The sequence below is a fragment of the Pseudomonas sp. 22490 genome, assembly GCF_052044465.1.
GTDB classification, from domain to species: domain Bacteria; phylum Pseudomonadota; class Gammaproteobacteria; order Pseudomonadales; family Pseudomonadaceae; genus Pseudomonas; species Pseudomonas aeruginosa.
Genome location: NZ_JBQENS010000011.1, coordinates 74,917 through 163,003 on the forward strand (window position 1 = coordinate 74,917; position 88,087 = coordinate 163,003).

Below are 88,087 nucleotides of genomic sequence, written 5' to 3' on the forward strand. Positions count from 1 at the left end.
AAGGCAGATGCTCTCCCAGCTGAGCTAATCACCCTTCACTCTCGAAGTGGGGCGCATTCTACGGAGCGATTCGGCCCCTGGCAAGCCCCTCGATGAAAAAAATTTTCTGCCGTTCCAAGGAGTTAGCGACGGACCGGGGTTGGCCTGAGCCGCCAGCGGCGGAATAATGGGTCCTTTGTGCCCGGAGAGAACGACCCCATGTGGTTCCGCAATCTGCTCGTCTACCGCCTCACCCAGGATCTGCAACTGGATGCCGATTCCCTCGAGAAAGCCCTCGGCGAAAAACCCGCCCGCCCCTGCGCCAGCCAGGAGCTGACCACCTACGGCTTCACCGCGCCGTTCGGCAAAGGCCCGGACGCACCGCTGGTACACGTCAGCCAGGACTTCTTCCTGATCTCGGCACGCAAGGAAGAGCGCATCCTGCCGGGCAGCGTCGTGCGTGACGCACTGAAGGAAAAGGTCGACGAGATCGAAGCCCAGCAGATGCGCAAGGTCTACAAGAAGGAACGCGACCAGTTGAAGGACGAGATCGTCCAGACCCTGCTGCCGCGCGCCTTCATCCGCCGCTCCAGCACCTTCGCCGCGATCGCGCCAAGCCTCGGCCTGATCCTGGTCGACTCGGCCAGCGCGAAGAAGGCCGAAGACCTGCTCTCGACGCTGCGCGAAGCGCTCGGCTCCCTGCCGGTACGCCCGCTGAGCGTGAAGGTCGCGCCGACCGCGACCCTCACCGACTGGGTCAAGACCCAGGAAGCCGCCGGCGACTTCCACGTGCTCGACGAATGCGAGCTGCGCGACACCCACGAGGATGGCGGCGTGGTCCGCTGCAAGCGCCAGGACCTGACCAGCGAGGAAATCCAGCTGCATCTCACCGCCGGCAAGCTGGTCACCCAGTTGTCCCTGGCCTGGTCGGACAAGCTGTCCTTCGTCCTCGACGACAAGCTGGCGGTCAAGCGCCTGCGCTTCGAAGACCTGCTGCAGGAGCAGGCGGAAAAGGACGGCGGCGAAGACGCCCTCGGCCAGCTCGATGCCAGCTTCACCCTGATGATGCTGACCTTCGCCGAATTCCTTCCGGCGCTCTTCGAGGCCCTCGGCGGCGAAGAAATCCCCCAGGGCGTCTGACGCCCCGCTCTCCCGGCGGCGCCCGCCGCTGGGAGAGTCGCGCCCGGCATGGCAGACTGGCGGCCGTCCAATAACAAGGAAAGCCCATGCGTGCCCTGACCGCCCTGAGCCGTTTCGTCAGCGCCAGCTTCCCGTTCTGGGTCCTGCTGTTCGCCATCCTCGCCTTCTTCCGGCCGGCCTGGTTCCTCCCGCTCACCGTCGCCATCGCGCCGCTGCTCGGCCTGGTGATGTTCGGCATGGGCCTGACGCTCAAGGGCGAAGACTTCCGCGAGGTCGCCCGGCACCCCATACGGGTGCTGATCGGCGTGCTGGCCCAGTTCGTCATCATGCCCGGCCTGGCCTGGCTGCTCTGCCGCCTGTTGCAGTTGCCGGCGGAGATCGCGGTGGGCGTGATCCTGGTCGGCTGCTGCCCCGGCGGCACCGCTTCCAACGTGATGACCTGGCTGTCCCGTGGCGATGTCGCCCTGTCGGTGGCGATCACCTCGGTGACCACCCTGCTCGCCCCGCTGGTCACGCCGGCGCTGGTCTGGCTGCTGGCTTCGGCTTGGCTGCCGGTGTCGTTCGCGGCGATGTTCCTGTCGATCCTCCAGGTGGTGCTGGTGCCCATCGCCCTCGGCCTGCTGGCACAGCGCCTGCTCGGCGAGCGCACCCGGCAGGTGGCGGAGGTGCTGCCGCTGGTCTCGGTATTCAGCATCGTGGTGATCATCGCCGCGGTGGTGGCCGCCAGCCAGGCGCGGATCGCCGAGTCCGGCCTGCTGATCATGGCCGTGGTGATGCTGCACAACGGCTTCGGCCTGTCGCTCGGCTATCTCACCGGCAAGCTGACCGGCATGCCGCTGGCACAGCGCAAGGCCCTGGCCATCGAAGTCGGCATGCAGAACTCGGGGCTCGGCGCGGCGCTGGCCAACGCCCATTTCTCGCCCCTGGCAGCGGTGCCCAGCGCGCTGTTCAGCGTCTGGCACAATCTCTCCGGTTCGCTGCTGGCCGCCCTGTTCCGGCGTACGCCGCGTTGAACTGGGTCCCGGTCGGGAAGCCTTGTCCCGACCGATGAACCATGCAAAATACCGCACGCAGTGAGGACGACCTCACCACCCGCCTCCGGCCGGTGATCGAATGGGGACGGCCCCGCCACCCGTTGCCCTGGAGATCGCCATGTCCTGGATCATCCTGTTTTTCGCCGGCCTGTTCGAAGTGGGCTGGGCCGTTGGTCTGAAATACACCGAGGGCTTCAGCAAGCCGCTTCCCACGGTCCTCACGGCGCTCGCCATGCTGGTCAGCCTGGGCCTGCTCGGCCTGGCCATGAAGCACCTGCCGCTGGGCACCGCCTATGCCGTCTGGACCGGGGTCGGCGCGGTCGGCACGGTAATCGCCGGGATCGTCCTGTTCGGCGAATCCATGGCATTGCTGCGCCTGGCCAGCGTCGCGCTGATCGTCTGCGGACTGGTCGGCCTCAAGCTGAGCCATTAGACATCCATCGAATATGCTCCGAGGGGTATCGCTTTCCGCAGTTTTATCGCGTACTCTGCGACCACTGTGCTTGCTTGGGTCACAGTGAATCGTGACCTGGTGTGGTAGATCTCGGTCCGCTCATCGCCTCGGCTCCTCGTACTCTTTGCAACTCAGTACCTACCGGCTCGGATATTTCCGTCGCCGCAATCAACTTTGTTTCAGGAGTTACACCATGTCGAATCGTCAGAACGGCACCGTAAAATGGTTCAACGACGCCAAAGGCTTCGGCTTCATCACCCCGGAAAGCGGTAACGACCTGTTCGTTCACTTCCGTTCCATCCAGGGCACCGGCTTCAAGAGCCTGCAGGAAGGCCAGAAGGTTTCCTTCGTGGTCGTCAACGGCCAGAAAGGCCTGCAAGCCGACGAAGTACAAGTTGTCTAACTTGTAGTTCGCCAAAAAAAGCCCCGGCATCGCCGGGGCTTTTTCGTTTCTGCGGATCGATCAGCGAGCTTCGCCGCGCAAGCTCGTCACCCGCGCCTGCAGGTCGAGGCGCTCCACCGCCTCCGGCGCCACCGATTCGCCGGCCACCAGGCTTACCCGCGACCACAGTCGGCGGAAGAAGCCCTTGTTCGGGTCGCGGCTGAAGAAGCTGCCCCACAGCCCCTGCAGCGCCATGGGGATCACCGGAACCGGGGTTTCCTCGATGATCCGCTCGATCCCGGCGCGGAACTCGTTCATCTCGCCGTCGGCGGTCAGCTTGCCTTCAGGGAAGATGCACACCAGCTCCCCGTCCCTCAGGTAGTCGGCGATGCGCTGGAAGGCGCGTTCGTAGATCCCTTCGTCCTCGTGGCGCGCCGCTATGGGCACCGCGCCGGCGGTGCGGAAGACGAAGTTGAGCACCGGCAGCGAGAAGATCCTGTAGTACATGACGAAGCGCACCGGCCGCCGGATCGAGCCGGCGATCAGCAGCGCGTCCACGTACGAGACGTGGTTGCACACCAGCACCGCCGCTCCCTCGTCCGGGATCGCCTCCAGGTTCACATGCCGGACCCGGTACATGGTGTGGCTGAGCAGCCAGACCAGGAAGCGCATGGTGAATTCCGGGACGATCTTGAAGATGTACACGTTCACCGCGACGTTCATCAGCGACAGGGCGAGGAACAGCTGCGGGATCGACAGCTTGGCGACGCTGAGGAAGAGGATCGAGACCAGCGCAGCGGCGACCATGAACAGGGCGTTGAGGATGTTGTTGGCGGCGATCACCCGGGCCCGCTTGTCCTCGTCGGTGCGCGCCTGGATCAGGGCGTACAGCGGTACGATATAGAAGCCGCCGAAAATGCCGATGAACAGGATGTCGGCCAGCACCGCCCAGGTCTCATGGTGGCGCAGCACCGCCAGCCAGTCGTAGGGCGCCTCGCCTGGGGGAATGCCGCCGGCGTGCCACCAGAGGAGGATGCCGAAGACGGTCAGGCCGATCGAGCCGAACGGCACCAGGCCGATCTCCACCTTGCGACCGGAAAGCTTCTCGCACAGCATCGAGCCCAGCGCGATGCCCACCGAGAACACAGTGAGGATCAGGGTCACCACGCTTTCGTCGCCGTGCAGCCATTCCTTGGCGAAGGTCGGGATCTGCGTCAGGTAGACCGCGCCGAGGAACCAGAACCAGGAGTTGCCCACCAGCGAGCGCGAGACCGCCGGGCGCTGGCCGAGCCCCAGGCGGAGGATGCTCCAGGACTGGGCGAAGATGTTCCAGTCGAGCTTCAACCCCGGCAGCGCCGCCGCCGCTCGCGGAATGCCGCGGCTGGCCAGGTAGCCGCAGGCGGCCACCAGCACCACCGCGGTGGCCACCGCCGCCGCGTAATGCGCATGGGACATCAGCACGCCGGCGCCGATGGTGCCGGCCAGGATCGCCAGGAAGGTGCCCATCTCCACCAGCGCGTTGCCGCCGACCAGTTCGTCCTCGTGCAGGTGCTGGGGCAGGATCGAATACTTCACCGGGCCAAATAGCGCCGAGTGGGTGCCCATGGCGAACAGCGCGACGAACATCAGCGGCAGGCTGCCGAAGACGAAGCCGGCAGCGCCGACCAGCATGATGCCTACCTCGGCCAGCTTCAGCGCGCGCATCAGCGCGTCCTTGTTGTACTTCTCGCCGAACTGTCCGCCCAGTGCCGAGAACAGGAAGAACGGCAGGATGAACAGCAGTGCGCAGAGGTTGACCAGCAGGCTGCGGTCGCCGCTGACGCTGAGGTGATAGAGGATGGCGAGGATCAGCGACTGCTTGAAGATGTTGTCGTTGAAGGCGCCGAGCAGCTGGGTGATGAAGAACGGCAGGAAACGCCGCTTGCCCAGCAGGGCGAATTGCGAATGTTGGGTCATCGTCCTTGTTACCTTGCGTGGCCGCCGAAAGGAAGCCCGTCATCGATTGGACTGCATGGACCGCGGATCAGGCCACAGCGTTCCGATGGAAATTCCGCGCCCATCATAGAACAGGCGTCCGCGTTACCGCAGGACGCCTGTCGTCGGACGATGCGCCAAGTCGCATCCGAATATTCAGAAACCGACGCTGGCCTGCATGAACAGCGTTCGCGGCTGACCCACGTAGATTCCCGAATTGTTGTCGCTGGAGCGGGTGAAATACTGCTTGTCGAACAGGTTCTTCACCCCGAGTCCGAGCTTCAGGTTCGACGCCTGCGGGCCGAAGTCGTAGCCGACGCGGGCATTCCAGGTCACGTAGCCGGGAATGTCGCCGTACTGGCCGTCGGCGCTGGGCTCGGTGATGTAGTTGTGGGTGAAGTTGCCCTGGCTGTCGGTGCTCAGCCCTGGCGCGCGCTGCATGGACTGGGCGAAGGCGTCGAGGTTGTAGGTCCAGCGGTCGACCTCGTAGCGCACCCCGGCGGTGGCCACCTGGCGCGAGTAGAGCGGCAGGTCGCGCCCCTTGAAGGAGGGAATGTCGCCTTCGTAGGTGGCGCGGGTATAGGTGAGGCTGCCGTAGACCGACAGGCCGACCAGGCGCGGATCGAGAGCGGCGAAGTCATAGTGGCCGGAAGTCTCGATGCCCTGGTGCTTGGTGGCGCCGAGGTTGGTCCAGCCGACGTCGTTGCTGACGTACTGCAGCTCGTCGTCGAAGTCGATGTAGAACAGCGTGATCTCGCCGCCCCAGCTGCCGTTGTCGTAGCGCGTGCCCAGTTCGTAGGTCTTGGCCTTCTCCGGCTCCAGGCCGGCGGCGGTATCGTTGCCGCTGCCGCCCTGGCCGAGCTGGAAGTACTGCAGGCTGCCGAACGATTCGGAGTAGTTGGCGAACAGCTTCCACTCGTCGCTCAAGTGATACATCAGGCTCAGCGCCGGCAGCGGTTCGTTGTAGTCCTTGCTGCGCTTCTTCTCCTGCACCGGCTTGCCGTTCAGGCCGAGCACCGGGCGGTCGCGCCAGTCGCTGTCGATCTTCTCGAAGCGGATGCCGGGAGTGATGGTCCAGTTGCCGACATCGATCTTGTCGTCGATGTAGAAGGCGCTGGCTTCGGTACCGCCGGTACGGTCCTGGTAGGTATGGCCGTCCGAGCCGGGACGCACGGTCGGCACATTGTCGACCAGGGCCAGCTGGCTGGCGCGCTCGTTCATCGCTTCCTTCAGGTAGCGGTAGCCGATGCCGACCTCCTGGGTGGTCGGGCCGGCGAAGAAGATCCGCGAGACCCGCGGCTCCACCGCGAACACATGGTAGTCGCGCGGGTACGAGGTGATGGTCCTGAGGTTGCGCGCGGCGATGCTGCTGCCGCGGAAACTGTCGCTGTAGTAGGTGAGCACCTCGAACTGGGTGAGGTCGTCGACCTGGCGGGTGTACTTCAGCGAGAAGTCCTTGCGCCGACCACGGAAATTGTCCCAGTCGCGTACCGACTGGAAGGGATCGTCGTCGTACTGCGCCTGGGTCAGGCCGCCCGGCATATCGGCGTAGGCGTCGTAGTAGTGGAAGTTGGCCGCCAACTGGTCGCTGTCGGTGAGCTGCCAATGGGTCTTGAGCAGCACGTCGTCGATATCGTTGTCGTTGTTGCCGTCGCGGTAGTCGGCGCCCTTCACCCCGGAATACAGCAGCGCCACGCCCAGGCCGTTGTCGGCGGTCCCGCCGAGGAACGCCTGGTTGAGCTTCTTCCAGCCGCCGTGGCCGGCATGCTCGATGGTGGTGCCGATTTCGCCGGAGAACTTCTCCGGAATCGCCCGGGTCACGAAGTTGATCACCCCGCCGACGTTCTGCGGGCCGTAGCGCACCGAGCCGGCGCCGCGCACGACGTCGATGCTCTCCAGGTTGCCGATGGACAGCGGCATCATCGACAGCTGCGGCTGGCCGTAGGGCGCCACCGCCGCCGGCACGCCGTCGATCATCACCGTCGAGCGCGGCGACAGGCGTGAAGTCAGGCCACGCACCCCGACGTTCAGGGAGATGTCGCTGCCGCCGGTACCGTTGTTGTCCTGCACTTGCACGCCGGGCACCTTGCGCAGCACGTCGCGGACGTTCTGCGCACCGCTCTCGAGCATTTCCCGACGACGCACCACGCTGCGCGCACCGGGATGGTTCTGCACCACCGCCTGGTCGGCTTCGCCCAGCCAGTCGCCGACCACGGTGACCGTGCCCAGCTCCTTGGCTTCCTCTTCGGCCTGCGCCGCCTGCATGGACACACCCAGCGCGATGGCGACGGCCAGGCGCGACAACGAACTCACGGACGACATCGAGGCTCCCCCAGGGACGCAGGAAAAAGTGGGGCGCAAAATTACGGCAAATCGTAAAGAACGTAAATACAAATGATTTGCAAATGTGAGCTTGACTTATTCGTAGATCGTCAAGGACGAGCGCGCGCAGGCCGAGCGGTATTCACCCGGTGCCACGCCGTAGGCCTGCTTGAACTGGCGACCGAGGTGGCTCTGGTCGGCGAAGCCCAGCTCCAGGGCCACCTCCAGCGGCGCCCGGCCGCTCTTGAGCAGTGCCCTGGCCTGCTCCAGGCGGCGCTGCCTGAGCCAGGCGTGGGGCGGCATGCCGGTGGCGCGACGGAAGACCCGGGCAAAATGGAACGGGGACAGATTGACCGCCGCCGCCAGTTCCTCCAGCGAAGGCGGATCGAGCAACCGCGCCGCCAGCAGTTCGCGGGCACGGGCCACCGCCAACGGCTCCTGCCCGGCCTTCGGCGCTTCTGGCAGGCGGGCGTGGCGACGGAACAGGGCGAGCACCGTCTCACGCCAGCGGGTCTGGGTTTCCAGGCTGCCGGCATGCTCGGCCAGCAGGCGGTGCAAGTGGACGAAGGCGCGTGCCAGGGGCTGGTCGTGGATCACGCTGTCGGCGAAGCGCGGCACACCGCCATGATGGATTTCCAGCTCGTCGAGAATCCCGTCGATCTGTTCCATTTCCGGGTAGTAGCCGCGATAGAGCCAACCGGCATCATGGGCCTTGGAGCCGGTGTGCACTTCGTCGGGGTTGATCAGCACCATGCTGCCCAGCGGGGCCAGGTGCTCGCCGCCACGATGGCGGAAGCGCTGCGCGCCCTGCTCGATGATGACCAGGGCGAAGCTGCTGTGCACGTGCGGCGCGAAGCGCTGCTCCACATAGCGCGCGTGCAGCAGTTCGACGCCGCCCAGTTCGGCGGCGCGCCAGAAATGCGTGTGTTCTCCGCTCGTCTCGTCCGGCACTGCCGTCTCCTCGTTCGCCCGTCCGGACGGGCCGCCCAGCATACCGCAGGAGCGACGGAACCGGCTTCAGCCGGTGAAGCTGGCTTCCAGCGCCGCCTTGACCTGCGGCCATTCGTGGTCGGTGATGCTGTAGACGAAGGTGTCGTCTAGCCGCCCGCCGGCCAGCCGCCGGTGGTTGCGCAGCACGCCCTCGCGCTGCGCGCCGAGCTTGTCGATGGCGCCCTGGGCGCGCAGGTTGCTCGCCGCCGTGCTGAGCTGCACGCGGACCATGCGCAGGTTGTCGAAGGCATGCTTGAGCATCAGGTACTTGATCATGCGGTTCAGGCCGCTGCCGTGCTGGGCCTGGTCGAGCCAGGTCCAGCCAATCTCGCAGGCCGGCAAGGCGGGAAGGAATTCGGCGAAGCGCGTGGTCCCGACCAGTTGCACGCCGAGGCGGACGGCGAGCGGCAACGCCCTGCCCTCGCGCTGCTCGGCGAGGCTCTGGCGGTACCAGTCCGGCCGCGTCGGTCCGTCCATGTACTGCAGCGCCTCGCGGTTGGCTTCGGCAAGGCTCACCAGCTCGGGAATGTCCGCTTCCACCAGCGGCTCGAGACGCAAGGCTCCGCGCTGCAGGGTGATCGGTAGCGGCTTGAACATGGGCGCCCTCCTCGACATCGACGCAAAACTCCGCTCCCATCAGAGCGTAGCGGCCGCGTTTAGTGCCGCAGCCGAAACCGGCTACGATGAACGGACAGCCGGCCGCCGGGGCCGTCCGCGCTCACGCAGCCCGGCACGCTACCAACTCCGCGCGTCCGGCTCAAGCATGCGTGCGACCTTGGTCGCAGGCGGCCTGACGCGCGGGCCGACAAGTGCGAAACTGGCGCGAAAGCAAGACCCCCGCCTCACGCCAGCTTCACGCGGGGACATCATCGGAGTTCGCATGTCGCTGTCCATCGGGCTGATCGCCGTGGTCGCCCTGGTCTACATGGCCATCCTGTTCGCCATCGCCTTCTATGGCGACCGTCGCCGCACCCCGCTCTCACCCCGCCTGCGTGCCTGGGTCTACAGCCTCTCCCTGGCAGTGTACTGCACCAGCTGGACCTTCTTCGGCGCGGTCGGCCAGGCCACCGACCAGCTCTGGTCGTTCCTGCCGATCTACCTCGGACCGGTGCTGCTGATGCTGTTCGCGCCCTGGGTGCTGCAGAAGATGATCATGATCAGCAAGCAGGAGAACATCACCTCCATCGCCGACTTCATCGCCGCCCGCTACGGCAAGTCGCAGGCGCTGGCGGTGGTGGTGGCGCTGATCTGCATGGTCGGCGTGCTGCCCTATATCGCCCTGCAACTGAAAGGCATCGTCCTCGGGGTGAACCTGCTGATCGGCTCCGGCGCCGACTCCACCGGTACCCGCGCCCAGGACACGGCGCTGATCGTGTCGCTGGTGCTGGCGCTGTTCACCATCGTCTTCGGTACCCGCAGCCTGGATGTCACCGAACACCACCGCGGCATGGTCCTGGCCATCGCCTTCGAGTCGCTGGTCAAGCTCACCGCCTTCCTCGCCGTGGGCATCTTCGTCACCTTCGGCCTCTACGACGGCTTCGCCGATCTCTTCTCCCAGGCCCGCGCCGCGCCGCAGTTGGCCGACTACTGGGAAGAGACCGTGCACTGGCCGGCGATGCTGCTGCAGACCGGCGTGGCGATGACCGCGATCATGTGCCTGCCGCGGCAATTCCACGTCACCGTGGTGGAGAACATCGAGCCGCGCGACCTCAACCTGGCGCGCTGGGTGTTCCCCATCTACCTGGTGCTGGCCGCGTTGTTCGTGGTGCCGATCGCCCTCGCCGGCCAGTTGCACCTGCCCGCCGGGGTAATGCCGGACTCCTTCGTCATCAGCCTGCCGCTGGCCGAGGCGCACCCGGCGCTGGCCCTGCTGGCATTCATTGGCGGCGCCTCGGCCGCCACCGGAATGGTCATCGTCGCCAGCGTCGCGCTGTCGACCATGGTCTCCAACGACATGCTCCTGCCGTGGCTGCTGCGACGCCGGGAAAAGGACACCGAACGGCCCTTCGAGGCCTTCCGTCACTGGCTGCTGACCGTACGCCGGGTGAGCATCGCGGTGATCCTGCTGCTCGCCTACGTGGCCTACCGCCTGCTCGGCTCCAGCGCCAGCCTGGCGACCATCGGCCAGATCGCCTTCGCCGCCATCGCCCAGCTCGGCCCGGCGATGATCGGCGCGCTGTACTGGAAACAGGCCAACCGCCGCGGGGTCTTCGCCGGCCTCGCCGCCGGCTCGCTGCTGTGGGCCTATACGCTGGTCCTGCCGGTGGTGGCCAAGGGCCTCGGCTGGCCGCTGGAGCGCATCCCCGGCCTGACCTGGCTGGCAAGCAATCCCTTCGGCCTGCCGATCGAGCCGCTGACCCAGGGCGTGCTGATCTCGCTGGTCGGCAACTTCGCCCTGTTCGGCCTGGTCTCGGTGCTCTCGCGCACCCGCGTGTCCGAGCACTGGCAGGCCAGCCGCTTCATCGGCCAGGAGATCTCCCAGCGGCAGAACTCGCGCTTCATGCTCGCGGTGCAGGTGGAAGACCTGCTGATGCTCGCCGCGCGTTTCGTCGGCGAGGAACGCGCGCGGCAAAGCTTCATCCGCTTCGCCTACCGCCAGGGCAAGGGCTTCACCCCGAACCAGACCGCCAACAACGAGTGGATCGCGCACACCGAGCGCCTGCTCGCCGGGGTCCTCGGCGCGTCCTCGGCGCGGGCGGTGGTGAAGGCCGCCATCGAAGGGCGCGAGATGCAGGTGGAGGACGTGGTGCGGATCGCCGACGAAGCCTCCGAGGTGCTGCAATTCAACCGCGCCCTGCTGCAGGGCGCGATCGAGAACATCACCCAGGGCATCAGCGTGGTCGACCAGTCGCTGCGCCTGGTGGCCTGGAACCACCGCTACCTGGAGCTGTTCGAGTACCCGGACGGGCTGATCTACGTCGGCCGGCCGATCGCCGACATCATCCGCTACAACGCCGATCGCGGCCTGTGCGGGCCCGGCGATCCGGACATGCACGTGGCCAAGCGCCTGTACTGGATGCGCCAGGGCACTCCGCACACCTCCGAGCGGCTGTTCCCCAACGGCCGGGTCATCGAGCTGATCGGCAACCCGATGCCCGGCGGCGGCTTCGTCATGAGCTTCACCGATATCACCGCCTACCGCGAGGCCGAACAGGGCCTCAAGGGCGCCAACGAGTCGCTGGAACAGCGGGTCCAGGAGCGTACCCAGGAACTCTCGCAGTTGAACCAGGAACTCAGCGAGGCGAAGAGCAACGCCGAGGCCGCCAACCAGTCGAAGACCCGCTTCCTCGCCGCCGTCAGCCACGACCTGATGCAGCCGCTGAACGCCGCGCGGCTGTTCTCCGCCGCCCTCGCCCACCAGGACGCGCTGCCCGGCGAGGTCCGCGACCTGGTGCAGCACCTCGACTCGTCGCTGCGTTCCGCCGAGGACCTGATCACCGACCTGCTGGACATCTCGCGCCTGGAAAGCGGCCGGGTCAGCGCCGAACGCAACCCGTTCCCGCTGAACAACCTCTACGATGCCCTCGGCGTCGAGTTCAAGGCGCTGGCCCAGGAACAGGGCCTGCATTTCCGCCTGCGCGGCAGTCAGCTGCGGGTGGACAGCGACATCAAGCTGCTGCGGCGCATCCTGCAGAACTTCCTGACCAACGCTTTCCGCTACGCCAAGGGCCACGTGCTGCTCGGCGTGCGCCGCGAGGACGGCTACCTGCGCCTGGAGGTCTGGGACCAGGGGCCGGGCATCCCACCGGACAAGCAGAAAGTCATCTTCGAAGAGTTCAAGCGCCTGGACAGCCACCAGACCCGCGCGGAGAAAGGCCTCGGTCTCGGCCTGGCGATCGCCGACCGGCTCTGCAAGGTCCTCGGCCATCCGCTGGAAGTACGTTCCTGGCCGGGCAAGGGCAGCGTCTTCAGCGTCCGCGTACCGCTGGCGCGGCAGGCGCCGCCGGCCCTGGCCAACGGCCACAAGGCCGAACCGGCGCAGGCGTTGAACGGCGCCCAGGTGCTCTGCGTGGACAACGAGGACAGCATCCTCGCCGGCATGAACAGCCTGCTCAGCCGCTGGGGCTGCCAGGTCTGGACCGCGCGCAGCCGCGAGGAATGCGCCACGCTGCTGGACAGCGAGATGCGCCCGCAACTGGCGTTGATCGACTATCACCTGGACGACGGCGAGACCGGTACGCAATTGATGGCCTGGCTGCGCACGCGCCTGGGCGAGCCGGTGCCGGGCGTGGTGATCAGCGCCGACGCGCGGCCGGAACTGGTGGCGGAGATCCACGCCGCCGGCCTCGACTACCTGTCCAAGCCGGTCAAGCCGGCCGCGTTGCGGGCCCTGCTCAGCCGCCATCTGAGCCTGCGCTGAGCGGGCCTCAGTGACGGCGGATCAGCAGCGCACGGATCTGCTGCGCGGTCTCGCCGTCGACTTCCGCTAGCATCCGCACCTTGCCGGCTACCAGCGCCGCCAGCGGCGCTCCGTCTCGATAGAGCAGGCGGTTGCCGGTCACCGCCGGCACCCGTTCGCCGGGTAGCAGGCCGCCGACCAGGTTCAACGGATCGACCGCCGACACCACCAGCATCGCCCCGTCCGGCGGTCGCTTGCGCACCTCGCGCAACAGGCCGACCGCTTCCGCCAAGGCGAACTGCTCGCCGGCCAGGCCGGCGATGAAGCGCCCGCCGCGAATCTCGCCGCGCGCTTCCAGGCGATGGTAGACGCGCAGCAACTCGCGCCACGGCGGCAGCCAGTCGGCTTCGCGCTCCAGCAGGCGCCAGGCGACCACCCCATAGCGCCGCAGCAAGGTCCGGGCGACATGTTCGAGAACCTCCGCCGGCAAACGCTGCCCCGCCTCTTCCGCCTTCGCCCGGCGCAGCGGCGCCCAGCGCCCGGCGTCCTGCATGCCGCCCGGCAGGCCGCGCGAGCGGCGCTCCTGGCGGCTGCGCTTGTCCGCCGGCATCAGCAGGGTGCGCAGCCCGGCGAAGCTGTCGGCGTTGACCCGGCCGACCGAGACCAGCTCGCCGAGGGCGTTCTCCAGCTCGCTGCGCAGCAGGTGGGCATCCTGGCTCAGTTCGTCGAAGAACGATGCACCCTGCTCGCGCAGCACCTCCAGTACCCTGGCCGCGCGCGGCGACAGTTCCGGCTCCGGCGCGTCGCGCTGCAGGACGCTCCAGAGCCCCAGCTCGCGGCGCGGCAGGAGCACGATCGGCGCGCTGCGCAGCGGACCGCCGGCGGCCTTGCTGCGTCCGGCCAGGCGCGCCCAGACGATGCGTCCGGAACGGCACAGCTGGTCCAGCCAATGGCTGGCGTAGTCGGCCACCCGCGCTGCCAGCAGTTCGCTTTCCCAGGCGGCCGCCGCGGCCTGGAAACCTTCCAGTTGCTCGACCACCGTAGCCAGGGACTCCGCTCCCCGGCCACGGGTGCCCGGCGCCAGGCGCTGCCAGTCGAACAGGAAACGCATGAAATCGGCGCGCTCCACCGGCTCGATTTCCCGGCGCAGGCGCTTCACCGTATAGCGATGGATGCGCGCCAGCAGATGGCGTTCGCACCACTCCTCTTCCGTCGCGCCAGGACTGAAGCGGCCACGCAGCACATAGCCTTCGCGCTCCAGGGCGGCCAAGGCGTACTGCTGGTCGGCCAGGCCGATGCCCAGGTCGGCCGCCAACTGCCCGGCCGTGCGTGGCCCGAAGCCACCCAGGCGGGCGCGGGTCAGCTCCACGGTCGCCGCTTCCGCCGAGTCCGGCGGCGGATAGCCGCGAGGCGCCTGGAAAGCGTCGGGCACCTTCGCCGCGGGATGCACCAGGCGCATCGCCGGCAGGCGCTCCGCCGCCAGCCAGAGAGTGCTGCCTGCGCAGTCCAGGCGTCCGGCGCGGCGTTGCTCCGACAGTTGCGCAAGCCATTCCCCCCAGCCCGGATTGGCCTCGGCCTCGCCCGAGGTGAGGAAGCCCAGTCTGTTCAGCGCCTCATGCATCTCGTCGGCGTTGCGCGCTTCCGGCCAGGCCTCGCCACGCACCGCCTCGATCGCCTCAAGGTCCAGGGCGCCGAGGTCGTCGGCGGACTCGGGATCGCTCCAGCGGCGATTCTGTACCGCCTGGGTACGCCGCTCCTCCAGCGGCGCATCGTCGAGATAGGCGTAGGGACGCGCGGTGAGTATCTCCGCCGCCAACGCCGAAGGCGCCGGCAGGTCGCGCGCCAGCAAGTCCACCGCCCCGCTCTCCATGTCGCGCAGCAGGGCCAGCCAGCCCTCGCAATCCATCGCCTCGTGCAGGCAGTCGTCAAGGGTCTGCGCCACCAGCGGGTGATCGGGCACCTCGCGCTCGCCGACGATATTCTCCAGGCACGCCACCTGGTCGGGGAACACGCTGGCCAGCAGATCCTCGCTCTTCATCCGCAGCAGTTGCGGCGGCACCTTGCGACCGCCGGCATAGCGCGGCAAACCGAGCGAGGTGGTCAGGCTCCAGCGCCAGCGCACGCCGAACAGCGGCGCGTCGAGCACGGCCTGTACCAACAGGTGCTCGGCGCTCGCCGAATGCAGGTAGCGCCAGACCTCGTCGAGGGGAAAGCTGTGGCTGGTGGACAGCGAGAGGATGATCGCGTCCTCGGTGGCCGCCGCCTGCAGCTCGAAGTTGAAGCTGCGGCAGAAACGCTTGCGCAGCGCCAGGCCCCAGGCGCGGTTGAGGCGGCTGCCGTGGGGACTGTGGATGATCAGTTGCATGCCGCCGGATTCGTCGAAGAAGCGTTCCAGCACCAGCCGCCGGCTCCCGGGCAGGCCACCCAGGGCCTGGCGGGCGCGGGCCAGGTACTCGACGATCTGCCGCGCGGCGCCATCGTCCAGCCCGAGGGTGGCGCCGAGCCAGGCGATGGCTGGCTCCAGCCGCTGCCCTTCCGGCAATGCCTGGCCTTCGCCGAGCAGCTCGTCGAGGGTGTCGCGCAGGCGCGCCACGCTGGCCGACAGCTCGTCGCTGCGCCCCGGCGCCTCACCCAGCCAGAACGGAATGTTCGGCGGCTGGCCCTGGGCGTCCTCGACCCGTACCCGTCCCGGCTCGATGCGGATGATCCGGTACGAGGTGTTGCCCAGCTGGAACACGTCGCCGGCCAGGCTCTCCACCGCGAAGTCCTCGTTGACCGTCCCCACCAGCAGGCCCTGCGGCTCCAGCAGCACGCTGTAGTCGCCGGTATCGGGAATGGTCCCGCCCGAGGTCAGCGCGGTCAGCCGCGCACCACGGCGGCCACGGAGCAGGCCGTTGAGCGCATCGCGATGGAGATAGGCGCCGCGCACGCCGAGGCGTGAGTGGTAGCCCTCGGCAAGCATCCGCAGGACTTCGTCGAAGCGCTCGCGCTCCAGCCCGGCGTAGGGTTCGGCGCGGATCACCAGGCGATAGAGGTCGTCCTCGCGCCACTCCTGGCAGGCCACTTCGGCGACGATCTGCTGCGCCAGCACGTCCAGCGGCTGGCGTGGCAGCACCAGGCTGTCCAGCTCGCCACGGCGCACGCTGTCGAGCAGCGCCGCGCACTCCACCAGGTCGTCGCGGGAGGTCGGGAACAACCGGCCCTTGGGGGTGCCGCCGACGCTGTGCCCGGAACGCCCGACCCGTTGCAGGAAGGCGGCGATGGAGCGCGGCGACGACAACTGGCAGACCAACTCGACGTCGCCGATATCGATGCCCAGCTCCAGCGAGGCGGTCGCCACCAGTACCTTCAATTGCCCGGCCTTGAGGCGCTGCTCGGCATCCAGGCGCAGCTCCTTGGCCAGGCTGCCGTGGTGGGCCGCCACCTGGCGGCTGCCGAGGCGTTCGGCGAGGAAGCGGGTGACCCGCTCGGCCATGCGCCGGGTGTTGACGAACACCAGGGTGGTGCGGTGCTCGCCGGCCAGGTGCGCCAGGCGGTCGTAGACCAGCTCCCAGGTGTCGTTGGACATCACCGCTTCCAGCGCCACCGGCGGTACCTCGATGCCCAGGTCGCGGGGGCGCGTATAGCCGATGTCGACGATCCGGCAGGCCGGATCGCGCGGATTGCCGCTGGCACCGACGAGGAAGCGCGCGACCTTCTCGATCGGTTTCTGCGTGGCGGACAGCCCGATCCGCAGCAGCGGTCGCGGACACAGCGCCTGCAGGCGCTCCAGCGACAGCGCCAGGTGGCTGCCGCGCTTGCTGCCGGCCAGGGCATGGATCTCGTCGACGATCACGCTGCGCACCCCGGCAAGCATCTGCCGGCCCGACTCCGAGCCGAGCAGGATGTACAGCGATTCGGGCGTGGTGACCAGGATGTGCGGCGGGCGCTTGCGCATCGCTCCGCGTTCGACCTGCGGCGTATCGCCGGTGCGCACCGCGCTACGGATATCGACGTCGGGCAGGCCGAGACGCGCCAGTTCCTCGCGGATGCCAGCCAGCGGTTGCTCCAGGTTGATGCGGATGTCGTTGGACAGCGCTTTCAGCGGCGAGACATAGACCACCTGGGTGGCATCCGCCAACTCGCCGCCGGCGGCCAGCCCCTCCACCACCAAGGCATCGATGGCGGCGAGGAAGGCGGTCAGGGTCTTGCCCGAACCGGTGGGCGCGGCGACCAGGGTCGAAAGCCCCTCGCGGATCGCCGGCCAGGCCTCCACCTGCGCCGGCGTGGGCGCGGCGAAGTGGCGTTCGAACCACTGGCGGACGACGGGATGGAACTCCGCCAGGGGCCGCGGAGCCGGCTCGGCGCGGCGGGCGGAAGAGGATGAAATAGGCATCATGCTCCGCACTATGGTGGCGCCGCGGGCGACTCACAAGCCCCGCCGATCGCCCGTCGGGCGCAGTTTCAGAGCCCGGCGACGAAACGGTCGAAGCGCTCGGCGTGCAGCGCTTCGCTGCCGTTCTCCTCGAGCAGCCGGCGAGCCTCGGCGGCCTTCGGCGTCTCGCCGCCGATCAGGCCGAGCAGGCGCTCGCCGCGCGGCGTGAGGACGAAGTTCTCGCCATTGCCGCCCTGCTCTTCCGGATGCGGCTCGATGAAGCCGCCCTCCAGCAGGATCGCCTCGTAGTCGGCGGCCTTCTGCTTCAACGCATCCATGTCGCCGACCCGCTGCCCGGCCTGGGAGCGTTCCTCGGCCAGGCGTTCGGCATGGGCGCGCGGGGCGAAGTTCTCATGGGCGGACTGCCGGACCTCCAGCAGCAACCGTTCGACCAGATCCCAATCGTGAGTCATGGCATACCTCCTGCGGCATAAGCAACGAGGGTCCTTCGCACCCTCTCTATGCGTGCGACCCACAACCCGCCGCGAGGGTTCGAATCGGTCGCCGTCCGGCGTTGCGGCTGAACTTTGTCGGCTCGACCGGGCTCCACCGCTCAGGACCACCCCACAGGAGTACGCCATGAAACCGCTTTTCGCCCTCGCCAGCGCCTGCGCCTTGCTGGTCGCCACGCCGGTCTTCGCCTGTTCCGAAGCGGAGGCGGAAAAGATGGGCAAGGAAGTCGCCACCAAGGTCGCCTCGATCACCCAGAAGAACCCGCAACGGGCCAGGGAACTCAACGAGCAGTTGCGCCAGCGCCAGGAAGCCCGCTCGGAACAGAACCGGCCGAGCGATTGCGATGCCTACGCGCAGATGCTCAAGGAACTGGATCAGGAAAAAGGTGACGTACAGCGCAACACTTCGCAGTGATCCGCCGGTTCGGGGTGCGGCGGCCCGGGACGGCGGGGTCCGGCGCCCGTGACGGGCGCGCCACCCACCCCGCCTGAGTCACTGAGACAGGCGCGGGCCGAACAGCACGACGCTGGCACCGACCACGCACAAGGCCACGCCCAGCCAGTCGCTCCATAGCGGCCGCGAGCGCTCGACGAAAGCCAGCCAGAACAGCGACGCGGCGACGTAGATGCCGCCATAGGCGGCATAGGCGCGGCCGGCGTAGCTGGCCTCCACGCGGGTCAGCAGCAAGGCGAACAGGGTCAGGCTGAGCAGGCCGGGCAGCACCCACAGGGCGCTCTTGCCCAGCCGCAGCCAGAGATAGAAAGCGTAGCAGCCGGCGATCTCGCAGAACGCCGCGAGGACGAACCAGAGGTAGTTGATCACCGCCGCCCGCCCTCCCGCTCCCAGGCGCAGCGGACCTGCAGGTCGCTCTCCTGGGGGGTATGGAAGCCACGCTCGGACTCCCAGCGAAAGGTATGGCTGCCGTTCACTTCGGTCTCCAGGTGGACCACCGCGCTGGCCCAGTAGAGGCGCCTGAGCAACGCCTCGAACTGCTCGACCCACAGGCTCCACTCGTATTCGATGGCCTGGTAGCTGGCACCGAAGTGGATGATCTGGGTCTGGTAGAGCCCGGCCCCGGACTGCTCGCAGCGGCTGAACATCTCGCGTCCGAGGAACGGCCAGGCCTCGCCGCCCGGCAGGCTGTCCAGCACGCGGCGGTTGGCGGCACGACGCATGCGCCGCTCCATCGAATCGCCCGGCCAGTCGCGGATGCAGCCATAGACGATGGATTCAGACTCCACAGGGGTACTCCAGAACAGAACGGACTCGCAGAGGCAGCCTTCTAGCACAGGGCGCGAGGGCGGAAAAGCAAAAAGCCTCGCAAATGAGCGAGGCTTCTTGTGGGGTCCAACGTACTTCGGCAGGCAGGCCGGTGACTCAAGCTACTCGATCGCACCGCCTTGGGCAAGCACTATCTGCGCCGCACCGCAATGGTGCAAAGCCGCGCCCCTGCTGGCCTGCAGCCATTTCCACTCAGGCCTGGCGCTGACGCTTGGCCTGCATCTTGCCGGCCATCGCGGTCATCTCGTCATAGATCGCCTGGGGATTCTGCTGCTTGATCCTCCAGGCCATCCGCGCCTGCTCGTGGGGCAGGATCAGGAAACTGCCCTTGGCCACTTCGGCGTGGATGTAGTCGGCGATGTCGGCGGCGCTGATCGGCGAACTCTCCAGCAACTTGCCGACCTGGTGCTTCATCTCGGGGCTCGGGCCGCGGAAAGAGTCCAGCAGGTTGGTCTGGAAGAACGAAGGACAGACCACATGGACGCCGACCTCGACCAGCGCCAGCTCTACCAGCAGGCTTTCCGAAAGCGCCACCACCCCGGCCTTGGCCACGTTGTAGTTGCTCATCGCCGGGCCCTGCATCAACGCCGCCATCGAGGCGATGTTGACGATCTTGCCCTTGCTTCGCTCCAGCAACGGCAGGAAGGCCTTGCAGCCCTTGACCACGCCCATCAGGTTGATCGCGATCTGCCAGTCCCAGTCCTCCAGGGACAACTCGCCGAAGAAGCCGCCGGAGGCCACCCCGGCGTTGTTGACGATGACGTCGATGCCGCCGAACTTCTCCTCGCAGCTCTGCGCCAGCGCGGTCAGTTGACTGTAGTCGCGTACGTCGCAACGCTGGGTGAAGCCATCGCCACCCGCCTCGCGCACCAGTTTCAGGCTTTCCGCCAGGCCGGCCTCGTTGACGTCGGCCAGCGCCAGGCGCCAGCCGTCACGCGCCCAGCGCAGGGCGATTTCGCGCCCCAGCCCGGAGCCGGCACCGGTGATCATCATGCGGTTTTGCATAGGGGGTCCTGCCTTCCTGTTCGTGTGATGAAGGCCAGTGTAACCAAGGGTTTCAGCGCCCTCCGGCTAAATCAGGAAGCTGAATGCCTCGGGCAAACCCGGACATGCCGGGCCGCGCGAGGGGCTCAGGCGAGCAGCAGGACGCAGAGCTTGCCCAGGACCAGGGCGATGCCGCAGGAAACCAGCAGGTAGGAGGCGCCATCGAGACGCCGGCGGTACAACTGGGCGAAGGAACCCACGTGATGCTGCAGGACGAACATTCCCAGTGCCACCAGGATCGCCGGGATCAGGAAGACGAATTGCCAGAAGTGTTCGACCGCCAGCGTCGCTTCGCCGTCGTCCGCGAGCAGCAGGGCGCCCCCCAGCAACTGGCCCAGCAACAGCAGCCCCCCGACGCCAATACAGGCACGTCCCCAGCCGATCATCAGTCCCTCCCAGAGCGTTTCCGAGGGACCAGCATAGCCAGATGCCGCCATGCGATCTGTGCCCTGGGTCAAGCTGGGCGGCCCGCCCGGACATCCACCAGGCAATTTCATGACGCGGGTAACATCCTGCGGAAACGAGCCCCGCCCGCCGGACGGGGCCCGAGCGCCTCAGAACACGTACTGCAGGCGCATCACCAGGCCATCGCCGCTATCGTCGCCGTTGGCATTGCTGATCTTGTCGGTCTTCGCCTTGACGTAGTTGGCGGAAACCTTCACCACCTCGTTGGCGTACCAGTTGACGCCCAGGGTATGGGTCTTGCCCTTGGCGTCGCCGACCTCGCGGGTGGCGCTGTCGACGACGATGTTGTCATCCTCGACCTTGATCGAGTCGTAGCGGTAGAACAGCTCCCAGGCGCCGATTTCCTTGTTCTCCGGCTTGATGGTGTCGAACTTGGCGCCGTCCAGCTTGTAGAGGCGCGGCTCGCCGGTGAGGGTGTAGGCCAGTTGCGCGTAATAGCCGGAGGCCTTGAGATCCTCGCGGTCGCGCTCGGCCTTGACCGTGCGCCGCAGGTACTCGGCCTGGGCCGAGAAGGCACCCAGCGCCCAGGCGCCTTCCAGGCCCCAGACCGAGTCGTCCTTCCACAGCCCCTCGACTGCCGAACTGCCGCCGAACAGACCGCGGTTGCCATTGCTGCCGGCATCGTTGCCGCCATTGGTGGAGACGCCGCGCATGCCCATGCGCGGGCGGATCCGGGTATCCACCGCGCTGTCCTCCAGGTCGCGATAGGCGTATTGCAGGCCCAGGTGCACCACGTTGCCCGGCTCGTGCAGCGGCGCGAACACGCCGCGCAGGTTGTAGCGCTTGACGCTGTCGCCGTCGGTATCGTTGTTGTTCTCGCTGAACACGCTGCCCGAGAGGAAAGCCATGCCGCCCACCACCGAGCTGGCCTGGATACCGGTACCGACGTTGTCGTTGACCCAGTCGGCGATGTCGTAGGTGAGGTTGCGCTCCAGCGCGGTGACCCATTTGGAGCTGGTGGCCTTTTCCAGGCCGAAGTCGGTGTAGAAGCGGCCGAACTTCAGGTTGACCGGGTTGAAGCCGGTATAGGTGACCGAGGCTTCGTCGAAGTAGCCGGCGCTGTCGTTGCCGACGTTGCGCGACAGGTCGTAGTTGATCTGGTACTTCCAGTCCCGGTAGGCGGTGCCGCCGAACTCCAGGTAGGCGCGGCGGAAGTAGGCGGCATCGGCGGTATTGCCGTTGTTCGTGTAGTAGCCGTCGAAGCGGCCGTAGTCGGCCTGCAGGCGGCCGCCGAGCTTGAAGCTGAATTCCTTGTCGGTGGTGGCGACTTCGAGGCCGCCCTTGGTCTTGATCACGATGTCGGCACCGTCGGTGGTCACGGTCCCGGCCAGGCTCTGCGCGGAAATCGCCAGGCCCAGCAAACTCCAGGCAACACTGCTCCCCACCCCTTTGCACGAGTGTCTGCGAATCATCAGGTAAGTCCCCTGTTCGGATTTCGAATGGTCTTGAGCAGCGCGGAAACGGCCGGTTCTATCGCCGGCCGGCGCTGCTGGAGGGGGATCATCTGGATGGGTTGTGACAGCGAGACTGCAAAGCGCGAAAGCTTTTGTGACAGGCAGCCGGATAGCGCCTGGATGAGGCCGTCGGATAAGGGCGCAGGCCTAGAGGCATCAGGTCCGGGCGACAGATGTAACAGTTTGTTTCATATATTGCGGCAACCTTGCGAAGATTACATGACTGCAATGAAAACCAAGAGTTTCTGCCGATAACCGTCTGGCTTTCGGATATTCCTGCCAGTACCTGCGGGTAGACCTGTAGCGAAAGAAAGACCCGGTTGCAGGCTGCCAACATCGCCACAACCGGGTAAGGAAGCGATTAAAAAGACCTCGCCGGAGCGAGGCCGAAAACAGGAGCAGATCGTTGTCGCTTCTTAGAACACGTACTGCAAACGGGTCACGAAGCCGTCGCCGTCATCGTCGCCATTGTTGTTGGTGATCTTGTCGGTCTTCGCCTTGACGTAGGCCGCGCTGATCTTCACCGCATCGTTGACGTACCAGTTCACGCCCAGGTTGTGGGCCTTGGCCTTGGTGTCGCCGACTTCGCGAGTGGCGGTATCGGCGACCACGTTGTCGTCTTCCACCTTGATGTTGTCGTAGCGGTAGAACACTTCCCAGGCGCCGATTTCCTTGTTTTCCGGCTTGACGGAGTCGAACTTGGCACCTTCCAGCTTGTACTGGCGGGACTCGCCGGTCAGGGTGTAGGCCAGTTGCGCGTAGTAACCCTTGGCCTTGATGTCCTTGTAGGCGTTGTCATCGGCCTTCAGCTTGCGTGCCAGGTATTCGGCCTGGGCCGAGAACGGGCCCATTGCCCAGGCGCCTTCCAGGCCCCAGACGCTATCGTCCTTGTAGGAACCGGCCGGCGAGTTGGAGACACCGCCGAAGGTCGCGCGGTTGCCGTTGTCACCGGCGTCGTTGCCGCCGCTGGTGGCGATGCCGCGCATGCCCAGGCGCGGACGGATGCGCGAGTCGAAGGCGGTGTCGTCGAGGTCGCGGTAGGCATAGTTCACGCCGACATGCAGAACATTGCCGGCTTCGTGCATCGGCGCGAACACGCCGCGGAAGTTGAACTGCTTGACGCTGTCGCCGTCGCTGTCGTCGGCGTCCTTGGCGGATACGCCGGCGGACAGGTAGGCCATGTCGGCGAGGGTCGAGTTGACCTGGGCGCCCATGCCGTCCTGGTGGGTGTTGATCCAGTCGGCCAGTTCGTAGGCGGCGTTACGCTCGGGAGCGGTCACCCACTTGGAGCTGGTGGCCTTTTCCAGGCCGAAGTCGGGGTCGAAGCGACCGAACTTCAGGTTGACCGGGTTGAAGCCGGTGTAGGTGACCGAAGCTTCGTCGAAATAGCCGTTGTCGGAGCTGCCGGTGTTGTGCGACAGGTCGAAGTTGATCTGGTATTTCCAGTCCTTGTATGCGGTTCCGCCGAGTTCGATGAAGGCGCGGCGGAAGTAGGCGGCGTCGGCGGTGTTGCCATTCTTGGTATAGAAACCGTCGAAACGGCTGTAGTCGGCCTGCAGGCGACCGCCCAGCTTGAAGCTGAATTCCTTGTCGGTGGTGGCGACTTCGAGGCCGCCCTTGGTCTTGATCACGATATCGGCGCCGTCGGTGGTCACGGTGCCGGCGAACGCCTGGGCAGATACGGCCAGAGCCAGAGCGCTGGCAACGAAGCCGAGCGAGTGCTTACGGATCATCGAAGATTTCCCCTTAATGGTGTGTGCATTGGCAACACGCGAGTGCCTGGCTACAGCGCGCCCCTTGTTCCGCGCTGGCCGTAAGGCGGCCCCTTTGTGTTGGGGGGAATCTTGGCGATGGCAGATTGCAGCCAAATTGCATGGAGATAAATGTTTCATTACATAGGAACTTTTTATCTCCAATGCGAATAACGCGAAAAGCCCTCTACTACGGGCCTTTCTGGTTATTCGATATGGGTAGAAATCTCAGCGCAATTTTCGCGCAATCCAGAAGTCAGCAGAAAGCCACTTGCCGGCGCCGCCGAAGAACAGCGCGAGCAACATCACCAGGTAGGTCGCGGCGAACTCGATGCCGTTGTTGACGATGGCGAAGCTTCCGCTCGACGTCAGCCAGTCGTAGTTGCCGTATTCGCGCAGGATTTCCCGGGCCCGCGCCAGCTTCTCGCCAGCCTCCAGCACCTGGGCGTTGGCGAACGGCGCGGACGGATCGGCGATCGCCTGCCAGCCGTTCGGCCAGTGCACGGCGAAGATCGCTACCAGCATGGTCACCATCAGCGGCAGGCTGATCCAGCGCACGGCCAGGCCGCACAACAGCAACACGGCGCCACCGGCCTCGCTCAGCGCGGCGAGCCAGGCCAGCAGTTCGGGAAACGGCAGGCCGAGTCCCCAGTCGGGATTGCCGAACCACTCGATGGTGGCCGGCATGTCCGCCAGCTTCTGGCAGCCGGCCATCCAGAACACCGGCGCCAGGTACAGGCGTAGCGCCAGCGGGGCGAGGAAATCCGCTCGACGGGTGACGTCGAGGGCATGCTGTAAACGCAGGAAGACAGTCTTCATCATCACTCCAGAGCGCCCTCGCCCATGAGGATGCCCTGGGCGTGCCAGTCCTCCAGCAAGGCGAAGGCATTTTCGAAATACTCCACGTCGGCGCTCAGGCCGCAGCTTCCGGCCAACTCGCGCAACAACGGCAGCAGCGCCACCGGCGCCTCGCCCTCCTCGCTCAGGCGCTGCGCGAGGCGATAGGCGAATGGCGACAGGTGCAGGAAGCGCACCCGCTCCGCCGGATCGCGCCAGACCAGCAGGCAGGTCGGCTCGGCCGGCGGCTCCATCGGCCGATGGCTCGGCCCCAGGCGATGGACCGGCCAGCGATAGGCCAGCGGCCAGGCCAGTGGCGACCACGACCAGGCCTGCGGCAGCGTCTCGACAGGCGCCTCGGCCAGCGACAGGGCCAGCTCGACCCACTCGTAGTGAGCCAGCTCCAGCAGGAAGGGCGGATCGCCCTCCTCCGCGCGGTAGCCGTCCTGCAGCCAGCCGATGAACTCCTCGCCCAATTGGCTGAAGTACGGTGTGCGGCAGCGATGCTCGCGCATGAAGGCACGCACCAGGCGATGCCAGCGCGGCTCGTCGAACAACTGGCGCAGGACCGGGAAACCGCTGCTGATGAAACCGTCCAGGTTGTTGAAGAACAGTTCCTCGTAGATCGCCATGCGCTCCGTCGCGATGCCGGGCGGCAAGGCCTGCTGCGGATCGCGGATACGTGCGGCGAAACGCCGTTGCAAGGTCGTGTGGTTCATGTGCCGTACCCCAGGCTGCGCAGTTGCGCTTCACCGCTGCGCCGCTGCAGCTCGCGGATGCGATCGGTTTCGGCATACAGCTCGCTCAGTGGCGGGAGGTTGAAATCGCGCTCCAGCAGCGTCGGGCGTTCGCCATGGCAGGCATAGGCATGTGCCAGCAGTTCCCAGACCGGATCGCAGACCGGCGCGCCATGGGTGTCGATCTTCAGGCTGGCGCCCTGTTCGTCGTGCCCGGCCATGTGCAGGTAGGCGATCCTCCGGCTGGGCATCGCGGCGATGTAGGCGTGTGCGTCGAAACCGAAGTTGCAGGCGTTGACGTAGACGTTGTTGACGTCCAGCAGCAATTGGCAATCGGCTTCCTCCAGTACCGCGCGGACGAAATCGACCTCTTCCAGCTCGCCCGGCAAGCGCGCATACGCCGAGACGTTCTCGACGATCAACGGCCGCTCGAGGACGTCCTGTACCACCCGGACCCGTTCGGCGACCCGGCGCACCGATTCGTCGCTGAACGGTAGCGGCATCAGGTCGTAGAGCTGGCCGTCGTCGGCGCAGGCCGACAGGTGCTCGCTGTAGGCACGGATGTCATGCTGCTCGATGAAACCCTTGATCGCGCGCAGCAACGACATGTCCAGCGGGGCGTAGCCACCGAGGTTGAGAGACAGACCATGGCAGAGGAACGGCAGGCGCTCGGTCAGCTCGCGGAACTGGNGGCCGCCGATGCCGATCCAGTTCTCCGGGGCGACCTCGAGGAAGTCGACCCGGACCCCATCGCCGGCGCCGAGCGGCTCCAGCAGCGCGCGACGCAGGCCTAGCCCGGCGCCGCTGACGAATTCCCGTTGCATGGTCCGTCTCCTCAGGCCTTACGACTTCTTCTTGTCGGCGCCGCAGTTGCCTTCGCCGGCCTTCTTCTCGCCACCGCAGGAACCTTCCTTGGCCTTGCGATCCGCACCGCAGCTGCCTTCATGACCGGCCTTGGAGGCTTCGCGCTTGCCCTTGTCGGCACCGCACTTGGCCTCGCCGCAGGAACCTTCCTTGGCCTTCTCGGCGGCAGCCACGCTGTAGCCGCTGCTCAGCTCCTGCACGGCGAAGGGATTCTGCGCGGCATGCACGCCGACACTGGCTACGCCGAGCAGAGCAGCGCCGACGACGGAGGAAGCGAGGGAAATCTTTTTCATGGGTAACTCCTGAAGTTGGTAGCGGGCGCCGGTATGGCGTCCTCGCTCCAATGGACGGAGCACCCCCGGCGGCGTTACAGCGGAGTCGAAAAAAATTTCCCGTCCCTTTGCCTGAACTCAGGGATTGCCCCTGCTGGAGAAATATCGGTCGGCGATATTCGCCAGGTCCCAGGCGTTCTCCTCGACTTCGGATGCTCGCCCAGCGAAACGGATTGCCGCCCCTCCGTAGGGCGCATATCGCGCAGCGATATCCGCCAAGCCCAGCCACACTCCTCGACCTCGTCACGCGGAAGAGAGAGCCGCCCACGCCAGGCCGGGTCCGGTTCGCCCACGCCGGATAGCGGAAACGAAAAAGCCGCCGCCCACGAATCGCGGGCGGCGGCTTGGTGTCGAGGGTACCCCGGCTCAGCGCCGCGCGGCGTCCTTGCGCAATTCGGAGAGATGCGCGGCCAGACGGTCGAGTTCCGGCCCCGGCCCTTCCGGCAGATGGCGCACGGTCGCCTGGGTCAGGCGCATCTGGCGGATGAAGCGCCGGCAATGCCGGCACATGAGCAGGTGGCTGCGCACCGCCAGTTGTCCGCGGAAGTCCAGTTGCCCATCGAGAAAGTCGCTGGACCGGGCGACCAGTTCCTTGCAACTCAGCATTGGCCGGTCTCCTCGAAATGCTCCAGGGTGGCGAAGACCTTCAGGCGGGCGCGATGCAGCAGCACCCGGACATTGGAAAGCGTGATATCCAGGAGATCACGGATTTCCTCCAGCTCCAAGCCCTGGCGTTCGCGCAGGGTCAGCACGCTGCGCTGCAGCTCGGACAGACCGTTGAGGGTCTTGTCCAGGCAATCGCGCAGTTCGCCCTCGGCGAGCAGGGCTTCCGGCGAATCCTCGTGCCAGGCGTGCGGCGGCTGGCTCCAGTGACCGTCGGCGGCAAAGCGCTGGTCATCCACCGTACCATGGGGCCCCGGCAGGTCGTCGAGGAAAACTTCCCGGCGAACCTGGCGCAAGCGGCTCTTGGCGGTATTGGCGGTAATGGTCAGCAGCCAGGTCTTCAGGCTCGAACGCCCCTGGAACCCGTCCAGCCCGCGAACCGCCGCGAGCCAGGCGTCCTGCACCACTTCCTCGGTATGCGATCTGCCGATGATCGCCCAGGCCACGGCCCGCATGGCGCCCTGGTAGGCGCCAACCAGCTCGCGGAAGGCTCGCTGCTCGCCGGCCAGCAGGCGCGGCAGCAGCTCGGCGTCGGTAGGCGCCGCCACGATCAGTGTTTACGCAGGATCACGCTACCGATCGAGTAACCGGCGCCGAACGAGCTGAGCACCCCGATGGCGCCGCTGGGCAGGTCGTCCTGGTGCTTGTGCAGGGCGATCACCGAGCCGGCGGAACTGGTATTCGCGTAGCTGTCGAGGATCACCGGCGCCTCGTGCGCCTCGGCGTCGCGGCCGAGCAGCTTGCGGGTGATCAGCAGGTTCATGTTCAGGTTGGCCTGGTGCAGCCAGAAGCGCTTGACCTCGGCGACCTGGATTTCATTGGCCGCCAGGTGCTCGCCGATCAGCTCGGCGACCATCGGGCAGACATCCTTGAACACCTTGCGGCCTTCCTGGACGAACAGCTTGTCGCGCTTGCCGATACCGCTCTCGTCGGCGCGGTTGAGGAAGCCGAAGTTGTTGCGGATGTTGTTGGAGAACTGGGTCAGCAGCCTGGTGCTGACGATGTCGAACTGGTGCTTCGACACGGCCAGGTCGGCGCGCTCGACGATCACCGCGGTGCAGGCGTCGCCGAAGATGAAGTGGCTGTCGCGGTCGCGGAAGTTCAGGTGGCCGGTGCAGATCTCCGGGTTGACCATCAGGATCGCCCGCGCCTGGCCGGTCTGGATCGCGGTGGTGGCGGCCTGGATACCGAAGGTGGCCGAGGAGCAGGCCACGTTCATGTCGTAGCCGTAGCCCTGGATGCCCAGCGCGGCCTGCACCTCCACCGCGATCGCCGGGTAGGCGCGCTGCAGGTTGGAGCAGGCGACGATCACCCCGTCGATGTCGGCGGCGCTGCGGCCGGCACGCTGCAGCGCCTCCCTGGCGGCGGCCACGGCCATCTCGCAGAGGATCGACCACTCGTCGTTGCTGCGCTCGGGAAGGTACGGAACCATGCGCTGCGGGTCGAGGATGCCTTCCTTGTTCATCACGAAGCGGCTCTTGATGCCGGACGCCTTCTCGATGAACGCCGAGCTGGACTCGGCCAGCGCCTCCAGTTCGCCCTTGGCGATGGCCTCGGCGTGCTGGTCGTTGTACTGGCGCACGAAGGTATTGAAGCTCTCCACCAGCTCATCGTTGGAGATGCTGTAGGGCGGAGTATAAAGACCGGTTCCGCTGATGACGGCTTTATGCACAGTTGTTCCTCTTCTCTCGCTGGGCCGCCGTCGAACGGGGCCGATTAGGCATAGCGGTGCCCGCCTGGGGCCGGCACCGGAAACGGGTTCGCTCGCGGCGATGCCGGGCGCTCTACGAAAAGACGTTGGCGACGCGCTTTCGTACAGGGCCCGGGCAAGGTCGGCCATTGCGCAGTGTGCCACCGCCTCGCTTCGGCAAGCGCGCGCACCGCTCAGTGGTATCGAAGGCGCCAAGGATATTCCAGAGTGCGCGCCGGGCACAGCCGATAGGCGCACGATCGGTTTATTTTCCCCGTTTTCGCCACCGATATCCGTATCGAACTGTAAAGACGACGCAACCAGGCCGGCTTCCGGTCACAGCAGGCTGGCACCTTCCCACCCCAACCATCGATTGAATTTGCCAACCCGCCCCATAGGCAATGCTCAACAGCCCACCTCGGCAAGGCCGCCTATCATTCGGCAAACCCGGTATTCACAAGGAAGCAGCCCCATGACCGATAGCCCTCGTCCAGAACTGGATATGGAAACCCAGGAGTTCGTCCACCAGCTGTTCGACCTGGCCCGCCAGGGCAACAGCCAGCGCCTCGAGCAACTGCTGCAACAGGGCCTGCCGCCGAACCTGCGCAACCACAAGGGCGACAGCCTGCTGATGCTGGCCAGCTACCATGGCCACGCCGACACGGTACGCCTGCTGCTGGCCTACAAGGCCGACCCGGACCTGCGCAACCTGGCCGGGCAGACACCGCTGGCCGGCGCTGCGTTCAAGGGCGACCTGGCGATGGTCGAACTGCTCCTCGCCGGCGGCGCCGACGTCGAGGGCGCCTCGGCCGACGGCAAGACCGCACTGATGATGGCGGCCATGTTCAACCAGGCCGAGGTCGCCGCCAGCCTGCTGGCCCACGGCGCCCGTCGTGACGCCCAGGACGCCGCCGGGCTGACGCCGCTGGCGGCGGCGCGGATGATGAATGCCGAGGCCACGGTCGCGCTGCTCAGCCGGCCCCACTGAGCCTCAATCCGCCAGCACCTCGGCCAGGCTGACGACCTGGCCGAAATGATGCTTCCACAGGCGCACACCCAGCTCCCCCGAGCGATCCAGCGAGGAGCCGAGCACCAGGTCGCCGATCAGGGTCGGTTGCAGGCCGGCGTCGAACAGGGCGAAGCCGGCGGCGAGCACGCAGGTGTCGGCCTGGATGCCGCATACCAGCACCCGTTCCGCTCGCAGCGCACGCAGATGGTCGACGAGTTCCGCCGTCGGCAGGTAGCCATGCTTGACGAAGACCCGGTCGGCCGCCACCAGGCAGGCATCGTCGAGCGGCGGTCGCCAGCCGAGCTGGCGCTGGAACGGCGTACGGGATTCGTCATGGCGCTCGACGCTGGCCACCGAGGGCATCCGCCCGAGCAGTTGGCCGATGCCTTCCAGCAGCCAGTCCGGCGGGGCGAAACAGGGTTGCACGTCGACGATCAGCAGGGCCTGGCGCATCGGTAGTCGGCTCCGGAAGAACAGGCCAGGCATTCTAGCCCACTCCGCCCCGTCGCTCCGCGCTCCAGCGAAACTGGGCTAGCCTGAGGGAACCTTTCGACGGAGAGCCTTCATGCGCCCGATGTACGCCGTAGCGATCCTTTTCCTCCTGGCCGGCTGTTCCTCGGTTCCCGCCGAGAAGACCCGGGCGATCCCCGCCGAACGCCTGCTCGGCTACCAGCAACCGGTGAGCGGTGGCGGCCGGCTGGAAGTCCACCGCGACTATGGCTACCTGGGCGGCGGCTGCTACGTGGCGTTCCTTATCGACCGCCAGGTCGCCGCGCGCATCGGCGTCGGCGAGGAAGCCAGCTTCCAGGTGCCGGCGGGCGAGCATGTGGTCGGTATCGGCATCGATACCCAGGACGACACTCTCTGCGGCAAGGGCCTGCTGAACCGCGAGCTGAGAACCCGGATCGCCGCGGACGGCAACGCGCGCTTCCGTATCGTCAGCGAGGCCAGCAGCGGGTTCGACATCCGCACCGAATGATCCGGGGCGACAGGTCGGCCGCGTTCGCCGGTCGAGGTTCAAAGCGATTCCATCAGGTCCTTGCCGCGCTGCAGCCAGCCCGGCGCCGAGCCGGGGCCCGGCGGTTGCGCCCGCTCCGTACCCATGTCCTGCAAGGCCTGCTTCGCCTCGGCGAGCCAGGCCGGGGTCGCCGCCGCGGGCGCCTGGGTGAGTTCGGCCTTGGCCACCAGCCCGGCCAGGCTGCCCAGGTCGCGCGCCTTGAGCGCCTCCACGGTCTGCTGAGCCAGCAGCACCTGCTGCAATGCGGGCGATTGCACCGCCGCGACCGCCAGCGGCGGCGGTGGCGGCAACTGGCCGATCTGCTCGACCTTGTCGCCAGGCTCGCGGGTGAAGGCCCGCAGGTTGTCCAGCGCCGCCCCGCCGACCATCGGCAAGGCGATCCCGGTCAGCGGGTCGAAGGCGCTGATCTCCGGCAGGCCGACCTTGCCGCTCAGCAGCGGACGCGCCAGCGATGGCAGGAACAGCCCGAGCAGCATCCGCGGATCGCGGCGCTTGACGCTGAGGCCGACGCTGGCCAGCATCACCCCTACGCCTACCACCCGCCCGGCGGTGGCCAGTACCGAGAGCCGCTTGTTCGACTCGTTGTCGAAATGCACCAGGCGATAGCGGAAGTAGTCGGTGAAGGGTTCTCGCGGGCCTATCGCCGAAGTGTTCATGAACCAGGCGCGGGAGTCGTGCACCTGTTCGTCGAACAGCGCCACCAGCTTTTCCTGGCCCGGCGCCACCCGGTCGGGAGCGCTGAACAACTGGTGGTAGCGCGCGCTGCCGTCGCGGTGGATCTGGCTGTATTCCTCGGCTTCGTCTTCCTCGTTGATCAGGAATACGGTGCCGCCGAGCAGCAGGTCGATCACTCCGCCCACCGTCATGCCGTCGTCGAGCACGCCCCAGTCGCCCTTGTAGTCATGGGCGAACTCGGCGGCGGCGCCGAGTAGTTGGCGCTGGTCCAGCGGCGGATCGAACTGCTTCTCCACCCGCAGGTCGCGCAGTTTGTCCTCGCCGCCGATCAGCGCCACGTTGCGATCCCACTCCGCCTGTTCGGCGGCGCTCATCGGCGGGAGCGGCTCGCCCTGCTGGGCGGCCGCGTACTCCCGGCTACGCCGCTTGTGCAGGGCCTCCCAGGCCTTCTGCTGGGCTTCCGGCATGTCCGGCGGGACATTGGCGAAGAACGCCTTGTTGCGCAGCCCGCCGGCATAGCGGTCGATGCGCCAGGCGGTGATCAACGCGGTCTCGCGACGGATCACCTCTTCCAGGGGGCCGGCCTTGGCCTGGGCCTGCCAGGCGTTGAAACGGGTGGCGAGTTCTTCGGAGACGCTGAACTCCGCTTCAATCTTGGGCACCATTACCCGCCACTCTTCATGAAAGTCTGGATGGACGGCAGGTGCTGGAACTTGCAAAGGAGCACCTGCCTCGAAAGCCTCCGCATACATATGCTGCAACGCTATCTGGGATAGTAGAAATTCCGAACCTCCCACAGCTTTCCCCTGGTTGCCGACGCCATAACCGCCACCAACATCCGAGTGAACACCAGGATAAGCATATTCCACCGTCCACTTCCGGTAGCAGGAGGGCCCCGTCCGACGTCCGTTGGCATCCATGTCACGACGGCGGATCGAATCGAGTGGAAAACTGGCACGCTGCTCATGACAGGAAACCAGATGCACGCAACGTTTCAGAAAAGAACAGTCTTCCGGCAGGATGGTCGGCAGGCACTGGGAGAGGGCCTCATCGGGCAGGCGCATGGTGTCATCGGCCCAATCCATATGCCCGGCAGCGAACGGCGCACTATCCGCCAGCCCAACTGCCGCCACGGTATCGAAAAGGCCGAGGAACTCGATCGAGATCGGCAGACCGGCAAAGCGATATTCCACCCGACCATCGGCATCGCTGACCCGGGTTAGCTCCTGCAGCCAGTTGGCAAAGGCTCGTGCTTCTGCCGCCCCACGGGAGAATCCGTAGACATACAAGCGCATGGCCAGGATATGCGGTTTCTGTCCAGAGTTCTGACGCTGTCGAAGCTTTTCTTCCAGTTCCTTGAGTTTTGGCTCCAAGGCAGCTCGGCGTTTTTTCTCGCCGTTTTCCAATAAACCACCAGTGAGCGTACTGACGGTCCAGTTAATGGACATTTCTTCTACTAGGCCCTGAACCTCATTTAGTTTAAGCCTACTTTTTAATAAAGTATAGAAAAGAGCATCAACTAACTGAACCAGCCCCCAGTTTATTCGATTTTCGCCTCCCTCAGCACCAATTAATCCCATGTTTGAAGGCGTAAATTCTTTAATATCCGGAAACACCGTACCCACACCTGGGCAATAGTACTTAAAAATCCCCCTACTGTTTATATCATCGCCGCTCCCAATACTTGCATGAATTAGCCTAGCGACATTACTGCAAGATGGAGAAACCGATGAATCATCAGCCTTATCGTTATTATTAGTCCCATCAAAACCAAGTGTAATATGGATAGCTTTACAGCAAGGCGCACCACCGACTACGTCACCTTCAGAAAGCCTTTTTTGCTCTTGCACCCTTGAAAAAACCCGTTCATCGCTCTGCTGCTTTAATATATTTTCTGATAATTTTTTAGAATCATAAATCAGGCGCCCTGCCATAGGATGGGTGGGTGCTATATGAAATCCAAAATTAGGCATCTTCCCACCTGCCTTCAGTTAGCCGGACATATCGTTGACTTTCTCATCTCGAAATAGGCCTTATCAGGATATTTTGGATGATTTGGCCCATAACAAGTCGTAGAAACAGCCACCTCGTCACACGGCAAGAAGTGCACCTGCAGCAAGCACACCTTTTCATCATACCTAGGCACATTCACAGTCGCCTTGTGACGGGTGTAACTTGAGGCATGCCTCAAATAATCACTCTCATCCAACCGCCCATATTTATCTCGTTTTATAACGGCACGGGGATTGGGATCCTTCTCCCATTCCACAATAACTTTCAAATTTGGATTCCATCTCTTTGGAATTACCCCACAACAAACTTGACTACCATCTCCCTGATAAGGACCTAAGTTCGGTCCGCCAGCACCATTCACCGTAAATTCGTTAATCGCCGCCGGAGTATGGTTGTAACCCATGATAGGTGCAGACAGCACTTCAGGCCCAGCTTGGCATGCCACCAGCCCAAAGAAGGTGCTGAGAAAAACCACCAGCCCAATGGACTTTTTATTTCCCACACAGATCAAGTTCATCAACTTCCGCATGACATGCCCCTCATATCAAAGTAACCTTTATTCGGATATTCAGGATGAAACGGCGTATAACAGGAAGCTGAAGTAGCAACCTTATCACATGGAAGAAAGTGTATTTTTAGCGAACAAATCTCCTTACTATCACAAGAAGGTATATCGAAAGTTTCTTTATGACGAACATACAAGAGTCCATGCCCTCTCATACGTTTTCTCCAGCCATCTGAAAATATCTTTCCGGCCAGTCTTTATAAGCCCCTGGCTCAGGATCTACCTCCCACTCTACGGTTGCCTTCAAGCCCGGCTTCCAAACTCTAGGAACGACACCACAACATACCTGCCCTGCTCCCCCCTGAAATGGACCAAGGTTTAATCCGCCAGCACCATTTACACTGAATCTGTTAATAGCCGCCGAAGTATGGTTGTATCCTCCGATAGGAGTAGACACCATATCAGGGCCTGCCTGGCACGCTTGTAAAAACAAAAAACCTATCAGTAAAGCAATCAGCCAAACAGGTGTCCTTAACCCCTTTGCATTCAAGAGCTTTTGCATGAAGGCTCTCTCTTCTGAAAATACTTTCTATCTGGATACTCTGGATGCCCCTGGCTGTAATAGGTTGTTGAGACCGCGACCTGGTCGCACGGGAGGAAATGCACCTGCAACAGGCATATTTTTTCACTACATCTAGGTATATCCACGATCATCTTGTGTCGGGTGTAGCTTGAGGCATGTCTCAAGTAATCATCTTTATCCAGCCGTCCATATTTATCTCGCCTTATAGCGGCGTGCGGTTTGGGATCTTTCTCCCATTCCACGACAGCTTTCAAATTTGGATTCCACTTCTTTGGAATCACTCCGCAACAAACCTGGCTACCATCCCCCTGATAAGGGTCTAAACGCGGTCCACCCGCCCCATTCACCGAAAACCAATTGATCGCCGCGGACGTATGGTTGGAACCCATCACCGGCGCCGCCAGCATGTCTGGCCCGCTCTGGCAGCCTGCGGCCAGCAGGGGCCCCGGAAGCAGGGCGGGAAGGCCGATGCCGCGCCCGTTCATGCGCGACTCGTTCCCGCCGGGGAAAAGCCGGGGCCGGGGGTCTGTTCGCGTAGCCATTGGGCGACGAAGGCATCGCGCTGGTCGAAGTCCTGCAAGCCCTGGCGGTCGGCGGCCAGGTGCGCCTGGACCAGATGCTGGAGCAGGCTTTCCTGGCTGCCCAGGCCATGCTCGCGGGGCAGCACGAAGTATTCGCGGCGGTAGGCTTCGGCCTCGCTCCAGGCGCGCAAGGCAACGACCTGGTGCGCTTCCAGGCGGAGGGCCGCTTGCAGCGGCGGCGTCTCATGGGCCTGGTAATGACCGGCCAGCGCCCTCGGCCGGCCGTCGCGGTCCAGCCAGTGCCAGCTGGAAACCGGGGCATGCAGGTAACGGCTCTGCCGGGGATCGAGCATGTCGCTGACGGCCATGAACAGGCCCGGCTCGTAGAAACGCAGTACGCCGCTGGAACGGCCCTGGTTCCACTCGGCCTGGGTGCAGCTGCGCAGGTGCTCGCCCAGGCGCGGCAACGGCCAGGGGCTGAACAGGAGCATCAGGTGGCGGCGGCAGTCGATGCGTTCGAGCAGTTCGTCCAGCCAGGCCGCGTGGCCGTCTTCCAGGCGCAGCAGCAGCGGGCCCTCGTCGGCCAGGGCGGCCTCCGGGGTTTGCTCCAGCAATTTGAACAGCGCTGGAGGATCGCTTTGCCGCGCATGCTCGGCGAGCAAGGGATAGTCGTCCAGCCCGGTGGCATCGACCAATACATCGATGTGGGTCTGCAAGCCGCGATCGCGGGAGCGCTGCCACAGCTCGCGGGCCCAATGGCGGGGGTTCGGCGTCATCGCGGTTCCTCAGCGCTCGGCGAGCGCCTGGCCTCTTTTCTTCGCCTGTAGCAGGCACTCTTCGCAGACCGGTTGCCGCGGCGGCAGGTTGGCCGCGACCGCCTCGGGTGGCGCGCCGGGGCTGTCCTGGTCGGCCATGCCCGGCACCCGCGGCATCTTGATCGCGATCCCCGAGCCGCTTCCCGGCGCGCCGCCTGCATTGATCCGTGCCAACGGGCCGCTGATGGCGATGCCGCTTGCGTCGAGCCGGATGAAGCTGCCGCCAGCCTTCACCGTCAGTTCGCTGTCAGCCTCGATCACCATCTTCTGCCCGGCCTTCAGGTGGATCTCGCGCCCGGCCCTGGCCAGGTAGGCACGACCGAGCTTCACGTGCTGGCTGTCGCCGACCGTCAGGTGGTCATCGGCCTTCAGCTCGACCTTGCGCTCTCCGTGCACGGTGTGATGCTCCTCGGCCTTGAACTCGCTGTAGCTGTTCGCCTCCACGGTGTCGTGGCGTTCGTGGCCGACGCGGATCTTCTGGTCATGCTCGATGTTCTCGTCCCAGTCGCGCTGGGCATGGACGAAGATCTGTTCCTGGCCCTTGCGATCCTCGATGCGCAGCTCGTTGTAGCCACCGCCGCCAGGGCTGCTGAGGCTCTTGAAGACGCTGCGGGTCTGGTTCGCCGGCAACTCGTAGGGCACCGGGTGGGCGGCGTGGTAGACGCAGCCGCTGACCAGCGGCTGGTCGGGATCGCCTTCGAGGAAGTCCACCAGCACTTCCATGCCGACCCGCGGAATGACGATGCCGCCATAGCCGTTGCCGGCCCAACCGCTGGCTACGCGCAGCCAGCAACTGCTCTTGTCGTCGCCCTGGCCCTCGCGGTCCCAGTGGAACTGCACCCTGACCCGGCCGTAGCGGTCGCAGTGGATTTCCTCGCCTGGCGGGCCGGTCACCACCGCGGTCTGGCTGCCCAGCACGCGCGGCTTCGGGTGCTCCAGCGGCGGGCGGAAGAACACCTCCCAGGGCGTCGCGAGGAAGCGGTTGCGGTAGCCCTGCTGGAAGTCGTCCGTGCTGGCCGACGTGTCGGAGGTAACGTTCTCTTCCAGCACCTGCGGCTGCTTGCCTTCGTGGAAGACTTCGCTGAGCAGCCACAGGTCGTTCCACTCCGCGCGCGGGTGCTCGGCGATCTCCAGGAAGTGCCCGCTGACCAGCAGCGGCTGGTCGCTGACCCCTTCGCCCAGGCGCCGGTCGGCGCGGTGGCGCTCCAGGGCGCGCTGGCTGAGCAGCTTGCCGCGCTGGCGATCGACGAAGCGACCGGGGTAGTCGTAGTCCTCCAGGTCCGGCTCGGCCGGGGCGTCGGCAGCGGGGCGGTTGCCGGCCTCCAGCAGCAGCCGCGGCTTCTCGAAGTCGTAGTCGCGGCGGGTGGTGCGCGTGGTGCGGCTGGCCAGGCGCAGGCTGAAGCGCTTGATCACCGGTTCGTCGGCGACCAGCCCGCTGTCGTGCACGTAGGCGGTGGGACGGCCCAGGCGAGGGAACACCGTCTGGTCGTCGCCGAACACCAGCAGGTGCGCCTCGGCGCTGTGCCGGAAATGGAAATGGATGCCCTCTTCGGCACAGAGGCGCTGGACGAAATGCAGGTCGCTTTCGTCGTACTGCACGCAGTATTCGCGCTCGGGATATCGGGTGCCGAGCTGGAAGCGGTAGGCGTCGGCGAGGATGCCGTGCTCCTCGAGGATCAGGGCGACGATCTGCGGCACCGTGAGGTGCTGGAAGATCCGCTGGTTGTTGCGCTGGGCGAGGTAGGCCAGGTGCGGGACGAGGGTGAGGCGATAGCGGGTCAGGCGCTTGCCGGCATCGCCCTGGGCAGCGCCGTAGACCAGGCCGTGGACACCCTGGCCCTGCGGGGTGAAGGAGAGGAAGGCGGGCCGGTGGAGGAACGTTTCGAGGTCGAGGCCGGCGCGCTCTCCGACCAGTTCGAGTTCGAAACGGTAGGGGCGACTGATGCCTTCGTGGCCGTTGAAGGCGAGGACCTGCAGGTCGTGGCGGAGGCCGTCGAGGGTGAGGCTGAAGTGGGTCTGGTTGGCCGGGTTGAACATCCGCTGTCCCCTGTTGCTCGAAAAACCTGCACGGCTGGCGTCCCTGTTCGCCGTGGTCGCTCCGAAGAGCGGGATGTCGCGGATGCTACGTCAAAAAAACTGTGCAAATTGTTGCGCACATCGCCGGAAAACCGCGGCGCGCCTGACCCTCGACAGTATGTAACAAAATATTTCAAAAAAATCCGACGAGCGAAGGACCGCCCCCGAACCGGGCCGGCCCATGCGCAATCAGCCTTGCAGACGCTGCGCCAAACGCTCCTGAAGTTGTGCGAGCACTTCAGGGTCGCCCTGCTTCGCCGCATGGATGCCGAGATTCTCGCCGCTGAAGCGCGGGATGACGTGGAAATGGATGTGGAAGACCGTCTGCCCGGCGGGGGCGCCATTGAACTGGGCGATCTGCACGCCGTCCGGCTGCACCTCCTCGACCAGGGCGCGGGTCAGGCGCTGGACCACGGCCATGACCTTGGCCAGGTTCTGCGCATCGATCTCGAGCAGGTTGCGCGCCTCGGCGTGCTTGGGAATCACCAGGGTATGCCCGTAGGACTGCGGGAACAGATCGAGGAAGGCGAGCACGTCCTCGTCTTCGTAGACCTTGTAGCAGGGAGCTTCGCCGCGAATGATCTTGGCGAAGATGTTCTGGGAATCGTAAACGCCGTGCAGACTCATGGAGGCTTTCCTTGAACGAACCGGAATAGACCTGCGCACCATACCGGCTCGCTACCCGCTCGTCACGACGTGATGCGTCGCGCGCGCCACACACTTCGAAAGAAATTGTCACAAGCCCGTCATCACCCTTCCCTACTTTCGTAGCACTCGCCGGATGGCCCTGCCGTCTCGCACAGCCACCTCCTCAACATAGGGAAATGCGTCATGACCCCAGGTTATCCCCTCGCCCTCTCTCTTGCCGTCTCCATGGCCGTGCTCGGCAGCGCCTTGCCGGCCCAGGCGCGCCAGGACGATCCGTCGCTGTTCAACCGCCAGGCCCGTGGCGAACTCAGCGAGTACGGCGGCGCACGGCGCGTCGAGCAGGACCTGACCCAGGCCCTGAAGCAGTCGCTGTCGAAGAAGAAGGCGAAGAACGTGATCCTGCTGATCGGCGACGGCATGGGCGACTCCGAGATCACCGTGGCGCGCAACTACGCGCGCGGCGCGGGCGGCTACTTCAAGGGTATCGATGCGCTGCCGCTGACCGGCCAGTACACCCACTACTCCCTGCACAAGGACAGCGGCCTGCCGGACTACGTGACCGATTCCGCCGCCTCCGCCACCGCCTGGACCACCGGGGTCAAGTCGTACAACGGCGCGATCGGCGTGGATATCCACGAACAGCCGCACCGCAACCTGCTGGAGCTGGCCAAGCTCAACGGCAAGGCCACCGGCAACGTCTCCACCGCCGAGCTGCAGGACGCCACCCCCGCCGCCCTGCTCGCCCACGTCACCGCTCGCAAGTGCTACGGTCCCGAGGCCACCAGCAAGCAGTGCCCGAGCAATGCCCTGGAGAACGGCGGCGCCGGCTCGATCACCGAGCAGTGGCTGAAGACCCGCCCTGACGTGGTTCTCGGCGGCGGCGCCGCGACCTTCGCGGAAACCGCCAAGGCTGGCCGCTATGCCGGCAAGACCCTCCGCGCCCAGGCCGAAGCCCGCGGCTACCGGATCGTCGAGAACCTCGACGAGCTGAAAGCCGTGCGCCGCGCCAACCAGAAGCAGCCGCTGATCGGCCTGTTCGCGCCGGGCAACATGCCAGTGCGCTGGCTCGGTCCGACCGCCACCTACCACGGCAACCTGAACCAGCCGGCGGTGAGCTGCGAGGCGAACCCGAAGCGCACCGCCGACATCCCGACCCTGGCGCAAATGACCAGCAAGGCCATCGAGCTGCTGAAGGACAATCCGAACGGCTTCTTCCTGCAGGTCGAGGGCGCGTCCATCGACAAGCAGGACCATGCCGCGAATCCGTGCGGCCAGATCGGCGAGACCGTCGACCTCGACGAAGCCGTGCAGAAGGCCCTGGCCTTCGCCAAGGCCGATGGCGAGACCCTGGTGATCGTCACCGCCGACCACGCCCACTCCAGCCAGATCATCCCGCCGGAAACCGCCGCGCCGGGGCTGACCCAACTGCTCACGACCAAGGACGGCGCGCCGCTGGCGATCAGCTACGGCAACTCCGAGGAAGGCTCCCAGGAGCACACCGGCACCCAGCTGCGCATCGCCGCCTACGGCCCGCAGGCGGCCAATGTCACCGGCCTGACCGACCAGACCGACCTGTTCTTCACCATCCGTCGCGCACTGAACCTGCGCGACTGATCGGACCAGAACGAAAAAGGCGCGCCGGTTTCGACCGGCGCGCCTTTTTCATTTCGCGCGGTATCCCTGGAACTAGCCCTCGACCTGGCTCCACTGCTTGGCCAGGCGCTTGTCCGAGACCGGCAGCCGGGTTCCCAGTTGCTGGGCGAACAGCGAGACCCGGTACTCCTCCAGCATCCAGCGATACACCTGCAACTCGGCGTCGCGCTTGCCTTCCTGGGCGTGCTTGGCGAGGCGCGCCTGGTATTGCGCCCAGAGTTCGCCCAGCTCGCCGCTCCACACCCGGTCGCGCTGGACCTGGCCGGCGACCTTGTCCAGGCGCTGCTCGATGGCCTTGAGGTAACGCGGATACTCCTTCAACCACTCCAGCGGGGTGGCGCGGACGAACCCCGGATACACCAGATTGGCCAGTTGGCCCTTGACGTCGTTCAGCGGCACGGTCATGGCCAGCTCGACCTTGCCCTTGAAGCGCTTCTGCAGGCCGTGCCAGAGCTTGAGGATATCCAGCACCAGGCGTGCCAGGCGCTCGGCGTGCTCGTTCCAGGCAGCGCGCTTGCGCTCGGCCAGCGCGGCCAGGGCGGCGCCGTCGCGCGGCAGGCTTTCGCCCTGCAGCACGCAACTGTCGAGACTGGCCAGGAGGATGTCCTCGACCAGCGCCTCGACCCGTCCCAGCTCGCGGTACAGCAGGCCCATCTCGGTCTGCCCCGGCAGCTTGGCGCGCAGGTACTTGGCCGGCTCGGCCAGTTGCTGCAACAGCAGTCGTTGCAGGGCACGGCGGTGTTGGTAGTCGGCCTCGGCCTGGGTCGGGAAGCGCCCTTCCTTGACCTCGCCCTGCTCCTCCACCAGCGCCGGGTATACCGTCATCGACAATCCGGCGACCTTCTGCTGGGCCTTCTCGGCGACGCTGGCGAAGGCCTTGGCCTCCACCGGACGCTGCTGTTCCTTGTCGGCCTGGGGTATCGCCAGCGCCGCCTGGCTGGCTTCGGCGAAACGCGCGGTGAGTTCGGCCAGGTCGCGGCCCTCGCCGAGGAACTTGCCCTGGGCGTCGACCACCTCAATGTTCATCCGCAGGTGATCGTCCAACTGCGTCGCCGCCTCGGCCCAGGCCTCGTCGGCTACCCGCACGCCGGTCATGCGCTGAAGCTCGCGGCCCAGCACCTGCGGCAGCGAACCTTCGCCGAAGGTGATGCGCTCCAGGGCGGCGCGGACGAAGTCCGGTACCGGCACGAAGCTCTTGCGGATCGCCTTCGGCAGGTTGCGCACCAACGCCACCGCCTTGTCGTAGAGCAGGCCGGGCACCAGCCAGTCGATGCGTTCGGCCGGCAATTGCGGCAGCAGCGGCGCCGGTACCCGCACGGTGACGCCGTCGCGCGCGGTGCCGGGCTCGAACTGGTAGCTCAGCGACAGGTGCAGATCGCCCAGGCGCAGGCGATCCGGGTACTGCGCCGCAGTGACTTCGCTGGCTTCGCGGGCCAGCACGTCTTCCTCGCGCATCAGCAGCAGGTCCGGCTGGTTCTGCCGCTCGCGGGCGTACCATTTCTCGAAACTGGCGGTCTGGTAGATATCCGCCGGCAGGCGCGCGTCGTAATAGGCGAACAGGGTTTCCTCGTCGGCCAGGATGTCGCGCCGGCGTGCCTTGGCTTCCAGCTCGTCGAGCTTTTCCAGCAACTGCCGGTTGGCGCTCAGGCACTTGGCGCGGCTGTTGATCTCGCCGCGCACCAGGCCTTCGCGGATGAACAGCTCGCGCGCCACCGGCGGGTCGATCGGACCGTAGTGCACCGGACGTCGACCGATGACGATGAGGCCGTAGAGGGTGACCTGCTCGAACGCCACCACCTGGCCGCGACGCTTCTCCCAGTGCGGCTCGAAGTGGTTGGTCTTGATCAGGTGCCCAGCCAGCGGCTCCAGCCAGTCCGGCTCGATCTTCGCGACCATTCGGGCGAACAGCTTGGTGGTCTCCACCAGTTCCGCGGCCATGATCCATTGCGGGCGCTTGCGAGCGATGCCGCTGGACGGATGGATCCAGAAACGTCGCTGGCGAGCGCCGAGGTAGTCGCCTTCCTCGGCCTTCTGCCCGATCTGGCTGAGCAGGCCGGACAGGATCGCTTTGTGGACCGCCGCGTAATCGATCCCCGGTACCTCGCGTTCGTTGTCGGCCGACGCGCCTTTCTTCGCCTCCGGCTTGCGCGCCTCGGCCTTGGCCGGACGCCCGAACGGCAGCTTCAGTTCGCGGCAGATCAGGGTCAGTTGGCGGTGGGCGTCGCGCCACTCACGCAGGCGCAGGTAGTTGAGGAAGTTCTTCCGGCACCAGCTGCGCAGGGCATTGGAACCCAGCGCCTGGCGCTGCTCCTCGAAGCCACGCCAGAGATTGATCAGCGCGGCGAAGTCGGAATCCGGGTCCTTCCATTGCGCGTGCGCCTGGTCGGCGGCCTGCTGCCGCTCCACCGGACGCTCGCGCGGATCCTGCACGGACAGCGCGCTGGCCACCGTCAACACTTCCTCGAGGCTACCCTGCTGGGCCGCCTCCAGCAGCATGCGGCCCAGCCTCGGGTCGATCGGCAGGCGCGCCAGTTGGCGCCCCAGCGGGGTCAGCTGGCCTTCGCGGTTGACCGCCGACAGTTCCTGCAGAAGGGTGAAGCCGTCCTTGATCGCCTTGCCGTCCGGCGGCTCGATGAAGGGGAACGCCTCGATGTCGCCGAGGCGCAGGTGCAGCATCTGCAGGATCACCGCGGCCAGGTTGGTGCGGAGGATTTCCGGGTCGGTGAAGGCCGGACGCGCGTTGAAGTCCTCCTCGCTGTAGAGACGCACGCATATGCCCGGCTCGACCCGTCCGCAACGGCCCTTGCGCTGGTTGGCGCTGGCCTGCGACACCGCCTCGATGGGCAGCCGCTGGACCTTGGCGCGGTAGCTGTAGCGGCTGATCCGCGCGGTGCCGCTGTCGATCACGTAACGGATGCCCGGCACCGTCAGCGAGGTTTCCGCGACGTTGGTGGACAGCACGATCTTGCGTCCCGGGCGCGGCTGGAAGATCTTCTGCTGCTCGGCCGGGGTCAGTCGCGCGTACAGCGGCAGCACCTCGGTGTGGCGCAGGTTGGCCTTGCGCAGCATCTCCGCGGCGTCGCGGATCTCCCGCTCGCCGGGGAGGAACACCAGCACGTCGCCGGGCCGCTTGCCGACCTCGCGTTCGTGGGCGGCGATCTCGTCGAGGGCGGCGAGGATGCCCTGGTCCACCGACAGGTCGTCCTCGACCCGGTTGCCCTCCTCGTCGGTTTCCGCCGCCAGCGGCCGGTACCAGGTCTCCACCGGATAGGTGCGGCCGGAAACCTCGATCACCGGGGCGCCGTCGAAATGCCGGGAGAAACGCTCCAGGTCGATGGTCGCCGAGGTGATGATCAGCTTCAGGTCCGGACGCCGGTGCAACAGGGTCTTCAGGTAGCCGAGGAGGAAGTCGATGTTCAGGCTGCGCTCGTGGGCTTCGTCGACGATCAGCGTGTCGTAGCGCTCCAGGTAGCGGTCGTGCTGGGTCTCGGCCAGGAGGATGCCGTCGGTCATCAGCTTGACCAGGGTGCTGTCGTCGCTCTGGTCCTCGAAGCGCACCTGGTAGCCGACCAGCGCGCCCAGCGGCGTACCAATCTCTTCCGCGACCCGCGTCGCCACGCTGCGCGCCGCCAGCCGACGCGGCTGGGTATGGCCGATCAGGCCGTGGATGCCGCGACCCAGCTCCAGACAGATCTTCGGCAACTGGGTGGTCTTGCCCGAGCCGGTCTCGCCGGCGATCACCACCACCTGATGGGCGGCGATAGCGGCCTTGATCTCGTCGCGCTTGGCGGCGATCGGCAGGCTGTCGTCGTAGCGGATCGCCGGAACGCTGGCGCGCCGCGCCTCGACCTTGGCGCAGGAGGTCTGGAAGCGCTCGACCCACTGCGCCAGGCGCGCGTCGTCGGGCTGCTTGCGCAGTTCGTGGAGCTGCCGGCGCAAGCGGTGGCGGTCGCTGATCTGGGCCTGGTCGAGGCGCCGGACGAGTTGGTCAAGGGAAGGAGTCTGGTCGGTCATCTAGGCTTTTCGAATGCTGTGAGCGTGCCGCAGTCGCGGAGGACGGGAGAAGCTCCGGCCACTGCCGAGGCGAAAAATATTCGGAATTGTCGCAGATTTGAGCGGAAGAGGACGAATCCCGGTTAACGCTCGCTGCCGCGATACGGCCGACGCTGCTGGTGGGCGATGGCCCTCTCAGCGCCCCAGTCGCTTGAGCATCTCGGCCAGCGGCAGCGCATCGGCGGTGCCCGCCCGGCAGTCGGCGAGGCGATCCTCGGCCACTGGCGGCCATTGGCGCTCCACCTCGGGGCCGGCGCGATGCAGCAATGCCTGGGTCAGTTCCAGACGCCGACTGATCGGCAGACGGCGTATTTCTTCGGCCAGGGCAGGATCGAGGCGGGCCATGGGGGGTTCCTCCGGCAGGTGATGCGCTGCCGGCACGTCCGCACAGGCCCGCTCACCCCGCAACCGACTGCCTGCAACGAAGAAGCCCCGCATCGGCGGGGCTTCCTCAGGCAACGGCGGACTTACTTCTGGCCCGCTTTCTTCAGCTCTTCGTCGCGCAGTTCGCGGCGCAGGATCTTGCCGACGTTGGTGGTCGGCAGGCTGTCGCGGAACTCCACGGCCTTCGGCCGCTTGTAGCCGGTCAGGTTGTCATGCATGTGCTGCATGACCTGTTCCTTGGTCAGGGTCGCCCCCGGCTTGACCACCACGAAGACCTTGATCGACTCGCCGGACTTCTCGTCGGGGATGCCGATCGCGGCGCACTGCAGGACGCCCGGCAGGGTCGCCAGCACGTCTTCCAGTTCGTTCGGATACACATTGAAGCCGGAGACCAGGATCATGTCCTTCTTCCGGTCGACGATGCGCATGTAGCCGTCTTCCTGGATGATGGCGATATCGCCGGTCTTCAGCCAACCATCGGCGTCGAGGATCTCGTCGGTGGCCTCCTGGCGCTGCCAGTAGCCCTTCATCACCTGCGGACCCTTCACGCAGAGTTCGCCGCGCTCGCCCAGGGGCACTTCCTGGCCGTCGTCGCCAATCACCTTGCACAGGGTCGAGGGCACCGGGATACCGATGGTGCCGACCTGGATGTTCTGGAACGGGTTGACCGATACCACCGGCGCGGTCTCGGTCATGCCGTAGCCTTCGCAGATGGCGCAGCCGGTGACTTCCTTCCAGCGCTCCGCGGTGGCCAGTTGCAGCGCCATGCCGCCGGAGAGGGTCAGCTTCAGCGCGGAGAAGTCCAGCTTGCGGAAGGTTTCGTTGTTGCACAGGGCGACGAACAGGGTGTTCAGGCCGACGAAGCCGGTGAACTTCCACTGGCCGAGGTCCTTGAGCATCGACGGCAGGTCGCGCGGGTTGGTGATCAGGATGTTGTGGTTGCCGGTGAGCATCATCGCCATGCAATGGAAGGTGAAGGCATAGATGTGGTACAGCGGCAGCGGCGCGATGAGGATCTCGCAGCCCTCGTTGAGGTTGGCGCCCATCAGCGCCTTGCACTGCAACATGTTGGCCACCAGGTTGCGGTGGGTCAGCATGGCGCCCTTGGCGACCCCGGTGGTGCCGCCGGTGTATTGCAGCACGGCGACGTCGTCGGCCTGCGGCGCGGCTTCCTGGAACGACTTGCCGGCGCCCCTGGCCAGCGCGTCGGTCAGCTTGGTGGCTTGCGGCAGGCTGTAGGCCGGCACCATCTTCTTGATGTGCTTGACCACGAAGTTGACGATGAAGCGCTTCAGCGGCGGCAGGATGTCGCCGACTTCGGTGACGATCACCTGCTTGACGCCGGTCTTCGGCAGTACGCCCTCGACCAGGTGGGCCATGTTGGCCAGGCAGACCACCGCCTTGGCGCCGGAGTCGTTGAACTGGTGTTCCAGTTCGCGCGCGGTGTACAGCGGGTTGGTGTTGACCACGATGAGGCCGGCGCGCATGGCGCCGAAGACCACGATCGGGTATTGCAGGACGTTGGGCAACTGGACGGCGATGCGGTCGCCGGGCTTGAGATCGGTGTGCTGCTGCAGGTAGGCGGCGAAGTCGCCGGACAGCTTGTACAGCTCGCCGTAGGTCAGGGTCTTGCCCAGGTTGGTGAACGCGGGCTTGGTGGCAAAACGTTGGCAGGACTCCTTCAGTACCGACAGGATGTTCGGGTACTGGTCGGGATTGATCTCGGCAGCAATACCCGCTGGGTACTTGTCCTTCCAGAAGTTTTCGATCATGGAAGCCCACTCCTAAGCAACAGCTAATCTTCACCGCTCATGGCGGCATCTTGTTGTGATCTGCTCGCTAACCCTGGACCCAGGGCTATTAGGCGCGCCGAGATTATCAGCTTTGCCAGAGGCAGACCAGCACCAAACATGACCTATTCGGTCAAAAAAATGACCGAGACATTAGTCTCGGTCACGGTCTTTCCTGTCCCCGGCAAATGCCCGTTTCAGAGCCTTGTAAGGCTATCAGGCGATTTCGCGCAGCTCACGACGGAGGATTTTACCCACAGGCGTCATCGGTAATGCATCCTTGAGCACAATCTGTCGCGGAATTTTGTATCCGGTGAGGTTTTCCTTGCAGTAGGCCTTGAGTTCCTCGACCGACAGGCTGGGGTCGCGGGCCACCACGAACAGCTTCACCGCCTCGCCGGACTTCTCGTCGGGAATGCCCACCGCCGCGCAACTGGCCACCTTCGGATGGGCCATCACCACGTCTTCGATCTCGTTGGGGTAGACATTGAAGCCGGAGACCAGGATCAGGTCCTTCTTTCGATCGACGATGCGCACGAAGCCGTCCTCGTCGATCACCGCGATGTCGCCGGTCTTCAGCCAGCCTTCGGCATCGAGAATCTCCTCGGTGGCCTCGGGACGCTGCCAGTACCCCTTCATCACTTGCGGACCTTTCACGCAGAGTTCGCCACGTTCGCCGACAGGCAGCTCGTTGCCCTGCTCGTCGATCACCTTGAGCGCCGTGCCCACGACCGGTATCCCCACCGTACCCAGGCGTGCCTGCTCGCCGTAGGGGTTGGTGGTCACCACCGGCGAGCATTCGGTGAGGCCATAGCCTTCCACCACGGTGCAGCCGGTGACGCCCTTCCAGCGCTCGGCGGTGGCGCTGACCAGTGCGGTGCCGCCGGAGTTGGTGAGCTTCAGGTTGGAGAAATCGACGTCCTTGAACCCGGGGTGCTCCATCAGCGCGACGAACAGGGTGTTGAGGCCGAGCAGCGCGGAGAAACGCCACTTATTCAGTTCCTTGACGAAACCGGGGATGTCGCGCGGGTTGGTGATCAGCACGTTATGGTTGCCGCTGACCATCATGCACATGCAGTTCGCGGTGAAGGCATAGATGTGGTAGAGCGGCAGCGGCGCGATCATCACCTCCTGCGCCTCCTTCATCAGCGGCAGGCCATCCTTGCCGAGCTGGGAAAGCTGTGCGTGGACCTGCAGCATGTTCGCCACCAGGTTGCCGTGGGTGAGCATCGCCCCCTTCGAGACCCCGGTGGTGCCGCCGGTGTACTGCAACACGGCGACATCCTCCAGGCCGACCCTGACCGGCTGCAGGGCATGGCCCTGGCCTTGCTTCAAGGCCTGCCTGAACGGCAGCGCCTGGGGCAAGCGATAATCGGGGACCATCTTCTTCACCGACTTCACCACGCTGTTCACCAGCCAACCCTTCAGCGCCGGCAACAGGTCGCCCATGCGCGCCTCGATCAGGTACTCGATCCGCGTATCCGGGAGCACTTCCTCGACCAGCTTGCCGAACACGTTCAGGTAGACCAGCGCACGCACGCCGGCGTCCTTGAACTGGTGGCGCATTTCGCGGGCGGTGTACAGCGGATTGGTGTTGACCACCACCAGCCCCGCGCGCAAGGCGCCGAACACCGCGATGGGATATTGCAGGACATTGGGCATCTGCACCGCGATGCGGTCGCCGGGCTGGAGATCGGTCTGTTTCTGCAGGTAGGCGGCGAAGGCGGCGGACAGACGATCGAGTTCGGCGTAGCTGAGCGTCACGCCGAGATTGCTGAAGGCCGGGCGGTCGGCGAATTTCTTGCAGGAGCGCTCGAAGACCTCGACTACGGAACGGTAGGCGGCGAAGTCGAGACTGTCGGGTACGCCGGCCGGGCGTTTGTCGTTCCAGAATTCAGGTTGCATTTATTCTTGTCCTCTTACCTGAGCGGGTCTGGCCCGCATGTGCGGGGCATCGGGCAACTTAGCAGTTGCGTCGGACAGCGCAAATACTCCTCCTGCCCTTATTGATAGTGTGAATCTCCAGCCTGTCGCTCTTCGCCGCCCGCCATTCCAGAGCGGCCCGTGCCCAAGGGTGGCGCTTTTCCGGGACGAAGCCGCGTACGCTGCTAGAATGCGCCGGAACGCGTCCGCCCGGCACAAGGAACGAACATGCCCGCCGCTGCCTACTGGCTCCCCGCCAGCGACGAAACCCCGCTGTACACCCGCCACTGGCCGAGCGCAACGGCCGTCGGCGCGGTGATGCTGTCCCACGGCATGGCCGAGCACGCCGGTCGCTACGAGCGTCTCGCCGCCGCGCTGAACGCTGCCGGCTACCACTTCTATGCGATCGACCAGCGCGGCCACGGCCGGACCGCCGAAGCCGACGAGCTGGGCCACTTCGCCGACCAGGGCGGCTGGGGCAAGGTGGTCGGCGACCTGGCCAGCCTGAACCACCATATCCGCCAGCAGCACCCGGAACTGCCGATCTTCCTGCTGGGCCACAGCATGGGCAGCTACATCTCCATGGCCTACCTGCTGCACCACAGCTGCAGCCTGCAAGGGGCGATCCTTTCCGGTTCCAACTACCAGCCGCAAGCGCTCTACCGGATCGCCCGCCTGATCGCCCGCTTCGAGCGCTGGCGCCAGGGGCCGCTGGGCAAGAGCGCGCTGATCGACTTCCTCTCGTTCGGCTCGTTCAACAAGGCGTTCAAGCCCAATCGCACGGCCTTCGACTGGCTCAGTCGCGATCCGCAGGAAGTCGACAGGTACGTGGCCGACCCGCTGTGCGGCTTCCGCTGCAGCAACCAGTTGTGGGTGGACCTGCTCGGCGGCCTGGCCGATATCACCCCGCCCACCCACCTGCGGCAGATCGATGCCGACCTGCCGCTGCTGGTCATCGGCGGCGAACGCGACCCGGTCAGCCAGGGCAAGCGCCTGGGCGACCTGGCCGACGCCCTGCGCGGTGCCGGGCTGCGCCAGGTGACCCTGAAGACCTATCCCGAGGCCCGTCACGAGCTGTTCAACGAGAGCAACCGCGACGCGGTCACCCAAGACCTGATCGACTGGCTGGAACAGGCCCTGCGCCACCGCCGGGATCATTCGACAAAGGAGAGAACATGAGCCAGGTCCAGAACATTCCCTACGCCGAGCTAGAGGTCGGGCAAAAGGCCGAGTACACCAGCAGCATCGCCGAGCGCGACCTGCAGTTGTTCGCCGCAGTCTCCGGCGACCGCAACCCGGTGCATCTGGACGCCGCCTACGCGGCCACCACCCAGTTCAAGGAACGCATCGCCCACGGCATGCTCAGCGGCGCCCTGATCAGCGCGGCGATCGCCACCGTGCTGCCCGGCCCAGGCACCATCTATCTCGGCCAGACCCTGCGCTTCACCCGTCCGGTCAAGCTCGGCGACGACCTGAAGGTCGAACTGGAAGTCCTCGAGAAGCTGCCGAAGAACCGCGTGCGCATGGCCACGCGGGTGTTCAACCAGGCAGGCAAGCAGGTGGTCGACGGCGAAGCGGAGATCATGGCGCCGGAAGAGAAGCTCAGCGTCGAGCTGGCCGAACTGCCGCCGATCAGCATCGGCTGAGCGGCTTTCCCTACCGTCGGGCCATCCGGCCCGGCGGACTTGCCGGGCCGCCGCGCGCTGCTCTACCCTGTCCGCTGTCTTACCTCAATCACCAGGGATAACCGAAGGCATTCCACCGCCCGAAACCCCTTACCGGGAATCGGAGCCGCCATGGACCTTCGCTTGCTGTTGCTATCCCTGACCACCTTCGCCGCCGGCCTGGCGGAAAGCATCCTGATCGGCATCCTGCCGCCCCTGGCCGAAGACCTGCGGGTCTCCATCAGCCTGGCCGGCCAGCTCACCACCCTGTTCTCCCTCGGCTTCGCCCTCGCCGCACCGCTGCTCGGCTGGCTGACCCGGCGCATCGAACGCCGCCGCCTGCTGCTGGCGACCCTGCTGCTGTTCGCCCTCAGCAACGCGCTCGCCGCCCTCGCTCCGGGCTATCTCGGCCTGCTCCTGGCTCGCCTGGGAATGTCGGCCTGTTGCGGGCTGCTGATCGTCCTCGCCAGCCTGCTCGCCGCCGAGCTGGCCGCCCCGGCCCAGCGCGGCCGGGCGATCGGCCTGATCTTCATGGGCATCAGCGGTTCGCTGGTGTTCGGCGTGCCACTGGGCGTACAGATCAGCGACTGGTTCGGCTGGCGCTGGATCTTCGCCGGCATCGCGGTCTATTCGCTGCCCTTGTGCCTGCTGCTCTGGCGCTACCTGCCGCAACGCCAGGCCGGCGACCTGCCCGGCCGCGAAGGCTACCTGCGGCAGTTGCGCCAGCCCGCGCTGTGGCTCGCGCAACTGGTATCGATCCTGTTGCTCGGCGGGCACTTCACCCTGTTCGCCTATTTCACCCCGTACCTGGCGAGCATGGCCGGTATTCGCTCGCCCGGCGAGATCAGCCTGATCCTCCTGCTGATCGGCCTGGCAGCGCTGAGCGGCGGCTATATCGGCGGCTGGCTGGCCGACCGCCTCGGCCACCGGCGCGCCCTGCGTCTGGTACCGGCGGCCTTCGCCCTGGCGCTGGCGGCGGTGCCGCTGAGCCTGGGCAGCATCGGGTTCCTGCCGGTACTGATGGTCTGGAGCGCGATCAGCTGGATGATCTCGCCGGTGGTGCAGAGCTTCCTGCTGCGCAGCGATCCGGCCAGCGGTTCCGCCGGCGTCGCCCTGAACACCTCGGCCATGCACCTGGGCGTGGGCCTCGGCGCGGCGCTGGGCGGCCTGGTGGTGGCGGCACTGGGAGTCGCCGCGACGCCCTGGGTCGGCCTCGCCCTGGTGCTGGCGGCGCTGGCCTGCGCGCTTGGCGCCAGCACGCTGGATGGCGCCACGCAAGCGCTGCCGTTCAGTCCCCCTGCACGGTGACGCTGGCGGTCATCCCGGCGCTCAGGTGGACATCCGCCGGCACCTGGTCGAGGCGGATGCGCACCGGAATGCGCTGCGCCAGGCGCACCCAGTTGAAGGTCGGCTCGACATTGGCCAGCAACTGGCCGTCCGGCGTCGAGTTGCGGTCGGTGATACCGCTGCTGATGCTCTCCACCGTGCCGTCGATCGGCTGATCGCCGCTCATCAGGCGGACCTGGGCGCGCATGCCGACGCGGATGCCGGGCAGCTTGGTTTCCTCGAAGTAGGCGACCACATAGAAGGACTGCTGGTCGACCAACGCCATCACCGCCTGGCCCGCCGTGGCGTAGTTGCCCTGGGCCAGGCGCAGGTTGGTTACCTGGCCGTTGCGCGCGGCGCGCAGCTCGCTGCGCTTGAGGTTGAGTTCGGCGATCTTCACCTGGGCCAGCGCCTCCTGGTACTCGCTGCGAGCGATGGCGGCATTGATCTGGGCGTTTTCCTTGTCCTCGGCGCTGATCGCGCCGATGCCCAGGCGGCTGCGCCGGGCCGCCTCGTTCTGGCGCAACAGGTATTGCTGGTGACGGGTCTCGGCGACGGCGCGGGCCTGCTCCAGGTTGGCCTGGTAGCGTTCCTGGTCGATGCGCATCAGCACGTCGCCGACCTTGACCACCTGGTTGTCCTTGACCTCCAGGTCGGTCACCCAGCCGGACACGTCCGGCGCCACCACCACCACGTCGGCCCGCACCCGGGCATCGCGGGTCCAGGGCGAGAGCATGTAGTAGCGCCAGAGCCAGATGCCGGCGAGGACAGCGGCAGCGACCACCAGCAGGGTGACGACGACGCGAAGCGATGCACGCATGCGAATCTCCTTCTCGGGGCGACGATTCAGGTCGTAGCCGCCCAGGTAATGCCACTCAACATCAAAATGAACAGGGCGCAGTCGAACAGCGCCTCGTGCCAGACCCAGCGACGCAACGGCGTTTTCTGGATCAGCACCCGCAGCGCGGCGGTGGCCGCCAGCGCCAGCAGGGCATAGACGAACAGCGGGCTGAGGTAGACGCCGCCCCAGGCCGATTCATGCAGACTCATGGCTTTCCTCCTGATGGCACCACTGCTGCCAGGTGAACAGCAGTTGCGCCAGGGCCGCGCGCGCCAGGCGGCTGGCTTCGTCGTCGTGGCGAGCGTCACGCTCCAGGGCTTCGCGCAACGGCAGGCTGATCCGCTCCAGGCGGTCACTGCGCGGACCCGCGGGACCGGCCTCAAGCAGTTCGCCCAGTTCCCCGAGGAAGCGGTCGCGCGCCTTGCGCAGGACGCCACGGGCGCCTTCCAGGCAGGCCCGCAGGTGGATCAGTTCGTTACCCAGGTCGAGCGCCAGGAGGCCATCGTCCCAACGCCGCCGCTCCTGCTCCGGCAACAGGTTGGCGTGCCGCGCCAGGCGCAACAGGCGGTCGGCCATGCGCCCGCCGAACCAGTTCTCCGCCTGCGCCAGCGGGCGCCGGGTGAGGCGGCCGAGATCGACGCAGGTGGCGTCCAGCAGGCGTCGGGTCAGCCAGCCCGGACGCAAGGTCAGCAAGCGGAAGATCACCACCGCGAAGCCGACTCCGATCAGCACGCCCTGGGCAGAATTCAGCAGGGTCGCGAGGTTGTAGTCCATCTGGTTGCGCGGCGCGACCAGGACGATGAAGTGGATCGCGAACGAGGTGGCGGTGCCGGCGGTAACCGGTACGGCCATGCCCAGGGTGGCGAAGAACAGCGGCACGCCCATCGCCAGGCAGAGCAGCGGGAAGCCATTCCACTGCGGCAGCAGCCACTGGCTGACCAGCATCGCCGCCGGGATCGCGTAGACGATGCCGCGCAGGAAGCTCAGGCCGATGGCCACCGCGTTGTCGCGGTTGGCGAACAGGCTGCACACCACCGCCGCCAGCAGCATCGCGCCGGACGCCGCCGGCCACGCGGTATAGATCCAATAGACCGACAGCCCGAGCAACGCCAGGGCGCTACGCGTACCGTAGAACAGCGCCATCTGCAGGTCGCGGTGCCAGGACAGGGTACCGGCGCTGCCCACCCGCCCCTCGACTTCGCCGCTGGCCACCGCGCGCATGCCCTTCTCGGCATTCACCGCCTTGAGCAGCAGCACCGAGCAGCGGGTCAGCAGGTACCGCTGGTCGTTGCTCCACTGCGGCTCGACCGCGACCTGCGCCAACTCCTCGCGCAGCGCCTGCATCGACGCCGGATCGGTTCCTTCCAGGGCGCTGGCCAGCGCGGCCAGCCAGCGCTCCACCCGGCGCTCTTCCTCTTCGCTCAGCCGCGCCCGTTGCCGGGCCACGCCGCGCGCGGTGCGCAACAGGCTGAGCAGGTCGCGCGAGAGCAACGCCAGGGCGCCGGCCCGGCGCCGCCCGCGCTCGCCTTCGAACCAGGCATGGTCGCGCTGCGCATCGACCTCGACGATCTTGCTCAGCGCGTTGAGCAGCCCCTGCGGCTGCCGCTGGCGCGGGTCGATCTCGCCGCGCGCGGCCTGCATGCCCAGCAGCCAGGTGGCGTGGGCCTGCTTGTCGAGGTTCTGCTCGACCCGCTGCGGCCAGAGGATCGCACTGACCGCCGAGGCGCAGATGATCCCCAGGCAGATCTCGGTACAACGCGCCACCGCCTGCTCGAAGACCAGCAGCGGCTGGTCCACCGCCGGCAGGCCAATGATCGCTACCGTATAGCCGGAAAGTACGAAGGCATAGGAAACGTGGTTGCGCAGGGAGGTCGAGGCCGCCGTGCAGAGCCCCAGCCAGAGCGAGATGGCCAGCAGGAACAACCAGGGCGCCTGGGCGAACAGCGCGATCATCAACACCGACATCGCGGTGCCGACCAGGGTGCCGAGCAGGCGGAACAAGCCCTTCGCCACCACCATGCCGGACAACGGCTGGGACACGATCAGCACGGTCATCAGCGCCCATTGCGGCTGCTCCAGGTCGAAGCGAAAGGCGCACCACAACGCCAGGCCGCCGGCCAGGAGCGTCTTGATGGCGAACTTGAGCGCCAGCGTCGAGGGTGCCAGGAACGGCTTCCAGTGAATGGGCACAGGGTCTTCCGAAACGGGGTCTACATCAGCATAGATAGCCGGCGAACGCCGAGGCGATATGTGCAGCCTATATTATTAGGCTGCTAACAATATCGTCCAGCGACATTCGTAGTATCCCGATCGCTGCGCCGGTGTTTTTCCAGGCGCAAAAAAAACGGGCGACCGAAGTCGCCCTAAGTGCCTTGCGTGCTCTGTGTATCCGGGAGGATCAGCCTTTGCGGCTATGGGAATCCTTCCAGATGAAGTAACCGACCCCACCGAAGAAAGCGACCATGAGGCCTACTGTAAGAATCCCTGCGAGAACCACTTCGTCGATGAACATGTTGATGGCCTCCAGTTGCCGGTTGGGTGTTGCTCGATGGGCTCAGATTAGCGAGGCGCGGCGGCGCAATATTGACTTGGATCAATCGCCCGGACGGGCTTTTTCGGCCAGGTGCATGACACTGACCCAGGTCAAGTTTCGCAGGAGGGAGAATGCGGTCGGACGCCGCAGATAACCGGGAAAAACCTGCCCGATCGCCGCACGTTGCCCGCAGGAATGCGCCGCCGGCGAACGCGGCGGCGGAGGCTTCAGCGCTTCTTCGGCTTGCCTTTCGGCTTCTTCCGCGGCTTGCCCAGCGGCAACACCTGTTCGAAGGCCTTGCGGACCTCCTGCAGGCGCTTCTCGTGCACGTCGTGGATGCGCTTGTCGCGCTCGGCGCTGAGGTCGATCACCTTGTCGTCGTCGTTCATGGCTGGGGGTACACCAGGCGGAAGGTCAGGTTCAAACGGGGCATGCAGGAGCGGCGGGTCTTCGCCACCTGATGTTGCCAATGATGCTGGGTTGCGCCGCGCATGACCAGCAGGCTGCCATGGGTCAGTTCCAGAGAGTGGGCGATGCGGGTCTGGCCCTTGCGCCGCAGGTCGAAGCGGCGGCTGCCGCCGAGACTGAGCGAGGCGACCAGCGGATCGCGGCGCAGCTCTGGCTCGTCGTCGCTGTGCCAGCCCATGGAGTCCTGGCCGTCGCGGTAGTAGTTCAGCAGCACGCCGTTGACCCGCTGGCCGACCTCGCGCTCCACGCGCTCGCGGATCTCGCCGAGCAACGCGGTCCATGGCAGCGGCCGGTGGACCTGGCCGGAATAACGGTAGGCGGCGTCAGGGTCGCCGTACCAGGCCACCAGGCGCGGGGTCGGATGCTCCTCGCCATGGATGCGCAGGATCGGCTGTTCCCAGGGCGTTTCCTGTTCCAGGCGCAACAGCCAGGCGCTCGCCAGCGGCGCATCCAGCCAATGCGGGAGATAGCGCAGGTCGGCGTCCGGCAGGGTCAGGGGTGCGTCGGCGAACAGGTCCATGGGCCGCAGGTTACTACGCCGCAAGGCCGCTGCTGAAGCCTGGAAAACCAGGGTTACACTTCGATGTCGATCAATTGTCCCTTGCGCGGCAGCTCGTCCGCCTGGGCGCTCTCCCCCGCCTCGTCAGCCGGCGCCTCGTCCCCCTCGTCGCTCCGCGCGTGCGCCTCGCCGCCCTGGCGGCGCTGGCGACGGCGGTATTCCTCTTCCAGCCAGCTTTCCTCGTCACGCTCCTGGCGCAAGGCGACGCCATCGCTGCCCGCGCCAGCCTGGGTCGGCGCGACCGGCGGCGTGGCCGGACGGGGCTTGGGCGGGTCCTGCTGGACGGTGACCGGGATCAGGCCCTGGGGGATCGGCGGAAGCATGCAGGCAACCTCTCTGGGTAGTGCCGCGTCATGGGTTCTCGCAGCGTGCCGGTTTGCGGCGTTCTTCTACAAGGGTTATCGGTCGACCCGCCGCTCGACTTGAGAAACAGCCGCCAGGCGGTCGCTCCCGTACCGACGGACGGCTCTCCGACGAAGCCGTGGCGCAACACGCAATCCATCGCCAAGCGTCGCTCAACGCCACGCGTTGCGGTACCATACCCGGCTTTTTTGGGAGGTGGACATGGCGCAGTATCAACCGGGGCAACGCTGGATCAGCGACAGTGAAGCGGAATTGGGCCTGGGGACCATCCTGGCCCAGGATGGCCGCCTGCTCACCGTGCTCTATCCGGCGACCGGCGATACCCGCCAATACGCCTTGCGCAATGCGCCGCTGACCCGCGTGCGCTTCGCCCCCGGCGATGAAGTGACGCACTTCGAAGGCTGGAAGATGACCGTTCGCGAGGTCGAGGAAAGCGAGGGCCTATTGGTGTACCACGGCCTCACCGCGCAGAACGAGCAGTGCACCCTGCCGGAAACCCAGCTCTCCAACTTCATCCAGTTCCGCCTCGCCAGCGACCGTCTGTTCGCCGGACAGATCGATCCCCTGCCCTGGTTCTCCCTGCGCTACCACACTCTCGAACGCCGCAGCCAACTGCTCCAGTCCTCGCTCTGGGGCCTCGGCGGCGCCCGCGCCCAGCCGATCGCCCACCAGTTGCACATCGCCCGCGAAGTCGCCGACCGCATGGCGCCGCGCGTCCTGCTGGCCGACGAAGTGGGCCTGGGCAAGACCATCGAGGCCGGCCTGATCATCCATCGCCAGTTGCTCTCCGGCCGCGCCGGGCGGGTGCTGATCCTGGTCCCGGAAAACCTCCAGCACCAGTGGCTGGTGGAGATGCGCCGGCGCTTCAACCTGCAGGTGGCCCTGTTCGACAAGGAGCGCTTCGCCGAAAGCGATGCCAGCAATCCCTTCGAGGACACCCAGTTGGCCCTGGTCGCCCTGGAGTGGCTGAAGGAAGACGAACGCGCCCAGGACGCCCTGTTCGCCGCCGGCTGGGACCTGCTGGTGGTCGACGAAGCCCACCACCTGGTCTGGCACCAGGACCAGGTCAGCGCCGAATACGCGCTGGTCGAGCAACTGGCGGAGATCATTCCCGGCGTCCTGTTGCTCACCGCGACCCCGGAGCAACTCGGCCAGGACAGCCACTTCGCGCGCCTGCGCCTGCTCGATCCGAATCGTTTCCACGACCTCGAAGCGTTCCGCCGGGAGAGCGAGCAATATCGTCCGGTCGCCGAAGCGGTGCAGGAACTGCTCGACCACGGCAGTCTTTCCGCCGGCGCGCGCAAGGCCATCCACGGCTTCCTCGGCAGCGAGGGCGACGAGCTGCTGGCCAGCGTCGAGGGCGGCGATGAAGAAGCTCGCTCGCGCCTGGTCCGCGAGCTGCTCGACCGCCACGGCACCGGTCGCGTGCTGTTCCGCAACACCCGTGCCGCCGTGCAGGGCTTCCCCCAGCGCGAACTGCACGCCTATCCGTTGCCGATGCCGAGCCAGTACGAGGAATTGCCGGCCGGCGAACACCCGGACCTGTATCCGGAAGTGAATTTCCAGCAGCAGTGGGAAGACGGCGACGACAACAACCGCTGGTGGCGCTTCGACCCGCGCGTCGAGTGGCTGATCGATACCCTGAAGATGCTCAAGCAGTTCAAGGTCCTGGTCATCTGTGCCCACGCCGAGACGGCCCTCGACCTGGAAGACGCCCTGCGCCTGCGTTCGGGCATCTCCGCCACGGTGTTCCACGAAGGCATGAGCATTCTCGAGCGCGACCGCGCCGCCGCCTACTTCGCCGACGAAGAGTTCGGCGCCCAGGTGCTGATCTGCTCGGAAATCGGCAGCGAAGGCCGCAACTTCCAGTTCGCCCACCACTTGGTGCTGTTCGACCTGCCGGCCCACCCGGACCTGCTCGAGCAGCGCATCGGCCGCCTCGACCGGATCGGCCAGCGACACACCATCCAGTTGCACGTACCGCACCTGGAGAACAGCGCCCAGCAGCGCCTGTTCCAGTGGTACCACCAGGCGCTGAACGCCTTCCTCAATACCTGCCCCACCGGCAACGCCCTGCAACACGAGTTCGGCCCGCGCCTGCTGCCGCTGCTCGACGGCGGCGAGGACAAGGCCTGGGACGCGCTGCTCGCCGAAGGCCGCGCCCGTCGCGAAGCCCTCGAAGCGGAGCTGCACAGCGGTCGCGACCGCCTGCTCGAGCTGAACTCCGGCGGCGCCGGCGAAGGCGAGGCGCTGGTGGAGGCCATCGAGGAACAGGACGACGACTTCGCCCTGCCGATCTACATGGAGCGCCTGTTCGACGCCTACGGCATCCACAGCGAAGACCATTCGGAAAATGCCCTGATCCTCAAGCCAAGCGAGAAGATGCTCGACGCCGGCTTCCCCCTCGGCGACGACGAAGGCGTGACCATCACCTACGACCGTGCCCAGGCGCTGGCCCGCGAGGACATGCAGTTCCTCACCTGGGAACATCCGATGGTTCAGGGCGGCATGGACCTGGTGCTGTCCGGCTCGATGGGCAACACCTCGGTGGCGCTGATCAAGAACAAGGCGCTGAAGCCCGGCACCGTGCTGCTCGAACTCCTGTTCGTCAGCGAAGCCGTGGCACCGCGCGCCCTCCAGCTCGGCCGCTGGCTGCCGCCGCAGGCCCTGCGCTGCCTGCTCGACGCCAACGGCAACGACCTGGCCGGCCGGGTGTCCCTGGAAACCCTCAACGACCAGCTGGAAAGCGTGCCACGGGTCAGCGCCAACAAGTTCGTCCAGGCCCAGCGCGATGTGCTGGCCAAGCAGTTCGACGTGGCCGAGGGCAAGATCGTCCCGCGCCACGAGGAACGCGTGGCCAGGGCCAAGCAGCAGTTCGCCGCCGCCATGGACGAGGAACTGGCGCGCCTGACCGCGCTCAAGGCGGTCAACCCGAGCGTCCGCGACAGCGAGCTGGACAGCCTGCGCACCCAGCGCGAGGAAGGCCTGGCCCTGCTCGACAAGGCCTCCCTGCGCCTCGAGGCGATCCGCATCCTGGTCGCCGGCTGACGCCCGGCAACGGCTGCGCGAAACGAGAAGCCATGGGCATCCCCCATGGCTTCTTTCATTTCATTTCCAGCGAAGGCCGCAACGGCGGATGGCCGCGCGGCGACCGTTCGCCCCGTTCCCCGGCCCCCGCCGGGCCGCGAGCCGGGCGTCGCAGCGGAATCGCGACGGTCGCCCTGCGACTTATTGACCTCCGGCAAAGGTCCGCCGGCCGCGAGGGTCTACAGTGTCCTTGAAGTTTCAAGAACGCCCGGCGGGCGGACACTCACTCTGGAGGGACACCTTATGTACGATCGCATTCTGGTAGCCGTGGACGGCAGCCCGGTCTCCGACCGCGCCCTGGAAGAGGCCATCAAGCTGGCCGGCCTCAGCGGCGGCAAGCTGCGCGTCATCACCATCGTCGACAGCCCGCTGCGCCACCTTCCCGACTACGCGGTGTACTACAACCCCGAGCCGCTGCGCGAAGCCGCGCTGAAAGCCGCCGATGACGTCCTGGCCAAGGCCCGCGAGAAGGTCGAGGCGAGCAACGTCGAAGGCGCCACCTTCGATCGCGTCTGCCAGGAGCGCGCCAGCGAGGAAATCGCCGAGCGCATCGAGCTCGAGGCCCAGGCCAGCGATGCCGACGTGGTGGTCATGGGCACCCATGGTCGTCGCGGCATGCGCCGCCTGATGCTCGGCAGCGTGGCGGAAGGCCTGATCCGCGTGGCTTCGCGTCCGGTCCTGCTGGTCCGCGACAAATAAGGCGAAAGCCGACGAAAAAGGCCGTGGGGGGAATCCTCCACGGCCTTTTTTCTTTCAGCCCCCGTCGCTCACTGGGCTGCCCTGGGCGCGCGGCAACTGGCGAAGATGTCCAGCGCCGGCTGGTACAACGAAGTCTGTACGTCCAGCAGGCCGAGCACCGAGTGGAACAGGTTGTCGTGGCTCAGGTCCTTGTCGTCGCGCTTGCCGTCCAGGCAACTGCGCTGGATGCCCCAGTTGCCCAGCGCCTGCGGGGCGAACCACATGACCATCGGCACGTGGATCTGCGCCTGGGGCGCGATCGAATAGGGCGCCGCGTGCAGGTAGACGCCATTCTCGCCCAGCGACTCGCCGTGGTCGGACACGTAGATCATCGCCGTATCGCGCTTGTCGGCATTCCGCTTGAGCAATTCGATCACCTTCGTCAGGAAGTGGTCGGTATAGAGGATGGTGTTGTCGTAGACGTTCACCAGCTCTTCCTTGCTGCAACTGCCGAGCTGGTTGGTCCGGCATACCGGCTGGAAGCGCTCCATCTCCTTCGGGTAGCGCTCGTAGTACTCGGGACCGTGGCTGCCATCGGAGTGCAGGACGATGATGGCGTCGTCCTGCAGCCCGTCGATGTACTCCTGCAGGCCTACCAGCAGCGACTCGTCCAGGCAGTTCTTGCCGTCGCAGAACGGACTCGGCTGGGTCTTCGGGATGTCCCGGTTGGGCACCCGCAGGCAGGTGCCCTTGCAGTCGCTGTTGTTCTCCAGCCACAACACCTGCACGCCGGCACGCTGGAGAATGTCCAGCAGGCCTTCGTGGGTCTTGGCCTTCTTGTCGCTGTAGTCCTCGCGCGGGTACTGGGAGAACATGCAGGGCACCGAGACCGCGGTGGAAGTGCCGCAGGAACGGACCTGGGTGAAGTTGACGATGTCCTGCTTGCTCAGCTCCGGGTTGGTCTCGCGGGCGTAGCCGTTCAGCGAGAAATGATCGGCACGGGCGGTCTCGCCGACCACGAACACCAGCAGCGATTTCTTCTGTCGCTGCAGCGCAGCCGGCGCCTGGCGGGCGTCCAGGCCGATCGGCTCGACCACCAGATGCTCCTTGATCACCAGGCGCTGCTTGGCGTACTTGCCCACCGCGTAGATGTAGTTGGTCGGGTTGATGAAGTGGGTCAGCTTGTCTTCCTCGCGGAAGATCGGGGCGTAGGTGGAATAGAAGCTGCCTACCATTACCGCGACGATCAGCAGGCAGCCGAGCAGCGTCAGGATCTTGTTCAGCAGGCCGCGGAAGAACGGCCGGTAGCGTACCGGCCAGAGCCAGATCAGCAGCGAAGGCAGGACACCGAGCAACAGCAGATAGCCGAGCAGGGTCGGGTTGACCAGGTCGCCGGCCTCGGTGGCGTTGGTCTCGAAGACGTTCTGCACCATCACCGTGTCGATGCTGATGCCGTAGCTGCCCATGAAGTAGGTCGCGCCGGCCGAGCACAGGGCGACCAGGGTCAAGGCCGGCTTGAGCAGCGGGCGGAAGGAAACCAGGGTCAGCAGGAGCGTGAAGGCGGCCCACAGGAACGCCGCGAACGAGGCGAAGAACGCGAAGCCCTTCAAGCCTTGCAGCGGCACCAGGCCATGCAGGGCCTTCCAGGTCGCCGCGTTGTAGAACACCACCAGAACCAGCGCGAACAGCATCACCAGCCGGGTCGAACCGATAGCCGGCAAGAAACGCTTGATACCCCCACCCATTGAAGCAACTCCTGAAACGTAACGGACCGCCGCCACCCCCCGTGGCGGGGCGCCCGAACTCTATCGGGCGCCTGGTCAAAATTTCGTGAAGCCTCGCGAGCCCTCGCGGGCGCAGCGATCATGCCCGTGGCGATGGAGCCGGAACAAGCTCAGCTATGCCTTTTCTCCCCGGGAAAATGCCGAAACCGGCCGTATGTCGGCGGCCAGCGACTTCCTTCCATGCCGACCTTGCAGGTGGCTCCCGCTATCTATACTGGAAGCACAATGCCACCCCCAGCCCGCACCCGCGCCGTCCGCGGGTTTTCCGTGTCCAGGGAGACACCGCTATGGATTGGCAAGGCCTGCGCTTCCTCGGAGAGTCTCCCGTCGACGGCTACGTGCTGCAGAACTGCACCTATTCGCCGTCGCTGGTGGCGCTCGCCTTCCTCGTCGCCTGCCTCGCCGGGTACACGGCACTGGACATGGTCGAGCGGGTCGGCAACAGCCTGAGCCACCCGCGCCTCTGGCAATGGATCGGGGCGTTCTGCCTGGGCAGCGGCATCTGGGCCACGCATTTCGTCGCCATGCTCGCGTTCCACGCGCCGATCGCCCTGCGCTACGACCTGCCGATCACCGGCCTGTCGCTGCTGATCGCCGTCGCCGCCTCGTACCTGGCGATGTACATGACCGCCCGCCCGCGCTTCGGCCTGCTGCCCTGCCTGCTCGCCGCCTGCTGCATCGGCCTGGGCATCGCTGCCATGCACTACACCGGGATGGCGGCGATGCGCTCGGTGGCCACCCAGTACTACCAGCCATCGTTGTTCGCCCTTTCGGTACTGATCGCCATCGGCGCCGCCTTCACCGCCCTCGCCGCGGTCCCCTACCTGCGCGGCCGGCGCAGCGCGCGCTACCGCTACATGAAACTGATCGCCAGCCTGCTGCTGGCCGGCGCCATCGCCGCCATGCATTTCACCGGGATGGCCGCGCTGGTGCTCAGCGTACCCGCCGGCACGCCGCTGGAACTGCAAGCCAGCGCCGACTCGCTGCGCCTGGGCTGGCTCACCGGAGTGCTCGCCAGCGCCATCGCCGCCTGCGGCATCTGGGCCGCATGGTCGGAGAAACAACGGGAGCGCCGGCTCAGCGAAAACAGCCGGGTCAACGCCCTGCTCAACCAGCTCGACCACGCCCACGCCTCGCTGCGCCAGATGGCTCGCTACGACAGCCTGACCGGCCTGCAGAACCGCACGGCATTCAACGAAGTGTTCGTCCAGCACCTGGAGAACTGTCGCCTGAGAGGCAAGGGCCTGGCGGTGATGTTCCTCGACCTCGATCACTTCAAGCGGATCAACGATTCCCTCGGCCACGACTCCGGCGACGAGCTGCTGAAGATCGTCTCCGAACGCATCCGCAGCGTGTTGCGCGATAGCGACGTGGTGGCGCGCTTCGCCGGCGACGAGTTCTGCGTGCTCGCCGACCTCACCCAGGACCACGAGGCGCACATCCTCTCGCAACGCCTGATGCAGAAGATGAAGGAACCCATCGCCCTGGACGGGCGCACCCTGGTGATGACCGCCAGCGTCGGCGTCAGCCTCTACCCGAACGACGGCGAGCAGTGCGAGGAGCTGCTGAAGAACGCCGGCCTGGCCCTGCACCAGTCCAAGGCCTGCGGGCGCAACAACGCGCAGTTCTTCAGCCGGCAACTGCTGGTGCGGGCGACCCAGGAACTGCAGATGGAGGAGGAACTGCGCCAGGCCCTGCGCGACGACCAGCTGGAGCTGCACTACCAGCCGATCCTCGCCCTCGCCGACGGCGAGGTACACCAGTTGGAGGCATTGGTGCGCTGGCGCCATCCGACCCAGGGCCTGCTCGGTCCGGACCGCTTCATCGGCCTGGCCGAAGCCAACGGCATGATCGACCAGCTCGACGACTGGGTGCTGCGACGCGCCTGCCGCGACCTGCGCAGCCTGCACCTGGCCGGCCACGAACGGCTGCGGGTGGCGGTCAACTGCTGCGCCAGCAATCTCGGCCGGGCCAGCCTGGTCGACGAAGTCCGTCATGCGCTGGAGCAGGCCGGGCTGGCGGCGTGCTTCCTCGAACTGGAGGTGACCGAGGACGCGCTGATGTACAACATCGACCAGACCATCCCGCTGCTCGAACGCCTCCGCGAGCTGGGCGTCAGCCTGTCGATCGACGACTTCGGCACCGGCTATTCGTCGCTCGCCTACCTGCGGCGCCTGCCGCTGGACGCGCTGAAGGTGGATCGCTCGTTCATCATGGACATCCCCGCCTCGCAGCGGGACATGGAAATCGCCCAGGCGATCATCGCGATGGCCCAGAAGCTCCATCTGAAAGTCGTCGCCGAGGGCGTGGAGACCCCGCAGCAACTGGCGTTCCTGCGGGAGAACCATTGCGAGCTGGTACAGGGCTACCTGTTCAGCCGGCCACTGCCGCTGGCGGCCCTGGAAGAGTTCCTCCGCGCCTACCGCTTCGACGCCGCGCCGCCGCTGCGCAGCCTGAACCAGGCCTGAGGTTCACTCGACGGCGGTCCGGTATTGCTCCACCAGGGTCGCCGGATCGCGTTCGAGATTGCCCTGGCTGCCGTGCAGACGCATCAGCTGTGCGGCCAACCCGCTCATCGGGGTGGCCGCGCCTTGCTCGCGGGACAGCTTCACCGCGGTATCGAGGTCCTTGAGCAGGGTCCGTACGTGCCACTTGACCGGCTCGTAACGGCTCTCGGCCATTTGCGGGGCGAGGATCTGCAACGGCTTCGAGTCGGCGAAGCCGCCCGCCAGCGCCGGAGCGACCAGGCTGGCGTCGACTCCGGCCCGCTCCGCCAGCGCCACCACTTCGGCGATCACCAGGGCGTTGCAGGCAACGATCATCTGGTTGCAGACCTTGGTCACCTGCCCGGCGCCCACTTCGCCCATGCGCGTCAGGCGCTGGCCGAGCCGGGAGAGGACCGGCCGCAGGCGCTCGATATCCGCTGCGCGTCCGCCGGCCATGATCGCCAGGCTGCCGCTTTCCGCGCCCGGCGTGCCGCCGGAGACTGGCGCGTCGACCCAGCGCGCGCCGCAGCGCGCCTCCAGCTCGGCGGCCATCTCGCGGGTGGCGGCCGGCTCGGCGCTGGAGAAGTCCACCAGCAACTGCCCGGGCCTGGCGTTCTCGACGATGCCGCCGGCGCCGAACACCACTTCGCGCACCGCCGCGGTATCGGCCAGGCAAAGCATCAGGATTTCCGCGTCGGCGGCCAGTTCGGCCGGGACCTCGACGGCTTTCGCGCCTTCGGCCGCGAGCAACTCGCGTTTGCCCGGCGAACGGTTCCACACCGCCAGCGGATAGCCGGCGGCCAGCAGCCGGCGGCACATGGGCACACCCATCAGGCCGAGACCGGCGAAGGCAAGGGAAGGCAGGGAAGCGGACATGGCGGACTCCAATACGCAGCGAATGGGCACGGGGAGCGCCATATTACCCGCGAGGCGCCGGCGAGCAACGCCGCGACGGCTGCCCAAGCGGGCCGCGCACCACTATACTCCCCGGGTTTTTTCCGCCATTGAACCGGAGAACTCTCCCATGTTGAAACGCTCCCTGGCGCTCGCTGCCGGCATCGCCCTGTCCCTGTCCGCCGCGCTCGCCCACGCCGAAGCCCTGAAAGAACTCAAGGTCTCGGCGATCCCCGACGAAGCGCCCACCGAACTGCTGCGCAAATTCAAGCCGCTCGGCGCCTATCTGGAGAAGCAACTCGGCATGCCGGTGAAGTTCGTCCCGGTGGCCGACTACGCCGGGGTGGTCGAGGCGCTGGCCGCCGACCGCCTGGACATGGCCTGGCTGGGTGGCTTCACCTTCGTCCAGGCGCGGCTGAAGACCGGCAACGCCATCCCCCTGGTGCAGCGCGAGCAGGACCAGCAGTTCACCAGCAAATTCATCACGGCCGATCCCCAGGTGAAATCCCTGCAGGACCTGAAGGGCAAGACCTTCGCCTTCGGCTCGGTCTCCTCCACCTCGGGCAGCCTGATGCCGCGCTACTTCATGCAGAAGGACGGCATCGTCCCCGAGCAGTTCTTCTCCCGCGTCGCCTACTCCGGCGCCCACGACGCCACCGTAGCCTGGGTCCAGGCCGGCAAGGTCGACGCCGGCGTGCTGAACGCCTCGGTCTGGCAGAAGCTGGTGGACAGCGGCAAGGTCGATACCGCCAAGGTCAAGGTCTTCGCCACCACGCCGACCTACTACGACTACAACTGGACCGTGCGCGGCAACCTCGACCCGGCCCTGGCCGAGAAGATCAAGCAGGCCTTCCTCGCCCTCGACCCGGCGAAACCGGCCGACAAGGAGATCCTCGACCTGCAGGCCGCCAGCCGCTTCATCGAGACCAATCCGGACAACTACAAGGGCATCGAGGAGTCCGCACGCGCCGCCGGCCTGCTGAAGTGAGCCTGAGCCTCGACGGCGTGGACCTGGTCCACGCCGACGGCCAACGCGCCCTCGCCGACATCCGCCTGCGCCTGGCCGCCGGCGAACGGGTGGCCCTGATCGGACCTTCCGGCGCCGGCAAGACCAGCCTGCTGCGGGTGCTCGCCAGCCAATGGCGGCCCAGCGCCGGCCGTGTCGAACTGCTCGGCGAGGAGCCCTGGGCGCTATCCGCCGCCGCCCGCCAACGCCTGCGCGCGCGCATCGGCCTGGTCCACCAGGCGCCGCCGCTGCCGCCACGGCAGCGGGTGGTCAGCGCGGTACTGGCCGGACGCCTCGGCCAGTGGCCGCTGTGGAAGAGCCTGGCCAGCCTGGTCTATCCGCTGGACCGCGCCGGCGCCCACGACGCGCTGCAACGCCTGGATCTCGGCGACAAGCTGTTCCAGCGCTGCGACCAGCTTTCCGGCGGCCAGTTGCAGCGGGTCGGCATCGCCCGGGTGCTCTACCAGCGCGCCGAGCTGATCCTCGCCGACGAACCGGTCTCGGCCATGGACCCGGTGCTCGCCGGCCATACCCTGGCCCTGCTCAACCGCGAGGCCGCCGCGCGCGGCAGCACCCTGCTGGCCAGCCTGCACGCGGTGGACCTGGCGTTGCAACACTTCCCCCGGGTGATCGGCCTGCGCGCCGGACGCATCGCCTTCGACCTGCCCGCCGGCGAAGTCGACCGCGCCGCGCTGGACGCCCTCTACGCCAACGAACAACTGCAAGCCGAGCGCGCCAGCCCGGCCAGCGAACCCGCCGTGGTGCACATCCCACGATGCTGAACGCCGCTTCTCCACCGCGCGATCCCGCCGCCCTGCCGCGCCTGCTGCTGACCCTGGCCGCGTTGCTGCTGCTCTGGCCGGGGCTGCGCCTCAGCGAACTGGATATCCCCGGCCTGTTCAGCGGCGACAACGCACGCACCATGGGCGGTTTTCTCGCCGGCTTCTGGCCGCCGGCGCACGATCCCGAGTTTCTCGCCCTGCTCGGCCGCGCGACCCTGGAAACCCTCGCCATCGCCACCGCCGGCATGGCCCTGGCCTGGCTCCTGGCGTTTCCCGCCGCACTGCTGGCGACCCGCGCCCTGTCGCTCTCGGCACTGCCGCGCGGCGGCCTGCCGGCCTGGTGGGCACGGGCACTGCGCTGGCCGGTGCGCGGCCTGCTGATCCTCCTGCGCAGCGTGCCGGAAATCGTCTGGGCGCTGCTGTTCGTCCGCGCCGTGGGCCTGGGGCCCACCGCCGGGGTGCTGGCCATCGCCATCACCTATGCCGGCATGCTCGGCAAGGTCTACGCGGAAATCTTCGAGTCGGTGGATCCGCGCCCCACCCGCGCCCTGCTGCTGTGCGGCGGATCGCGGCTGGCGGCGTTCGCCTACGGGGTGCTGCCGAACGCCGCCGGGGAAATGATTTCCTACACCGTCTATCGCTGGGAGTGCGCGATCCGCGCTTCGGTGGTGATGGGCTTCGTCGGCGCCGGCGGCCTAGGCCAGCAGATCGACCTGTCGCTGCGGATGTTCGCCGGCGGCGAGGTTGCCAGCATCCTGCTGACCTTCCTCCTGCTGGTCCTCCTCGCCGACCTGCTGAGCCGCTTCCTGCGCGGGAGGCTGGCATGAGCCGGACCTGGCGCCTGCTGCTCTGGCCGCTGCTGGTGGTGGCCGCGGTGGGCGCCTCGTTCGCCTATCTGGACATGGACACCGCAGGTCTTTTCAGCGGCAAGGGACTGGGCCAGATGGCCGCCTACGCCAGCGAGTTCTTCCCGCCCGACCTGTCCGCTCCGCACCTGCGGGCGATTGGCCGGGGGCTGCTGGAAACCCTGGCCATGTCGGCCATCGGCACCCTGCTGGCGGCGCTGCTCGGCCTGCTCTTCGCGCTGCCGGCGGCAGGTCGCTTCGGCGTGCCGGCGCAGAGCCTGGCGCGACTCCTGCTCAATGCGCTGCGCGCGGTGCCGGAGCTGGTCTGGGGCGCGCTGATGGTGCTGGCGGCCGGGCTCGGGCCGAACGCCGGGACCCTCGCCCTGGCGCTGCACACCGGCGGCGTGCTCGGCCGGCTGTTCGCCGAAGCCCTGGAGAACACCCCGGCGCAGCCCGCCGAGGCCTTGCGCCTGGCCGGCAGCGGACGCCTCGCGGCATTCGCCTATGGCACCCTGCCGGGGGTCTGGCCGCAACTGGTGGCCTATACCCTGTACCGCTGGGAGAACAATATCCGCATGGCCAGCGTGCTCGGCTTCGTCGGTGCCGGCGGGCTCGGGCAGATGCTCTATTTCAGCCTGAGCCTGTTCCAGCAGGCCCAGGCCGCCACGGTGATCCTGGCCATGCTGGTCCTGGTGCTCGGGGTCGACAGCCTGAGCGCCTGGGCGCGGCAGCGCTGGGTCAGCCAATAGGAAAACGCGCCGCCGCGCCCGTTCGAGGAAATTTACGAAGCCCGCCGAAGATCGGGCATCATCGGTGCTCGGAGCCATCAGGGAGGCACCCCGCCTCCTGGTGTCCAGGGAGAGGAAGGAACCATGCGCAAACCACTGCTATCCGCATTACTGCTGGGCCTGCTGGCCCTCGGCGGCTGCAGCCTGCCCCAACAGCAGGCCGGCGCGCCGACCGAGCAGCGGCTCGGCACCCAATGGGGCGAAGGCGTCGCCTCGCCGGTCACCTCGGTGGCCCTGCGACGTCTATCGGAGCAACCGGTCGATCGCCGCCAGGTGTTCTACAGCGCGAGCCGCTTCGATGGACGTGCCATCAAGGAACTGCCCCTGGCCAAGGGCAGGGTGGGCTTCGCCGTACTCGACGAGGATGGCGGCAAGTTCGACCTCGTGCAGCACCGCAGCACCCTGCAATTGCAGGGTCGTGAAGGCCAGCGCTACCGACTGTGGCTGAACAACCTCGGCAACGCGACCTACGAGGTGGTCGCCACGGTGGACGGCCTGGACGTGCTCAACGGCCAGCCGGGCAGCCTGAAGAACCGCGGCTATGTGCTGGAACCGGGCGAGAGCCTGGTGATCGAGGGCTTCCGCAAGAACGAACGGGAAGTCGCGGCGTTCCGCTTCGCCAGCCCCGACGATGCCTACGCCAGCAACAGCGCGGCCGGCGACAGCCGCAACCTCGGCGTGATCGGCGTGGCCCTGTTCGAGCTGGACGCTCCGGCCAGCGGTCGCGAGGCGCCGGCCGACGGACCGCAGGCATTTCCCGCCGACGCCCGGAACGGCGGCGGCTACGCGCCGCCACCACGCTATCGCGACTGAGGCATCTTCACGAAAACTGCGCGGCGGCGTTCCTTCATAAGCAATCCATCTCACAGGAGCCGCCGATGAACCGCTTTTCACTGCCCCGCCCCGACGCACGCCAGTGCGTCGCCGGCCTGGGTTTCTCCGCCCTTCTGCTGCTGGCCTCCTCGGCCAACGCCGCCGCCTGCCGCGACATCACCAGCGTGCAGCAAAGCGCCGACGCCACGCGCAATACCTCGATGGGCGGCCACGTGACCCAGCACATCTACGGGATGACGCCGCCGTCCGGCTCGTCGCAGAAAGACAAGACCCTGTTCAAGTCGAGAGGCAACTACGACGCGGCCTGGCGCCAGTACGGATACATCGACAACCCGGTGGCCTGCAGCGGCAACAGCAAGTTCCAGGTGGTTTCCCTGGAGAAGCTGCACATGGGCAAGATCGATGCCTACTCCTGCAAGCAGGCCGACGGCCAGGGCGTCTGCACGCGCTGGGATACGTACATGGCCAAGGAGATTTCGTACGGTTTCGTCCTGAAGGACGGCAAGTGGATCCTCAATACCCTCTACCCGGTTCCCCTCGACTAGGGCGCAGGCCGTCCGCGCCGGCCGCCCCATTGCAGGGAGCCGGCGCGGCCGTCCGGGTCAGAAGGTCAGCGTGCCCAGGCCCATGCCCGGGTCGCTGAAGCCGGAGCGACCATCTTCCATGCGACCGCTGAAACGCCGCAGGAAGCTGTCCGCCCCCTGCGCGCTGACGCTGAAGTCGTACCAGTTGCCGCTGCTGCGCAGCGAATAGCGGACTTCCCGGCGCTGTCCCGGCGGCACGTTGACGGTACGCCGCTCGCCCTGGCGATAGACGTTGTCCTTGACCGTCAGCTTGACCGGATGGCGGCCACGGTTGATCAGTTGCACGCGCAGGTTGCCGAACAGCGGCTCGTAGTCGATCCGCACTTCCGGCAGCGGCGCCTTGCGCTCCGCCAGGTCGCGCCGCAGGTTGCCGCGAAAGACCCGGAGGAAACCGTTCGGACCGTGCACTTCCAGGTGGTAGTCGCCGCTGGCGTCGCCCTGGAAGCTGTCGTGCAGGCGCTTGCGCGCGCCGACGGTGTAGCGTTTCGGCGGGTTCTCGCTGTCGAGCAGGTCGAACACCTGGAACACCGCGCCGGCCTTGCCGGTGTTGGCGAAGGTCAGGCTCAGCGCATCTCCGCCGCTGCGGTAGCGCGCATGCACGCCCAGCTCGTAGGGCAAGGCGCGGGCCGGACGGATGCCCATTTCCTGCTTGGGCATGGCGGCCACCGCCGGCGGCTTCGGCTTCGGCAGCTTGATCTGGCTGGCGACGATGGCGTCGGCCTGGCTGGTGTCGGGCAGTTCGGGGAACGGCTCGTTGTTCGGGTTGGCGAAGTTGAACGCCGAGGTCAGGTCGCCGCAGACGGCACGACGCCAGGGACTGATATTCGGCTCCATGACCCCGAAGCGCTGCTCCAGGAAGCGGATCACCGAGGTGTGGTCGAACACCTGGGAGTTGACCCAGCCGCCCTTGCTCCACGGCGAGATCACGTACATCGGCACCCGCGGGCCGAGGCCGTAGGGCTGGTTGCGATAACGGATATCGCCCTTGGTGTGCCATTCGAGGGTGGCGTCGGCGGTGGTCTTGCCGCGCAGCGTGCCGTCCTTGTTCAGGCTCGGCGCGGCCGGCGGGGCGACGTGGTCGAAGAAGCCATCGTTCTCGTCGAACATCACCAGCAGCGCGGTCTTGCTCCAGACCTCCGGGTTGGCGGTCAGCGCGTCGAGTACCCAGGAAGTGTACTCGGCCCCCCAGATCGGGCTGGACGGGCCGGGGTGTTCGGAGTACTTGGCCGGGGCGACGATCCAGGACACCTGCGGCAGGCTGTTGGCCAGCACGTCGCGCTTCAGCGCATCGAGCTTCCAGGTGCTCAGGCCGTTGACGATCAGCGGCGAGTCAGGCGCCGCGGCGCGGTACTGGCGGAAGCCGATCAGCGGGTTGTCGGAGAAGTTGTCGGCCATGTCCTGGTAGACCCGCCAGGTGATGCCGGCGGCCTGCAGGCGCTCGGGATAGGTGGTCCAGGTGTAGCCCTGCTCCACCGGGCCGTTGCTGTCGTGGTCGTTGGTGGTTACCGGACCACCGTGCTGGCCGAGCGGGTCGTTGGTGCCGGTCCAGAGGAACAGCCGGTTGGGGTTGGTGCCGCCCTGGAACGAGCAGTGATAGGCGTCGCAGATGGTGAAGGCGTTGGCCATCGCGAACTGGAAGGCGATGTCCTGCTCCTTGTAGTAGCCCAGGGAACGCTCGGTCTTGGCCGGCAACCACTTGTCCATGCGCCCTTCGTTCCAGGCCTGCTGGGCGTCCGGCCAGGTGTGCGGGGTGCCGTCGACGCGCTGGGCGCTGGTGGTGCTGGTGTCGAAGTGGTAGGGCAGGATCTCGCCCTTGCTGCCCTTCTGGTGCCAGACCCGCTGGCCATCGGGCAGCGGGATCGCCATGCGGTCGCCGAAGCCGCGGACGCCCTTGAGGGTGCCGAAATAGTGGTCGAAGGAGCGGTTCTCCTGCATCAGGATCACCACGTGCTCGACGTCCTTGAGGTTGCCATGCCGGCGGTGCGCGGGAATCGCCAGGGCCGCCTGGATGCTCGACGGCAGCATGCTGGTGGCGACGGTGGCGCCGACCGTACCGGCGGCCAGGCGGATGAAGCTTCTTCTGCTTTTCGAAATCATCGGGGGACTCACCAGGTCAGGGTGTGGCACAGGGCTGCCGAGCGCATCCATGACGCCCGCAGGCTCACTCGGCAGCAAGCTGTTCGAACCCCGACGACGCTAGTGAGGGAAAAAGACGCTTTGGTTTCAACACGCTTTGCAACAACTATTCATGCCAACTTCATCACAATTTGAGATCAAGATTTTGGTCTAGGCCAGATTCCACTTGACAGCCTTCGCCGGCACTCTCCTCACGCTCTTCCCCGCCATTGCAGGAGCAATACCCCCGCCACCACCAGCGCCAGGCCGAGATAGCCCTCCCAGGACAAACGGCGCACCGGGAAACCGGCCCAGCCGAACTGGTCGCAGAGCGCCGAGACCAGCATCTGCCCGGCCACCACGCACGCGATGAAAGTGGCGGCACCCAGGCGCGGCGCGACCAGGATCGCCACCGTCAGGTAGGCCGCGCCGAACAGCCCGCCGAGCCAGCTCCACCAGGGCGCGCCGCCGAGGCTGGCGGTAGCCGGCAGCGGCACCCGCACCAGCAGCAGGCCCAGGCTGACCACCCCGAGGCTGACGCCCAGCGAAGTCAGGCTGGCGCTCAGCGGATGGCCGAGCAGGCGCCCGAGCAAGGCGTTGCTGCCGGCCTGCAGCACCACCATGCCGCCCACCGAAACTGCCATCAGTACCATCAGATAATTGGGCATGCTGATTCTCCTCCTCCGGCCCTTGCCTCTGGAGCAGAGTTTTTGCTATCCACTTCGCGAATGGAAATCGATAGTTGGTACACCTTCCATGCAGCAGATTCATGACCTACGCCGTATCGACCTCAACCTGCTGGTGGTGCTCGACGCGCTCCTCAGCGAGCGCCACGTGTCCCGCGCGGCGCAGCGCCTGGCCATGTCGCAGCCGGCGGTCAGCCACGCCCTCGGGCGTCTCCGCGAACTGTTCGGCGATCCACTGCTGGTGCGGGTGAAAAGCCGCATGCAGTTGACCAGCCTGGCGCTGGAGCTGGCGCCGAAGCTCCAGGCCAGCCTCGACCAGGTACGCGGGGTGATCGGCGGGCCGACCTTCGAACCGGTGCGCAGCCGACGCCACTTCCGCCTGGGCATGTCCGACTACGGCGCCTGGGTGGTGCTGCCGGCGCTGCTGCGCCAGCAACAGGCGCTGGCGCCCGGGGTGAGCTTCGGGATAGTCCTGGAACCGCGCCTGGAAACCGCCCGTCAGGTCGCCGAAGGACAGCTGGACTGCGCGCTGGGGGTATTCCCCCTGCTTCCGGAGGGCGTGCGCGCCAGGCGCCTGTTCGAGGAGCGTTTCGTCTGCGTCTGTCGGCGCAGCCTGTTCGACCGCCCCGACGGCCTGTCCCTCGACCGCTACCTGGCGGCCCGCCACGTGCGCGTCTCGCTACAGGACAACCCGGCCGAGGAAGTCGACAGCGCCCTGGAAAAACGCGGCCTGCGCCGGCAGGTGGCGCTGACCCTGCCGCACTTCACCGTGGCCCCGGCGCTGCTGGCCGGCACCGACCTGGTACTGACCATCGCCGAACGCACCCTCGAAAGGTTGCGGCTACCCGAGGAACTGGCGCTCTGCGAGCCGCCGCTGGCGATCCCGCGCTTCGACTATGTGCAGATCTGGCGCGGCGACGCCGAGCGCGAAGCGGCCGGCGCCTGGCTGCGGGAACAGATCCAGGCGGCGGCGCGGAAGATCTGAAGAAGAGTCAGGAAGGCTTTTCCAGCTTGCGCAGCATCTCGCCGACACGCTCGCCGAGCATTTCGTTGGCCGACAGCTTGAGGCCGCGCGCCAGTTCCACCTGGACCACGTGTTCCGCCAGCGGGCGCAGGCGCAGGAACACCTTGGCCAGCTCCTGCAGGTCCGGCGCCCCGGGCAGCAGGTCGGTGCCGCGGCCGTCCACCAGGTGGGTGACGATCAGGCGGACGATTCCCGCCGCCAGATGCTCGGTGTCGCTGCGCAACTCGCCGAGTTGATCGAGCAGCGCCTCCAGCGGGATGCCGCTGCGGTACAGTTCCAGCCCGGCCTGGAACAGCCGTGGACTGGGGATCTTCATGCGCTCGCCGTCGAACAGCAGCAGGCCCAGCGCCTGGGCCTTGTCGATCACCCGGTCGTTCAGTTCGTCGCCGAAGATCGCCTGGAGTTCGTCGAAGCCGATGCTGCCGGGCGTCTCCAGGTTCCACTCGCCGATGATCGCCTGGTCCAGGCCGAGCACATGGTCGAGGTCGCGGCCCTGTTCCCAGGCTTCCAGCAGTTCCTTGATGTTGGCGCTGGAATAGCCGCGCTCGAGCAACTGGCTGATCAGCCGCAGGCGCTTGAGATGACTGTCGAAATACACGCCGACCCGGCCGCGCCGCTCCGGCGGCGGCAGCAGGCCGCGGTCCTGGTAGGCGCGTACGTTGCGCACGCTGCTGCCGGCCGCGCGAGCCAGTTCGTCGACGCTGTATTCGCGGGCATCCTCGGCGGACGGCTGCTCGCCACGTTGCAGCAGGCGCTGCAGGAGGGTCAGGGGTGTGCTCATGGAGGCGGATCATAACGAGGCCCGCCGAACGGCCACAACCTCCGGGGGCGCAACGCTCTTTGCCGGCGTCCGGATGCGCGGGCGCCAACCAAAGACTGGACTCGTCGGTCAGCCGCTTCTCCGGCACCACCGCCAAAACCCGGGGGAAACGTCCCGAGCCTTCTGCCCCGGGCCTTCCGGCGCCGGTAGCAAGTGCCGTAACACCGGCGTGAAGAGACTTCCCAGGGCTGGCGCAACGCCTGCTTATGGGCCAGCATCAACCATGACATCAATCAATGTCACAATAACGACAAGCCAGCCTGGAGAGAGCCATGTCCCAAGGCGCCTGGGTACCCACTCCCGACGATCTCGATCACTTCCGCCAGGTCCAGCGACTGGCCTATACCTGCTGCGAAACCATCCACGGCGAACTGCGCGCCGGCATCAGCGAGAGGGAAGCCGCGGCGCTGATGAAGACCTGGCTGCAGGATCATGGCGTCGACGACTGGTTCCACCAGCCCTTCGCCTGGTTCGGCAGCCGCACCTCGTTCAAGGGCTTCGACGGCCTGCGTCATCTCGGTGGCTTCAACCTGGCCTTCTACCCCGGCAAGCAGCGCCTGGAGGAAGGCATGCCGTTCATCCTCGACTGCGCGCCGACCCTCGGCGCCTATACCGCCGATGTCGGCTACTCCGGCGCACTAGGCCACAACCTGTTGCAGGAGCGGCTGATGGACGACCTGCTGATACACCGACGCACCATCCTTGACCTGGTCCGCGAACGGCGCCCCCTGGCCGAAGTCAGCCAGGCGGTCGACCGGCTCTGCGTGATCCAGGGCACCCTGCCACGGCACAAGGCCTATCCCTTCGAAGTGCTCGCCCATCGCGTGGAAAAGCTCGGCAACCGCCGCGGTCCCTCGGTGGCGCGCTTCGGCGTGCGCAACCTGTACACCCTGACGCGCAACGCGCTGGTCACCGGCAAGCGCGAAGGCTGGTCGCCGCTGTGGTCCAGCGGCAAGCGCTCCGAGCACCCGCCGACGCCCGGTCTCTGGGCGGTGGAACCGCACCTGGGGCTACGCGGGGTGGGCGCCAAGTTCGAAGAACTGCTGGTGGTCACCGAAGACGACGCCTACTGGCTCGACGACGACCTGCCGCACGTCCGCCGCTGGCAGGCGCGCGGCCTGCTGCCGCAAGCACGGGAGGCCGCATGAACGCGCTCCTCGCCCTCCCCGACCTGCAGCCGGAACGCCTGTTCGTGCAATCCGGCGACGTGCGCCTGGCGGTTCATTGCTGGGGCGCGCCGGACAACGGCAAGCCGACGCTGCTGATGGTGCATGGCTACCCGGACAACCACGAGACCTGGCTGCCGCTGATCCGCCAACTGGCCGGGCGCTACCGCATCGTCGCCTACGACGTGCGTGGCGCCGGCGCTTCGGACAAGCCACGCTGGAGCCGCGACTACCACCTGCAGCGGCTCAGCGAAGACCTGCAGGCGGTGATCCGCGCCACCAGCCCGGACCGCCCGGTACACCTGCTGGCCCATGACTGGGGCTCGATCCAGACCTGGGAAAGCGTCACCGATCCGCAGTGCCGACCGCTGATCGCGTCCTATACCTCGATCTCCGGGCCCTGCCTGGACCATGTCGGTTTCTGGATGCGCGAACACCTCAGGCAGCGCAGTCCGAAGGCCCTGAAAGCGGTATTCGGCCAGTTGCTCCACTCCTGGTACATCGCCTTCTTCCATACCCCCGTCGTACCCGAGCTGCTCTGGAGCGCCGGCCTGGCCCGGCTCTGGCCGCAGTTCCTGAAGCACGCCGAAGGCGTCCGCCATCCGCAGGTCAACCCGACCCAGGCCAGCGACGGCCGGCACGGGGTCAAGCTGTACCGCGGCAACTTCATCCGCAGCCTGTTCCGTCCGCGCAAGCGCCACACCGAAGTGCCGGTGCAACTGATCGTACCGACCCGCGACCGTTACGTCGGCGCCCAGCTGTTCCAGCACCTCAGCCTGTGGGCGCCACGCCTGTGGCGGCGCGAGGCGAGCGTCGGCCATTGGCAACTGCTGGCCGAGCCGGAGCAACTGGCCGGCTGGCTCGGCGAGTTCATCGACGCCCAGGAAACCGGCGAGTCGCCGCCGGCCCTGCAACGCGCCCAGGTCCGGCCCGACGCGCGCTCGATGAGCGGCAAGCTGGTGGTGGTCACCGGCGCCGGCGGCGGCATCGGCCGTTCGACCCTGCTCAGCTTCGCCGAGCGCGGCGCCAGCCTGCTCGCCGCCGATCTCGACCTGGAAGCCGCCGAACGCAGCGCCGAACTGGCCCGCGCCCTTGGCGCCACGGCCCATGCCTACCAGGTCGACGTCGGCGATACCCAGGCCATGGAGACCTTCGCCGAGTGGGTGCGCGACACCCTCGGAGTCCCGGATGTGGTGGTCAGCAATGCCGGCATCGGCATGGCTGGGCCGATGCTCGACACCTCGCCTGCGGAATGGGAGCGCCTGCTGCGGGTCAACCTGTGGAGCGTGATCGATGGCTGCCGCCTGTTCGGCCGGCAGATGGTCGCGGCGAACAAGCCGGGGCACCTGGTCAATGTCGCCTCCGGCGTGGCCTTCGCGCCGTCGCGCAACTACCCCGCCTACGCCACCAGCAAGGCCGCGGTACTGATGCTCAGCGAATGCCTGCGGGCGGAACTGGCCGGACGTTCGATCGGAGTCACCGCGGTGTGCCCGGGCTTCGTCGATACCGGCATTGTCCAGGCCACCCGCTTCGTCGGCATGGACGCCGAACGCCAGGCACGGCGCCAGGCGAAGATCCAGCGCTTCTACAAGCGACGCCGGCTCAGCCCGGACACCGTCGGGGAAAAGCTGGTGCGCGCCGTGGAGCGCAACAAGGCGGTGGTCTCGGTGGGCAGCGAGGTGCACCTCGGCGCCCTGCAATGGCGCTTCGCGCCCTGGGCCACGCGGTTTCTCGCGCGCTTCGACCTGACTTCCTGAGAGCCTGCCATGAGCGAATTCCACCACAAGCTGGTCCAGCGCAAGGTCCGCTTCGACTTCAGCGATACCCCCCTGCACTGGGTTCCCGGCGAAGCGGAAGCGTCCCAGGTGATGAACGTCCTGCACATGCTCCTGCCTTCGGGCGAACTGTGGTTCTGCCGCCTCTACAACAAGGCCCTGCCGTTGGTTAGCGACGCCCGCCTGCGCGACGACGTGCAGGGTTTCATCCGCCAGGAAGCGATGCATTCGCGGGCCCACGACGGCGCGATCCAGCGCTACCTGAGCAGGTTCGACATCGACTCCAAGCCGTTCACCGACAAGATGGATTTCCTTTTCGAACGCCTGCTCTGCGACTACCCGCTGGGGCAGAACCGCCTGACCCGCGCCCTCGACGGCTGGTGGCTGCGCCAGCGCTGCGCGATCATCGCCGCGGTGGAGCATTTCACCTGCGTGCTCGGCAAGTGGGTGCTGGAGGCCCGGGAGCTGGATCGCCGCGGCAGCGACCCGGTGATGCTCGACCTGCTGCGCTGGCACGGCGCCGAGGAAGTCGAGCACCGCAGCGTCGCCCACGACCTGCACGTGCACCTGGGCGGCAGCTTCGTCACCCGGCAACTGACCATGCTGTTGGTCATCGCGATACTGGTCTACCTGCTCGCCGACGGCACCCGCACCCTCCTCGACCAGGACCCGAGCCTGCGCGGCGCCAAGCGCCAGGGATTCCTACGAACCTGGTGGCGGCTCGGCAAGCAGGGCCTGCTGCCGAACCTCGCGCGCACCTTCCGCGACGTCGCCCGTTACTTCAATCCCTGGTACCACCCCGAGCACGAGGCGAATACCCAGGAAGCCCTGGAATACCTGGCCAACTCGCCGGCAGCCCGGCGCGCGGCGAACGCCTGAAAACAATTCACTGGAAATACCGGCAAGCGCCGCGGAAGCTGGAACTTTCCCGGCGCTTGTCCATTGTTACGTCAGGGCGAGTCAAACAAGGCCGGCAGACGGAAGGTAATTTCCGTAAGCCTGAAAAATGTCGCTCGATAGAATAATTGAAAATAACGGGCGCGCGACGTGAGACTTTGCAAAAGCCAGCCATTCCTGCTGATGGCATTTTGAAATGCAAGCAAAATAAAAGTAAGAAAAGTTACCCTATCGATCGGAAATTAAAGAAAGAAAAGCGAGCGAGAAGAGAGTCGGGAAATACGCTCTTCGCGCCCGCCTTCGTATTTATCCGGCCTGCGGAAACTCACTGGCCAGGCAGCGTGATCTCCCGTTCCGAAACGATGATCTTGTTGACCAGGCCGTACTGCACGGCCTCCTCCGCGTTCAGCCAGAAGTCGCGCTCGGTGTCGGCGCTGATCTTTTCCGGCGTCTGCCCGGTGGCTTCGGCGAAGATCCGGTCGAGGCGTTCCTTCATCCGCACGATCTCGCGGCGGTAGATCTCGATATTGCTCGCCGGCCCCTGGATGCCGCCCGACGGCTGGTGCAGGAGGAAGCGGGTATTGGGCAGCGAATAGCGGTTTTCCTTGTCCGCCGCGGCATAGATCAGCGCGCCGGCGCTGGCAACGCTGCCGGAACCGATCATGATGACCTTCGGTGTGATGAAGCGGATCGCGTCGAAGATCATGTCGCCGGACTCGACGTGGCCACCCGGGGAATTGACGAACATGTAGATCGGATCGTCGCTGATCGAGGCGAGGATGTGCAGCTGCTGGACGACGTCCTTGGCCATCTTCTCGTCGACCCCGCCGGTGACGAACACCTTCCTGACCTTGAGCGCGTACTCCATCAGCTTGGCGCCGATGGCGCCGTGGGAGTCGCCGCCTTCGCGGTCCTTGTCATCGGTTTTCATGCAACCTCCTGGAACTGTTGGTAATCCATCCGGCAAACCTTTCAGGGCATGCGTTCGTTGTTCGCCAGGGCGCGGATATATATCCGTTAACGCGCCTCTTCCGAGCGGCCCATTATGCATCAGCCAGACACTTTCGAAAGGCTTGCTTCAACTTCGAAAAGACCGGCGAAGGTAATCTCGTGAAGCATAGCCATGCAGGGCCGCGACGCACGTTTCCCGGAAACTAACAGATTTGTAAGTTGCCTCGTAAATACCTACCAGAATTAACAGTTAACAACGCGATTACCCTGCAAGAATTAACAGCTATTTCTTCGAGCCTGCCAAAAGTAATAGTACACCCCGCTCTTGCTTCGGGTGCCGCCGCTTCCCTGCCAACCACGCTGGCTACGGCGCGCTGAAACGTCGACGGGTGGAACCTGTCCGGCGAGGCGTGCGGTGCCCGTGTTCGCCGAATCGATGGATTGTTGAAGAGGACGCAGGGATGGTTCGTTTCGCTCGCTTGCCGCTATCGCCCTACCAACGGGACATCTGGGTCGCCGCCGCGCAGTTTCCGGAACTCGACCAGTACACCATCTTCAGCTACGACCGCTTCACCGGCGAGGTCGATACCCAGGCCCTGGAACGGGCGCTGCTGCAGGCGGCGCGAGACACCGAGGCGTTCCGCCTGCGCCTCGGCGAGACGGACGGTACGCCGTACCAGTGGCTGGACACGGATGCCGAGTTCGAGGCGCGCCACGTCGACCTGCGCGCCGACCGCGACCCCGAGGCCGCCGTGCGATCCTGGCTGCGCGACGCCTTCCGCCACGCCTACCCGCTGGACGGCCGCAGCCTGGTGGACCTGGCCCTGCTGCATAGCGACCAGGCGCTCTACGTCTACGTGCGCACCCACCATATCGTCAGCGACGCCTGGGGCCTGCAGCTATTCCTCAGCCGGGTGCGCGCCGGCTACCTGGGCGAGCTAGGCGAGCCACAGGCGCAGATGCCGACGGCTTCCCTCCTGGCGCAGCTCGAGACCGACGACTACTCCGGTTCGGAACAGTACCGCGGCGACCGCGCCTATTTCGCCGAGGCCCTGGAGGGCCTGGAGCCGGCCCTCTTCACCCGCAGGCGCCCGGCCGGGCTGCGCCGCACCGCGCGCCACAGGCTGACGCTGGAACGCACACTGCTCGATGCGATCCGCGATCGTGGCGAATCGCCCTTCCTGTTCCTCTCCGCCGCCGTGGCGCTGTACCTGGCGCGGATCCACCAGAACGACGACGTGGTCCTCGGCGTACCGGTGCTGAACCGCGCCGACCGCGCGGCCAAGCAAGTGGTCGGGCACTTCGCCAATACCCTGCCGCTACGCATCCGCACCGCGCCGGAACAGACCGTCGACGAATTCCTGGCGCAGTTGCGCGAGGCGACCCGGACGCTGCTGCGCCACCAGAAGATGCCCCTCGGCGACCTGTTGCGCGGCGCCTCGCCACTGTTCGACACCACCCTTTCCTACATGCGCTGGCCCGCCGCCCAGGCGATCCCGAGCGCCAGCGTCGAGACCGTGGCGCAAACCCACGCCCATGACCCGGACGCGCTGGCCATCTGGGTCTCCGAGTTCGACGGGCACAGCGACGCGCAGGTGGATTTCGAATACGCCTGCGATGTGTTCGACGCCGACTTCCCCATGGACGCCGCGGCGCGGCATATCGAAACCTTCCTGCGCGCCCTGGTGGAGGGCGGCGAGCGCCGCCTCGGCGAACTCGATCCGCTGTCGGCCGCCGAGCGCGAGGAACTGATCCACACCCGCAACGCCACCGACCAGGCATTCCCCGAGCAGGCTACCCTGCCCACGCTGTTCGCCGAGCAGGTGGCGCGCACCCCGCAACGCACCGCGCTGCTGGAAGCCGACGGCGGCACGCTCAGCTATGCCGAGCTGGACGCCAAGGTCCAGGCCGTGGCCGACGCCCTGCGCGCAGCGGGTGTGAGGACCGACGAGCGGGTAGCGCTACTGGTCGCCCGCGGTCCCCACCTGCTGCCGGCGATCCTTGGCGTGCAGCGCGCCGGCGGCGCCTATGTGCCGATCAATCCCGACCATCCCCTGGAGCGCGTCCGCCTGCTGTTGGAAGACTGCGGTGCCCGCGTGGTGCTGGTGGACGAGCGCGCAGCGACACTCGGCGAGAGCCTCGGCGAGACGCGCGTGCTGCACCTCGAACGCCTGCCGCAGAGCACCGGCGACCTGCCGGCGGCCAACGTGGCGCCCGGCGACTTGGCCTATGTCATCTATACCTCCGGTTCGACCGGCATGCCCAAGGGCGTCATGGTCGAGCACCGCTCGGTGGTCAACCGCCTGAACTGGATGCAGCGTCGTTATCCGATCGGCGAACGCGACGTGCTTCTGCAAAAGACTCCGGTGACGTTCGACGTATCCGTCTGGGAGCTGTTCTGGTGGAGCTTCACCGGCGCCCGCCTGTCGCTGTTGCCGCCCGGCGCCGAGAAGGACCCGCGGGAAATGCTGCGGAGCATCCAGCGCGACGCGGTCACGGTCATCCACTTCGTACCGTCGATGCTGACGCCGTTCCTCGACCTGCTCGACGGCGACCCGACCGCCCGCGCGGCGGCAAGCTCGCTGCGCCTGGTGTTCTGCAGCGGCGAAGCCCTCGCGCCGTTGCAGGTCACGCGCTTCCGCCGGCTGTTCGGCGACGCCGTGCGACTGGTCAACCTGTACGGACCGACCGAGGCCACCGTCGACGTGTCCGACCATGAATGCGCCAGCGACAACCCCACGCGGGTCCCGATCGGCCGGCCGATCGACAACCTGCGCCTGTACGTCCTCGACCGCGCACTCAGGCCGCAGCCCCTCGGCGCCGTCGGCGAGCTATATATAGGAGGCGTCGGCGTCGCCCGCGGCTACCTGAACCGGCCGGAGCTGAACGCCGAGCGCTTCCTCGCCGACCCCTTCGTCGCCGGCGGCCGTCTCTACCGTACCGGCGACCTGGCCCGCTGGCTGGCCGACGGCAACCTCGAATACCTCGGCCGCGCCGACGACCAGGTGAAGATCCGCGGCAACCGGGTCGAACCCGACGAAGTACGCGACCGCCTCGCCGCGCTTCCCGGCGTACGCGACGCCGCGGTCGTGGCACGCGATTCGGCGGTACGCGGCACGCACCTGGTCGGCTACTACGTGGCTGCGGCGGAACTCGACCCCGGTCAATTGCGCGCCGGACTTTCGGCGACGCTGCCGGACTTCATGCTGCCAGCCTTCTTCGTGCGCATCGACAGCCTCCCGCTCAGCGCCAACGGCAAGCTCGACCGCCGGCAACTGCCGGCACCGCCGGAACAGGTGGCGGCGGTTGCGCCGCGCACGGCGACCGAGGCCGAACTGGCGGCGGTGTGGGCCGATGTCCTCGGCGTGGCGGAGGTCGGCGTGCACGACGACTTCTACGCCCTCGGCGGCGACTCGATCCTGATGCTGCGCATCCGCGCCGCCGCACAGCGGCGCGGCCTGGGCTTCGAACTCGCCGACCTGATGCGCAACCCGACGGTGGCGGGCCTCGCCGAGCGCCTGGTGCGTCCGCTCGCGGAGCGAAGCTACCAGCCCTTCGAACTGGTTTCCGAAGTCGACAAGCCGCGCCTGGAAGGGCTGGAGGACGCCTTCCCGACCAGCCGGCTGAGTCTCGGCCTGCTCTTCCATAGCCGCCAGCGCCCCGACTCGTCGGTCTACCACGACGTGTTCCACTACCGCTTCGACCTGGCCTGGGACGAAGCCGCGTTCCGCCACGCGCTGGACCGGGTGGTCGCCGCCTATCCCGCGCTGCGTTCGTCGTTCGACCTCAGCGGTGCATCCGAACCGCTGCAACTGGTGCATACCCAGGCGCGCAGCGAACCGCTGATCCTGGACCTGCGCGGCAACCCGGAGGCCGGGACGGTGCTCGACGAGCACATCCGCCAACGCCGCTTCCATCGCTATTCGCTGCAACAGCCCGGGCTGTTCCTGTTCGCCGCGTTCGTCCGCGAGGACGGCCTGGACCTGGTGTTCAGCTTCCACCATGCGATCCTCGACGGCTGGAGCGTGGCCAACCTGATCGTCGCGCTGGTCGCCGCCTACCGTGGCGAGCCGCTGCCGGGCCCCGCGCCGGCGCTGGCCTGCCATGTCCGCGAGGAGCTGGCCGCGCTGGCTTCGCCGGCCGCCGTGGGGTACTGGACCGGGCTGCTGGAGGGCGCGAGGATGACCCGCCTCGACGGCTTCGGCGCCCACGAGCCGCAAGCCGCGCAAGGTCCGGCCAGCCATCGCGAAGCGCTGCCGGACGGGCTGCTCGAACGACTCAAGGCCACTGCGGCGCAACGCGGACTACCGTTGAAATCGCTGCTGCTCGCCGCCCATTGCCTGACCCTGCATCTGTTCTCCCGCAGCGACAGCGTGGTCACCGGCGCGATCAGCAACGGCCGCCCCGAACTGCCCGACGCCGACCGCATGGTCGGCCTGTTCCTGAATACCGTGCCGGTCCGCTCGGAGATTGCCGGGCATAGCTGGATCGAGGTAGCCGATGCGCTGTTCCGCCAGGAGCGCGACGGACACGCCCATCGCCGCTATCCGCTCAGCGCCATCCAGCAGATCGTCGGCGACGAACTGAGCAGCGCCTTCAACTACGTCAACCTGCATGTCCTCGAACCGCTGTGGCAACTGCGCGACTTCCGCGTCTGGGAAGAAACCAACTTCGCCCTGCTGGTCAACGTGATCGCCACGCCCAGCGACGGCATGTACCTGCGCATCGACAGCGACGGCCGCGGTATCAGCCGCAGCCAGGCCGCGCTGATCGGCGCGACCTTCGTCGAGCTCCTGTGGCGCCTCGCCGAGCATCCCGACGAAGCCGCCGACTTCGCCTTCCTCGCCCCTCGCCGCGACGCCGCTTCCCAGCCCGAGCCGCTGGTCGACGTCGTCAGCCTGTTCGAACGCCAGGTCGAGGCGCTGCCGGGCAGCGCCGCGCTGGCCTTCGAGGAGCAACGCTGGACCTATCGCGACCTCGACCATGTGGCGCGCTGCGTGGCCACCCGCCTGGTCCGCGCCGGCGCGCGCCGCGGCGATGCGATCGGAGTGGCGCTGAACCGTTCGCCGGAGATGATCGCGACGATCTGGGGCATCCTGCGCGCCGGCCTGGTCTGCGTGCCGCTGGACGTCAGCTATCCCGCGCAGCGCCTGGCGCTGATCCTGGAGACCGCACAGCCGTTCCGGGTGGTCGCGCATCCCGAGCACGCCCATGTCGCCGCGGCGGAACGGGTGCTGCCGGTAGAGGAACTGGTCGCCGACATCGAGCCCGAGACCTTCGCCGCGCCGCAGCTCGACGAGCTGGCCATGCTGCTGTTCACCTCCGGTTCCACCGGGCGGCCGAAGGGCGTCGAGCTTAGCCACCGGATGTGGGCCAACTACACCCAGTGGCAATTGCGCGTCGCCAGCGGCGTACCGGGGCTGCGCACCCTGCAGTTCGCGCCGCTGAGCTTCGACATGGCCTTCCAGGAGATCTTCTCCACGCTGTGCGGCGGCGGCGAGCTGCAACTCATCTCCAACCGCGAGCGGATGGACCCCTCCGCGCTGCTGCATGTCCTCGAACGCCGCCAGGTCCAGCGCGTGCTGTTGCCCTTCGTCGCCCTGCAACGCCTCGCCGAGGCCTCCAACACCCTGGGCGTGCGCCCCGGCTCCCTGCGCGTGGTGGTGTCCTCCGGCGAGCAGTTGCGCATCACCGAAGACGTCCGCGCGTTCTGCGCGGCGATGCCCGGGCTGCTGCTGGAGAACCAGTACGGTCCCACCGAGACGCACCAGGTCACCTACCACTCGCTGAGCGGCGATCCGGCGCACTACCCGGACCTGCCGCCGATCGGCCGGCCGCTGGACGGGGTCGAGGTGCAGGTGCTCGACGCCGCGCTGCGCCCGGTACCGGTCGGCGTTACCGGCGAGCTGTACTTCGGCGGCGACTGCCTCGCGCGCGGCTACCACCGCGCCCCCGAACTCACCGCCGAGCGCTTCGTCGAACATCCCTGGCGCCCCGGCGCCAGGCTCTACCGCACCGGCGACCTCGGGCGCATCCTCGGCAACGGCGAGATCGTCTGGCTCGGCCGCGCCGATACCCAGGTCAAGGTCCGCGGCTTCCGCATCGAGCCGGCCGAGGTCGAGCTGGCGATCATGCGCCAGGCCGAGCGCCAGCCGGGCCTGCGCGGCGCGGCGGTGGTGGCTCGCGAGCGCCAGGGCAACGATGCATTCCTCGCTGCCTTCCTGCTCGGCGAGCCCGAGGCGGTGGATCTCGCCGAACTGAAGCAGGCGCTGCGCAGCGAACTGCCGGAACACATGGTGCCGGCACACTTCGCCTGGGTCGACGGCTTCGCCCTCACCCCCAGCGGCAAGCGCGACGACGCCGCCCTGCGCGCACTGCCGCTGGAGCACGGGACGAACATCGAGTACCTGGCCCCGCGCGACGACTACGAGCGCACCCTGGCCGGACTCCTCGGCGAGTTGCTGGATCGTCCCCGGGTAGGCATCCGCGACAGCTTCTTCGACCTCGGCGGCACCTCGCTCAGCGCGATGCGCTTCATGCTGCTGATCGAGAAGCGCTATGGCGTCGACCTGCCGATGGCCGCGCTGATCGAGACGCCGACCGTGGAGGGCCTCGCCGAACGCCTGCGGGAACGCTCGGCGGTGCGCGCCTTCGACCCGCTGGTACCGATCCGTGCCGGCGGCAGCCGCCCGCCGCTGTTCCTCGTCCACCCGCTCGGCGGCCACGTACTCTGCTACCTGCCGCTGGTCCGCGCACTGCCGCCGGACCAGCCGGTATATGCCCTGCAGGCGGCCGGCACCGGCCAGGGCAGTACGCCGCTGGCGGTCCTCGAGGACATCGCCGCCAGTTACCTCGCGGCGATCCGCCGGGTGCAGCCGGAAGGCCCCTATTACCTCGGCGGCTGGTCGTTCGGCGGCTTCGTCGCCTACGAGATGGCCCGGCAACTGCGCGCGCTCGACCCGCAGGCGGTCGCCCAACTGATCGTGCTCGACTCCATCACCGTCGACCGCAACCACGCCGGCAGCGCCAGCGACGAAGCCCTGCTGCTGTTCTTCTACTGGGAGCTGGTCTGGTTCGAGCGCAGCGACGAGGAGGTCGAGCCGCTGCCTGAAGGCGCGAGCCTGGAGCAGAAGCTCGACCACATCGTCGAACGCGCCATCGAGGCCGGCGTACTTCCCGCCGGCACCCCGCGCGCCACCGTGCAGCGGCTCTACGAGCTGTTCCGGGCGAGCTGGCAGGCACTCATCGGCTATCGCCCGGAAGTCAGCGACCAGGACATGACCCTGCTGCGCGCGGACGGCCCGCTGCCGCTGGCGCTGAAGCCGATGCACGACGCCGCCGGCACCCACTACGGCGACCCGAAGAACGGCTGGCAGCACTGGACCAGCGGCCGCCTCGATGTGATCGACGTACCCGGCGACCACCTGGTGCTGATGAAAGAACCCTATGTCGAGACGGTCGCGGCAGAGATCGCCGCGTTGCTCGAACCCTCCACCTCCAGCGAACGGACCCGCCCATGAGCAGACATCCCCTGAAGATCGTCATCGCCGGCGCCGGCATCGGCGGGCTCGCCGCGGCCGCCTGCCTGAAAGCCGCCGGCTTCGAGGTCGAACTCTACGAGCGGGCCAGGGAGCTGCGCGCGGTCGGCTCGGCGCTGTCACTGATGCCCAACGCGCTGACCGCCCTGGAGAGGGTCGGCGTGCGCCCTGACCTTACCCGCGCCCAGGCCTTCGACTCGCTGCGGTTCCTCACCCGGCGCGGGCGACCGATCCGCGCCATCGACTTCGGCGGCCTGGCCCGTCAGCTCGGCCAGCCGAGCCTGGCGATCCACCGCGCGAGCCTGCAGCAGGCGCTGCTGGAACAGGCCCGCGACTGCCGCATCGAACTGGGCGTGAGCGCCACCGGCTACCTGCGCCACGCCGACGGCGAAGGCGTCACCGTGCTCTGCAGCGACGGCCGCGAAGTGCACGCCGACGTGCTGATCGGCGCCGACGGCTTCAACTCGGCGATCCGCGCCACCATGACCGGCCCGGAGCGTCCCACCGACTGGCACTACGTGATCTGGCGCGCCACGCCGGCGTTCCGCCATCCGAAGGTGACGCCGGGCTACGTCGCCCATTACTGGGGCCGTGGGCAGCGCTTCGGTCTCGCCGACATCGGCGAAGGCAACGTCTATTGGTGGGGCACCCGCAACATGCCGGCCGAACAGGCGAAGGACTGGCGCGGCGGCAAGGCGGGCATCCAGCGCCTCTACGCCGGCTGGGCCGACGAAGTGCAGGCGGTCATCGAGGCGACCCCGGAGGCCGACATCAGCAGCCTGCCGGCCCAGGACCGACCGTTCCTGGAGCGCTGGGGCGACGGCCCGGTGACCCTGCTCGGCGATGCCGCGCACCCGATGCTGACCAGCCTTGGCCAGGGCGCCGCCATCGCCATCGAAGACGCCGCGGTGCTGGCCCACTGCCTGGCCACCATCGACGACCCGCAAGCCGCCCTGCGCGCCTACGAGAACCGCCGTCGCGACCGCGCCAGGGCGATGGTCGAGACCTCGCGGGCGCTGAGCCGCATCGAGCAGTTGGAGCATCCGCTGCGCACCGTCGCCCGCGATCTCTACTTCCGCTTCGCTCCGGAGCGAACCTTCGCCCGGCAGAACGAACTGGCACTGACCTTCCCAGGAGTCGAATGATGGCCGAGATACGACGCCCGCTGTCCGCGGTGGAACGCTGGTACTGGCTCAGCGACCAGTTCTCCGCGCTGAACGTGATTTCCCGGGTGCGGGTCCATGGCCGGTTGTCCATCGACGACCTGCGCCGCCCAGTTGGCCCGCCAGCACGATGCGCGGGTCAGCCTGCTGCACGTGTACGACCCG

At 66.7% G+C, this 88,087-nt stretch carries 71 protein-coding genes and 1 pseudogene; 28 read left to right on the plus strand and 44 right to left on the minus strand.

Features of this window, described 5'->3' with window-relative positions; translation table 11 throughout:
* The first annotated feature begins 198 nt into the window (after positions 1–198).
* The 4 genes from rdgC (at position 199) to ACTJJX_RS14450 (ending at position 3,010) form a co-directional block, all read left to right on the plus strand.
* On the plus strand, positions 199–1,119 hold the full coding sequence (rdgC, locus tag ACTJJX_RS14435; RefSeq protein ID WP_003091601.1) for a recombination-associated protein RdgC: 921 nt from the start codon (positions 199–201) through the stop codon (positions 1,117–1,119).
* Between the two features lie 86 nt (positions 1,120–1,205).
* On the plus strand, positions 1,206–2,132 hold the full coding sequence (locus ACTJJX_RS14440) for a bile acid:sodium symporter family protein (protein WP_016852625.1): 927 nt from the start codon (positions 1,206–1,208) through the stop codon (positions 2,130–2,132).
* Positions 2,133–2,271: 139 nt separating this feature from the next.
* Positions 2,272–2,586, plus strand: coding sequence for a quaternary ammonium compound efflux SMR transporter SugE (gene sugE / locus ACTJJX_RS14445; protein ID WP_003091603.1), 315 nt, complete (start codon positions 2,272–2,274; stop codon positions 2,584–2,586).
* A 214-nt stretch (positions 2,587–2,800) separates the two neighbouring features.
* Positions 2,801–3,010 carry a cold-shock protein gene (locus ACTJJX_RS14450; RefSeq protein ID WP_003115568.1) on the plus strand — a complete coding sequence of 70 codons (210 nt, stop codon included), beginning with the start codon at positions 2,801–2,803 and terminating at the stop codon, positions 3,008–3,010.
* A 60-nt stretch (positions 3,011–3,070) separates the two neighbouring features.
* Here the strand turns inward: ACTJJX_RS14450 and ACTJJX_RS14455 are convergent, their stop codons facing one another.
* The 4 genes from ACTJJX_RS14455 to ACTJJX_RS14470 all read right to left on the minus strand — a co-directional run bounded on the left by ACTJJX_RS14455 (position 3,071) and on the right by ACTJJX_RS14470 (position 8,890).
* A complete protein-coding gene (locus ACTJJX_RS14455) occupies positions 3,071–4,945 on the minus strand; it encodes an MFS transporter (RefSeq protein ID WP_003117607.1) in 1,875 nt (624 codons plus the stop codon).
* Between the two features lie 174 nt (positions 4,946–5,119).
* Positions 5,120–7,285 carry a TonB-dependent receptor family protein gene (locus ACTJJX_RS14460; protein ID WP_016852624.1) on the minus strand — a complete coding sequence of 722 codons (2,166 nt, stop codon included), beginning with the start codon at positions 7,283–7,285 and terminating at the stop codon, positions 5,120–5,122.
* Between the two features lie 96 nt (positions 7,286–7,381).
* Complete coding sequence (locus ACTJJX_RS14465) at positions 7,382–8,236, minus strand: AraC family transcriptional regulator (RefSeq protein WP_003119683.1); 855 nt, start codon at positions 8,234–8,236, stop codon at positions 7,382–7,384.
* 66 nt (positions 8,237–8,302) lie between these two features.
* A complete protein-coding gene (locus tag ACTJJX_RS14470) occupies positions 8,303–8,890 on the minus strand; it encodes a GNAT family N-acetyltransferase (protein ID WP_003119682.1) in 588 nt (195 codons plus the stop codon).
* A gap of 265 nt (positions 8,891–9,155) precedes the next feature.
* On the opposite strand from ACTJJX_RS14470, the gene ACTJJX_RS14475 reads away from it, so the two are divergent.
* A complete protein-coding gene (locus ACTJJX_RS14475; protein WP_003117605.1) occupies positions 9,156–12,635 on the plus strand; it encodes a PAS domain-containing hybrid sensor histidine kinase/response regulator in 3,480 nt (1,159 codons plus the stop codon).
* Between the two features lie 7 nt (positions 12,636–12,642).
* Here ACTJJX_RS14475 and ACTJJX_RS14480 read toward each other — a convergent pair whose 3' ends face one another.
* Positions 12,643–16,989 carry a DEAD/DEAH box helicase gene (locus ACTJJX_RS14480; protein ID WP_023082217.1) on the minus strand — a complete coding sequence of 1,449 codons (4,347 nt, stop codon included), beginning with the start codon at positions 16,987–16,989 and terminating at the stop codon, positions 12,643–12,645.
* A 68-nt stretch (positions 16,990–17,057) separates the two neighbouring features.
* On the minus strand, positions 17,058–17,441 hold the full coding sequence (locus ACTJJX_RS14485; RefSeq protein WP_016852621.1) for a hypothetical protein: 384 nt from the start codon (positions 17,439–17,441) through the stop codon (positions 17,058–17,060).
* Between the two features lie 166 nt (positions 17,442–17,607).
* On the opposite strand from ACTJJX_RS14485, the gene ACTJJX_RS14490 reads away from it, so the two are divergent.
* On the plus strand, positions 17,608–17,895 hold the full coding sequence (locus tag ACTJJX_RS14490; protein WP_003091615.1) for a hypothetical protein: 288 nt from the start codon (positions 17,608–17,610) through the stop codon (positions 17,893–17,895).
* A 78-nt stretch (positions 17,896–17,973) separates the two neighbouring features.
* On the opposite strand, the gene ACTJJX_RS14495 is transcribed toward ACTJJX_RS14490, so the two are convergent.
* The 13 genes from ACTJJX_RS14495 to ACTJJX_RS14555 all read right to left on the minus strand — a co-directional run bounded on the left by ACTJJX_RS14495 (position 17,974) and on the right by ACTJJX_RS14555 (position 28,581).
* Positions 17,974–18,303, minus strand: a complete 330-nt coding sequence (locus ACTJJX_RS14495; protein WP_003091616.1) for a YnfA family protein — start codon at positions 18,301–18,303, stop codon at positions 17,974–17,976.
* Positions 18,300–18,722, minus strand: a complete 423-nt coding sequence (locus ACTJJX_RS14500) for a hypothetical protein (RefSeq protein ID WP_003091617.1) — start codon at positions 18,720–18,722, stop codon at positions 18,300–18,302. Before ACTJJX_RS14500 ends, ACTJJX_RS14495 begins: the two co-directional genes overlap by 4 nt.
* A gap of 232 nt (positions 18,723–18,954) precedes the next feature.
* Positions 18,955–19,767 (minus strand): SDR family oxidoreductase, encoded by an 813-nt coding sequence (locus ACTJJX_RS14505; protein WP_003091619.1) that lies wholly within the window; start codon positions 19,765–19,767, stop codon positions 18,955–18,957.
* A 125-nt stretch (positions 19,768–19,892) separates the two neighbouring features.
* On the minus strand, positions 19,893–20,192 hold the full coding sequence (locus ACTJJX_RS14510) for a hypothetical protein (RefSeq protein ID WP_003091621.1): 300 nt from the start codon (positions 20,190–20,192) through the stop codon (positions 19,893–19,895).
* A 168-nt stretch (positions 20,193–20,360) separates the two neighbouring features.
* Positions 20,361–21,683, minus strand: coding sequence for an outer membrane porin OprP (gene oprP / locus ACTJJX_RS14515; RefSeq protein ID WP_016852620.1), 1,323 nt, complete (start codon positions 21,681–21,683; stop codon positions 20,361–20,363).
* A gap of 458 nt (positions 21,684–22,141) precedes the next feature.
* Complete coding sequence (oprO, locus tag ACTJJX_RS14520; protein WP_003104423.1) at positions 22,142–23,458, minus strand: outer membrane porin OprO; 1,317 nt, start codon at positions 23,456–23,458, stop codon at positions 22,142–22,144.
* Between the two features lie 246 nt (positions 23,459–23,704).
* Complete coding sequence (locus ACTJJX_RS14525) at positions 23,705–24,295, minus strand: HvfX family Cu-binding RiPP maturation protein (protein WP_003143472.1); 591 nt, start codon at positions 24,293–24,295, stop codon at positions 23,705–23,707.
* A 2-nt stretch (positions 24,296–24,297) separates the two neighbouring features.
* Positions 24,298–25,032, minus strand: a complete 735-nt coding sequence (locus ACTJJX_RS14530; RefSeq protein ID WP_003114075.1) for an HvfC family RiPP maturation protein — start codon at positions 25,030–25,032, stop codon at positions 24,298–24,300.
* Positions 25,029–25,874 carry an HvfB family MNIO-type RiPP peptide maturase gene (locus ACTJJX_RS14535; protein ID WP_440782009.1) on the minus strand — a complete coding sequence of 282 codons (846 nt, stop codon included), beginning with the start codon at positions 25,872–25,874 and terminating at the stop codon, positions 25,029–25,031. The genes ACTJJX_RS14530 and ACTJJX_RS14535 overlap by 4 nt, the downstream gene beginning before the upstream one ends.
* 18 nt (positions 25,875–25,892) lie before the next feature.
* Complete coding sequence (locus tag ACTJJX_RS14540) at positions 25,893–26,207, minus strand: HvfA family oxazolone/thioamide-modified RiPP metallophore (RefSeq protein ID WP_003104431.1); 315 nt, start codon at positions 26,205–26,207, stop codon at positions 25,893–25,895.
* A 405-nt stretch (positions 26,208–26,612) separates the two neighbouring features.
* Complete coding sequence (locus ACTJJX_RS14545) at positions 26,613–26,852, minus strand: anti-sigma factor family protein (RefSeq protein ID WP_003104432.1); 240 nt, start codon at positions 26,850–26,852, stop codon at positions 26,613–26,615.
* Positions 26,846–27,457: an RNA polymerase sigma factor gene (locus ACTJJX_RS14550; protein WP_003104434.1), complete on the minus strand. Its 612-nt coding sequence runs from the start codon at positions 27,455–27,457 to the stop codon at positions 26,846–26,848. The genes ACTJJX_RS14545 and ACTJJX_RS14550 overlap by 7 nt, the downstream gene beginning before the upstream one ends.
* Positions 27,458–27,459: 2 nt before the next feature.
* The gene (locus ACTJJX_RS14555; protein WP_003104436.1) at positions 27,460–28,581 is read right to left on the minus strand and encodes a beta-ketoacyl-ACP synthase III; all 1,122 of its coding nucleotides are present in this window, start codon (positions 28,579–28,581) and stop codon (positions 27,460–27,462) included.
* Between the two features lie 490 nt (positions 28,582–29,071).
* On the opposite strand from ACTJJX_RS14555, the gene ACTJJX_RS14560 reads away from it, so the two are divergent.
* Positions 29,072–29,587, plus strand: a complete 516-nt coding sequence (locus tag ACTJJX_RS14560) for an ankyrin repeat domain-containing protein (protein ID WP_003091630.1) — start codon at positions 29,072–29,074, stop codon at positions 29,585–29,587.
* Positions 29,588–29,590: 3 nt separating this feature from the next.
* On the opposite strand, the gene ACTJJX_RS14565 is transcribed toward ACTJJX_RS14560, so the two are convergent.
* Positions 29,591–30,094: a cysteine hydrolase family protein gene (locus ACTJJX_RS14565; protein WP_003119669.1), complete on the minus strand. Its 504-nt coding sequence runs from the start codon at positions 30,092–30,094 to the stop codon at positions 29,591–29,593.
* 79 nt (positions 30,095–30,173) lie between these two features.
* On the opposite strand from ACTJJX_RS14565, the gene ACTJJX_RS14570 reads away from it, so the two are divergent.
* Positions 30,174–30,587, plus strand: a complete 414-nt coding sequence (locus ACTJJX_RS14570; RefSeq protein ID WP_003104441.1) for a hypothetical protein — start codon at positions 30,174–30,176, stop codon at positions 30,585–30,587.
* A 38-nt stretch (positions 30,588–30,625) separates the two neighbouring features.
* On the opposite strand, the gene ACTJJX_RS14575 is transcribed toward ACTJJX_RS14570, so the two are convergent.
* The 7 genes from ACTJJX_RS14575 to ACTJJX_RS14605 all read right to left on the minus strand — a co-directional run bounded on the left by ACTJJX_RS14575 (position 30,626) and on the right by ACTJJX_RS14605 (position 38,441).
* A complete protein-coding gene (locus tag ACTJJX_RS14575) occupies positions 30,626–33,274 on the minus strand; it encodes a T6SS phospholipase effector Tle1-like catalytic domain-containing protein (RefSeq protein ID WP_071535698.1) in 2,649 nt (882 codons plus the stop codon).
* Positions 33,275–33,288: 14 nt separating this feature from the next.
* A complete protein-coding gene (locus ACTJJX_RS14580) occupies positions 33,289–33,843 on the minus strand; it encodes a DUF3304 domain-containing protein (protein ID WP_031634327.1) in 555 nt (184 codons plus the stop codon).
* Between the two features lie 187 nt (positions 33,844–34,030).
* The gene (locus tag ACTJJX_RS14585; protein WP_079380431.1) at positions 34,031–34,381 is read right to left on the minus strand and encodes a DUF3304 domain-containing protein; all 351 of its coding nucleotides are present in this window, start codon (positions 34,379–34,381) and stop codon (positions 34,031–34,033) included.
* Positions 34,366–34,887 (minus strand): DUF3304 domain-containing protein, encoded by a 522-nt coding sequence (locus tag ACTJJX_RS14590; RefSeq protein ID WP_071534179.1) that lies wholly within the window; start codon positions 34,885–34,887, stop codon positions 34,366–34,368. Before ACTJJX_RS14590 ends, ACTJJX_RS14585 begins: the two co-directional genes overlap by 16 nt.
* On the minus strand, positions 34,884–35,699 hold the full coding sequence (locus ACTJJX_RS14595) for a DUF4123 domain-containing protein (RefSeq protein ID WP_016852618.1): 816 nt from the start codon (positions 35,697–35,699) through the stop codon (positions 34,884–34,886). The genes ACTJJX_RS14590 and ACTJJX_RS14595 overlap by 4 nt, the downstream gene beginning before the upstream one ends.
* Before the next feature lie 9 nt (positions 35,700–35,708).
* Positions 35,709–37,775, minus strand: a complete 2,067-nt coding sequence (gene tssI / locus ACTJJX_RS14600) for a type VI secretion system Vgr family protein (protein ID WP_016852617.1) — start codon at positions 37,773–37,775, stop codon at positions 35,709–35,711.
* Between the two features lie 228 nt (positions 37,776–38,003).
* A complete protein-coding gene (locus ACTJJX_RS14605; RefSeq protein WP_003160751.1) occupies positions 38,004–38,441 on the minus strand; it encodes an HIT family protein in 438 nt (145 codons plus the stop codon).
* A gap of 204 nt (positions 38,442–38,645) precedes the next feature.
* On the opposite strand from ACTJJX_RS14605, the gene phoA reads away from it, so the two are divergent.
* Positions 38,646–40,076, plus strand: coding sequence for an alkaline phosphatase (gene phoA, locus ACTJJX_RS14610; RefSeq protein ID WP_003112133.1), 1,431 nt, complete (start codon positions 38,646–38,648; stop codon positions 40,074–40,076).
* Positions 40,077–40,148: 72 nt separating this feature from the next.
* On the opposite strand, the gene hrpA is transcribed toward phoA, so the two are convergent.
* The 4 genes from hrpA to fadD2 form a co-directional block, all read right to left on the minus strand.
* A complete protein-coding gene (gene hrpA / locus ACTJJX_RS14615; protein ID WP_003105494.1) occupies positions 40,149–44,129 on the minus strand; it encodes an ATP-dependent RNA helicase HrpA in 3,981 nt (1,326 codons plus the stop codon).
* A gap of 174 nt (positions 44,130–44,303) precedes the next feature.
* Complete coding sequence (locus tag ACTJJX_RS14620) at positions 44,304–44,513, minus strand: hypothetical protein (RefSeq protein WP_003105496.1); 210 nt, start codon at positions 44,511–44,513, stop codon at positions 44,304–44,306.
* A 122-nt stretch (positions 44,514–44,635) separates the two neighbouring features.
* Positions 44,636–46,324 (minus strand): long-chain-fatty-acid--CoA ligase FadD1, encoded by a 1,689-nt coding sequence (gene fadD1 / locus ACTJJX_RS14625; protein ID WP_003091643.1) that lies wholly within the window; start codon positions 46,322–46,324, stop codon positions 44,636–44,638.
* 234 nt (positions 46,325–46,558) lie between these two features.
* Entirely contained in the window at positions 46,559–48,247 is a 1,689-nt protein-coding gene (gene fadD2 / locus ACTJJX_RS14630) for a long-chain-fatty-acid--CoA ligase FadD2 (protein WP_016852616.1), read from the minus strand.
* 246 nt (positions 48,248–48,493) lie between these two features.
* On the opposite strand from fadD2, the gene ACTJJX_RS14635 reads away from it, so the two are divergent.
* From ACTJJX_RS14635 to ACTJJX_RS14645, 3 genes are all read left to right on the plus strand, one after another.
* Positions 48,494–49,444, plus strand: a complete 951-nt coding sequence (locus ACTJJX_RS14635; RefSeq protein ID WP_003122430.1) for an alpha/beta hydrolase — start codon at positions 48,494–48,496, stop codon at positions 49,442–49,444.
* Positions 49,441–49,911: a MaoC family dehydratase gene (locus ACTJJX_RS14640; RefSeq protein WP_003091647.1), complete on the plus strand. Its 471-nt coding sequence runs from the start codon at positions 49,441–49,443 to the stop codon at positions 49,909–49,911. The genes ACTJJX_RS14635 and ACTJJX_RS14640 overlap by 4 nt, the downstream gene beginning before the upstream one ends.
* A 150-nt stretch (positions 49,912–50,061) precedes the next feature.
* Complete coding sequence (locus ACTJJX_RS14645; protein WP_016852615.1) at positions 50,062–51,237, plus strand: MFS transporter; 1,176 nt, start codon at positions 50,062–50,064, stop codon at positions 51,235–51,237.
* On the opposite strand, the gene ACTJJX_RS14650 is transcribed toward ACTJJX_RS14645, so the two are convergent.
* The 7 genes from ACTJJX_RS14650 to ACTJJX_RS14680 form a co-directional block, all read right to left on the minus strand.
* Positions 51,218–52,075, minus strand: a complete 858-nt coding sequence (locus ACTJJX_RS14650; RefSeq protein WP_003091654.1) for an efflux RND transporter periplasmic adaptor subunit — start codon at positions 52,073–52,075, stop codon at positions 51,218–51,220. The genes ACTJJX_RS14645 and ACTJJX_RS14650 overlap by 20 nt on opposite strands.
* Before the next feature lie 26 nt (positions 52,076–52,101).
* Entirely contained in the window at positions 52,102–52,305 is a 204-nt protein-coding gene (locus ACTJJX_RS14655) for a DUF1656 domain-containing protein (protein WP_003091655.1), read from the minus strand.
* A complete protein-coding gene (locus ACTJJX_RS14660; protein WP_003113160.1) occupies positions 52,292–54,286 on the minus strand; it encodes an FUSC family protein in 1,995 nt (664 codons plus the stop codon). The genes ACTJJX_RS14655 and ACTJJX_RS14660 overlap by 14 nt, the downstream gene beginning before the upstream one ends.
* 208 nt (positions 54,287–54,494) lie before the next feature.
* The gene (ccoM, locus tag ACTJJX_RS14665; RefSeq protein WP_003091657.1) at positions 54,495–54,608 is read right to left on the minus strand and encodes a cytochrome c oxidase subunit CcoM; all 114 of its coding nucleotides are present in this window, start codon (positions 54,606–54,608) and stop codon (positions 54,495–54,497) included.
* A gap of 248 nt (positions 54,609–54,856) precedes the next feature.
* A complete protein-coding gene (locus ACTJJX_RS14670) occupies positions 54,857–55,018 on the minus strand; it encodes a hypothetical protein (RefSeq protein ID WP_003091659.1) in 162 nt (53 codons plus the stop codon).
* Positions 55,015–55,617: an alpha-ketoglutarate-dependent dioxygenase AlkB family protein gene (locus tag ACTJJX_RS14675; protein ID WP_003115462.1), complete on the minus strand. Its 603-nt coding sequence runs from the start codon at positions 55,615–55,617 to the stop codon at positions 55,015–55,017. The genes ACTJJX_RS14670 and ACTJJX_RS14675 overlap by 4 nt, the downstream gene beginning before the upstream one ends.
* Positions 55,618–55,670: 53 nt before the next feature.
* Complete coding sequence (locus tag ACTJJX_RS14680; RefSeq protein ID WP_003091664.1) at positions 55,671–55,979, minus strand: hypothetical protein; 309 nt, start codon at positions 55,977–55,979, stop codon at positions 55,671–55,673.
* A 235-nt stretch (positions 55,980–56,214) separates the two neighbouring features.
* On the opposite strand from ACTJJX_RS14680, the gene rapA reads away from it, so the two are divergent.
* Complete coding sequence (gene rapA / locus ACTJJX_RS14685; protein WP_012613843.1) at positions 56,215–59,067, plus strand: RNA polymerase-associated protein RapA; 2,853 nt, start codon at positions 56,215–56,217, stop codon at positions 59,065–59,067.
* Positions 59,068–59,349: 282 nt separating this feature from the next.
* Entirely contained in the window at positions 59,350–59,805 is a 456-nt protein-coding gene (locus ACTJJX_RS14690; protein ID WP_003091672.1) for a universal stress protein, read from the plus strand.
* A 68-nt stretch (positions 59,806–59,873) separates the two neighbouring features.
* On the opposite strand, the gene ACTJJX_RS14695 is transcribed toward ACTJJX_RS14690, so the two are convergent.
* Entirely contained in the window at positions 59,874–61,529 is a 1,656-nt protein-coding gene (locus ACTJJX_RS14695) for a phosphoethanolamine transferase (RefSeq protein WP_003091675.1), read from the minus strand.
* Between the two features lie 326 nt (positions 61,530–61,855).
* Here ACTJJX_RS14695 and ACTJJX_RS14700 point away from each other — a divergent pair, with 326 nt between their 5' ends.
* Positions 61,856–64,036 carry a putative bifunctional diguanylate cyclase/phosphodiesterase gene (locus tag ACTJJX_RS14700; protein WP_016253140.1) on the plus strand — a complete coding sequence of 727 codons (2,181 nt, stop codon included), beginning with the start codon at positions 61,856–61,858 and terminating at the stop codon, positions 64,034–64,036.
* Positions 64,037–64,039: 3 nt separating this feature from the next.
* Here ACTJJX_RS14700 and ACTJJX_RS14705 read toward each other — a convergent pair whose 3' ends face one another.
* Entirely contained in the window at positions 64,040–64,930 is an 891-nt protein-coding gene (locus ACTJJX_RS14705) for an NAD(P)-dependent oxidoreductase (RefSeq protein WP_003111584.1), read from the minus strand.
* 148 nt (positions 64,931–65,078) lie between these two features.
* On the opposite strand from ACTJJX_RS14705, the gene ACTJJX_RS14710 reads away from it, so the two are divergent.
* The 6 genes from ACTJJX_RS14710 to ACTJJX_RS14735 all read left to right on the plus strand — a co-directional run bounded on the left by ACTJJX_RS14710 (position 65,079) and on the right by ACTJJX_RS14735 (position 69,748).
* Positions 65,079–65,936: a putative selenate ABC transporter substrate-binding protein gene (locus ACTJJX_RS14710; protein WP_016253139.1), complete on the plus strand. Its 858-nt coding sequence runs from the start codon at positions 65,079–65,081 to the stop codon at positions 65,934–65,936.
* Positions 65,933–66,736 carry a phosphonate ABC transporter ATP-binding protein gene (locus tag ACTJJX_RS14715; RefSeq protein WP_003138286.1) on the plus strand — a complete coding sequence of 268 codons (804 nt, stop codon included), beginning with the start codon at positions 65,933–65,935 and terminating at the stop codon, positions 66,734–66,736. Before ACTJJX_RS14710 ends, ACTJJX_RS14715 begins: the two co-directional genes overlap by 4 nt.
* On the plus strand, positions 66,730–67,563 hold the full coding sequence (locus ACTJJX_RS14720; RefSeq protein WP_016852612.1) for a PhnE/PtxC family ABC transporter permease: 834 nt from the start codon (positions 66,730–66,732) through the stop codon (positions 67,561–67,563). The genes ACTJJX_RS14715 and ACTJJX_RS14720 overlap by 7 nt, the downstream gene beginning before the upstream one ends.
* Positions 67,560–68,330: a phosphonate ABC transporter, permease protein PhnE gene (phnE, locus tag ACTJJX_RS14725; protein WP_003091685.1), complete on the plus strand. Its 771-nt coding sequence runs from the start codon at positions 67,560–67,562 to the stop codon at positions 68,328–68,330. Before ACTJJX_RS14720 ends, phnE begins: the two co-directional genes overlap by 4 nt.
* 123 nt (positions 68,331–68,453) lie before the next feature.
* Positions 68,454–69,182: a hypothetical protein gene (locus ACTJJX_RS14730; RefSeq protein WP_003117583.1), complete on the plus strand. Its 729-nt coding sequence runs from the start codon at positions 68,454–68,456 to the stop codon at positions 69,180–69,182.
* A gap of 65 nt (positions 69,183–69,247) precedes the next feature.
* Entirely contained in the window at positions 69,248–69,748 is a 501-nt protein-coding gene (locus ACTJJX_RS14735; RefSeq protein WP_003091690.1) for a hypothetical protein, read from the plus strand.
* Between the two features lie 57 nt (positions 69,749–69,805).
* Here ACTJJX_RS14735 and ACTJJX_RS14740 read toward each other — a convergent pair whose 3' ends face one another.
* Together ACTJJX_RS14740 and ACTJJX_RS14745 are read right to left on the minus strand one after the other, a co-directional pair.
* Entirely contained in the window at positions 69,806–71,884 is a 2,079-nt protein-coding gene (locus ACTJJX_RS14740; RefSeq protein ID WP_003113149.1) for a phosphocholine-specific phospholipase C, read from the minus strand.
* Positions 71,885–72,114: 230 nt separating this feature from the next.
* Entirely contained in the window at positions 72,115–72,570 is a 456-nt protein-coding gene (locus ACTJJX_RS14745; RefSeq protein WP_003091697.1) for a DMT family transporter, read from the minus strand.
* 88 nt (positions 72,571–72,658) lie between these two features.
* On the opposite strand from ACTJJX_RS14745, the gene ACTJJX_RS14750 reads away from it, so the two are divergent.
* The gene (locus tag ACTJJX_RS14750; protein WP_016852611.1) at positions 72,659–73,573 is read left to right on the plus strand and encodes a LysR substrate-binding domain-containing protein; all 915 of its coding nucleotides are present in this window, start codon (positions 72,659–72,661) and stop codon (positions 73,571–73,573) included.
* A gap of 7 nt (positions 73,574–73,580) precedes the next feature.
* On the opposite strand, the gene ACTJJX_RS14755 is transcribed toward ACTJJX_RS14750, so the two are convergent.
* Positions 73,581–74,393: a MerR family transcriptional regulator gene (locus ACTJJX_RS14755; protein ID WP_003113147.1), complete on the minus strand. Its 813-nt coding sequence runs from the start codon at positions 74,391–74,393 to the stop codon at positions 73,581–73,583.
* Between the two features lie 311 nt (positions 74,394–74,704).
* On the opposite strand from ACTJJX_RS14755, the gene ACTJJX_RS14760 reads away from it, so the two are divergent.
* Genes ACTJJX_RS14760 through ACTJJX_RS14770 form a run of 3 tightly spaced genes read left to right on the plus strand, consistent with a single transcriptional unit; the run spans position 74,705 to position 78,252 of the window.
* Positions 74,705–75,580 (plus strand): M24 family metallopeptidase, encoded by an 876-nt coding sequence (locus tag ACTJJX_RS14760; protein ID WP_003091703.1) that lies wholly within the window; start codon positions 74,705–74,707, stop codon positions 75,578–75,580.
* Positions 75,577–77,355 carry an SDR family oxidoreductase gene (locus ACTJJX_RS14765; RefSeq protein WP_016253138.1) on the plus strand — a complete coding sequence of 593 codons (1,779 nt, stop codon included), beginning with the start codon at positions 75,577–75,579 and terminating at the stop codon, positions 77,353–77,355. The genes ACTJJX_RS14760 and ACTJJX_RS14765 overlap by 4 nt, the downstream gene beginning before the upstream one ends.
* Positions 77,356–77,364: 9 nt before the next feature.
* Entirely contained in the window at positions 77,365–78,252 is an 888-nt protein-coding gene (locus tag ACTJJX_RS14770) for a metal-dependent hydrolase (protein ID WP_003113144.1), read from the plus strand.
* A gap of 343 nt (positions 78,253–78,595) precedes the next feature.
* Here the strand turns inward: ACTJJX_RS14770 and ACTJJX_RS14775 are convergent, their stop codons facing one another.
* Positions 78,596–79,201 (minus strand): ATP-dependent Clp protease proteolytic subunit, encoded by a 606-nt coding sequence (locus tag ACTJJX_RS14775; RefSeq protein ID WP_003091706.1) that lies wholly within the window; start codon positions 79,199–79,201, stop codon positions 78,596–78,598.
* A 481-nt stretch (positions 79,202–79,682) separates the two neighbouring features.
* Between ACTJJX_RS14775 and ACTJJX_RS14780 the strand changes: the two genes are divergently transcribed.
* The 3 genes and pseudogenes from ACTJJX_RS14780 to ACTJJX_RS14790 form a co-directional block, all read left to right on the plus strand.
* Entirely contained in the window at positions 79,683–86,741 is a 7,059-nt protein-coding gene (locus ACTJJX_RS14780; RefSeq protein ID WP_016852610.1) for an amino acid adenylation domain-containing protein, read from the plus strand.
* Positions 86,738–87,904 (plus strand): FAD-dependent oxidoreductase, encoded by a 1,167-nt coding sequence (locus ACTJJX_RS14785; protein ID WP_003091709.1) that lies wholly within the window; start codon positions 86,738–86,740, stop codon positions 87,902–87,904. Before ACTJJX_RS14780 ends, ACTJJX_RS14785 begins: the two co-directional genes overlap by 4 nt.
* Positions 87,901–88,087, plus strand: a pseudogene (locus tag ACTJJX_RS14790) (condensation domain-containing protein); the annotation flags it as partial. The gene ACTJJX_RS14785 and the pseudogene ACTJJX_RS14790, both read left to right, overlap by 4 nt.

Bases quoted from the DNA above. Each gene is read 5' to 3' on its own strand.
- rdgC (WP_003091601.1), top strand. From the start codon at position 199: ATGTGGTTCCGCAATCTGCTCGTCTACCGCCTCACCCAGGATCTGCAA.
- ACTJJX_RS14440 (WP_016852625.1), top strand. From the start codon at position 1,206: ATGCGTGCCCTGACCGCCCTGAGCCGTTTCGTCAGCGCCAGCTTCCCG.
- sugE (WP_003091603.1), top strand. From the start codon at position 2,272: ATGTCCTGGATCATCCTGTTTTTCGCCGGCCTGTTCGAAGTGGGCTGG.
- ACTJJX_RS14450 (WP_003115568.1), top strand. From the start codon at position 2,801: ATGTCGAATCGTCAGAACGGCACCGTAAAATGGTTCAACGACGCCAAA.
- ACTJJX_RS14455 (WP_003117607.1), bottom strand. From the start codon at position 4,945: ATGACCCAACATTCGCAATTCGCCCTGCTGGGCAAGCGGCGTTTCCTG.
- ACTJJX_RS14460 (WP_016852624.1), bottom strand. From the start codon at position 7,285: ATGTCGTCCGTGAGTTCGTTGTCGCGCCTGGCCGTCGCCATCGCGCTG.
- ACTJJX_RS14470 (WP_003119682.1), bottom strand. From the start codon at position 8,890: ATGTCGAGGAGGGCGCCCATGTTCAAGCCGCTACCGATCACCCTGCAG.
- ACTJJX_RS14475 (WP_003117605.1), top strand. From the start codon at position 9,156: ATGTCGCTGTCCATCGGGCTGATCGCCGTGGTCGCCCTGGTCTACATG.
- ACTJJX_RS14480 (WP_023082217.1), bottom strand. From the start codon at position 16,989: ATGCCTATTTCATCCTCTTCCGCCCGCCGCGCCGAGCCGGCTCCGCGG.
- ACTJJX_RS14485 (WP_016852621.1), bottom strand. From the start codon at position 17,441: ATGACTCACGATTGGGATCTGGTCGAACGGTTGCTGCTGGAGGTCCGG.
- ACTJJX_RS14490 (WP_003091615.1), top strand. From the start codon at position 17,608: ATGAAACCGCTTTTCGCCCTCGCCAGCGCCTGCGCCTTGCTGGTCGCC.
- ACTJJX_RS14505 (WP_003091619.1), bottom strand. From the start codon at position 19,767: ATGCAAAACCGCATGATGATCACCGGTGCCGGCTCCGGGCTGGGGCGC.
- ACTJJX_RS14510 (WP_003091621.1), bottom strand. From the start codon at position 20,192: ATGATCGGCTGGGGACGTGCCTGTATTGGCGTCGGGGGGCTGCTGTTG.
- oprP (WP_016852620.1), bottom strand. From the start codon at position 21,683: ATGATTCGCAGACACTCGTGCAAAGGGGTGGGGAGCAGTGTTGCCTGG.
- oprO (WP_003104423.1), bottom strand. From the start codon at position 23,458: ATGATCCGTAAGCACTCGCTCGGCTTCGTTGCCAGCGCTCTGGCTCTG.
- ACTJJX_RS14525 (WP_003143472.1), bottom strand. From the start codon at position 24,295: ATGAAGACTGTCTTCCTGCGTTTACAGCATGCCCTCGACGTCACCCGT.
- ACTJJX_RS14530 (WP_003114075.1), bottom strand. From the start codon at position 25,032: ATGAACCACACGACCTTGCAACGGCGTTTCGCCGCACGTATCCGCGAT.
- ACTJJX_RS14540 (WP_003104431.1), bottom strand. From the start codon at position 26,207: ATGAAAAAGATTTCCCTCGCTTCCTCCGTCGTCGGCGCTGCTCTGCTC.
- ACTJJX_RS14545 (WP_003104432.1), bottom strand. From the start codon at position 26,852: ATGCTGAGTTGCAAGGAACTGGTCGCCCGGTCCAGCGACTTTCTCGAT.
- ACTJJX_RS14560 (WP_003091630.1), top strand. From the start codon at position 29,072: ATGACCGATAGCCCTCGTCCAGAACTGGATATGGAAACCCAGGAGTTC.
- ACTJJX_RS14565 (WP_003119669.1), bottom strand. From the start codon at position 30,094: ATGCCTGGCCTGTTCTTCCGGAGCCGACTACCGATGCGCCAGGCCCTG.
- ACTJJX_RS14570 (WP_003104441.1), top strand. From the start codon at position 30,174: ATGCGCCCGATGTACGCCGTAGCGATCCTTTTCCTCCTGGCCGGCTGT.
- ACTJJX_RS14575 (WP_071535698.1), bottom strand. From the start codon at position 33,274: ATGCCTAATTTTGGATTTCATATAGCACCCACCCATCCTATGGCAGGG.
- ACTJJX_RS14580 (WP_031634327.1), bottom strand. From the start codon at position 33,843: ATGCGGAAGTTGATGAACTTGATCTGTGTGGGAAATAAAAAGTCCATT.
- ACTJJX_RS14585 (WP_079380431.1), bottom strand. From the start codon at position 34,381: ATGCAAAAGCTCTTGAATGCAAAGGGGTTAAGGACACCTGTTTGGCTG.
- ACTJJX_RS14590 (WP_071534179.1), bottom strand. From the start codon at position 34,887: ATGAACGGGCGCGGCATCGGCCTTCCCGCCCTGCTTCCGGGGCCCCTG.
- ACTJJX_RS14595 (WP_016852618.1), bottom strand. From the start codon at position 35,699: ATGACGCCGAACCCCCGCCATTGGGCCCGCGAGCTGTGGCAGCGCTCC.
- tssI (WP_016852617.1), bottom strand. From the start codon at position 37,775: ATGTTCAACCCGGCCAACCAGACCCACTTCAGCCTCACCCTCGACGGC.
- ACTJJX_RS14605 (WP_003160751.1), bottom strand. From the start codon at position 38,441: ATGAGTCTGCACGGCGTTTACGATTCCCAGAACATCTTCGCCAAGATC.
- phoA (WP_003112133.1), top strand. From the start codon at position 38,646: ATGACCCCAGGTTATCCCCTCGCCCTCTCTCTTGCCGTCTCCATGGCC.
- hrpA (WP_003105494.1), bottom strand. From the start codon at position 44,129: ATGACCGACCAGACTCCTTCCCTTGACCAACTCGTCCGGCGCCTCGAC.
- ACTJJX_RS14620 (WP_003105496.1), bottom strand. From the start codon at position 44,513: ATGGCCCGCCTCGATCCTGCCCTGGCCGAAGAAATACGCCGTCTGCCG.
- fadD1 (WP_003091643.1), bottom strand. From the start codon at position 46,324: ATGATCGAAAACTTCTGGAAGGACAAGTACCCAGCGGGTATTGCTGCC.
- fadD2 (WP_016852616.1), bottom strand. From the start codon at position 48,247: ATGCAACCTGAATTCTGGAACGACAAACGCCCGGCCGGCGTACCCGAC.
- ACTJJX_RS14635 (WP_003122430.1), top strand. From the start codon at position 48,494: ATGCCCGCCGCTGCCTACTGGCTCCCCGCCAGCGACGAAACCCCGCTG.
- ACTJJX_RS14640 (WP_003091647.1), top strand. From the start codon at position 49,441: ATGAGCCAGGTCCAGAACATTCCCTACGCCGAGCTAGAGGTCGGGCAA.
- ACTJJX_RS14645 (WP_016852615.1), top strand. From the start codon at position 50,062: ATGGACCTTCGCTTGCTGTTGCTATCCCTGACCACCTTCGCCGCCGGC.
- ACTJJX_RS14650 (WP_003091654.1), bottom strand. From the start codon at position 52,075: ATGCGTGCATCGCTTCGCGTCGTCGTCACCCTGCTGGTGGTCGCTGCC.
- ACTJJX_RS14655 (WP_003091655.1), bottom strand. From the start codon at position 52,305: ATGAGTCTGCATGAATCGGCCTGGGGCGGCGTCTACCTCAGCCCGCTG.
- ccoM (WP_003091657.1), bottom strand. From the start codon at position 54,608: ATGTTCATCGACGAAGTGGTTCTCGCAGGGATTCTTACAGTAGGCCTC.
- ACTJJX_RS14670 (WP_003091659.1), bottom strand. From the start codon at position 55,018: ATGAACGACGACGACAAGGTGATCGACCTCAGCGCCGAGCGCGACAAG.
- ACTJJX_RS14675 (WP_003115462.1), bottom strand. From the start codon at position 55,617: ATGGACCTGTTCGCCGACGCACCCCTGACCCTGCCGGACGCCGACCTG.
- ACTJJX_RS14680 (WP_003091664.1), bottom strand. From the start codon at position 55,979: ATGCTTCCGCCGATCCCCCAGGGCCTGATCCCGGTCACCGTCCAGCAG.
- ACTJJX_RS14690 (WP_003091672.1), top strand. From the start codon at position 59,350: ATGTACGATCGCATTCTGGTAGCCGTGGACGGCAGCCCGGTCTCCGAC.
- ACTJJX_RS14695 (WP_003091675.1), bottom strand. From the start codon at position 61,529: ATGGGTGGGGGTATCAAGCGTTTCTTGCCGGCTATCGGTTCGACCCGG.
- ACTJJX_RS14700 (WP_016253140.1), top strand. From the start codon at position 61,856: ATGGATTGGCAAGGCCTGCGCTTCCTCGGAGAGTCTCCCGTCGACGGC.
- ACTJJX_RS14705 (WP_003111584.1), bottom strand. From the start codon at position 64,930: ATGTCCGCTTCCCTGCCTTCCCTTGCCTTCGCCGGTCTCGGCCTGATG.
- ACTJJX_RS14710 (WP_016253139.1), top strand. From the start codon at position 65,079: ATGTTGAAACGCTCCCTGGCGCTCGCTGCCGGCATCGCCCTGTCCCTG.
- ACTJJX_RS14720 (WP_016852612.1), top strand. From the start codon at position 66,730: ATGCTGAACGCCGCTTCTCCACCGCGCGATCCCGCCGCCCTGCCGCGC.
- phnE (WP_003091685.1), top strand. From the start codon at position 67,560: ATGAGCCGGACCTGGCGCCTGCTGCTCTGGCCGCTGCTGGTGGTGGCC.
- ACTJJX_RS14730 (WP_003117583.1), top strand. From the start codon at position 68,454: ATGCGCAAACCACTGCTATCCGCATTACTGCTGGGCCTGCTGGCCCTC.
- ACTJJX_RS14735 (WP_003091690.1), top strand. From the start codon at position 69,248: ATGAACCGCTTTTCACTGCCCCGCCCCGACGCACGCCAGTGCGTCGCC.
- ACTJJX_RS14740 (WP_003113149.1), bottom strand. From the start codon at position 71,884: ATGATTTCGAAAAGCAGAAGAAGCTTCATCCGCCTGGCCGCCGGTACG.
- ACTJJX_RS14745 (WP_003091697.1), bottom strand. From the start codon at position 72,570: ATGCCCAATTATCTGATGGTACTGATGGCAGTTTCGGTGGGCGGCATG.
- ACTJJX_RS14750 (WP_016852611.1), top strand. From the start codon at position 72,659: ATGCAGCAGATTCATGACCTACGCCGTATCGACCTCAACCTGCTGGTG.
- ACTJJX_RS14755 (WP_003113147.1), bottom strand. From the start codon at position 74,393: ATGAGCACACCCCTGACCCTCCTGCAGCGCCTGCTGCAACGTGGCGAG.
- ACTJJX_RS14760 (WP_003091703.1), top strand. From the start codon at position 74,705: ATGTCCCAAGGCGCCTGGGTACCCACTCCCGACGATCTCGATCACTTC.
- ACTJJX_RS14765 (WP_016253138.1), top strand. From the start codon at position 75,577: ATGAACGCGCTCCTCGCCCTCCCCGACCTGCAGCCGGAACGCCTGTTC.
- ACTJJX_RS14770 (WP_003113144.1), top strand. From the start codon at position 77,365: ATGAGCGAATTCCACCACAAGCTGGTCCAGCGCAAGGTCCGCTTCGAC.
- ACTJJX_RS14775 (WP_003091706.1), bottom strand. From the start codon at position 79,201: ATGAAAACCGATGACAAGGACCGCGAAGGCGGCGACTCCCACGGCGCC.
- ACTJJX_RS14780 (WP_016852610.1), top strand. From the start codon at position 79,683: ATGGTTCGTTTCGCTCGCTTGCCGCTATCGCCCTACCAACGGGACATC.
- ACTJJX_RS14785 (WP_003091709.1), top strand. From the start codon at position 86,738: ATGAGCAGACATCCCCTGAAGATCGTCATCGCCGGCGCCGGCATCGGC.